Source organism: Paenibacillus sp. JNU01 (genome assembly GCF_059130585.1).
In genome coordinates, this window is sequence record NZ_CP169723.1 from 6,286,186 (window position 1) to 6,401,528 (window position 115,343).

Below are 115,343 nucleotides of genomic sequence, written 5' to 3' on the forward strand. Positions count from 1 at the left end.
GCAAAGTCTTGATTAAATAGGGGATAATAGAGACTTATGGTTGCAAAATGATTTGTAATTATTCTTACTTTGGTTTAATATGTTTCTAGATAAAAACACTGTACGTTTCGAATTATAGGAGGAGAGAATGTAAATGAGTAAATATACTTGGGTTGAAAAAGACACATGCATCGCTTGTGGCGCTTGCGGAGCAACGGCTCCAGACATCTACGATTACGATGATGAAGGTTTGGCAGAAGTTATCTTTGACGGCGACGCTAACAAAGGGATCAAAGCGATTCCAGACGACTTGTTTGACGATATGCAGGATGCATGCGACGGCTGCCCTACAGATTCAATCAAAGTAGCGGACGAGCCTTTCAATAAAGAGGGCTAATTTCTTACTTGCTCACAGAGCACTTTCTGTTGTCTTACGACAAGGGAAGGTGCTTTTTTTGTTTTCGTCTATCTGTATTTATCTGATCCGTGGATCAAGGACGAACCTTGTCGACCTTTTTCCCACCGGGTACTCAAGTCCTATGGATTCAACGACAGTTTATGCCGATATATAAGGATATACGGAAAAAGGCGAAATAGTGGAGGATCGGATGCAAAATACTCATCTAAGAACATATGTCAAGAAACATCCAGACAATAAAATGGCCTGGTATTTGCTTGGAAAGGAGTACTTGGGCGAAGGACAGGAGGCCAAAGCCAACTATTGCTTTCAGCAAGCGGGCGAGGTCTACGAGGCATTTGAGCGCAGTAAAGCTCCTGCCGACATCTGGGTAGACTATCAGGAGAAACTGGTGGAGATGTCCGAGCAAAAGGAGAAAAAACAACGTAGACGCAAAATGTGGCTTACGTTATTCATGTTGCTTGTACTGGCAGGTCTGCCACCTGCGGACGCTCCAGGTTTCAGTCGTGAAGCGGCAGACGCGCTATCGGCGGCACTGGAATCCACAGATGACATCGCAGAGCCTGTAGAGGCGGATAAACAGGCTGTAAGTACAGCCACGCCACCAAGTAATGTGTTCACCGCTGCGGCGTTTGGCGGGGGCAATCATGGTGAGGCTGCGCTCGCAGCTGCATGGTCCGGATCTGGACCAAAAGTAGAGACTTCGGCTGTATTGGGAATGCAAACCTCGGAGGATTGGTCTTTGTGGAAGCGAAATATGCCTGTGAAATACATTGTGCAGACGAATACAAGCGGGAAACTAACTGCACAGAGTTATGATGCCAAGCAGTGTAACTGTGAACCTCCAGAAGTCACGCCGAAGATCAAAAAGATGGCTATGGCGTGGACCGCGAAGCAGGAAGCCGCTGCATCATTATCAAGTGCAATTGTTGCTTATCGCAAAAAAAATGACGCTTGGCCCAAGAGTGTAACGCAAATGGCTCAGCCATTTCCAAATAATATTCTCGGAGAGACGGCGCCAGGCATGACCGAGATGTTTCCGAAGCTGCTAGCCTTGCATCAAGGAAAGGCACAGCAAGGAAAGAGTGAAGCCGGTGGAGCAGATAACAGTTCGACGACTTCGAATTCGTCTCAAGGACAGAATGCCGCTTTTGCGGATACGCTGGGAGGACAACCTTTTTTGCAGGAACCGCTTGAGATTGTCATTGATAAGGATATACATAAACTTGCATTAATCAGTGGGGATACGATTGTTCGGATGTATGATGTGGGACTTGGGGGTGATCGAACACCGGAAGGTTCATATGTCATTACGGATAAAGTGGTGAATCCGAATGGACGTTCGAATGGTGAGTTTGGAAGCAGGGGGATGCAGCTCTCCAACACGAATTATGCTATCCATGGGACCAACGAGCCAGACAGTATCGGACTGGATGAGTCCCTTGGATGTGTGAGAATGCGTACAGGAGATGTAGAAGAGTTGTTTGCTCTTGCTCCGCAAGGTACTCCGGTACGCATTGGAGAAGATCTACTGCCAGATCTGACACTTGTTCCAGAAGCAAAGCAGCGTTATCAGCATACGCTTGTTCCAAAGCAAGATAACCCGAACAAAACGTATCATTGGCTGAATTGATCTGTTGGATATGTAGAATCAGACGGGTTTAGCCTGAATCATCTACATATTGGCAATAATGATAAGAGCACCAATAATGATGATCAAGCCGCCTACACATGCTGCAGTCCATGCAATGGCTTTGCGATTCACTTCTTCTTTCTTTTGCTGTAATGCAGGTGGTTTACGTTTGGGAGCCATGAGTTATTCCTCCTTATTGGAATAGAACTGGTGTAGAGTAACCATGCTCTCATTGTAAAGAATTCAACTCGTCATTACCAGTGGACGGGTGGATTTCTTGTGAGCATTTTGCATGATTCGATTTGTGGTGTCTATGCGTAAACTACTTTCCTTTTTAATAAGAAACAGATAGACTTGTGTGTAGAGTGTTTTTTTACATATGAAAAGGCGGAAAACGGCTTATTGGCGTACCGGACCAGAACGGAGTGAGTGATTTGTTATACAGAAGTCTTGCTAAACCTTTGTTGTTCAAAATGGACCCTGAACAGGCCCATCATCTGATTATTGGCGGCCTTAGTGGCGTGGGTAGCATCCGTCCGGTTCCTTCCGGACTGCGAGTGATGTACGGCGTTCGTGAAACGTCTGATCTGGCTGTTGACATGTTTGGGTGTCATTTCCCTACACCTGTTGGTCTGGCGGCGGGTCTGGACAAAAACGGACAGGCCGTAACGGGCTTTTCTTCCATCGGATTTGGATTCATGGAAGTGGGAACCGTGACACCACTTGCACAACCAGGTAACGACCAACCACGGCTGTTCCGTTTGCCGCCAGATGAGGCTTTGGTGAACCGAATGGGCTTCAACAATCTTGGTGCGGAAGCCATGGCGGGTGAGTTGGCACGTCTACAGGATCGGCGTATTCCAGTGGCTGTTAACATCGGCAAAAATAAGGCAACGTCTAATGAGGAAGCTCACCTGGACTATTCCAAGTGCATACAGGCACTATACGATTATGCTGATCTGTTCGTGGTGAATATCAGTTCACCAAATACACCGGATTTGCGTAATCTGCAACATGGGAATGAATTGAAGGAACTGCTCGCTGCGGTTATGAACGAGATGAACGCGCAGCATGCGCGAGCAGGCGGAGCGACCAAATCCGTTCTGGTGAAGATCGCACCGGATGTGAATGATCAGGAACTTGAATACATGGTTCGCACGATTGCAGACAGTGGTGTTGCTGGCATTATTGCAACGAACACGACCATCAGTCGTACAGGACTTTCCCACCAACATGCGAAGGAAACGGGTGGTCTGAGCGGTAAACCTCTGCGTGAACGTTCAACGGAGATTATTCGCCAGATCTATCGTCAGACCGAAGGCAAACTTCCTATCATCGGTTCAGGTGGCATCTTCACAAGTGAGGATGCATACGAGAAAATTAAAGCCGGAGCCAGCCTGGTCGAAATATATACCGCATTGATCTATGAAGGACCTGAGGTGAATCGGCGCATTCATGCCGGACTGCGTGAATTACTACGCAAGGATGGTTATCGTCATATCTCTGAAGCGGTTGGTGCAGAGCATCGTTAAGAAGGATTGTGATTCCCCGGTATGAAAATATAGAAGCATGGAAGAGCGTAATATGGTTCGGGACTCTTCCCCCCACCAAACATCATGTATAATGGAATAGAACAGGGGACGCTATAGAGACAGGAGGCATAAGCATGGACGGTAGAGACTGGGGTACATTTTTACTTCCTTATGAACAAGCGGTAGAGGAATTAAAAGTCAAGTTTAAGACAATGCGAGCGGAGCTGAAAAAACGGGAAGAGTATGCCCCGATTGAATTCGTTACCGGTCGTGTCAAAAAAATATCCAGTATTCTGGAGAAATCCAGACGACTGAATGTGTCGCTTGATGACGTGGAGACAGGCATTGAGGATATTGCAGGTATCCGTATCATGTGCCAATTCGTAGATGATATCCGTCGGGTTGCCGAATACATTCGAGGCCGCAAGGATCTCACGGTGCTCATTGAGAAAGATTATATTACGAATTTCAAAGAGAGTGGCTATCGCAGCTTCCATATGATTATTGAGTATCCCGTTCAGACGGCTCTGGGACAAAAGATCGTATTGGCCGAGATTCAGATCCGGACACTTGCCATGAATTTCTGGGCTACGATTGAACATTCTCTGAGTTACAAATTTCGGGAGAGTTTACCGGATGATATGCGAGCCAGGTTGAAAAAAACAGCGGAGGCCGCTTTTGTACTGGATAATGAGATGTCTGCCATTCGTCTACAGATTTTGGAGGCACAGAAGGCATTTGAGGATGATTCCAATATCGTGTCAAGAACATTGAATATCATTCATCAATTATACTTCTACCACCTTGTCAGTGAAGCGATTGAAGCACAGAAGCGTTTTAACGATTACTGGGAACGACATGATATGGAAGGGCTCAAAGACTTGCTGGATGACGTGAAAGCACTTCTGAACAACGCCAGAAAGGGCGAAAACCCGGATGAGCATCTATGAGCCACTGTACATTGATTACTTAATCTACTTCAATCGGGATCAGGATTATTTCGAGTGCCATGAAGTGCTGGAAGAATTGTGGCTTGAACGGAACCGGGATTCTCTCTATAAAGGATTGCTGCAGATTGCGGTTGGTTTATACCACTTCAGGAATGGCAATCTCCGCGGAGGAACGATGATGTTACAGAGTTCACTTGACCTTCTGGAACCTTATCCTGATACGATTCTGGGCATTGACCTTGGGGCTTTGGTACGGGATGTACAGGAAATCGTGAAGGAACTGTCCCAATCAGATGATCAGTCTGTGTCTTACAGGGATTTGTCCATACGAATTGTTGATGAGGTCTTGGAACAGGAGATATCTAGAAGATCACTTGAGCTAAAACCTAATATTCCGCAACGCCGGAGTCCTACCAGAGGGCGCATATACGAAGAGAAGATGAAGGCGATGAAGCAGGGTGAAAGTTGAGTTGTAATCAGCGTTAGCATTCATACGAGCATCTCATGGATATGAAATTCCATGGTTATGAAACACCCCGATTATTCCTGTCAAGGAACAATCGGGGTGTTTTTGAATGTTGCGTCATATTCAGATAATTGCAGGTGGTACAGCCTGTCCTCTATTAGAACAGTGTATGATGATCGAAGTGCCTGCTCGGCGATACTGTGGAAACGTATCTATCCGTTAGCTTGCCGAAGGAGTGGCATTGCCTTTATATTTTTCGAAAAATTGTTTGTAATCGTCTAACGTGTAGCCTTGATCACTGCCATTCTCTTGCAGTCCGCCAACCATACGGTCTTTCTCGACACCAGCTTCATAATAGACGAGTGTAGGCGTGAACTCGATGTTGTAATCGGTCCATCCTGCTTCGAATTCGCGAAGATTGAACTGCGGAAGCTCAATACCTTCACTGTCAACCAGTGGCATCAACTGAGGTGTTGTGGCACGGCAGTGCGAGCAGTCGGAAGCGAAGAAATAAACAAAGAAGCTGTCTTTGTTATCAATCTTGGCTTTGAGATCCGCGGGAAGAATGATTTGTTGGTAATTGGGATCACTAAGTAGCTCCCGTGTCGCTGGATTAAGCTTGGAAGCAGCGATGCCATAAGCATTTTCCACTGAATCCATCTGTTTCTTGGATTGTTGGTCTACAACAACCAGTGCAGCAATCATAACGACTAAAATACCCAGGAAAATAAGGATCGCAGCACTTTTCTTTTTCTTCTTGGATTTCATCGGACATCCCCCATCGATCATATCGAATTATAGTTTGGGCAAAAATATAGGTTGGGATAATATGCATAAACACCCGGATTTTTGCTCAGGAATCAATCTACTTGCCATTATACTACATTACACGCTGTAGTGGAATAGATACGATATGATAGGAAAGCAAAGCTTGGATATGATAAAATAAAACGATATTGCAATCTTACCAAGACAGGATGAGTGGGAATATGGGTGTAAAGTTACCTTTGATATTTGCTGAGCGAATGAAAAGTTTGCTGGGTGATGAGTTTGAACAATTTATGAAATCTTATGAACAGTCTCCTCATGCGGGACTGAGAGTCAATACGCTGAAAATATCGATGGAACAGTTCGATGAGATTGCTCCGTTTGATCTAAGACCTATTCCTTGGTGTGAGACAGGATTCTATGTACCTCATGGTGTTAAACCGGGGCTGCACCCTTATTATCATGCTGGTCTGTATTATATACAGGAACCAAGTGCAATGGCTCCAGTTGAATTATTGCAGGTGAAGCCTGGTGATCGTGTGCTTGATCTGTGTGCTGCCCCAGGAGGGAAAACGACACAGATTGCTGCGAAGCTGCAAGGCAAGGGTGTGCTTGTCACGAACGATATCCATGCTGAACGCACCAAAGCGCTGGCCAAGAACGTGGAATTGTACGGGGTGCGGAACGCCGTTGTTTTGAATGAGTCGCCCGAGCGGATCGCGAATGCATTTCCTCATTATTTTGACAAAGTATTAATTGATGCGCCTTGTTCAGGTGAAGGTATGTTCCGCAAGGATGAAGACATGGTGAAATCGTGGGAACATCATTCGGTGGAAAAATGTGTACTCATGCAGCGGGATATTTTGGAGACTGCCGCACGATTACTGGCTCCAGGAGGGACAATTGTATATTCGACATGTACCTTTGCGCCGGAGGAAAATGAAGCGATGATTGCGGAGTTTCTGAATCTAAACCGTGATTTCGTTGTGAAGGACATTTCTGAAGAGACAGGATTTGCTCCAGGGCGTCCGGAATGGGTGCGTCAGATGATGCCTGAGAAGGCTGATGATACAAAAGAAGTGCTGGATCAAACGCGTGGTACCGCAAGATTGTGGCCTCACCTTTTGGAAGGGGAAGGACATTATGTCGCTGTATTACAGCATCGTGCAGAGCAAGGACTCGAAACAGATCAACCAGGAGTAGTTCAAGAAGGAGCAATGGAGTATGGACAGGTCGAGGATGTGTCCAGGATTGAAGTAGAGGGGAACCAGGATCACTCTATTGCTGCTTCTTCAATTGCTATGACCAAGGCTGATCGTAAAAAGGAACGTTTGCTGCGAATCGAATCCAGAGAGTCCCATGACAGACAAGCTGGTGGAGGCAAGAATACGAGTAGATCGAGCAAAAAAGGTAAAGATTACAGTGGACGTAAATCGGAACGGGGTCAGGGACGCGGAGCTGATCCGGCAAGTATGGACCCGATTACGATCTATACTTCGTTTATGAAAGAACAATTGGAGATGGATCTAACTGGAGAAACGGTATGTTACGGAGATCGTGTGTATCAATCATCGGTAGGTGCAGCAAGGTTGGAGGGACTGAAAGTCATTCGCCCAGGCTGGTTTATGGGCACAATCAAGAATGGCCGATTTGTTCCTTCCCACCCGCTTGCGTGTGCTCTGAATGCATCTGAGGCACGGCGAAGCGTGAATCTGTCATCGGCTAATGGCGAAGCCGTGAGGTACCTCAAGGGTGAAACGTTGAATATCGAAGAAGAACGAGTGGTGCTCAAGGCGGATACAGTCGCCAAAGGGTATGTTCTTGTGTGTGTAGATGGTTATGCCGCTGGCTGGGGAAAATGGCTGGATGGTGTATTGAAGAATGAATATCCGGCAGGCTGGAGGTGGACATCGGTATGAGTGGAAAAGGCAAACAAACGCTGCGTCTGGACAAAGTGTTAAGTCATATGGGTGTGGGAACACGAAGTGAACTCAAAAAGATGGTGAAGCAAGGCAGAATTCATGTGGACGGCAAGGCAGTCAAAGACAGTGGTGTACAGGTGAATCCGGAGGTCAACGTCATTGAAGCCGATGGAGAGCGGATTGTGTATCGGGAGATGATCTATCTAATGCTGCATAAACCTCCGGGTGTCGTGTCTGCTACGGAGGACAACAGAGATAAGACGGTGCTGGATCTGCTGCGCAAAGAGGATCGGGTGTTCAATCCTTTTCCTGTGGGACGATTGGATAAGGATACGGAGGGACTGCTCATTCTCACGAATGATGGTCCACTTGCCCATGATCTGTTATCTCCACGCAAGCATGTGCCCAAAACCTACGAAGCCCGTGTATTGGGAAATGTGGATGATGCGGATGTGCAACGTTTCAAAGCGGGCATTCAATTGGATGACGGATACGAGACGTTGCCTGCTGAGCTAACTATACTTGGTCATGAAGAGACGGAAGAAGGCACGATCTCGTCGATCTCGCTTATTATTCACGAGGGGAAATTTCATCAGGTGAAACGTATGTTTCAGGCGGTGGGCAAGCGAGTGATCTATCTGAAACGCGTAGCGATGGGTGAGCTTGAATTAGCTTCCGATCTAGCCATCGGAAGCTATCGTGAACTAACCGCAGACGAGTTAAACCTTCTGCGGAAGTAAAGCTCCCGTCCTGCGCGAAGCGGAGCAGGGAGCTGTGGAGGGGGCGAAGCCCCGATACGACCGCCGAAGGCGAGAAAGCTCCCGTCCTGCGCGAAGCGGAGCAGGGAGTTGTGGAGGGAGGCGAAGCCCCGATACGAACGCCGAAGGCGGGAAAGCTCCCGCTCTTCACGAAGTGAAGCAGGGAGTTGTGGAAGGAGGCGAAGCCCTGATACGAACGCCGAAGGCGGGAAAGCTCCCGCTCTTCACGAAGTGAAGCAGGGAGTTGTGGAAGGAAGCGAAGCCCTGATACGAACGCCGAAGGCGGGAAAGCTCCCGTTCTTCACGAAGTGAAGCAGGGAGTTGTGGAAGGAAGCGAAGCCCCGATACGACCGCCGAAGGCGAGAAAGCTCCCGTTCTTCACGAAGTGAAGCAGGGAGTTGTGGAGGGAAGCGAAGCCCCGATACGACCGCCGAAGGCGAGAAAGCTCCCGTCCTGCGCGAAGCGGAGCAGGGAGCCGGGCAGAAAGCGAAGCCCTGCCCGAAATGGTCCCGGTTAAGCTTGGGTGGGATCGCCGCTGAAAAGCGGTGTTCCCGGCAACAAGCGTTCCTACGCCAACCGTTACATAGCAAGACCCGACCTACCACCGATGAGCAAGACGGGAGTCCAGAGGGCAGAGCTCTCTGGGGCCCTCCCTCGGAAGGGAGGGTTTGGGTGGGTGCGACTACTTAATAGATGAGGAATGAAGCCAGAATGACGTATAAACTAATTGCACTAGATGTAGATGGAACACTGCTGAATGACCATCATGAACTAACCGAATGGACTCAGGAGACCTTGATCCAAGCTTCCCGTCAGGGAGCAGAGATCGTTCTTTGTTCAGGTAGAGGTCCTGCCAATACGATTCCTTTCATGGAGCAGATGGGACTGGATGGATATGTGATTACACATAATGGCGCTGTAACGGCGCAAGTGGATACTCGTGAGGTGGTTCATCATTTTGCATTGGATGGACAAGGACTGGAGCCGATCATATCCTACTGTCGAACCAATGGAGTACATTTTGACATCAATACGGCATTTGGTCTGTATGTGGATCAACCAGAAGGTCTGGGATTGCAGGTGCGTGAGATGTATTACAACTTTATGGCAGAGCCACTGAAATTACCTAAGTGGGTTGACATGACAGAACCGCTGGCCAAGTTCACTGCATTTGGACCGATTGAACAGATGGATGCCGTACTTCAGGAGTGGTCTACCTGGAATCTGCCTTATTATATGACACGGAGTGGTGATTTTTTTATTGACCTGATGCATCCCGAAGCGTCCAAAGGTGCTGCGCTTAAAAGGCTTGCCGAATCCAAAGGAATCATGCCTTCGGAGATCATGGCGATTGGCAACTACTTCAATGATATTACGATGCTGACTTTTGCGGGCAAAGGCATTGCCATGGATAACTCACCGGACGAGGTGAAAGCTGCTGCGGACGAGGTGACCCTCTCCAATAACGAGCAGGGAGTAGCACACGCAATCCGAAAATATGTCTTATCGGTTTAATCCTGCATCTTATACGTAAAATGCACGCTTTCCTCATAATCTACCGCCCTCAGGGGCATCCTAAGAGAATAACGTTAGGAATCGAGGAGGACACGTGATGAAATATGATGTGGAATTGGTTGCAGACCTGCGGACATCAGGTGGAGAAGTGCAGGACGTGATGATCAATGGTCAATATGCAGGCTCACTTTTTCTCGTGTACAGAGAAGGAGACCGTTTATCAGGCAGTCTTCAGATCGATCAGGAGTCTCTGCCAGATGACACAGAGCAACTTATTGTGGATAAAGTGCATACCTATGTCCGATCTCTTGCAGATGCGTTGGAAGCTGCATATTATGAAGTGCTGGTTAGTTGCGGCTCATTGCACTCAGTTCTGCATAAGCCTGAGTCAGATACGATGTGGCCGTCTGAGGATATGAATCATCACGATGGCAGCTATGACGATATAGACAGCAGTGAAAGTAAGGTAATTCCTGTTTCACAAGCCGAATCGTTTACATATGAAGATCGGGATCAGGTTCTGGAGATGGAAATGGTAAGCGCAGGACGCAGCATATCCACCTATATATTCAATGATGTCGAAGGACAGGAGCTTGCAGAAGCTTCTCTAAAACAATATGGCGCTGATGTCCAAGGTGAAATACACTGGTATGACGAGCCGGAAGAGAACCAATTGGAAGCCGCAGCAGAGTTGCTGGTCAGAGAGCTGGATGAGGACATCATCGATACGATTACGATCCGCATGTGGCATCAGGGGAATGAACTCGAGACGTTAGAGTGGATACATCGCGATTTCTCCGAGGAATTTGAGGATCTGGATGAATCCGATCAGGATGAGCTGGAAGCTGCTGAAGAAGCATGTTATGTCATGCTGAAACGTAAGGACCGGGAGTTCCGGGTGTATGAGCTATTTCTTCAGGAACGAGGTGGGTTGCCTGTCGGAACAGCAACAATAGACACCTCTCAATCCGATCTGACGGGATACATTGATTACGAGGTTCCTGGAACCAGTGTGCAGCGAAAGAGCCTGGTCGAAGTGTTGATGCAGGAGTTGGACAAGGAGATGGAGTTTGATACCCTTCATCTTACGATGTTGTATCGAAATCAGATTATTGATGAAGCCAGAATAGATGGGTAAAAGGCAACTGCCTTTTACCTTTTTTTGTTCTCATTTTGACGAAAAATTCATTTCCCGGTATAGTACCATTAGTTTAATAGAGCTCAGGAAGCGGAGGAGAACAATATGCACTCATTCAGGATCAGTAGCGAATATATTAACGATGGTTTTCAAGCGGTTCAGGCGAAGCCCGAAGATACGGAGGATGTGATGTCGCTGTTGGTGGAGACAGCCGAATGGTTACAGGGCCAAGGTTCTACCCAATGGAACGCTTTGCTTCAAGGTGAAGATTCACATGATACGGCAGGGGCAATTCGGCGCGGGGATGTGTTTGTATTTAAAAAAGGAGCTGACGTAGCGGGAATGGTCATCCTTATGGTTCAGCCAAGCCCGTGGGATATTCACCTCTGGGGTTCAAAAGCTTACGCCGAGGATGGCGCAATCTATCTGCATCGGCTGGCGATCCGAAGAAAATATGCCCAGAGCGGTCTGGGACGAGCAATATTGGAATGGTCCAGCAGCGGCATACACTTTGAAGGCAAACATACGGTTCGTTTGGACTGCGGAGCCGACAACGCAACGTTAAACGCCTTTTACGCGCGGAACGGGTATACTTTTCTGGGAGAGACTGATGGTTACAGTACATATGAGAAGCCGGTGGAGCTCCTGAGCTGAGCATGATGACTGTTCTCTGATTTTAATTTTAATTATTATCAAATATATATTGATGACAACTGCAAGTGGTTGACTGCTGGTTTGGTTTAAAGCTTTTGCTTCTGAGCGTCGTGTTTCATGAATATGTTGTATATACGAGTGATAACAAAAGCTTATCAAGTTCTGCTTAAATCGCGTGGTTTGAATAGCAAGATTTTGCTGTGTCTATCGTAATATAGATGTTCCGGCTGTCCTATGTCATAATGGATAACAGAGCCGTATCAGAGAAAACAAATGAATGAATGTGCATGCAATATAGGATGGGTAATTGAGAGAGATTCTCATTTTGTATCTTTACTGAACATATGTTCTGGTATATCATGAATGAAGATGTATGGAAAGAACGTAAGTAGAAAGGGGGAAACTAACAGTGAGATTGCTGCAGGCGCTTTTCTTTCCTCCGGAGCAGCCCGGAGGTGTATCCTCTATGATTCCTTATATGCAAGAGAGATTTACAACCCCAAGGTGGGAAATGGATCTGTTCTCGTTGCCGAAGCGGATTCGCAACAAGGGCAGGGAGGAAGTTCATTTCGAAACGTTTGACTGGACTGAATATCAGGATAGTCCTGTTGTCCAAAAATATATTCAAACTTATCGTGATTATCTATGGTGGACCAAGTTGCGTATTCAGAAGCCCTATGATCTGATTCATGCTCACCATCCCATTGCCGGACTTGCGATGAAAACGGTCTTCCCGGATACACCTCTCATTCAGACGATTCACTCCAGTTATGAACGAGAATTAATCCTTAATGGACGCATTGAAACGGACGGACCGGAGCATCAATTCCTGCTTGCGATATATGGTGAACTGGAACATCAGGCAGAGCGTCTCTTGACGGTGTCAGACTCGTTCCGTCGTTATCTGGCTCCCTACGTGAAGGAACCTGATGTCATCGGTGTGATTCCCAATGGATTTGATGAGAAGCGCTTTAAGCCGATTCCTCATGATAATGCGATACCACAGCTAGTGACGGTATGTCGGCTTGTTCCGGCGAAAGGATTGGATATTCTTTTCAAAGCCTGTGCGGAACTCAAGGGCAGAGGTCATGATTATGTGTTACATATTATTGGAGATGGACCGATTCGTCCTGATCTGGAAGAATTGGCGCAGCGATTAGGGATCTATAATGAGACCATTTTCTATGGTTACACACTGCACCCTGAGGAATTCATGCCATTCTTTGATATTTTTGTACTTCCTTCACGAGCAGAGGCATTTGGTTCCGTTTTCGCTGAAGCGGCGCTGAGTTGTCTTGCCCTTGTGGGTACGGATGTAGGTGGAATACCCGAACAGATCGAGAATGGTAGCAATGGGTTGCTTGTACCGGCAGAAGATCCTTTTGCACTGGCTGAAGCGCTTGAAAAGGTGATGCTTGATCCGGCATATCGTTATGAACTTGCCCGTTCAGCATGTGAAAAAGCCAAAACACATTACTCGCTCGGCAGATCAGTCAATGAGCTGAAGAAGATGTATCTACAGTTTCCCAGCAAGACCTAAAAGAGAGAACAAAAAGTGCGAGCCGCTGTGCTAAACAGCGGCTTTTTTTTCATGCAAAAGGTGTGCGCATGAGTGATGAATTGTGGTTATGAAGCAAACGTATGCACATATTCATGAAGTACATAAGCATGTTTATATATTTTTGCGTCCACGAAATGTACCCCAGCGGTTTAATACCAATTTGGCTGCCCAGAACAGTGCCATACTTCCGAAGATAGGGTAAAGGATAGATAGCAGAGAACTGAATCCAAACTGACTGAGTGAGTAACAGAGCAGCATAATGGTTAATGTAATGAAACGGGGATGAACGCGTATATGTTGTCTGAGTTGCAAGGTCATGCCATAGATATCCGCAACAAACGTACTGAATATTTCCATAAAAATAAGGGATACATATACAGATTGTACTGCCCATCCAAGTTGAAAGGCGATGCTGCCCATCGGAATTTCGAATTGGATGATGCCGGGCATCTGTGCCGACATGGCAAAATGGGCTGCCATTAGCATGAAACCTACGCCAATTCCACCCAATACTCCGCCCCACTTCAGCACATTCCGACTACGAATCTGGTTCCCTACAGGCACCAGAACAGCTTGAGCTAAAGCCAGATTAAATGAAGTGTACAACAGTGGAGACAGCCATACTTGAATAGGATTTGAGTCTGTCGTCAGTGTGATGAATCGGGAAGCTCCCGGATGATGGATGGTACTTGTGATCATGAGCAGAGATAACAGGAGCATCATAGGCACGACAATGCTATTCATTTGAAGGATAGCTTGGATGCCCCGACCGAGAAGCAGATATGTCCCTACAAGTGTGACGATTAGACCGGTCTGATAATGCAAACCGAGATGTTCGACAAAAACGGAACCTGCTCCGGCAAGCATGACACTGTTCACGCCAATGAGAATGAGAAGGGTCACCCAAGTGATCCATTTGCCCGCCTTGTGGCCGAATAAATGTTTGTTCAGATCCTCATAAGAGCGGGATCCGGTATCGTGGGCGATCAGCATCATTTTGGTACCTAACCAGACAAAGAGCATGGTGGATAAGCCTATGGTGACGGTGGCCCATTTGCCATACTGGGTAAAAAACTGCAAAATTTCCTGCCCTGTAGCGAAGCCGGCTCCGACCACCGTTCCGATGTATGTAAATGCGATCTGCAGCACCCGAAATGCCTGTTTCATGTGTTTCCCCTCTCAGGACCCTGTATAGTTTGGACATGCGGGTACCATGGTACAAGGTATGCTTGACCCACGAAAGTCATGACAATCGATCATGAGCTTTGGCTTGAATCGCGTCTGAAGGACAGCGTCCAGGCAATTTCGCTTGAACTTATAGATAGATATATGATACTTTTACCTCATAGGATAGGCTTGGGAGGTCAAATCATGGAATTATTGAAACAACGAATTTTACAAGAGGGTGTTGTCATCTCGGATCAAGTATTGAAGCTGGATGGTCTGTTGAACCACCAGATTGATCCTGCATTAACGATGGAGATGGGGCGTGAGTTCGCTGCCCGTTTTCGTGAAAGTGGAGTGACCCGTGTAATCACGGTAGAATCCTCGGGGATTCCGGTTGCGTTTGCCGCGGCCTATGAACTTGGGGTGCCACTTGTATTCGCCCGTCGCAAAAAAACACTTCTAGCTGATCCTGATGCTTACTGTGAACGCGTACCGTCCTTTACCAAAGGAATTGTAACTGACATTATGGTATCTCGCGAGTTCATTCATGAGAATGACCGTATTTTGTTCATTGATGATATTATTGCCAATGGAGATGCCGCTCGTGGCGTCATCAAAATCATTGAGCGTTCCGGTGCGGAACTCGTCGGATTCGGTGTTGTGGTAGAGAAATGTTTCCAGGCAGGGGCACGAACGATTCGTGAACAGGGGATTCCGGTGGAAGCCTTGGTACGCATTCGTTCCCTGAACGATGGGACGGTACAATTTGACGATAACGAAATGTGACATTTTAAAGGAATAGGGCCTATTTTTTGAACTATGCCTTTGCATGGCCGCTAATTTCATTTATAATGGGGTTATGTTAGGGAGAGGAGGCAACACCATGGGGAACCAACCGGCAACAGAACAATTCTTTAATGATAAGCTGGCGGAATCGAAAGTTCATTTTGAACGTGCCCTGGATTGTAAACATACGGAATTCGATGACCTTTATCCCTATATGATTGAACATCCTCAATTTTTCTGGTACAAACGCTATGTTGCCTGGTCAGAATTACTGACAATTGTAGGCTTATGCGAAGAGTTGTCCTTCTCTTGGAAAGAACAATTTACACCGCATCAAGTGGAGTACCTTGAAGAACGTGTGATGTCCGCCAAAGTGCTTGATTTTTGGTTCGAGAAGAACGACAGCAAAGAGCACGCGCAGCGGTAACTTTCAGTCGGGACATAATTTCGAATGACATGACAGTCCAATACAGTCACGTGAGACCTAAATGACTTTTCATTTAGGTCTCTTTTTGTAAATAAATTTGGAATATAGGAGCCATGAACATGATTAGTGATACAGAATTGGACGCCCTGCGTCTGTCAGGTGAGAAAGTCAGAGTAGTACGGGACGAGCTGGAATCGAACGATGTAACCGGGATTGTCGTTGCCTGGGATGGCGAGCAGGTACTTATCCGTCGTCAGAATCGACGTGTCGTCAAGTTGGATCGTGGTTACCGCTATCAGTTGTTCAGCGAACCCCGGCAAAGTCCACTTGGTGAGTAACAACGATCATTATGTCAGAAGTATGAGCGTACAAATGTTTGGAATTACCATGATTTCTTGGCATAATTGACTCACTCGTGAGAGAAGATAGGTACAGTGAAGAAATTCTGTAACTATAGCCGAGAGGGTGTGCTGCAAGACATGACATTGATGAATGATAAAGTTCATGCCTACAAGGATCAGATTGGAGCATTAAGTGATGTGCTGCCAGGTGTGGTGAAGTCGTATCATGAGTTTACCGGAGAATGCTTCCAACCTGGGGCGATTGATGCGAAGACCAAACAGCTCATCGCGCTTGGTATTGGCTTGTTCGCCAACAATGAGGTATGTACCTTCTATCATGTAGAAGAAGCACGTGCCAAGGGCGCTACAGATCAGGAGATTATGGAGACCGTTGCTGTGGCCGGAGCTGTAGGAGGCGGACATGCCCTGTCCCAAGGCGCGATGCGAGTGCAGAAGGCGCTGCATTAAGTGTAAGATGGAGGTAGTCCAAGGACTGTCCTCCTAAAGAGGAAATCAAACAAAAGAGGAGGTTCCGGTTGATCCGGAGCCTCCTCTTTGATATTATACCTACATTTTCCCTAACATTTTATCGTACATAAACTGTCCAGTTACCCGACGTGCTGTTACGTAACGATCATTGAAATAAGGATTGCTCATTTTGGTGATGCTTACCCCTTTGCTGCTGGATGCATGTGCAAATTGTCCGCCGCCGATATAAACACCTGTATGTGAAATGCCTTTGCCTGTTGTGTTAAAGAACACCAGATCACCTGTCCGAACATTGCTCTTGGCTACTGGAGTACCTGCTTTGGCTTGCTGTTGCGAAGTACGTGGCAATTCAATGCTGTATTTATTGAAAATATATCTCATAAACCCGGAACAGTCGAACCCGGCCAGAGTCGTGCCACCCCACTTGTAAGGAATACCTGTCATGTTGTTCACTACGGAGTTAATACTGCTTGCCTCTGTGCTTGTTGCCCCGGATGTAAATAGTACAGCCGCTCCAAAAATGGAGATAATCAGTTTTTTCAAAATCAATGTTCTCCCTTCGATGCCTACGGAGTTAGCTAAGGGTTCGGTAGAAGGTTCCCTATATTTCCTATGTATAAGAATAATTCACCCAAAATGGTTCCCCCGTTTTCAAACCTGAAACTCGGCAATGAATAATTAAGTTTTTGTAACTATTTGAAACTATATTGCATAAATGCGTAATTGTCAAACCCTTTTAAACCCCTTCGTAATACCTCAATGTTAGCGGAATTAACGATTTTATATGAAAGAAGGCGTCAAGTTTGGGTATCATTGATGACAAAAACGTCATTATTGATTCGTTTGAGACGAAATTGGATAAATAAATAAGTTTGTCATGAGTTAAAAGAACTATCCGTTATGTAGAATTTAAGAGATTATATTCATTAAGTTGCATATATTGACAATAATTGATTTTTTGCATATCATCTGATTATCCAATCCACATATTGGATAAAAATAGATTTTATTATGTTATATATTTAAATTAAGGAGGTTTAAGGACGGGCATTATAGGTAAGGTAGAATTGTGGATGTTATTACAATGAACATGGGAGAGTGTTACATTTGAAAGCAAAGAAAATAGTTACTTTTGTCCTGGCATGCGCCATGGTGTTCTCAACAGTTGGAATTGCAGTTCTACCTGTAGGGACGGTATCTGCTGCTGATGCATCGGGTACTACAGCGAGTATTTCAGATATTTTGAAGAACCAACTGCCGGATGGAGGTTGGAGAAAAGATTATAAACAAACAAGTGGAGAGTGGGCGAAGTCCACGATTGACAACAAGGCTACATATTCAGAAATTAGAAGATTGGCGAAGGAATTTAAAAAGACGAATGATCCACGCTACTCCACAGCTGCAATCAAAGGAATCAACTTTTTGATCAATATGCAGTATTCAAACGGCGGATGGCCACAAGTCTACCAAAGCTCTGGATATCACAAGCATATTACCTACAATGATGATGCAATGATTAATGTAATGATCATGCTCGATGAAGTAGCAACACGCAAAGGTGATTTCTCATTTATCGACAGTACACTTGCTAATCGCAGTAAAAATTCAGTTGCCAAAGGTGTGGAGGCGATTCTGAATACTCAGGTCGTCTCAGGCGGGAAGCTTACAGCATGGGGACAACAACATGATTCCAGTTCCCTTAAACCAGCGAGCGCAAGAATCTACGAAGTACCATCGCTGACAGCTGGAGAGAGTGTAACGATTGTTAAATTTCTGAAAACAAGGCCTGCTACCGCTAAAATTACCGCATCCATTAAAGGAGCAGAGGACTGGTTTAACAAGGTGAAAATTACGGGTTACAAGTATGAAAGGGCAAATGGTGATAGCAAGATTATCGCTGATTCCAAAGCAGCACCGATCTGGGCACGCTTCTATGAAATAGGAACGGATAGACCCATTTTCATTGGACGAGACGGGGTAGTTAAATACAAATTGAGTGACATTGATAAAGAAAGAAGAGGCGGTTATGCCTGGTATGGCAATTGGCCTTCCAAGCTGTAGTATGACTCCTTTTTGATGAACCAAATGATTAGTTGAAGGTAAAGCCCGAATGGACAAGCATGTCTGGTTCGGGCTTTCATGTTATTATTTTCAGTGTTGACATGATAGATTGGGCATGATATATTATTTCTTGTCGCCGAGATTAATCACGGAGATATAATATGCGGTCGTGGCGGAATTGGCAGACGCGCACGGTTCAGGTCCGTGTGGGCTAACCCCCCGTGGAGGTTCGAGTCCTCTCGACCGCATCGAATAAAAAGACTCCTCAAGCTAACGCATGAGGAGTCTTTTTTTGTTTGCATTTTTTGATATTATCCTAACATCAACTATACGGAATGTTTTATTGTGCTGCGGTAACATTAATGCTGTCAATATTCGGTCCTTCCGTTCCCGTTGTAACCACTTTCAAGGTATTGGTCCCGGTGTTCATGGGAACTTGTATTGTTTTTTCAACCCAAGTGGACCAGCTTCCCGTTGCTGGAAAGGGCTCATTGCTGATAACTTTGGTTCCGTTAACAAAAATGTCGAGGTTACGTGTTCCACTTTCCAGCGCATAACGAAACTTTACATTTTTGGTGCCAGTAATCGTATTGTTAATAGCGTTCCATTGAATGGTTGAACCAGTCATTGCATTGAAGTTGACATACCCGGAGCCTGTGTAACCGGGGTAGATCGTTTCAATGGCAGCTTCCGTAAGTGTTGTTCCGGTCTCTGCTTCATAAGTAGTGCCGCTGCCTGTATTTCCACCGTTATTCCCACCAGTAATGTTGGCAACAAATGTTGTTACGCTCTGAGCGGGGAGTTGTGCCGTGAAGGCTCCATTGGATACGGTAAGCGAGGCCCCGCTTGCCAGGTTGCGACTGCTGTCCGTAACCCATGAGGACACCGTGGAGGCATTACCATTCTGCAGAACGAATTTTTGGCTTGTGGCCGAAGTTCCACGGTTAATTGCCACGACGACTACTTTATTATCCCCTTTATAGGCTGAGACAAATGTGTTCGTATCCGGATTTTTCGTTGCATCGACTCGCAGGTAGCCAGGACGTACAAATTTGGAGAAATGGGCCATATTATATCCGCGTTTGCTTATGGTACCATCTTCTTTCATCGGACCATACTGTCTGCGGATGTACCACCACACATAGGCCTGGAAATCACCTTCCACCATGGCATTGTGCATGTGATAGGAAACCTCCAGTGCTTCAGGCCAGCGGTCTGCTGAGTTGTTGTCACTGTTCGGAACATATACCTCAGTCATCCACAGTTCTTTACCGGCTCCTTTTTGCTTAAAGAGAGGATAGGCAAAGTTCGAAATCTGGGTTCCATACGTATGTGCTCCCAGAATGTCCATGTTGGCAAGTGCCTGCGGATCATTCAGGATTGGATCGGATATGTTCTTCAAGTACTGGAAGGATTCAGGTGCCATGACTTTGGTACCTTGAATGGACCCGGCATTTTCTTTCATGAAACGAAGAATTTCTTGTGGAGTCCACCAGGTCCAGTCATGCGCGTAATCCGGTTCATTTTGCACAGAAATGGCATACAGATCTACGCCGTTATTTTTCATATAGGTTACAAAGTCATTCAGATGTTGCGCATATGCGGCATATTTGTCGTATTTCAAACGTTTGGCATTGGTATCTCCATTACGGTTGAACGTTTCCACCATGCTGCTCGGAGGATTCCACGGGGAGGCGAATACGATAGCTCCCTTCTCAATAGCCCGTTTCGCTGTGGCAACTTCACGATACCAGTTATTGGAATCTGGATCCACGTAGATCCTCAGAATTGAAAAGCCTAACTGATTCTGGTCATTACCAAAAGCAGTTTCACGTTGAGCGGGAGTCAGATCACCAATCCAGGCGGGAAGGTTAATACCGCCAAAGCCCTTGATCAGTTGTTTTTCCGAGGATAAATTAATGTTGGCATCACTTGCCGCCGAAACTTGTGTCGGGGTTAACATCAGGGGTAGTGCTGTTAAACAGGCCAATAAAACATTGATCGTTTTTTTGAATTTGAATTTCACTACTTTCATCCTCCTCGATAATGGTAAATGGTTACATAGAGAAACCGTGACCAGGGAAATAAAAAGAGCTGATAGTCTGGCATTTATTTTATGTAAACCCTTTCAAAACCCCCTTCCAAAAAGTATAGGAAAGAAATGAAACATATTAACTTCTTTCATTTGTTGATTCTACTAAATAATTGCCAAACTGAAAACCTGACAAATTACAGTATTTTTTCTAATTAATCTCTTTTTTCTACAGTTCAATGACATTTCTTGTCTGATTGTAAAGGTGAAAACGGGGAGATGGCGTGGTTCCCTGAAGATACAGGTCTCCAGTGGTGGGGATATTGTGATTAAGGAAGGCATTGGCTTACATATTCCCCCCTTCATTATCAAACAATGAAATCACAGAAACTTACGGGGAGGGAGTCATGATGATGGAAAATAGAAAGCATTTTCGATTCATTGCAGGTTGCATGGTATTGTTGATAGTAATTTGCGCAGGGATATCGGCAGGAGGGCCAACAGCGGCAGCTTCAGAGTCCACATCGAATCATAAACGATTAGCGATTATCATCGATGATGTTGGTAACGACATGAAAGGTACCGCAGAGATCCTGGCAATGCCAATTAAACTTACGGTAGCAGTCATGCCTTTTTTGCCAACAACGAAGAAAGATGCGATAGCTGCACATGAAAAGGGGATGGATGTAATTGTGCACATGCCCATGGAACCCAAGAAAGGAAGACCTGAATGGCTGGGCCCGGGTGCAATCACATCCAATCTGACAGATGAGGAAGTCCGCTCACGCGTGGAAAAAGCGATTGATGATGTGCCCTACGCAATTGGCATGAACAATCATATGGGTTCCAAAATTACTTCGGACAAACGCATCATGTCCATTGTGCTCGATGTATGCAAGGAGCGGGGCCTATTCTTTGTAGACAGCCGTACGAACTTTCGCTCCGTGGTGGGGGAACTGGCCATATCCAAAAACATGCCACCTGTAGGTAATGACATTTTCCTGGATGATCAGAACTCCAAGCAACACATTCGCAAGCAAATGGATCTGGCAGCTCGTCGTGCAATCGACAAGGAGACCTGTGTTGTTATTGGTCATGTCGGACATAGCGGGATGAACACATCAGCTGTAGTTCGTGAATCCGTTTCCCGTCTGCAGGGTCAGGTTGAGTTTGTAGGTATTGGCGATCTTGTGCGCGAAGTGTGGAACTGGCACGCTACCCCTACACTACCGACAGATAATAAATAATGCCGCTCGCAATAGACTCTGCGATTCGTTTTTGCTCTGCGGGGTCACTCATTCTGGCCCGGTCTTCGGCGTTGCTCAAAAATCCGGTTTCGACGATGACGGCTGGCTGCTTCACGTAATTCAATAAATAAAAGGGCTTGCCCCACACGACTCCGTGCTCCGTTTTGAATAATTGGTTCATGGCGTCCTGGATGGATTGGGCTAACAGATAGCTTCTGCCTTCCTTCTGGTGCAATACCACGGGGCCGTGTGCAGATGATCGGGGACTCCAGTTCGCATGGATGCTGACCACGATATCCGTACTTACTTCTTCGCTAAGGCTCTTACGTTGGGCAAGATCTCTGGTATGACGCGAGCGGCTGTTCAGCCAGCGGTTGTCGTCACTAAGGGCGTAATCACCAAGTCGATTGATGATAACGGCATAACCTTTGCTGCGAAGCAGGAGATAGACTTTTTGGCTAATGGCGAGATTGATATCTTTTTCCAGCACACCCTGGGCTGACGTACCGCCGTCAATACCGCCATGGCCTACATCGAGCAGGATAACCGGTGCTGCAAAGGCATGATGACTTGAGCGATAAGCATCTCCATCGGTCACAGGCAGCATGGATGGACTGTTCTGGGACGGGGCTGCTTTTCCATAAGCGACATGGGGAAGCATGGTAAGGCAATAGAAGCTGATTAACAAGGCTACCGAAGCGGTCAGCAGCTTATACATGGGATACACACTCCTTCATGAAATAGGTATCGGATGCAGATTCATGGCTGTTTGGATACCTTTGGCATTAGACTGTGCATTCTGAGGTTTTTCATACCCTTTTCAACAAAAAAAATGTTTAACCAGTACACATCTTGCACACAATAGAACTATCGTAAGCTCCGCGAATGTGCAGGAGCGAAGGAGGCAGATGTTATGGCCAAAAGTGATGAATTGGTAAAATACATTACGCAGCGGGTTGTTCATTATATCGATACGCCGAAGGATGAGCGGAAAGACCGTGCCAAAAGGAAAGAGCCGTGGGCGATGAAATGGTTTGGTATGATTCCCTTCGCTGTATCCCTGTGGGTGGGGAAAAAGGAAAAGGAATTGGATACACCGTCTCATAAACGAAGTTCTTCAGGCAAAGGATAACTGTAGCACACCTATTTCACTCAGTGAGCTTAAAGACACGCCTTGCTGAGAAACCAAAAGACGCAATCCCTTTATTACATGGGAAGGCGTCTTATTTGTTGTAGATATTTAATTGTTCTAACGTTATTTGAATGCTCTGTAGAGTTAGCTGACAGTCAAGGCTTCAAGATGTAAAACTGACCGTCTTGTTGTAATGTGCTCAAAGGCACAAAGCGTTGAATGGATGTTTTTCCACCAAGCGCTACATATAGAATGGACTCTGCTTCATGATCTGTATGCCATAGCTGATACCCGCTGACGGGTAGAGGACCACCGTATACGACGTTGCGATTCTCTGCTGAGAAAACAAATTCTTGATCCTCCCCGTGTTGTATCACCTCTCGTGCCCGATTGGCAGCAATAGGCTTGGATGTCATCCACAACAGATTGTCAGCTGGATTGAAGACGGGGCGCAAATGAATTGGATCGACTGTGCCCGATGGAGCTATGGATAACTTAGTTATGATCTCAGAAACCTGTTTGGAACCAGCCTCCAACACCTTCAGTAACTCGGAGGGTAATACATCACCATTCGTAGCATCAATATAAAGAGCAGGATGGCTGGGGTGTTCCACTTTCCAATAAGCCAGCAGGGGAAGAGCATAACCACGATGAAGCTCTCCTCCGCCAGCAAGTAACGCCTCAAGATTCACATGTTGTCGATTTAAGGCTTGTCCGAGAAGTTCATTGTTATATGGTGACTGCTCTCCTTGACCATATTCACTAAGCATCAGATGTCCCTGTTCTGTGGCGGTAATAATCATATATCCCATTGGTTTCCCATCCAATGCAGCTTGCACCAGCCAGCTATGTGTACCAGGGCCCAGAGGATAGAAGTCCAGGTCGGCGATCTTCCAATCTGCTTCCGCGTTAGCCGTACCAAGTGCAGCAGCTTGTTGCTCTGCAAATCGTTGTACAGCGACGGGAGCTAGCTTGTCATTCTGGGAAGCATGATGTTCGGGACCATATGCTGTAGATGAAGCGAGATATGGTGAAGACGTTTTTTGTTCTTCAGCATTGGCTATCGACCAAAAGGAGAATAGGGCAAGACAACTGAGCAAGCCCAAGGAGATACAGACTGTTTTCCGAGCGTTGTTCCAACACATATGGAAGAATTGTTTCAAATTCACACCTACTTTTCATTTATCCGTTACCTGAGCCGGTCCTAATTTCATTCTAGGGTACGGGCTATGCAAAGGTTGCCGCAACCTGTCGGGCAGCTGATCATGAATAAACACTACTTTTGCCAGCATTTGCAGGAAAAGTAGTGTCTTCGTCTATCTTAAGTGAAACATGCCGCTGCTAATCGCAGTCACTTTCACTTTGGGTTCATATTGCCAGATCATCTCGGTCCGGCGTGTCTCGTATTGCAGTTTCATGGCTTCGCGATCGATAACCGCCTGTTTGGCTTTCTCTTCTTCAGCGTCTGTCTCGGTTTCGATCGGCACAACGGCCTCTGCGGCCAGTTCCATATCTGTTCCAATGGGTTTAGCGTTAGTGATATCCAGAACTTTTTTCAGAGCTACAGGTGACGTGCGGTTAGAATGGACACTCTCCATGCCTGAGGCTGTGTTACTCGGGGGTTCTACTTCAGGTGTATCTTCCCGGAGTACTGCTTCGTAATAGGTATCCAACACGTCCAGCTCCAGATCAAGTCGCTCTTGGGCTTTCTCAGCCCAGCTATAATCGAGTTCCAGCAAGCGGTTCGTCAAATGAGATTCGAGAGCAGCTCCGGCATCGGATAACGATACTTTGGCTGTCTGTACATGCATGTTCTCCGCGAGCCTTGGACTGAGATCACGTCGATTCAGCTTGGTTCCGAACTTCTCTATAATTTCACCCGATCTAAGGGAGATGCCGAGAAAATGCAATTCTTCCCGTTTCAAATCACAGGCGAACTCTACCTTGAAACAGACACCGAGCCAAGGTTCATATACGGCTGGCGCTGTAGCGCGCAATTGCCGTTTGGCAGCCTGTTCGAACAGATTCACGAAGGCACCCCCTTCACGGGCTGCGCCAAAAATCTGTTGGAGCCTGCGACTGCCGTACACCACTTCTTCACGCAATATCCTTCCTGGTCCCAGTAGTGGCATGGATGGAGTAATGCCGAAATAACGGCCCAGAATGGTTTCTTTCGGTGGCTCGCCTTGAGGACTGCCGTTGGTTGCGCCATTCGTTTGAGCAAAGTCAGGTGATGCTTGCGCTGTTTTGGCTTCGGCTGCTTCAATGGCCTGCTGATAACTGTCAGGATCGAATATAAATGTAAAGGACATTGTCTCAGCGGGTGCTCCGGTTCGCTCCACGAACCCCCAATAATAGGGGCGATTGGTCAACGCTTTGTCTGCCTCAGGCGAAAGTTTAACAGTAACATGGGCAGGCGAACGCTCCATAATCTGACAATCGAGTGCTTCCAGATAGGTGAGAACATATGCCTGCACTTCATGGGGAGTCATGGTCATGGGTCAGCTACCTCCTTTGCGAAGATCTAACAGCCCGGAGACGGCAGGGCCTTCATCGGCAACCTCGCGTTGAATGGAGTTCAGTGATTGCCCAAGTGAATCCATTTTACGGCGAATATCTTCATCATTTTGTGATTCCAACATGATTTTGTACAGGCTTTTCTCAATGGACTCCTTCTTCTCCAGCCGTTCCAGAATGACATCCAGCCCGCCAATCACCATCTCAAACATATTGATCTTCTCATGCAGCAGGTTCAGGATATGTTCCTCAATGGTTCCGGACGTGGATAAGTTGAAAATGTTCACATCATTTTGCTGTCCCAGCCGGTGTACCCGACCGATCCGCTGCTCTACCCGCATAGGGTTCCAAGGCAGATCAAAGTTGATCATATGGTGGCAGAATTGCAGATTAATGCCCTCGCCACCCGCTTCGGTTGCAATCATGGCCTGCACACGTCCGCGGAAGAGATCCATCATCCAGTCTTTTTTGCCTCGATTCATACCACCCCGATAGGGTACAGCCGTAAGCCCGTTGTTACGGAAATAGTTTAGCAGATACTCCTGCGTGGCCCGGTATTCGGTGAAGATAATTACTTTTTCATTCATGTTGCGAATTAGCTCCATCGTTTTCTCGGCTTTGGTATTTTCCTTGATCGCTTTAATATGGGCAACGAGTTCCCAAATCTTGTCCCGAAGGGGAGAGTCCAGCGGAAGTTTCTTCGACAGATTAACCAGTGTCACGAATACCGCATCTCGACTACTACACACTTCACGCTGCAATGTAACAAGGGAGAGCATGCTGCTCAGGTTGCCGCCAGCTTCCTGGTATTGATCCTTAACAAAGGACGTCACCCCATCATAGAGCGCTTGTTCTTCGGGCGATAGTTGCAGATTCACGTTGGAGACGTTCCGTTTGGTAAATTGAACGGGGCCTTCGCCGCGGCGGTTACGAATCATCACTTTGGATAACTCGTTCTTAAGCTGTTCCTGATTTTTCGGAACCCGTTTGTCTACGACAAAGTTGGCCGCAAAGTCACCCTGACGCCCCAACTGACCGGGCTTCAGCAGGTTAATCAGATTGAACAGCTCACTCATATCGTTCTGCACAGGTGTAGCTGTGAGCAGCAAACAGTACTTTTTGCGCAATTTCAGCATGAATTGATAGTTGGTTGTTTTCTTGTTTTTGAGCTTATGTGCTTCATCAATAATGATCATGTCGTAATCAGTGTTCAGCAGCATATCTTTATGCGGGTCACGTTTGGCTGTATCCATTGAAGCAACGACTACTTCATTCTGCCAGGAATAGGCCTTTTTCTGGGCAATGGCAGGAATACCGAATTTCGAATTCAACTCCCGTACCCATTGCAGCACAAGAGAAGCCGGTACGAGAATGAGTACCTTGGATACGAGACCCCGAACCATATATTCTTTCAGAATGAGACCGGCTTCAATGGTTTTGCCAAGACCCACCTCATCGGCGAGAATGGCCCGGCCTGACATTTCAAATAATACTCTGCGTGCAGTGTCCATCTGGTGAGGAAGTGGAGTAAGGCCTTGTAAATGCTTCAAACACTGAATTTCGTCAAAATTGGGAATCAGATTGGTCTCTTCGGCTTGAATGCCCAGTTGAAAGAGTCGGTAATCTCCCCAAGGGCCCCCTTTATCCAGTCGTGATTCCAACTGATTGATCCAGCTTCGATCGAATTCCAGTGGAACGGGCAGCTCGGCTATAGGTTGATTCGTGTGGTGCGGGTTTTTCCGGTTCATGATGCTTCCTCCCCTGCCATACGTGATGACGTTTTATTCGTAGGTAATAGTATGGACGAATGAGAGTGAGTTCATAACTATACAAGTTGAACTACATTTTATTTGCACGAACACTACGATGACAGAACAACCTTCCAATCGCTGTTATCCCCAGATTTCTTTGATTCCCTTTTCTGAAGGGGAAATCCGGGGATAGCGTATGCTTTCGATGGAGCTTTCTTTCAGAAAGCTTTTAGGCGAACGCTTCGCTTTTTCAGGTTTTTTCTGTCTCAAAAAATTCACAGGTTTTGTATGCGTGAGTCTGAGGGTGTGTGAAGAAGCTTGTCCGAGCAGGAGAGTCTAAAAAATAAGGTCTGTGATAAAAGTCATATAGAAAATCAATATATGGTGTAATATACTGGTTTTATATCACTATATGTGGTGTTTCATCATAATTTACTTTTATAGTGAAAATGGAGCGTTAATCGGGGAGGTTGAACGTAGCGATGAAATCAAACCAACGATCGTACCAATTAGAAGGACTTAGCGAAAAAATATTTCTGGACCGATACGCCTGGAAGGATGCTGACTCGAATCATGCCAAGGTCGGAGATGTGGTACTGGTATTAACAAAGGATGATCCCAAGTTCCCAACCAAGGAAGTGGGCGAAATTATAGAACGCCAGGGTCAGCTCGTACAAGTGAGAACCCGAAGCGGAGAGATCATCGAGACGAGCGTGGAGAAACTGACGCTCAACATCGAAAAAACACCGGAAGAGATGTGGAGCCGACTTGCCAAAGCCATGGCCTCTGTTGAATCTACAGCAGATCAGCGGGCAACGTGGGAGTCCAAGTTCCGCTCCGTGTTGGAGGATTGGAAGTTAGTACCCGGAGGGCGTATTGCTGCAGGAGCGGGGGCAAGCGATGAGCTCACACTCTTTAATTGTTATGTTATTCCGTCTCCGCAGGACAGTCGGGGTGGCATCATGAAGACCTTGACCGAGATGACGGAGATTATGGCACGTGGGGGAGGTGTGGGCATTAATTTGTCTTCTTTGCGTCCTCGCCGAGCGGTGGTGAAAGGTGTCAATGGATCATCTAGCGGTTCCGTATCGTGGGGCGGATTGTTCAGTTATACGACAGGACTGATTGAACAGGGCGGAAGCCGACGGGGTGCGCTCATGCTGATGATGAATGACTGGCATCCAGATGTGCTTGATTTTATTACCGTGAAACAAACGATGGGGCAGGTGACCAATGCTAATCTGTCTGTATGTGTGAGTAACGCCTTTATGGAGGCTGTCAAGCAGGACGGAGATTGGGATTTGGTTTTCCCCGATACGAACGATCCAGACTACGACACCGAGTGGAACGGGGATATGCAGCAGTGGAAAGCCGCAGGCCATTCGGTGGTACACTATCGTACGCTGAAGGCGCGCGAAATCTGGCATACCATTATTGAATCAGCCTGGAAATCGGCAGAGCCTGGTGTGGTTTTCATGGAGTACTATAACCAGATGTCCAACAGCTGGTACTTTAATCCGATCATCTGTACTAATCCATGCGCGGAACAAGGCCTGCCTGGCTGGGGTGTATGTAATCTGTCAGCGATCAATCTGTCCAAATTCTATGATGAAACGAATCATGATGTGGCATGGGATGAACTGGCGGAAACCACTCGCATCTCGGCTCGATTTTTGGACAATGTCATTGATGCAACACCATATCATTTTGAGGAAAACAGACTGAATCAGCAGCGTGAACGCCGGGTGGGGCTTGGCACGATGGGACTGGCAGAGCTGATGATTAAGCTGCGTATAAGGTACGGCAGTCCTGAATCCCTTGAATTTCTGGATAAACTGTATGGATTCATGGCGAAGGAGGCCTATCTGGCATCGGCAGAGATTGTAGCAGAGAAGGGAGCTTTCCCGGCTTTCGAAGCTGAACCGTATTTACAGAGTGGATTCATGAAAAATATGGTTGCGAGGTACCCTGAAGTGGGAGAGGCCATTCGCAAACAGGGCATTCGAAATGTCACGCTGATCACCCAGGCGCCAACGGGAAGTACAGGTACGATGGTAGGCACATCAACAGGGATTGAGCCGTATTTCGCCTTCAAGTATTTCCGTCAAAGCCGTCTGGGTTATGATGAACAGTTCGTACCGATTGCGCAAGAGTGGCTGGATGAACATCCGGGTGAAGCTTTACCAGACTATTATGTGACGGCGATGGATCTGTCGGCTGAGAATCACATCCGGGTGCAGGCTGCGATTCAGCAATGGGTGGATAGTTCCATCTCGAAGACGGCCAACTGTCCGGCTGATTTTACGGTGGAGGATACGGCTGAACTGTATGAACTGGCCTTCGACCTTGGCTGTAAGGGAGTAACGATATATCGAGACGGCAGTAGGGATGTGCAGGTGTTGTCCACTTCGAAGAAGGAAGAGACCCAGGAGACCGAAGATCAGAACACGGCGGAAGCAAAAGAGAAGACGGACGTATCTACAATAGATAACCCGAATAATGTAGGAGGGCAGGCAGGTGTTGAGCCGGTCAGTAGTAAGGTTGATGATGAAATCCATTCTTCCGATCAAACCTCTTCCTCTGCCACAGTGCTGGATAAACAATATAGAAGCCGCCCTCAGGTACTTCGCGGTGCAACATACAAAATTAATACGCCATTCGGAATGGCTTACATTACAATTAATGATCTGGAGGGAACGCCGGGTGAAATCTTCCTGAACGTGGGCAAAGCGGGATCGGACGTGTTCGCCATGGCTGAGGCCCTCGGTCGGGTATGCTCACTGTTTCTTCGATACGGAGATCACGGGCACAAGGTGGAACTGTTGATCAAACATCTCAAGGGAATTGGTGGTTCGGGTGCGATTGGCTTTGGAGCCAACCGGGTGGAATCGATTGCAGATGCCGTCGCCAAAGCATTGGAAAGTCATGTACAGAGCAATGTGCAGGCGAATGAAACGGGAGCTTCACAAGAACAGAACCAAGTGAAGAGCGCATATCCACAAGTGGAGAATCAAAAAAACTTTATCGAATCAAGAGATTTATGCCCTTCTTGTGGTTCGGCATCCCTGATGAATGTGGAAGGATGCAAAACATGCAGTCAATGTGGGTATAGCAAGTGCAATTAAATAGCATTTGAAAAAAAGAGAAAAAGAAAAGGCGTTCCATGACTCCACCAAGAGTCAGGAATGCCTTTTCTTCATTTAGCTAACTAACACCATTTATGACTACGATCTGCCAATGACTGCAATTCGTTGAATAGAACCCCAGCGTGATAGCCGTCGCACACGGCATGGTGTAACTGAATAGATAAGGGAAGATAAACTTTATCGTTTGTTTGAACATATTTTCCCATCGTGAAGATAGGCAACAAGAAGGTTCCCTCATTGTAAATATTCAGATTAAATCCCGTAAAGTTCACCCAGGGAATACTGGAAACGGGAAATGTATTTGGTGGTTCATTGGGTTTGGCAACCAATTGTTTATGATCTTTGTAATTCTTCATATCGTCCAGATAACGATTGTGGAACGTCTCAAAATCTTCATGGAATGTCGTCCAGATCGTCGAGAAACATTTGTCGTCCTCATGAAAAATCGTATAGCTCGGAGACATCTCGTCCCAGTAGCCTAATCTCCCCTCGGCGTCGAAACTAGTTCGAAATTCTTGATGTGTATTGACGACCGTAGAGATCATATGAATAAGAGCTGGGTAGAACTTCATGCCTTTAAGTTTTATTTGAGCAATCAATAGCGTGATATCCAGATTAGCAGTCATGCTGTAGGTACATCTGACCTGATTCAAGTAGTGGTCAAAGTAAGGCTTTCGATCCCACTGATCTAACACGATTGGATTAAACATAAGTTATAACCTCCTAAATTTGAATAATGCCTTCATTTAGGAGGTATATTTGACTGATTTGACCATATCCTATCACATTCCCGGTATCGTATTTTTAGACATTGATCCCTCTCAGTATAACATAATAATGAATGTGTGCTTATAGCGTAATACTCCGCAAAGAGCTTTTTCAACCTGCTGCATTACTTTATAATGAAAGTGTATGTATAACGAAGAAGAGAGGGGATTAGATGCGTCAGCCGATAGAAGAACCCAAATTTTATTCTTATCCTGGAATGGTAGCGGTGGTGACTTCACGTCATGAGGGAGTCCAGAATGTGATGGCGTCCGGATGGCATACATACATCGGATCATCTCCAGGTGTATACGGCATCTCCCTTCGTAAGGAAACATACTCCTATGAACTCATTGAGAAGAGTGGCGTATTCGGAGTTCATTTCCTACCAGGTCATCGATCAGAGTGGATTCAAGCTGCAGGAACGTTCAGTGGAAGAGATACAGATAAATTTACAAGATTCGGCATTCCATATGAGGAAGGAATGAAGGTAAGTGTACCCATTTTGACGGACGCTTATTTTGCTTATGAATGCAAAGTTATGGATATTACAACATATGGTGACCATGAATGGATTGCAGGCGAGGTGTTGCAGCGATATCAGGATCCGAAGTACTTTCTGGAGAATGGAATGGTTGATCTGGAGAAGTTGCAAATCCCAATGTACACAGGGCGCTCAACATACCGAATCCTGGATGCAAGGACAGAAGAAAAGAATCACCCGTTCTACCTCTAGGGTCCTAGGCAAGAAGAAGCAATTATGAGCAAAACTTTCAATCCGGTCTGACATAGGTTTATAATGGATAGTGGCTGCTGAGCAAGTCGGCAGCCTTTTGTTATGAATTTAATTGTTTCAATGAACGGTTGCGTGGGTATGCTGGTTTGCGCAAGCGGACAGGTAATTTTAGCCACTCGATGAAAAGTACTATATTTAACGACAAAATTAGAGTATGATTTTACAGCTATATGAGCTGGCAGGAAAGGTTACATCGGTTTAAACGTTTGTAAATATTCTTGTAAAGTATGAGGCTTATTTCGGGCGTATAATGCTAAACGTGAACTTACGAATCCATATAAAGAATATTGTAATGATTAAAACTTAATGGACCGGCAACACGTCTACCTTAAGACTGTAGAATTCACCAAGAATGTAGCATCATCGGAACGTGCTTCAAACAGAGGCTTTTCTTATGTTGTAAATGAAAGATGGAAGGTGCAATACGTATGTTAATGACAACCAGAACGATCAGGAGTTCCATTATGCCCCCAACACCGATGTTGTTGACTCACAGTAACAAGGAGGGGCATGCATGTCACAATTGCCTAATAACAAGCGACATATGAACGGACTGGATGGCTTGCGAGCCATCGCTGTACTTGCGGTAATCGCGTATCATCTCAATTTGGATTTTATTCCGGGTGGATTGCTCGGTGTAGGTATATTCTTTGTTCTCTCTGGATATTTAATTACAGATATCCTCGTGTCACAGTGGCAGGAACATGGACGCATTTCACTCGGTGATTTTTGGGTAAGACGGGTAAGGCGCTTGCTTCCAGGCATGCTGACCATGACAGCTGTGGTAATGATCTGGTTGGCCTGTACAGACCCATCCCGGCTCGCTGCGCTTCGTGGTGATATCGTTTCGGGTGTATTATACATAAGCAATTGGTGGTATATCTTTCACAACGTTTCCTATTTCGAAAGTTTTGGCCCTCCATCACCGTTTGGACATTTCTGGTCACTGGCTGTGGAAGAGCAATTTTATCTCATATGGCCTCTTCTGCTGATCGCAGCAATCGTCGTGTTCAAAAGAAAGGGATGGCTGGTCGTCTTCATTGTCGTCGCAGCTGAGTTGTCTGCTGGCGCAATGGCCATCATGTATAATCCGGATCTGGACCCAAGCCGTGTATATTATGGAACAGACACGCGGGCATTCGCACTGCTTGCTGGTGCTGCTCTTGCCGTGGTGTGGCCTAGTCGCAAGCTCTCGAACTCTCTGCCTGGCATGAATCGGCTTGTACTCGATATATCGGGACTAGCTGCACTCGCTTTATTAATCTACATGATGTTGAACAGCAGTGAATATGATCCGTTTCTGTATCAAGGAGGAATGGTGCTTCAGGCTGTGGCAACAACGTTGCTGGTAGCGGTATTGGCTCACCCATCGTCATTCCTGGCACGGTTCATTGGAGCAAAGCCATTACGCTGGATTGGAGAGCGATCCTACGGATTATATCTATGGCATTATCCAGTTATTATTTTAACCAATCCCGCGGTGGATACGGGAGGAGCGCATCCTGTACGAATCATTTTACAAGTTGCTGTAACGGTTGTACTGGCTTCATTATCTCTTAAGTATATTGAAAATCCGATTCGCTACAACGGATTCCGTGATTCCTGGTCCCGATTATGGGGAAGAGGGCGGTCATCGATCGGTATACGTAATGTGTGGTGGAAGCGGACAGGTCTGTTGATGACGATTCTGCTGTTGTCCTATACGGTATCCCAGATGATGGTCTCACATGCAGCGAATTCTGACTCCCATTCCGTATCGATGTCGACCACATTGAATGGAGAGAATTCTGTAGCTGAGGAACAGGGACAGGATGTTTTGCCAGCGAATACAGCGACATCGGGCTCAGGTCAAAAGAACGATGCGCATAGCCATAAACCGGAAGCAGGAACGAAAGATAATCCGGAGAACAATGAAAAACCGACAGGAGAGACGGCGCCAGACTCGAAACCTGGGGACCAGGACAATTCAACGAGTGGTGGCAAAGACGGTCAGTCTGAAGATAAGCCGGCTGATGAATCCGTGGCTAACGAGAATGATGCTCCGGACGGAGCTGAAGCGAACCCATCCGATGGAACGGATGATGTACCTGATTCGTCTGAGGAACATGAAGAAACGGCTCCTCCTGCCCAGGATGGCAAGATTCATTATACCGTCATTGGAGATTCCGTGATTTTGGATGCAAAACCATATCTGGAGCAAAGTATAGCGGGAGTGTACGTGGATGGACATGTTGGCCGTCAAATGTGGCAGGCAGGCGATGTATTGGAAGGGCTGAAGCGAAACAACCAAATGGGCGGCAAGGTGGTGCTGGAGCTCGGGACGAATGGTTCCTTTAACTCCAAAAACTTGAATGCGGTGCTTGATTATCTGAAGGATGAGGATCAGGTGTATCTGGTTACTGTGCGTGTACCTCGTCCGTGGGAACGAACGGTAAACAGGGCGTTGAATGAAGCAGCATCCAACTACAGTAATGTCTCACTGATTGACTGGAACAGTGCAAGTGAAGGACACGACGAATATTTTGAAAAAGACGGTGTACATCTCACTACGCAAGGGTCAGAAGCTTTTGCAGAACTGGTGAAGAACAGTATTCAATAATACGCAATCCATATTCAATACGATTTAGCACTTATTCATTACTATAACCTAGGTTTAAGCTGCCGATGGCTGCAACAAGAAAGAGCTCTCATTGTGAGGGCTCTTTCTTGTTGTTATGAGCAATAAGTCAGCAATGTAAGTTCCAAACAGGGGAACCGATATTTTTCACCCCTGCATCCGTGGATCGTCACCTTACGGTATGATAACGTTACCATTTACAATAAGTGTAATCAAATCGCCGAGGGGGAATATAGAGATGTTGAAAAAATGGCTTTCGGGTGTTCTGGCAATAACGTTGTTCTCCATTATTCTAGCTGGCTGTGCTGGCGGAGATACTTCAGAAGGAGGCAGCGGTAATGACAAAGTAACCGTAACACTCTGGCACAACTGGACCGGACAGGATGCAAAGGCGGTTGCCATGCGTCAGATTATTGAAGATTTTCGCACGGCACATCCAGATATTGAAGTCGTGGATGAAGGACTGCCTACAGATGGTCTCAAAACCCGGCTTCGCACGGTCGCAGCTGCCAACGAGATGCCAGACCTGTTCGTAATGTGGCCAGATGCCATGACTAAGGAATTTGTAAAAGGGGATCTGTTACAACCCATCAATACCGAGCTGGACGCGAAGCCGGAGTGGAAAGATAATTTTATCCCGAACGCACTGGACGGATACACCGTGGACGGGAATATCTACTCCGTGCCCATGAATCTGGCGCCGAGTTCCTTCATCTATTACAATGAAGCTCTTTTTAAACAATACAACGTGAAAGTGCCAGAGACTTGGGCGGAACTGGAACAAGCGATTGCTACGTTTAATCAAAATAAAGTCATTCCCATGGCACTTGGCAACAAGGCCAACTGGGTAGCACAATCGACCATATTCAGTACCCTGGCTGACCGGATCACCGGCACAGACTGGTTCCTGAAAGCGACAGCACAAGATGGTGCAAGCTTTACCGATCCACCATTTATTGAAGCCCTGAACAAAATGCAGGAGCTCGGCAACAGCAAGGCGTTCCAGGATGGATTCAACAGTATCGATGAGACACAGATGATGCAACTTTATTTCCAAGGTAAGGCAGCGATGGTCATGAACGGCGGATGGGCCTTGGCCAATCTGGTGAACAATGCACCTGAAGAGGTATTGAACAACACGCATATTACGATTCTCCCTCCAGTGGACGGAGGTAAGGGTGAACCAAGAACCACATCCGGTGTTGTAGGAACCGGGTTGGGTGTAAGCAAAAAGCTGAGCGGTGCACAAAAAGAGGCGGCGATGGAGCTGTTCTACGCACTGGCAGGACCAGATGGTCAGAAGGCTACATTGGATAGCAGCACATTGGTGAGTTACAAGATTGATCTGGACAAAACCAAGGCGCATCCTTTGTTCGTTGAATTATATGATCTGATGCAGGAAGTGAAGATTACGCCTGTATACGATTCCAAGTTGGGATCGGCAACGGTTGAAGTTATTAACAATGCTTTGCAAGAGTTGCTCATGGGAGGTAAAGCCGAAGACATTGCGGCTAAAATCCAGGCGGCTCAAGCCAATGCAGTTAGTCAGTAATTATGGGTCAAACTAGATAGCGATTACGATGGTACAGCCAGACGATAAAGATTCAATGAACTCATCACATCGCGTATTAGCTGGTTATTCGACAAAACCCCTTCCCGGCAGGGGAGGGGTCTTTAAGTATGGAAGGGAAGTGAACAGATGAACGCACTGCGCAGTCGGCGTTTTATTATGCTGGGGCTGGCCCCGGCAGTCATCATTTATGCATTGTTTGTATTTGTACCGGTCGTATGGTCGGCGTACTACGGTTTCTTCAACTGGTCCGGCATCGGCGCATCCAAATATATTGGTATGGATAATTACGTAGAGATCTGGCATGATCCTGTATTTTGGCGGGCACTGAAAAATAACGTTATTTTTGTGTTGGCATCCGTATTTGGACAAATTCCGTTAGCACTGATGCTCGCGGTCATATTACACAAAAGCAATCCGTTACAGCGGTTCCTGCGCTCAGCCGTATTTCTGCCGATGGTACTATCGACTGTAGTGATCGGTATGATCTGGCAGTATATCTACCATCCGCAGATCGGGATATTGAACTTTCTGCTGGACGCACTGGGTCTGGAGAGTTGGAAGCTGCAATGGCTTTCCGATGACAAGATTGCGATCTTTTCCTTAGTGCCGCCGCTGCTCTGGAGTTTTGTGGGGTTGTATCTGATTATCTTCATCTCCGCATTGCAGAATATTCCAGGCGAGATTCATGATGCTGCCAAAATAGACGGTGCTTCAGGCATCCGTAAGCTGGTATCCGTCTCTTTGCCCATGATCTGGGGGACGGTTCAGGTTGCGATCATTCTATGTATCTCGGGGAGTCTGAAATCCTTCGATCTGGTCTACATCATGACCAAGGGTGGTCCGGCACATGCAACAGAACTACTTGCAACGTATATGTACAATTCGACCTTTACAACATACCGTTACGGTTTTGGTAGTGCGATCTCAACAACCATCGTACTGATCTCCCTGCTGCTGATCGGAACAAGCCAGTGGGTGACCAGTCGCAAACGAAAAGAGAATCAATAGAGAGGAGGGCTATCATGCGTGCGACACCTGTATCCATGCCATCACCACGAAGCGGCTCAGGCCATCCGATTCGCCGCCTCCGCAGCGGAATTGTTTGGACGCTGCTAACGGTCTATGGTATTTTAACATTGTATCCGTTCTACTGGCTCGTGATTAGTGCGTTCAAAACGAATGAAGATTTCTATAGCAGGCCCTTTGGTCTGCCGGAAAACTGGAATGTTGCCAATTTCAGCAATGCATGGGAAAGCTCCAGGCTGGGGACTGCTTTTGGCAATTCACTCATTGTATCCGTCGGATCACTTATTCTGACACTGTTTATTGCAGCGCTATCTTCATTCATTCTGGCCCGTTTCCAGTTTCGCTGGAAAGGGTTAATCATGACCTTCTTTGTTGTAGGTATGCTTATTCCGATTCATAGTACACTTGTCCCTTTATTTATTTTAATGAAACAGATGTCCTTGCTAAATACGTACTGGGCATTAATATTACCTTATACGGCTTTTGCATTACCTACAGCTATTTTCGTGCTTACTGCTTATCTGACAAGTGTTCCACGTGATATTGAAGAGGCAGCTTTTATTGATGGAACAGGGCTTTGGGGGCTATTTACCCGAATCATGCTGCCCATGTCCGTACCTGCGTTGTCTACGGTTACGATCCTGAGTTTCCTGCATGCGTGGAATGACTTTTCATTTGCGCTTGTATTCATCAACAAGACCGGATTGAAAACGTTACCGCTGGCCATTGCGAACTTTGCGGACGGGTATCAGACCGATTACGGGTTAACACTTGCTGCCATGACCCTATCGGTCATTCCAACCATTATCTTGTATCTCGTATTCCAGGAACAGGTTATGAAAGGCATGACAGCCGGAGCTGTTAAAGGATAAGCGAAAGCGCATCCAGAGGAGGAGAAACGTTTGGCACGCTGGCTCACATCTTCGTTACAAAGGAAGCTATCCGTTGTTGTGACAGCTTCAATGATTGTGCCATTGCTGGCTTTGGGTCTGTTCGCCTTTCTAATCTCTTCCCGCATCACGGAGCAAAAAACAAAACTGTCCGGCATGGATACGCTGAAACAGGTGGAAGCCAATCTTCGTTATATGCTGCAGGATGCCGAGAACCTGTCCATTTTCCTGATTGGAGAAAGGGATATTCAGCATTATCTTAGCCAAAATGAGGATCACGAGATGGACAGAGTGGATATCTTGGGCAGGATGACCAATCTGGCTGCTTCCAAGAAATATATCGCCAACATCGCCATATATCCGGGGCGTTTTGATGCCACATTGTCGACCGCTACCTGGTATGAATCCAGTGAATTCAACTTATCCTATCCCTCTGTTCCTAGTGGTGAAACAGTTAAACAATGGACGGGGGTATACCCGGTCCAGAATTATGCGGGTATTCAAAATGTGATCACTTTGGTTCGGCCGATTCGCAGTATCCATGATTATCGGCCCATCGGCTGGTTAGCCATTAGTCTAGATGAGAAGGCCATATCCAAGGGATGGGCCGCTCTGGGATTAGGCAGAGGGCAAGGCAGATTGGAACTTATCGGCAGTTCTGGAGAGATTCTGTCTTCGATGGACAAATCCCGGCTTGGACTTAAGCTGGATGGTGTCGAGCCTGGGATCACAACGTTAGTTCAGGCTGGTGGTAGCGGAACCACTACGTATGGCAGTGGTGAGGATAAACGGACGCTGCTCTATTATCCGGAAGAATTGACGGGGTGGACGTTGGTCGGAACAGTCCCATATGATCAGTACAAGTCCGAGAATCGGTATATCCTTATTCTGACCGGGTGCGCCGTTGCCATGTCTGCTGCGATCAGTGCAGGTTTGGTCTGGTTTACGGTGCGGCGTGTGACGCGGCCGCTTCGCGTGCTTACCAGACATCTGTCCAGAATTGATCCGGAACGTCCTCTTCCACTTTTTCGGTCTGAAAGTGATGACGAGATCGGCAGGCTTGGGGAGAGTTACAATCTGCTCGGTTCACACATTCAGTTATTGAAGGAAGAGGTTATTCGCGGTGAAGCTCGCAAAAAGGAAGCGGATCTTCGGGTGCTCCAGGCGCAGATTAATCCGCACTTCCTATATAACACGCTCTCTTCAATTCACTGGATTGCCTTGATGTCCGAAGAGAAGCGGATCGCAGACATGGTTGAGGGCTTGAGTGATTTTCTGCGCATCAGTTTAAACAATGGTCAGGATTATTATCCTGTGGAACAAGAGATTGCTCATATCCGACATTATGTGCGGGTGCAGTCCATTCGTTTCCCTGATCAATTCGTATTGCATTACATCGTTGATCCAGCGCTTGAGAAGCGAATGATGCTGAAACTGTTGCTGCAACCGCTCGTTGAGAATGCCATGATTCATGGCATTCAGCCCAAAGCAGGCGTGGGTACCATCACTATAATGATTCGCAAGGACCCGGATAATGAACAGATGAATGTACTGGTACTGGATGATGGTGTCGGCATGGAGCCGAACAGGATGGAGCAATTAAGGATAAGTATTAGGGAATGGAAGGGAAAACAGCCGGAAAAACAGCTAAACCAAGGCGGTTATGGACTCTGCAATGTGAATGAGAGACTGCTTCTCCATTATGGAGCGGATGCACAGCTAGAAGTCGACAGCAGGGTTGGGGGAGGTACCCGGATTTCGTTTTCCATTCCAATCTTGGAGGGTTCGCCATGAGACTATTAATTGTGGATGATGAAGTAATTATCCGTACAGGGCTTGCCAGCGTTATCGCTTGGCATGAACTCGGAATTGAACTTCTTCAACCGGCTGCCTCGGCAGAGGAGGCGTTAGCACGCATGGCTGAGGAACGTCCGCATATCCTGATGACGGATATTCGGATGACGGGCAGATCAGGGCTGGAACTGGCAGAAGAGGGACTGCGATTGTTACCTGAGCTGGAGGTCATTATTTTGTCCGGATACGATGACTTTTCTTATGCGCAGCAGGCGATACGCCAAGGGGTTACAGATTATCTGCTCAAAACAAGCAAGCCGGAAGAGATCATCAAGACCGTATTACAGGCCAAACAACGGATCACGGAACGTTGGGCAGAGAAGTCCAGAGAGGGACAGCTTATGCGGGAGAATCGGGAGCGGTTATTTGCTGGTTGGATCATTGACGGTGACACCACTTCGGGCCAATTTCCTTCGTTTTTGCGTTCTGATGCTGGAATAGAGGCAGCGAATGATGGTCTTGATGATGAACAGATTCGCAGACAAGTCATTGTACTTCGAGCAGAGGGTTGGGATCGATCCTCGGATGCACTATTACGATTCGCGGTGCAGAATACCCTGGAGGATATGCTACCGGGTGCCATTGCGCATATAGAGAAACAGCAAATTATATGTGTAGTTTCATGGCCGCCTGTGGAACAGGAATATCCGTTCAAGCTGGAGAGTGCATTACGTCGGGTGGAGCAATTACTGAAGTGTACTCTGCGTGCAGCAGTAGGTCTGCCTGTGCATGGATATGCAGATCTGCACGAAAGCTACCGAACGGCTTCAACTGCTTTCCGATATCGAGGTTTGATGGATGATAAAGTATGGCATTATGAGCACGTTCAGGAGCGCCAAGGTGGTAAAAGTGTACTTACGCATGAAGAAGAGACCACACTTGGTTCAATATTGTTAGATAATGATTCAGTGAGGTTAACGACATGGACGCGTGAACTGGTGGCTAATCTGACTACAGAACCGGAGGTCACGCCAGAATCGTTCAGTGCTTGTCTGCACTCTGCGGTCATTGCAGGTCATCGCTGGCTTACCCGTACAATGCGAGCGACAGGGCGTGAAGAAACCGCAAGGCTTGAACCCTGGTTGCCGGAACCGGATGCCGAAGCTGTAGATCTTGGGGATATGTTGTTTCACCATCTGTATGGTCTGATGCATGTCTATCATAGCCGAATGGGTCAGGGACAGGCTGCCCATGTGCAAAAGGCTATTGGTTATATTGAATCATCACTGGCACAGGACATTAATCTGCAGCAGGTAGCTGGACATGTCCATTTGCATCCGGGTCACCTGAGTGAACTTTTTAAAAAAGAAATGGGTGTGACCTTTGGAGATTTTGTCACCGATATGCGTATCCGAAGAGCGATGGATATGCTCGCCGTGTCTCCAGCGAAGGTCAGTGAAGTCGCTGCCATTAGCGGCTACGAAGACGTGAAATATTTTAGCAGACTGTTCAAAAAACATACCGGCAAGACCCCGAGTGAATATCGCGAAGAGGCGTTATCGTTCAAACCTTCGGGAAGTTAGAAATGAGCAGACTAGGCAGCATGTCTTGCATTTCTGCAAACGTTTTCGATAGAGTATTACTCAGGGTTATTGGAGAGTGAGGGTGTATTAATGAAGATCCATAGTTCAAGTCAGGATTTATCGGGACAATGGAAAATACAGCATTTTGAAGTTGGAGAGAAACGGGCAATGGATGTGGCAGCTGCTGCGCTGGATGACCGTTTCTGGATCGGGGCAGAAGTGCCTGGGGATGTACATGCTGCACTGATTGAGCGCAGTATCATTGATCCGCCCTATTACGGTCATAATGATGCCAAAAGTCGCTGGATTGAGCAAAAGGAATGGTGGTACCGTACAACCTTCAATCTGGTGAGAGATGCGGAGACGGAAGAGCACTTTGAACTGGTGTTTGAAGGATTGGACACGTTTGCAACGGTATATGTGAATGGCCATGAAGTTGGAAAAACGGCAAATATGCTTATGTCACATACATTTAATGTAACGTCTCTGGTACGCAGTGGCTGGAATGCGATTGCTGTCAAGTTCGATCCGCTTCACCTGCATCACCGGGACAAAGAAACCTTCGATTGGTCCTCGTATACGAAGGAACGGCCATGGCTGCGCAAAGCAGCGATGAACTTTGGTTGGGACTGGGGACCACGCATGGTGACGGTGGGAATCTGGGGTGCTGTACGGCTGGAAAAACGAACAATAGCCAAGTTGGAAAGTGTGTATGCTCGAACGGAATCAGTCAGTACAGATCATGCTGTGTTACACGTCACGGCAGATGTGAAGTCCGTCTTGTCTTTCCGCAGCAGACAGAAGCGTGAGCAGGCTGTGGTTGCGTCCTGTAATGTTCGCCTGCTGGACCGCAACGGACACGAGGTAGCAGGTGCCAATGAACTGCCTGTAGAAGGTGGTAAGGCAGATACCACGTTGAACGTCACGTCACCTCAGTTATGGTGGACTCATGATCTGGGTGAGCCGTATCTGTATACGTTAGAGGTTACATTGTGTGCTGACGGCATCGAGGTGGATCGTTACAGCGAACCTTATGGGTTACGAACGATTGAGCTGGCTCTTCACAATGAACAGGGTGAAGATGCATTTACGTTTATTCTGAACGGAGTCAAAGTATATGCCAAGGGTGCCAACTGGATTCCGGCTGATCATCTGATTGGTGCCATCCCGAGCTCCCGGTATCGTGAGCTTGTCGAGCTGTCGGTAGAAGGACATATGAACATGCTGCGCGTCTGGGCCGGTGGCATCTATGAGAAAGATGTCTTCTACGATGAGTGTGACCGGCAAGGGGTGTTGGTGTGGCAGGATTTTGCATTTGCGAATGCGTTGTTCCCGGATTTCAATCGTGATTTCATGGATAATGTCCGGCAAGAGGTAGAAAACAATGTCATCCGTCTGCGTAACCGTGCCTCGCTTGCCATCTGGTGTGGCAATAACGAGATTGACTGGCTTTATGACATGAAGTCTGCAAGTGGGGATATTACCAGTCCGTTCTACGGCGAACTTATCTATCATGAACTGATCCCTGAAGTGCTGGATCGCTTGGATCTGTCCCGTCCGTACTGGCCTTCTTCTCCGTTTGGGGATAGCAATGGTCAGGATGCGAATGATCCCGATGTCGGGGATCGTCACAACTGGCAGGTATGGCATGGCTCGGTCTATCCAAGGAAGCATGGAGAGCCGCCCCTGCTGGACTATAGTATTGAAGGTGTGACGTTCAAAAATTACAAAAAGGATCATGCGCTTTTCAGCAGTGAATTTGGTATGCATGCCTCGGCCAATCGTTACACGCTGGAGAAAAATATGCCCGCAGGGCAGTTTTATTGGGGCAGTCCGGAGATGGCCTACCGTAACAAGGATACCAACCATCAAAAAGGCATTCTGCTAATGGAAGGTTACACAGGCATTCCGCAAAATATAGAAGAATACATGAACTATTCCATGCTGACTCAAGCAGAAGGATTGCGCTACGGAATTGAACATTTCCGACGGATTAATCACCGTAACAGCGGTGCACTCGTGTGGCAATTAAATGATAGTTGGCCAGGTACAAGCTGGTCCATGATTGATTATGAACTGCTGCCGAAGGCATCTTTTTATTACGGGAAAATATTCTTTCATCCTGTCTTGTTGTCACTGGAGCATGAGCCGGGGGAGCCGCTTGCGTTGTGGGTCGTGAACGATACACGGGACGTGCTGAAAGGCGAGCTTCGGTTCAATGTCTATGAATTGCAAGGAGAGAAGATCTATTCCAGCACACATGCTGTTGAAGTAACATCTCAATCCTCATTGTGTATTGCCGAATTAACTGAAGTAGAGGTGTTACAGGGCAGACGTGCGGAGGAAGTCATGGTTGAGTTGGTATCCGAAGGATTTACGGCGCCGATCAATCGGTACTTCTTGCGTGATCCTAAGGATGTGTCATTGCCGGAATCTCAATTGAGTGTACATGTGAATGAAGAGGAACAGTCTGTAACGGTTACGGCGAGTGGAGCAATTGCACGATTGGTGAAGTTGGAGCTCCCTCTTGGGCGTGTGCGATTCAGTGATAATTATTTTGATCTGCTCCCGGGCGAGAGCCGGACGGTAAGACTTAGTCATCCAGAGCGATCGTCTTTGCCACTGGCGGAACTTCGAGTCAGTGCCATGAACGGCAGGGAAGGATAAAATAATAATAATAGACTTCGATTCTAGTTCGAGGTTTTAAGGTGGTAATCCTGATCAGGGATGCCACCTTTTTTGCTTTTGCAGTAAGTGAATTCATGTATTCGTGTCAGGTGATCTTATCGGGTTTTGAAGAAAAGATTCATAGCGCTGCTGAAAAGAAGTCTCCATCTCCACTTGTCGTGCAAGTTGCTGTTGAACCTTCGCTCCGCGAATCGTCTGAAGTTCCTGAAGTTGTGCAGTGGAACTGAATTGGTCTGTGGCCATCTGAACAAGTAATTCGGAGAGCACATCCGCATCTTCGAGCGCAGCATTAAGTCCGAACGCACCGGTTGGGGTCATGGTATGAGCGGCATCACCGATGAGTACAACATTGTCTTGTGCCCACGACTGGCAATAGCTGCTTTCGACAGATAACAGAACAAAATCACTCCAGCTCTGAATGTTGGCAGCTACAGAATCAGACAGGCAAGGAAATGCGGAGACAAGTTTGTCTACAAAAGGAGCAATCGGCTGCTCTCGCAGCTTGGAGTATGCTCCTTCGGGGATGTTCCAGCCAATCTGAACATAACCGCCAAACTGTGAGAACAGTGCGAGCTGTTGACCATCCATGCTGGCCATCCGAACAGCCGGTTCCCAACCTATCGGTGCCGGAATACGCGCCCACAGTAGATCATACCCATGCTTGCGAATTTCGGGGGTCAAACCGGAATGTTTGCGTACAGCAGAGTATCTGCCATCAGCACCGACAATAACAGATGCTTCGATGGAGGCGGGCACGCCGTTCTGTCGAATGTTAATACCAACGATATGGCCGTTTTTGTCTCGTAACATACCCGTCATTATCGTATTGAATCGTACTGGTTCGTTTGAACTGTGCTGCTGAGCGTGCGACGTGATGGCTTCCAGGAGATGATCTTGCGGAACATGAATACCCACATGAGATTCTCCGTTACCCGGGGATATTGTATGAACAATCTGACCATTTTCCCAATATTGAATCTGCTCCAAGAGCAGTGCTCCACGTTCCTTGACGAGGGAATAGAGGCCGTGTTTATTTAAAATTGTTTCGCCGTCCACATTGAGCAACTCTCCGCGGAACGATTTGTGCAGGTGGGGTTGCCGCTCTATGAGCATCGTGGATATTCCTTTTTGATTCAGTAAATATGAAAGTAAGGCACCACCTGGCCCAGCGCCGACGATGCAAACATCCGTTTTTAATGGTGATTGTAAGTTCTGATTCATGTGCATAAGTCCCTTGCAGTATAATGGTGACTCTTGTTTACTTTATAACAACAAATTTATTAAAATCATTAAGTAACTAAAAGTAACTTTGAAGATATAGGTTATTATAAACAAACCCGTTGCCATAATGCAATAGGTGCAACCCAAAATAGAACACAAGTCTTTCGGTAGAGTATAAGGTGTCCAATACAAGCGTATTTTTCACAAACATCATAGTGTAAATATGTTACAATATAAGGTAGGTTATGATGAAAGGCAGGAGGAACGTTTATGAGCCCGGATACGGAGCGAAACTCTCAATTGGCAAATGTAGATCAATTGTTGGAGGCCTTCTTCAGATATAAAAATAAAGTATTGGATCAGCAGCAGAAGACCGAAACCAACTGTAAACTGAATCCGACAAAAAGTCATATATTGGGCATGATTTTACGTGAACAACGCTGTATGGCGGTTGATGTGGCGAGACAACTCAGCTTGTCTTCCGGTGCAACCACGATTGTACTGAATCAACTGGAAACGGAAGGCTTGATCCAGCGGGTGCGCAGTGAAGAAGATCGTAGAATTGTTTGGCTGTCCTTAACGGATGAAGGGGCGCAGCTTGCGAAGACACTTAATGCGAATCGTGGCCGAATGACGTGGGAATTGTTGCAAGCACTTTCCGAAGAGGAGCAGCAGCAGATGTTCGGCATGTTGAAGAAAATTGAACTGAAACTGCTGGAGAACATGAAGTCGTTTGAGCAGATCCATCGATAATGCATATATGACTTGTTCTTTTGAAGACGTCAGTCCTCATGAGTTCGTCCCTTTTTGCGGGGGGATGAGCCTTGAAGACTGGCGTTTTTGAGTTTGTTCACAAATGAAAGCGAACCACATGATCCGTCAATCCTTCCTGAATCAACACTTCTTTTTGTTTCCTGCCCATCAGGTCAAAGTGGGGAAATGGCTGCCGCTGATGAATATATCGGGGGTCCAACCCGTGATCGTTACACCAACACTCGAGACGTTCCAGATCTGCACAGCCAACTTTGGTGACACTGGTGATGCCGGGGAATCGGTTGTCAATCCAGAAATGAGTGAGGTACGCAATCTCACCACGAGCAACTTGTTCCTTCCACGCAGCCAACTCTTGTCGTTTAATTCCAAATGCCATAGATACAAGTTCCTTTCCAAACGGGTATTGTCCTGAGCATATTGTAACATCTTATATACAGAATCCATCAGAATTCTTCAAAATAGACTAGTCTGAGACGAGTTGGTTGGGTATATGAATATGACAACATTTTTATAACAAAGTCTGGATTATGTTAAAATAAACCTATACAACAAAGGTTTCACACTTCTATAGCGGAAAGGGATTGTCATCATGGAAATATTTATAGCCGTACTTGTTTTACTGGTACTGATCGGTTTATCGAACATTCTCAACCGGTTTGTACCTTTTATTCCCGTTCCGCTCATTCAAATCGTGCTCGGTGTAGCCATAGCTCTGCTTCCTGCCGGGGTACACTTGCAGTTGAATCCGGAATTGTTCTTTGTACTTTTTATCGCACCTTTGTTATACAACGATGGGAAGCGAACACCAAGGAATGAATTATGGAATCTGCGTGCACCTATCCTTCTGCTTGCGTTGGGACTTGTGTTCGTGACGGTGGTTGTGGCGGGATATGCCATTCATTGGCTGATTCCTACGATTCCGTTACCCGCGGCTTTTGCTCTTGCAGCCATATTGTCCCCGACAGATGCAGTGGCCGTTGGTGCTATGGCAGGACGAGTACATTTGCCTAAAAGCATACATAGGCTTCTTGAAGGTGAAGCATTAATGAATGATGCATCCGGCTTGGTCGCCTTCAAATTCGCCATTGCAGCCACGGTCACAGGTGTGTTTTCCCTGGCACAGGCAACCTTCAGTTTTATTCTGATTGCCATTGGCGGACTTCTCGTCGGTGCATTGTTATCTTTTCTGTTAATCCGGCTCGGGATGTGGATTCGCAGACTGGGCATGGAAGATGTAACAATTCACATGCTGTTGCAAATACTGACGCCATTTATCATCTATCTGGTGAGTGAAGAAATTGGGGTATCAGGTATTCTTGCGGTAGTGGCAGGCGGTATTATCCACGCCATTGAGCGTGACCGCGCTGAATCGGTTCAGCTGAAAATGCAGGTGGTATCTGCCAGCACATGGTCAGTCATTTTATTTATACTAAATGGTCTGGTGTTTGTAATTCTGGGTGTACAGGTCCCGGATGTTTTAAGTACCATTTTCGAAAATGTTTCGTTTAATAATCTGCAAGTGCTGGGCTATGTGGGCTTGATCTCGGTGCTACTGCTGGTTCTGCGCTTTCTCTGGATCTATCTGTTCTGGCAAGGGAATGAATGGCTGCGTACCAAATCCTCTATAGGCAGGCCCAAATTCAAGGATATCACGATTATTTCCCTATCTGGGGTACGTGGGGCTGTCACATTGGCGGGTGCCTTCTCCATTCCTTATGTGCTTCAGGATGGTTCACCTTTCCCTGAACGGGATCTCATTATTTTCCTGGCGGCAGGGGTTATCCTTTTCTCCCTGATTGCGGCGAGTGTGTTTCTTCCGGTTTTGGCTAAGAACGCTGGGGGATCCAGCGAAGAAACACCACAGAAGTCCGAGCGAAAAGCACATGACATTATGCTGAATGCCGCAATACGGGCTGTCAAATCCGAAATGAATGATGAAAACAAAGCTGCAGCACTCGCGGTCGTCTCCGATCTGTCCAAATATATCAGGCAGGCCGCAGGTCAGCTTACCGCGGATAAACGCAAATATATCCAGAAACAGGAAACAGCTATTAACCTGATTGCCACCCGAGCGGAGCGAAAAGAAATTGAAGAGATGCTGGATGAAAATGCAATTGCTTCCGATGCTGCTTTCAAATGTGACAGTTGGCTGGATCGCAAGGAAATGATGTTGGCCAATCGCGCAAACACTCAGATGATGACCTCAATCAATGAGATCGGGCGTATGCTGGGTCATCTATTCACCAATCGATCCCAGAAGCCGAGTCAACCCTTCATGCTAGAAAATGCAGAACTTTTCCGTCAGGTGAAGTTACGCACCTCTGAAGCGGCAATTAAGGCCATTCGTGCCCATATGAACGATGGGAATCGAATCGTAGCTTTGTCAGTCATCGCCAAATATGAACGTGTCATTGCCAAACTGCGAACCTGGAACCAAGGGAAAACGGAAGATCCGTTTAATCAGGAGAAGCTTGAGTTGCAGATGGTGGCGATTCAGGAACAGCGCAATACAGTGCAACAATTGTATGAGAACGGTGAGATTAATCGTGATGTGGCTGCCAAGCTGCGCCGGTTTATTAATGATGTGGAAGCAACTGCGTTGAAAAATACCTAATCCGATAAATCCGATATTTTAAATAAGTTAAACGGTCTGATATACTATGGAACAAGAAAATGAATCACTATCCATTATATATCGATCAGTAAGGGAGAGATGACACATGGCAAAACAACAAATACGGTTGGGCAAGACCGATCTGGTCGTAAATCCCATTGGACTGGGTGCAAATGCTGTAGGAGGGCATAATATCTATCCGGATATGCTGAATGATGAGACGGGTAAGGAAGTAGTTCGTACAGCTTTGAAACAAGGGATTAACTTTCTGGATACGGCATATATTTACGGACCTGAGCATTCAGAGCGATTGATCGGCGAAGTATTGAAGGAAACCGGTCAGCGTCAGAATACCATCATTGCGACCAAGGCAGCTCATAAATTGGTGGATGGCAAGATTGTCATGGATAACTCACCTGCTTTTCTGAAGACATCCGTGGATGAGGCGTTGAAACGTCTGCAAACGGATTACATTGATCTGTTCTACATTCACTTTCCGGATGAACATACGCCTAAGGATGAAGCGGTAGATGTGTTAAAACAATTAAAAGACGCTGGTAAAATTCGTGCGATTGGCGTATCTAATTTCTCCATGAATCAGTTACGTGAAGCCAACAAAGACGGGCATGTAGACGTATTACAGTCTGAATATAATCTGTTCAAAAGAGAAGCGGAGAAAGAGCTGTTGCCGTATACGGCTGAGCATAATATTTCTTTTGTGCCTTACTTCCCACTGGCAGCTGGACTGCTCGGTGGTAAATATAATCGTAATACAACCTTTCAGGATGGACGGGCGAAGAATCCGCTGTTCACGGGTGAAGCCTTCATCGAAAATTTGGATAAAGTTGAGCAACTGCGCAGCATAGCACAATCTAAGGATGTTGAGGTTGCTCATCTGGTTCTGGCCTGGTACCTGACGCAGCCATCGATTGATGCACTGATTCCAGGTGCCAAGAGACCGGAGCAGGTCATTAACAATCTGCAAACATTGAATGTGGAATTAACTGCTGAAGAAATTGCTGTCGTGGATCAGATCTTTCGTTCATGAGTTCGGGTGAATCGGGAAATGCTAACAGGGAGTTTACGTTTGAAGACAAAGTGAGGACACAACATGAACCTGAAGGCAGCCCGAGTCATCGGATTGTTCACGCTAATTATTTTGCTGGGTAGCAGTTCTGCTTATGCGAAGCCTGTACAGAAGAACCGTCAGTATTATGAGGAACGAGGAGAGATCGTGTGGGAAGTTCCCACACAGGATAAACTCATCGCTCTGACCTTTGATGATGGACCAGATCCGGTTCAGACTCCGCAGATTCTGGCATTGCTTCAGCAATATCAAGCCAAAGGAACCTTTTTTGTACTAGGCAAATGGGCAGAGAAATTTCCTGAACTGATTAAGCAGGAACAGCTCGAAGGGCATGAAATCGCCAATCATACGTATGCGCACACGTATGCAGTCCGATCAACACGTGCGGACAAGTACATGAAGGATATGAACGCAGCGGAAAGTTCCATCATTGAAGCGGGTGCGGAGCGGCCCTTGTTGTTCAGACCGCCTGGCGGTTATTACAATGATATGGTCATTCAGGCTGCCAAACAAAAAGGGTATACCATCGTACTCTGGTCCTGGCATCAGGATACACGAGACTGGGCTTCCCCAGGTGTGTCGGCTATCGTTAAAAAAGTACTGAATAACGCCCGTAATGGGGATATTGTACTCTTCCATGATAAGGTGGAAGGCAAATCCCATACGGTAGCTGCACTCAAAACGATTTTGCCAAAGTTACAGCAGCAGGGATATCGATTCGTGACGGTGTCTGAGCTGCTTGCTGTGAAGGCACGTGAAGCTGCGAAGGATGGGGCTGCACCTTCTTCTTCGTTGAAGCATGTGAAGCCCTAGATATTGCAATTCAATTAGAAACCGCAGGCCTCGGGATATAGAGACCTGCGGTTTCTTTATATTTGATCTCCATATGAAACATGAATCCAGGAGTGGGAAGTGTTGTCTGTCTCCCTTTTGTTTTGAAACCAAAACGTCTACAATAGATGGAGCTTTGTATGAAGAGATACTTGAACCATGATATGAATGATGACATAGAGGAGAGTGAACATGATGAATGGACAACAACGAATAAATATTAAACCGGGTCTTGAAGTGGACATTGTATTGAAGCAGGACCAAGCTACAGGTAAGCTGACACGTGGCATTGTAAAGGATCTGTTAACCAAGTCCCCTACCCATCCACACGGAATCAAAGTACGACTGACGAGTGGCCAAGTTGGACGTGTGAAACAGGTCATTACAGGATCGAACTAACTGTGGCTCAAGGCGTTGAAATGAGCACGACCGCAGAAGTAATGGCACATCTGGCTTCGGGTAATGCACGTCAGCAGGACGCATATCGCGTAATACAGAGCAGTGGTTTGCTCGAACTATTAGCTGCCTACCACCCCTATCCGGCGGGCACAGTACCGATTGATGTTGATGTTCCGGGCAGTGATCTGGATCTGCTGTGTTATGCGGAGGATCTGGATGCCTTTGAAGCTGAGATGTATGAACAGATCGGAGCGATTGGTGAGTTTCAATGTGTTCGTGGTGGGGATCTTCCAGACCAACGTCCTTATGTGACTTGTCATTTGCAAGTGGGACATTGGCCTGTGGAGATTTTTGCCCAATCCGTGCCAGTTAACAGGCAGAATGCATACCTACATATGATTGTGGAGTGGAGATTGTTACAACTGTGGGGAGACGCAGGACATCGTGAGATCCGCAGACTAAAACAAGCAGGGTGGAAGACGGAGCCTGCATTTGCTTCTGTACTTGGATTACAGGGAGATCCATATGTGGAGATGCTGCATCTGGCCGAGATGAAGCGTGAAGAGCTCTGGAGATGGGCGCGTTCACGCACGTTTTTTTTAAATGTCTATTTGAGATGAACTAATCATTTACACGATAACGGAGAGGACAGAAAAACCTGAAAAAGCGAAGCTACAAGCTTTCTACAAGAAAGCTACTTCGAAAGCATACACTTCGCCTAAAAGCTTTCTGAAAGAAAGCTACATCGGAAGCATATGCTTATTACCTGATTTTCCCTTTATCAAGGGAATCAAAAAATCTGGGAATAACAGCGATTGGAAGGTGCTTCTGTCATCGAAGTGTCAGTGTAAATAACCTTTGCTCAGATCAGAAAGATAGCTACAATCGTCGTTACCGTAAGTCCCAGCAATACAGGCTTCAGGTTGCGTCTTGCAAGTTCAAAAGGACTGACTCCGCAGATTGCAGCAGCAGGAATTAACGCCCATGGAATCAAGGTTCCGCCACCTACCCATATGGCTGCAACCTGACCCAGCGCGGTCAGCACAGGTGCAGAACCTGCCGAACCTGCGACCATGGACGCAATCGAGCCAACCAGGGAAATACCCGAGAACCCCGAACCATCCATTCCGGTCACTGCTCCGGTCACCGTCATTGTAATTGCGCCCACGGTTCCATTCAGTGGTACCAGTCCAGCAAGTGCGACCCCGAGATCATTCACGATCCCGTGAGAACCTTCAGGAAGAGGGTTGCTGAACAACTCCGTAATTGCAGCATCTCCCAGATAAAAAAACGCAGCTATGGGAATAACCGGTCCAAATACCTTGAAACCAAACTGAAATCCTTCTATTAAATAATGGGTCGTTTCCTCAGGTCCAGCATGACGATGTGCGGCAAGGGTGACAGCGATCAGTATGACCACAGCGGTTCCACCAATCAGAGCGGTTGCATCGCCGCCTTGCAACTTCAATACAAACATCAGAATCACATCAACTGCGAATAACAGAGGGATAAGCAGTGCAAAAGCTTTTTGCAGACGGGGTGACATCACTTGACCTTGAACAGGCTGATTAGCAGGTAGGGTGGTGGGCACAGTCTCTGATGAGGAAGAGGGTTCCGTGCTCACGGTACCTGATATGGCATCTGGGGAATGAACAGGTGAGCCTGATCTCATCTCTTTGCGCAGCATCCAGAAGGCTGTAAGGGTAGATACGGTTCCCATGACAATAACCAAAGGGATGCTGGCCGTCATGACGGAAGTAACGGGTAGACCGGCTGCATCAGCTGTGAGTTTGGGAGCCCCCTGAATAATGTAATCTCCTGACAGTGCAATCCCGTGTCCAAACAGGTTCATGGCAATGGCAGCTCCAATGGGAGGAAGACCTACACGCACCGCTACAGGAAGAAGAACTGCACCGACGAGTGCTACGGCCGGCGATGGCCAGAAAAATAGAGATACGACCATCATAATCAATCCGATACCCCAATATGCGACCTGAGGAGAACGGATAAACCGGGTGACGGGTGTCACCATGACCTCATTAATACCGGTTCTGATCAGAACACGGCTCATCGCTACAATAATCGAGATGATAAAGATCGTACTTATCAATTCTTTTGTTGCATAGATAAAACTGCTGAAGATCCCGGCAACTGAGCCGCTTAAGGTTTCGGTTGCCAGAAGTCCAATGGTCATAATACCCGCGACACAGATGATCGTGGTGTCCCTGCGCCGGATCATTACGGCGATGATCAAGACGATAAATGCCAGATAGACATAATGTAATGCAGTGAGTTGAATATTCATTGAACAGGCCTCCCTACATCCTGGTGAATAACCCAAGGAGTGATATATCGTATGCATGTCAAGACCGGGCGTTCGTGGAGTCCGGGCTTGCTACATCATTTATTTTTAGGGAGAAGCTTCAGAGTAATAATGAAGGATTTTTTTTACAACTGGAGAATTTATTACAACATGAAGCTTGTTACTATCGAAATGGGAGCGGATGAAAGTCACCAGAATTGACATATGAAGGTCACGGGAACCCATAGACAATGGCAAGCAGGGGTGATTACAATAAACATGCCATCATAAGGAAGAAAATAGAAAAATGATGTTGAATCAAAAAAAGTGTGTGTTCAAAAGCAGACTTCTTGAACTACCTCCAAAAGGGCGGGAATCCATGAACTTGATCCGTTCACTTCGTTTTAAATTTATCGTGGGTCTTACATTGATCATGCTGCCACTATTCATGCTGCTTTATTACAACAACGTCTACGCCATGAAAGTCGTCCGTGACAAAGTATCCCTCACCAATATGAGTCATCTCGCCAAGAGTGTGGAGCAGAATGAACGTGTATTACAGGAGACGAATCGGTATTTATATAGTCTGGGCGAGAGGGACCCGGATATTATCTCTCTGTTTTTTCTGAAATATGGCAGCGGCGATTATATTATTGCCAAGCAACGAATTATGAACAAATTCATGACAGATATCGGTTTTTATAATCTAATCGATTCTTTTTTTCTATATGATGCCGTGAATGATGATCTGCTGCTCGCCACTTCAGGCAATTATGATGTCAAAAAGTCGGTTGTGCAGGAGAGTATGCCTGTCCAGATGCAGCAATTGGAAGGGGATATCCAGAAGCCGGAATGGAGCATCGTGCGTGGCGGGACGTGGAATGCACTGGTCAAAACGGTGCGAATCAACCAGCAGTTCTATGCAGGTGCACTTGTCGATATGAATGCATTGAATCACACACAACCATTCACTGAATCCGGGGATCGGAGTGGCGCAGTTATTGTTGGAACAGACGGTGGCGCATTATCTGATTCCACTTTGACTACTGCACAGATTCAGCTTGCTGCAGCGCATCTTCCTGGCCTGAAAGATCCGTATCAGGTGATCTCCGAAGTTGTGAACAAGGGAGAAGCACGTCAATATCTGATGCTGGGTATTGCCTCGGCGATGTCCCAGATGAATTATATCGTGCTGCTGCCTGAGGAAGACATGATGCGTAACCTCCCGTTTTTCCAGCAGATCATTCGTCTGCTCCCCATCGGTGCGGCAGTAATTCTGGTTACTGCACTGATCTTTTTGCGGCATCTGTTATTCCGCCCAATGAATGCGTTGATTCGAGGTATGAGAAGGGTGAGCCGTGGAGATCTCGATGTGAAGCTGGACCCGCCATCTTCTTCGGAACTTGAATTTATGACACGAAGTTTCAATCAGATGACCAGTGAGATCAGGCATCTGAAGATTGATGTGTATGAGGAACAACTGCGAACGCGGGAAGCAGAGTTCAAACAATTACAAATGCAAATTAATCCTCACTTTTACCTGAATTCACTTAATATTATTCATAGTCTGGCTTCCTTGCAAAAGCATGAGTTGGTGCAGCAGATGGCGGGTCATCTTGCCGATTATTTTCGATTCAGTCTGCGCGCAGGCAAACGTGTCATTCGTCTGGATGAAGAGCTGGAGCACATTCGTCATTACTTGGAAATTCAAAAGCTGAGGTTTCCAAGCAGATTCGATTTTGAACTGGATGTCGAACCGAATCTGGAGCATTATGTGATTCCTCCTTTAACCATTCAGCCCTTTGTGGAGAATGCCATTATTCATGGATTTCAGCGCCGGACGCAAGCCTTCGTCATTCGGATCGTGGCACGTTTCGGTACGAACTCATCCGGTCAGGTCGATGGCACGGTGCTTCAATTGATGATTGCAGATAATGGTGTCGGATTTGATAAGGAGTTATTGGAGCGTCTGCAACATGGACAATACACTGAAGACCCGAGTGGACAGCATATCGGTATATGGAACGTGGCTCATCGGCTTTTAGTGAAGTATGGTGATCAAGCCAGTTTGCAGTTTGGAAATGGGGCGGATCATGGCGCCAAAGTCATCATTGATTTGCCCGCACAGACCGAAGAGGAGGAAGGGGGAGCCCATGCGGAACCTGTTGATCGTGGATGATGAAGTGTATGCATTACAAGCGATGGTGGAAGGCGTTAACTGGCAAGCAGCAGGCGTCGAGCAGGTATTCAGTGCTTGTGATGCCGAAGAGGCAAGAGAAATCTTAAGAGCAAATGCTATTGATATTATGATCTGTGATATCGAGATGCCTGGTGAAACAGGACTTGACCTGCAAAGCTGGGTGTTAAAACATGATCCAGGCATACTGACCATTTTCCTGACAGGGCATGCTTTATTCGATTATGCTCAGACAGCCATCAAGCTAAATAGCTTTGATTATGTGTTGAAGCCGGCTCCAGCGGATCAATTGATTAAGGTAGTAACCCAGGCGGTGGAGAAGATCAAGGATGGAGAGCAGCGTACCCGTACCAACGAAGTTTATGAGACCGTATACAAGCGCTGGAAGACCCATAAACCGCTACTAACAGAACGCTTCTGGAAAGATGCCATCTCTCAGCGCATCACGTTAACCAAACAACGGTTGCAAGAGCTCGCAGAATTGTATGGTGCCGAGATTGATCCGCAGGCTCGTGTGTTACCCATTGTGATCTCTGTAGAGGAGTGGCTGCGTGAGTTTGACCTGCGCGACGAGGAGGTGCTGGAATATGCGCTCCGTAATGCAGCCAGGGAGATCCTGCTTGGCAACAAGCCGGGTGAGGTGTTTCAGGATCAAAGTGGATTGAATATTGTACTCGCTTACGAGCAAGACGGCATCATCCCGAGTGCGAGCGAAGTGGCACAACGTTGTCAGGGGTATATCCAGGATTGTGGTACGTATTTTTACTGCCGCTTGTCCTGTTATGTTGGTGTCCCGGTTGCTGTAACTGAACTGCAAGGCATGTTAAATGAACTGATGGATATGGAACGCCGCAATATTAAGGAGCTTGAAGAAGTTTTTGTCTATGATGAGCGGGGAAGAGATCAGGAAGATCGCTTTTTGCCTATTCCATGGTTTTCGGAATTATCCATTCTTTTTGAGACGGGGAAAGTAGGGGATTTGCGAGAACGTGTGGATGAAATTTTTGAATTGCTTGCTGCCCAGGAGGGATTGTCTCCTGAAATGCTGCATCTCTACTACCATGCCATGCTGCATGTGGTCTATCCACTGCTTCATCAGAAGAACGTGTCAATACGCAGTCTGTATCCGGGTGAACGGGAGCCGGAAGAGAGTATGGTGACAAGGTCGCTGCCGCAGTTGAAGCAGTGGACGTCGGATCTGATTGATCGTGTTATCCCGGTGTTGTACCCGGACGATCATAGTCCTATGACCATTGTGGATCAGTTGTGCGTTTATATTGAAACCCATATTGGTGAAGAACTTATGCGAGAGGAACTTGCAGCTTTTGCCGGATTCAATCCCGCTTATCTATCCCGTCTGTTTCGGAAAGAGAAGGGCATGTCCCTATCTGAGTTTATCCTGCAGGGCAGAGTAGCTAAAGCGAAAACGTTGTTGTCCCAGTCCACCGTCAAGGTAACGGACATCGCTGGCAAGGTGGGGTATTATAATTACTCGCATTTCACCAAAATGTTCAAAAAGTGCACGGGGATCACACCACAGGAGTTTCGTAAACAGTCACGTACCGTATAGTCCAGGGCGCAGCATGCTGCGTCTTTTGTTTTTTTTGGTACTAAAGTCATAATTTGATAAGTCAACAGGTCACCACAGCAGATAGAGGTCTTACTTTCCCCGCCGTATACTTGAACCACAGGAGCCGCAACGGAGCTTCATCCTGAGGAAGAATTCAAGAGGAGTGAGGGAGAACAAGTTATGAAGACACAACCCCAGGCGGGTAAGGGAGTACGGATATCGGAAATACCGGGAGAAACAGTCCGAAAGCGCAAGTCTGTGTGGCACAATCTTGGCAAATTCAAGGTGCTGTATCTCATGTTCTTGCCAGGTGTCCTGTTTCTGCTGGTGAACAACTATATGCCGATGTTCGGCGTTCTGATCGCATTCAAAAATGTAAACTATGCTGATGGTATTTGGGGAAGCCCGTGGAGTGGATGGGACAATTTCAAATATTTGTTCTCAACCAGTGATGCATGGGAAATTACCCGAAATACACTCGCGTATAACACCGTGTTTATTGCACTGAATCTCTTTGTAGGTGTCGGGCTTGCTATTCTGCTCAATGAAGTGAAAAACAAGGCAATGTCCAAGTTATATCAATCACTTATGTTATTGCCGTATTTCCTGTCCATGATTGTGGTCAGTTATCTGGTACTGGCTTTCCTGGGCAAGGATTCAGGGTTCATGAACTCCACAATTCTGCAGATGTTCGGCGGTCAGCCGATCGACTGGTATTCCGAGCCGAAGTATTGGCCGTATATTTTGCCACTGGTGAATACTTGGAAGAACATTGGATATTATGCCGTCATCTATCTGGCAGCTGTCGTGGGTATCGATGAAGAATACTATGAAGCAGCTGTGCTCGATGGAGCAACCAAATGGCATCAGATCCGCTTCATCACCATTCCGTTCCTCATACCATTAATCGTCATTATGACGTTATTGCAGATTGGCCGTATATTCTATGCGGACTTCAGCCTGTTCTACCAGGTTCCATTGGAGTCAGGAGCACTGTTCCCTGTAACAAATGTACTGGATACTTATGTATATCGTACGTTCCTTATCGGTGGAGATATCGGAATGTCATCAGCAGCAGGTCTATATCAAGCCATCGTCGGATTTGTGCTGGTTCTTGTATCCAATACCATTGTAAGACGAATAGATAAAGATAATGCATTATTTTGAGAGGAGGCAAGTCAGCTGTGAAATCACATGATCCACTAGCCGTATCGAAGCGTTCCGCATCCGTTATTCATGCGATGTTTCTATTCTATGCCGTTGCCTGTATTGTGCCGATCCTGCTTGTCTTCGCCATCTCATTTTCGGACGAGACAACCGTAATTGCCAATGGATATAAGCTTATTCCAGAGAAGTTCAGCCTGACGGCTTATGAGTTTCTGTTCAGAGATATGGATCAGATCCTTCACTCGTATGGTATATCCTTTATTGTTACCGTTGTAGGTACCATAACAAGTGTTGCGCTGACCGCATTGTATGCGTATCCGCTCTCGCGAAGAGATCTGCCTTACCGGGGCTGGTTCGCCTTTTTCATCTTCTTCACAATGTTGTTCAATGGAGGTCTGGTACCTTGGTATCTGGTCTATGTCAATGTATTGGATCTGAAAAACTCCATATTGGCACTCATACTGCCGCTACTGCTATCCCCATTCTTTGTACTGGTTATGCGTACATTCTTCGCGAACTCCATTCCGGTGTCCATTCTGGAATCCGCTCGGATTGATGGTGCAGGAGAATTGAGAACGTTTGCACGTATCGTACTACCGCTCTCTCTTCCCGTTATGGCAACCGTCGCGTTGTTCAGTACACTGAATTACTGGAATGACTGGTACCTTAGCATGATTTTTATATCAGATAACCGGACGATCAGCCTTCAGTACCTTATGTATCGAACGCTGCTCGATATTCAATATTTAACAACCAACTCCAACGTCTCTTCACAGATTTCGTCGCAGGGTGGCTTGCTGAATCTGCCTAACAAAACGCTGCAAATGGCGATGGCTGTGGTCGGTATTGGTCCCATTGTACTGGCATATCCGTTCTTCCAGCGTTATTTCATCAAAGGTCTTACGGTTGGCGCTGTGAAGGGATAACTCTGAACCGGTTAGCGGAGAGGGCAAGGTAAATGAAGATGGACTGAAAGGGCATATACAGAAGTAGTTACAGGTTTATTTGTGAATTGGGGAAATCGGTTGTATGGTTCAACACATGACAGGAGGGGTTCAATTGGTTAGATCATTAAAGGTATGGTCACGCATGATGGCAACAGTTATGGCGCTGAGCCTGGTGCTGGCAGCTTGCTCAACAGACAAGGGTGGAACAACAACACCTGGCGCAGAAGGCGGAGGAGCAAGTGAAGGTGGGGGCAAACCCTACGAAGTGACACTGTTTTATCCAGGGACACCACAGAAGGATGTCGCTCTGGTGGAAGCCGAGATTAACAAAAAGATGGAGCCGAAGATTGGAGCCACGCTTAAGATCAATGCGATTGACTGGGGGCAATGGGATAACAAGCTGAATCTCATGATCTCCTCGGGTGAAAAATCAGACATTATCTTCACTGCAGCTTGGCAGAACTACACGGTGAATGTAGCGAAAGGTGCATTCTTGCCATTGAATGATCTGCTGGATACCTATGGTCAGGATATCAAGAAAAACCTGGACCCTGCCTTTCTGGAAGGTTCCCAGGTGGACGGCGTGAATTACGGGGTTCCTACGAATAAGGAACTCGCTGCCACACGGGGTGTGTTGGTACGTAAAGATCTGGCTGACAAGTATAAGCTGGACCTGACGGCTGTAAAGACTTGGGCTGATCTGGAGCCACTGCTCAAAACAATCAAGGAAAACGAGCCAGGCATTACACCATTCTATATGTCCAACACCAATGGTAACGGGCTGTTAGAGAATCTGGATTGGGATTATCTCGGTGATGCTTCCGTACCTGGAGTGATCTCCAAAACTGCAGGCGGAACAACGGTTCTGAATGAAGTGGAGACGCCTGAATTCAAAGAAGCGGCTGAACTCGCCCGCAAGTGGTATCAAGCAGGATATATCAATAGTGATGCTGCTACGTCCAATGTATTTCCGAAAGACCAAGCGAAGGCTGGAAAAGCGTTTCTCTGGACAGATGGCATGAAGCCAGGCAAGGATAAAGAAGAAGAAGGGTATGTGGGTTTCCCACTGACTCAGATTGAGATGACACAGCCGACAATCACGACAGGTGATGCATCTGGAGCAATGCTTGCAATCTCCCGTTCTTCCGAGCAACCGGAGAAAGCGATGCAGGTCATTAACCTGCTGCATTCCGACAAGGAAATTAACAACTTGCTGAACTTCGGAATTGAAGGCACCCACTATGTGAAAAAAGACGGACAGGATAATATCATTACTCTCCCTGAAGGCGTAGATGCCAACAGTCGTACCTACAATCCAGGTGCCCAGTGGCAGCTTGGTAACCAGTTCCTGAACTTCCTCTGGGATAATGAAGACCCGCAAAAGTGGGAAAAGTTCAAAGAATTTAACGCCAAAGGTGTGAAGTCCCCAGCACTGGGCTTTACATTCAACAGTCAATCGGTCAAAAATGAAATTGCTGCAGTCAACAACGTGAACAAACAGTTCAAGCCGGGCATGACATCGGGCGCCGTTGATCCAAATGAAATGATTCCGAAATATCTGGAAAAATTGAAAGCAGCGGGAATTGATAAAATTATTGCAGCCAAACAGGAACAACTCGATGCATTCCTTGCCAAAAGTAAATAAAATGATCATCAGTTATGATAAGAGACTTGTATTCTACAAGCTCTTGTCGGTGACAAATCAAAAGGACGTTTTCGGTGAACAACCGAAGACGTTCTTTTATTGTTATTTTTTGATTTGGATTGTTAATCATAATTAGGAAAAATATGATATAATCAGGTGGTTGATTAGGGGGTGTTTGTGTGTCGAGGACCAGACTTGTGTTCTCTGGGGCTTTATTGCTATTTGCGATCATCTTTACATTTAACCATCATCTTGGTTTTTCTGTTGGAGATACAATACTGTCAGCAATAGGTATATCACCGTATACTACATCTTACTTAAGTGGTGTACATATCACACTTTTCCTCGGATTGGGGATCTTCGCCTGTGGCTTTTATCTTACTCGCAAAGAGATTGGTCGGTCGTTTCCGGGACTTGCGAAAGGGTTGTGGATTGTTGTTCTCGCTCTTGTTCTCAGTTACTCATATATGACGGATAAATTCATGTATATAGCCAAGTGGGAGGCTAAAGGCATAGATTCGGTATCCTATCTCCAGAATGCAAGCTCATGTACCTTTAACGTACTGAAAACGGGTGAGACCCGAGCAACCTGTGACCTGACACTCAAAAATTACGGTAGAGATCCCGTATCCGCTGTGTTATTGCCCGATCTCGCACGCAGTTATAAGTTTAAGGATGATCCACTATTGGAAGCCTTGCGGTCTGTCCAATTAAGGCCAGTACATATTGAGATTGAACCCCATGGAACGTTTACAGGGGAATTGGAGTTTTATGGGAAAGCGGAATCCCCACTGTACGTCAGCGGGAAACTCATGGATATTGTGCTCGATGTAGGCGTGGATGGAGCGAATACGGTGTTTGATTACGATATGCCATAGTTGATATTTTTATAGAAAATAAGAATAATTACATAAACAGATGTGGAATAAGGTCAATCTAGATAGAACGTTCAAAGAGATATACTAAAATCAGATTAAGAGCTGGCTCATGGCTGGCTCTTTTTGTGCGTGGAAGTTGCAATTAGTGCTGAAATATTGGTTTTATCTCCTTCCCCCTTCAATTGGTAACGCTTACGCTAGATAATGAATTGGTTTGTCTCAAAAAAATAGTTTGTCTTTACCGCTTACATCATTACAATTAATGTCACGACAAATTAAGACAAGGTGAGATGAAAAGATGTCATATCGGACAAACCTGTTTTCCAAAATGGTCATTCTTATTCTGATTATGCTGATTCCTGTAGTGCTTCTGTACTGGTACTCCAATCACAAAACCACAGCTGTTCTCAGAGATGAGTTGAATCGATCGAATAGTAACCAGCTTGAATTTTTCCAAAATCAAGTGAACACGCACATCGAGCTGTTATCCTCCTGGCCGAATCTGCTCATACATGATCCTGACATTGCCAGCTTCCGGCGAATCTACGCGGATAGTAACTACTTTGACCTGGATGCGATCAATCTGGTCAAACGTATTCAGAATAAGCTAAGTATTCAGGAAAGCTCATCCAATTGGGCGACAAAGTTATATCTGTACTCTCCTTCGCTGGGCAGGGTGGTTTCGGAAAGGGATGCACGTTCTTACGATAAACAAGCGCTAAGGGAGAATATCAGTTCCGGTTGGGATGTACGCAAAATTCAGGATGGGGAAGACGATCGGTTTATGTTTAGCTGGATTACCGTATCTCCATACGGCATTAAAGACCCGGCTAATAATGCGGAAACGATTATTAAACTGGAGTTTGATAGTGACAACATTCGGGATATGCTCGATAAATTCAAGGACGATGGCAGGCATGACCCCTTCTATTTCCGTGAAGAATCGGGAGTTATCTATAATCGGACTTCGGATCGTTCGTTAACGAAACAATTGATGAAAGAACTGTCCATCCATGAACTTCAGGATGTGGATAATCGGACTGTGGTGATAGATGGCGAGCCCTACATGGTTAACACCGTGAAATCAAGCACGACAGGCTGGTATCTGGTGGACTATATGCCTTTATCCGATATTCTGAAGCCGATTCATCAATCGAATATGCTCTTCTATTCTTCGATGATTTGTTTGTTGTTGATGAGTTTTGGCGTGGCCTACTTGTTATATGTCCAGGTGCAGGTACCAGTGAAACAACTTATTCGCGGTTTCCAGCGGTTGAAGCAGGAAGATTATTCGGTGAGGATTAAGCCGAAGGGTCGCAATGAATTCAGTTTTCTGTCTGAACGGTTCAACTTGATGGTGGAGCAGATCCAGCAGTTATTTGAACACGTTTACCTGGAACAGATTCATGTGCGTGAAGCCCGCTTGAAGCAGCTGCAATCGCAGATTAACCCGCACTTCTTCTATAATTGTTTCTCCTTCATTACGAGTATGGCGAAGCTGAAGCGTATGGATGCGGTTGTCGCGATGTCGCATAACCTCTCCCGATATTATCGTTATACGACAAGGCAGGAGCGGGATGTAGTGCCGTTGACAGAGGAAATTGAATTTGTCAGCTGTTATCTGGAGATCCAACGAATGCGTATGGACCGAATTCATTACAAGCTTGATCTGTCTGATGAGATGTTAAGAGAGGAAGTACCGCCCCTGATTGTACAACCACTGGTGGAGAATGCGGTAATCCACGGTATCGAAGCGGATGCGGAAGCCGGAGAAATAAGGGTTTCTGGGGAAAAACAGGGCGGTGTCATGGTTCTTGTCGTAGAAGATGACGGGCAAGGCATGACTCAGGAGGCACGTGAGGCGCTTCTGAATAAGCTCAAGGGAACGATGGATCAGGAGATGGGCTGTGGCCTGTGGAATGTGAATCAGAGACTCCAGCTTCGATATGGGGAGCAGGCAGGGCTTGATATAACGGAATCGGAACTTGGTGGATTACGGGTTACACTATCGTGGCCTGCCGAGAGGGAGCTTCTCCCAGATAGCCAAGATAGTATCGAGAACATGTGAGAGCCTGGTTAGAAATTGAACTTAGTGCATAACGAACGAGATAGGGAGTGACTTGCTTGATAGATATACTGCTAGTAGATGACGAAACGTATGTAACAGAAAGTCTGGAACTTACAATCCCCTGGGGAGAGCTTGGAGTAACGACTGTGTTTCGTGCCGCTTCCGGTAAAGAAGCGCTGGAGATTATGGAGGAAAATGCAGTAGATATTGTGGTAACCGATATTCGCATGCCGGGCATGTCCGGACTGGATCTAATTGCAGAGGTAAGCAAGCGTTGGTCCCATATTCGCTGTATCTTGCTGACTGGTCACAGTGATTTTACTTATGCGAAGAAAGCGATTCAATTGCAGGCAGCGGATTATATTTTGAAACCTGTGAACGATGATGAATTTATGAGTTCCGTGTCGGCAGCCATCACATCTCTTCGTGATGAGTGGGATGAATTCGACAAATATCACCGGCTTTTATACAGTCGGAAGTCTGACTATAAAATTTTACGGGAAAATCTGATGCATGATCTGCTGCTGGGACGTGAGATTACGGGGCGGGCACTTCGGGAACAACTGCAACAATATGAGATTCATATTGACCCGGAACAATCGGCTGTGATGATGCTGATTCGTCTCACAGGACGTTTCTCATCAATGGATCAGCAATCTCTGGATCTGATGGATTTTGCGGTAGGGAATATTGCAGAGGAAGTGCTCGGAGAGCAATTCAACGTGTGGTTTGGTCGCGGACCTCATGAGTGTCTGGTTATGTTTTTGCAGAATCAGGGACAGATCGAAGCTCCGCAGATGGACTTGGAGACGTTGAGAACCTCAGCTGAAACTTTCCGTGAGCATGTCATTCGATATCTACAGGGGGATCTGTCCATGGTCGTTACACCATCATTTCCTTTTAATGAATTGACAGCAGCTTATCGAAAAAGCCTGGGTTCCCTTGTCCTTTCAGGACCGGAAGAACACAAGATTATATATATGGACATGGATCAGGCACTCGGCAAAAGATCGGAGAATGATGCGACCCAGGCGCTCGAAGAGTTGTACAAACCGCCTGTACTTCCGCAATTGCTTGAGACCAAGCAATGGGAAGCGGCAGCGCGTAAGCTGAACACGGTCTTTGACGCGGCAGAACAGGTACGATTGTCCCGAGAACATGTGTATGAGATGTATCTGTCTGTAACCAATGCATTCATGTATATTGCCCATAAACAGGGGCATCTGGTACATGAAATTGATCATGCGGGATTCGATCTGCTCCTTGCTCATCAGTTGATCCAATCCCCCGAGAAGCTGCGGCGCTGGGCAACCGAGATGCTGGCGAAGCTTCAGGAAGAGTTGTCCGATCAGGAAGGTGTGCAGAGCCGCAGACATGTGATCAAGCAGGTTCAGGAGCTGGTAACAAGTGATACGGGACAGGATCTGTCGGTGAAGATGATTGCGGACAAGGTATATTTGCACCCCGTATACCTATCAAAAATCTACAAGGCAGAGACTGGGGAAGGTCTCGGGGATTACATGATTCGGATGCGCATGGAACGCGCGCTATATCTGCTTAAAAATAGCAACAAAAAAATATACGAGATTACGAGTGAACTTGGCTATCAGAATCCGCAATATTTCAGCAAAATGTTCAAAAAGCATTATGGGATGACACCCAATGAATTTCGGGATCAGGCATAATTACAACAACATTCCAGAATATAGGTTGGCAAAGGTGCAGAAATCTTGATTTCGTATCATAGGATCAAAGTCCTGGTCAGCCTATAATGAAAGGGTAACCAAAACGATTTAAGGGGGAACAACATGAGAGCGCAATCAACGAAAAAGAGATTCTTGACGCTTCTCGCTACAACGCTGAGTCTAACTGTCGTTCTTGCAGGATGTTCAGGAGGCAGTGGGGGCGGAGATAGTGCAACACCAAGTACGTCTGGAACCCAAAACGAATACAAAGAAAAGTATGATCCGGAAGTAACCATTACAACAGCATGGGGAATCGATCCTGAGCTGAAGTTTAAAAATGGCGAATCCATGGAAAATAACGTGGCAACCAAGTGGGCCAAGGAAAAATTCGGGATTAATGTCAGCGCGCTCTGGTCAGTAACAGACACAAACAGTGCGTTTGCAACTAAACTTCGTCTGGCTATGTCCTCTGGACAGGAAATGCCAGATATCGTGACGATTGGTAGTGCGGACAATCTCGTTGCTCAAGACTTGATCGACTCTGGCATGTACGAAGAGGTCGGTCCACTGTTCGACAAATATGCTTCTGACACATGGAAAAAAGCGATGGAGCAAGATCCTAACGTCTGGAACCAATATAGTCGTGATGGCAAAAGAATGGGTATCCCTGTTCTGGACTATGCCTACAACAATGATTATTTGTTGTGGATTCGTCAGGATTGGCTGGACAAGTTGAATCTGAAAGCACCAAAAACAATCGATGAGCTGGAAACCGTTATGGAAGCATTCAAAAACAATAACCCGGACGGCTTGGCTCCGGATAAAGTCACTCCGCTCAGCGTTGGTTTCAAAACATCCATGAACACTTGGATGGGAGATGTATCTTGGATATTTGGTGCATATGGCACCTTACCTCAACAATGGAATCTTGCTGCGGATGGCAAGTTGGAGTATGGCTCCATCAATCCGGGTATGAAACAAGGTCTGACCAAATTGAGCGAATGGCTCAAAAAAGGATATATCCCGCAGGAAGCAGCGCTATGGGATGAGAACAAAACAGCAGAGCCAGCCGTTGCAGGAACTGCCGGCATTATTCCAGGACCTTACTGGATGAGTGGGTGGCCACTTCTCGATACAGTGAAAAATGTACCGAGTGCGGTATGGAAACCGATTGAAATTCCTACCGGTCCTGAAGGAAAAGCGATGCGTCACGGAACACAGTTCGTGAATGGTGTTACGTTGATCAAAAAGGATATGGCACATCCAGAAGCATTCTTTACGTATCAGAATTACCTCTTCGACAATTATGCAGACCCAGCACCGGGCAGCCCTTATGATAATGGTCTGTTTGCAGGTTATGACTATCAATTGGATGCAAACGGGAAACAATTGCCGATTGACCAGATCGAAGGCGGATACGTGAACGTAGTTCGTTATTTGCTTGTTCGTGATGGTGCACGTATTCCAGATGCACAGATGAAAGCTCTGATGAATCTGGCTAATGGCAAAGAGCCTGAAACGAAGCTTGAGAAAGACGTTGCTGTCAATTACGGTAAAGAAACTCCTGCCGCAGCAAAAGTGTTATTGAGCCAGGAAGAAATCTCCTTCAAAAACATGTTCACAGGTCCAACAACACAGACGATGAAATCCAAGCTGGACTATCTGAACAAAATCGAGAACCAGGCATTTAACGAAATTATCTATGGCAAAAATCCGGCTGATGCGTTTGATACCTTTGTACAAACGTGGAAATCGGGTGGCGGTGACCAAATCACGCAAGAGGTTAACGAATGGTATGACAGTGTGAAAAAATAGTTTTAAGCAGCGCCCAGACGATAACGTCTGGGCGCTTTTTTTTGGTTTATTCAAGCTGCGGCAAAGTGGTTGAATTTGTGCCATTTATATTGCTTTTATGTGCTGTTTGGACCCCGTAAAAGGTTGATATAATCGCAATATAAGCCACTCAGGGAGTACTTGAGTAGGAAGAAATACAGGGGGAGCAATCATGAGAACTTTGAAACGCACTTGGCCATTCCACGTTATGCTGTTGCCAGCCATTATCTTTCTGATTATCTTCAGTTATGTGCCTATGGGCGGGATTATTATGGCATTCCAGAACTACAAGCCATGGCTTGGAATTAGCGGTTCTGAATGGGTCGGGCTGGACAACTTTAGATATTTGTTTGAACGTGAAGACAGCTTACAGGTCATCTGGAACACATTGATTATTGCTGTACTTAAACTGATTTTCAATTTATTTGTTCCATTTGTTTTTGCCATTCTTTTGAATGAGGTTCGTAAGATGGCTATACAGCGTACGATTCAAACGCTTGTCTATTTACCTCACTTCTTGTCCTGGGTCATCCTGGGCGGGATTTTGATAGATCTGTTGTCAACAGGCGGCTTGGTTAACCGGGTTCTGGGAACCTTCGGACTCGGGCCATATTTCTTCCTGGGAGACAACAGCTGGTTCCGATCTACGGTCATTCTGACAGATGTGTGGAAAGAATTTGGCTATAACATGATTGTTTTTCTGGCTGCCCTTGCCGGAATTAATCCAGCATTGTACGAAGCAGCAGAAATTGACGGAGCGGGACGCTGGAAACAGACACTGCACATTACAATTCCTTCACTTGTGCCGATGCTGATGGTTGTGGGAACACTGGCACTTGGTAACGTACTGAATGCCGGATTTGACCAGATTTTCAACTTGTATAACCCGCTCGTATATCAAACGGGTGACATCATTGATACATTCGTATATCGTTCCGCAATGCAAAATGGTGAGATGGGCTTTGCAACGGCGATCGGATTATTCAAATCGGTTATTAGCATGATCTTGATTCTTGTATCGTACAGCTTAGCCAAAAAATACGCCGGATACCGCATATTCTAAACGAATGAACAGAGAAAGAAGGGACCACGATGTATCATAAATCATTGCCTTATCGCGTGTTTAATATAGTCAATACCTGCTTTCTGATTTTGGTCGCCATCATGTGTATTGTACCGATGATTCATGTACTGGCAGTATCCTTTAGTACAAAGGCTGCTGCTGATGCAAATCTGGTCAATCTCTGGCCTGTAGGCTTCTCACTTGAGGCATACAAAAAAACGATGAACAATCCAATTTTCTTGAACTCGCTCTGGATCTCGCTCCTGCGTACAGTGATCGGTACAGCCATTACGTTGCTGATTACGTTCCTGGCGGCGTATCCATTGTCCAAAGAAAATAGTGAGTTCAAAGGCAGAACGATCTACTCCTGGATATTTGTATTCAGCATGATTTTCAACGGGGGACTCGTGCCATTCTATATGGTTATTCAGAAGATTGGGTTGATGGATTCCTTCTGGGTACTGGTGCTCCCGGGGGCAGTTAACACATTCCTGGTCATTCTGATGCTGAACTTCTTCCGCGGTATTCCAAAAGAGCTGGAGGAAGCAGCACTGATGGATGGAGCTAACCATTTCAGAACATTGTTCAGTATCTTCCTTCCCATTTCGATGCCGTCCATTGCAACCATTGCATTGTTCAGTATGGTGTTCCACTGGAATTCCTGGTTTGATGGATTGCTCTATATGAATAACGCCAAGGATTACCCACTTGCTACATTTATGCAAACGGTCATTATTGGACGTGACATGAGTAGCATGAGCATGAATCCAAAAGAAATGGAAGCTCTCTCTCAAACTACGGTAAGGGCAGCTCAGATCTTCATCGGAAGTGCACCGATCTTGATTGTGTATCCTTTCCTGCAACGTTTCTTTGTCAAAGGTATGACGTTGGGCTCAGTTAAAGGCTGAGCCTGTACCCCAAATTAATGGAGGTTGATACAGTGAGCAACTTGACGGAAAAGACATTCGTTCTGGGAATGGATGTGTCTTTTATGGATGAAATCGAACAGCATGGCGGGAGCTACAGTGATGTGGATGGCAAGGAACAAGACTTGCTGTCCATCCTGAAGTTCAATGACACTAACGCGATTCGACTTCGAATCTGGAATGATCCTGTTGGTGGATTCTGCAATCTGGAGCGCACGGTGGAGATAGCCAAACGGATCAAGAAACAGGGATTGAAATTTTTGCTTGATTTCCATTACTCTGATCGTTGGGCTGATCCAGCTAATCAATGGAAGCCGAAAGCATGGGAGAATCTGTCCTATGAAGAGCTTCAACGTGCAGTATGCATGTATACGGCTGATGTTCTGAGAACGTTGAAGGAAAACGATGCGCTTCCGGACATGGTGCAGGTCGGCAACGAGATTACGCCAGGCATGTTATGGAATGAGGGACGTGTTGGTGGAGAAGAGCATGATACGGATGAACAGTGGGAGCGTTTTGCAGGCCTTGTGAAGTACGGAATTGCTGCGGTCAAATCCGTTGACCCGGATATCCAGATTATGATACATATTGATCGTGGTGGAGATAACGCCGAGAGCCGCAAGTTTTACGATCGCTTTGAAGCACTCGGTGTGGAGTTCGATATCATTGGTCTATCGTATTATCCTTGGTGGCACGGCACACTTGATGCGTTACGCGACAATCTTCATGATCTGGCTGAGCGTTATGGCAAACCTGTCAATGTGGTTGAAACGGCTTATCCATGGACACTGGAGCAGCCAGAAGGCATCGAATGGATTTTGAATCAGGAAGAATTGTTGTTGCCAGGATACCCTGCAAGTGTAGAGGGGCAGACCCGATATCTGAAGGATCTGTTGCAGATTATTCGCGAAGTTCCTGGTGGTTTGGGGCACGGATTCTATTATTGGGAACCTGCATGGATACCAAGTAAAGAAGAATGGTCCGTTGGACATCCGAATAACTGGGGCAACCTCACCATGTTTGATTTTAAAGGTCGGAAGTTGGAATCGTTTACAGCACTAGCTACTACGGAAGAATCTGATGTTGTGACATACGTGTAATATCATACAGGTTCACAAGTGGTATCTGATGAAAAGATGAAGTCATGCCAGAAGATAAGCTTGGTAATTTGAGTCGTGAATATCGTTGTATTCAATAAAAATTGTAATTCAAAAGCAAGGGAGTTGTCCTTATGACATACAAATATGCACCTGTAAGTTCCAAAGCCCCGCACATGTTGCATGGCGCAGACTATAACCCGGAGCAATGGCTCCGCTACCCTGAAGTTCTGGAAGAAGATATTCGCTTGATGAAGCTTGCCAAGTGTAACGTGATGTCCATTGGTATCTTCTCATGGGTATCCCTTGAGCCGGAAGAGGGTGTATACACGTTTGAATGGCTGGATCAGGTGTTGGATCGTTTTGCAGCAAACGGCATCTATGCATTCCTAGCTACACCAAGTGGTGCCAGACCTGCCTGGATGTCCGCCAAGTACCCGGAAGTGCTCCGCGTATCCGAGAATCGTGTCCGCAATCTGCATGGTTTCCGTCACAACCATTGTTATACTTCCCCGGTATACCGTGAGAAGGTTACTGCAATCAATACAAGACTGGCAGAACGTTATTCAGATCATCCGGCTGTTATCGGCTGGCACATCTCGAATGAGTTTGGCGGAGACTGTCATTGTGATTATTGTCAGGAAGCATTCCGTGGTTGGGTTCAGAAGAAGTATCAAACACTTGATGAACTGAACCATTCGTGGTGGACTACATTCTGGAGCCATACGGTTACAGACTGGAGTCAAGTGGAATCTCCGGCTCCACACGGTGAGACACAGGTCCATGCAATGAATCTGGATTGGCGCCGTTTCGTTACGGATCAGACAGCTGATTTTATCGTGCATGAAACGAAACCATTGAAAGCTCAGAATCCCGATCTGCCAGTCACAACCAACCTGATGGAATTCTATGGCGGCCTGAACTATTGGAAGTTCGCTGATATTCTGGACTTCCTCTCTTGGGACAGTTATCCCACTTGGCATGATGCAGATGACGACGCGAAACAGGCGTCCCGGATCGCAATGATGCATGACATCGTTCGTTCCATCAAAGGCGGTCAGCCGTTCTTGCTGATGGAGAGTACGCCAAGTTCGACGAATTGGCAAGATGTCAGCAAGCTGAAAAAACCGGGCATGCATCTGCTCTCTTCTCTCCAGGCTGTAGCACACGGTTCCGATAGTGTTCAGTATTTCCAGTGGAGAAAGAGCCGGGGTTCCAGCGAAAAACTTCATGGTGCGGTGGTAGACCACGTAGGAACGGAACATACACGTGTGTTCCAAGATGTCACCGACGTAGGAACGGCGCTTGAAGGCATGGAAGCCATTGTAGGAACAGCGGTTCCATCAGAAGTTGCAATCATATTCGATTGGGAAAACCGCTGGGCTGTTAATGATTCACAGGGTCCGCGCAATATCGGTGTGAAGTATGAGCAGACCGTGGAGGAGCATTACGAAGCGTTTTGGAAAAAAGGAGTCGCTGTAGACGTTATTGATATGGATGCAGACCTGTCCAAGTACAAGTTGTTGATTGCTCCAATGCTCTATCTGGTACGTGAAGGTGTTGGCGAACGCATTGAGAAGTTTGTAGAACAAGGCGGTACGTTTGTAGCCACTTACTGGTCTGGTATTGTAAACGAAAACGATCTGTGTTTCCTGGGTGGATTCCCAGGCCCACTGCGTAAGACACTTGGCATCTGGTCCGAGGAAATTGACGGATTGCATGATCGTGATCTGAACGGAATTATCCCCGAGCAGGGTAACGAGCTTCAGCTCAATACAGCGTACGATGCGATTGAACTGTGTGATCTGATCCATCTGGAAGGCGCGAAGTCTCTGGCTACGTACCGTTCTGACTTCTATGCCGGACGCCCGGCATTGACAGTTAACCAATTGGGCTCAGGGAAAGCGTATTATGTAGCGACACGTCTGAAAGCACCATTCTATGATGATTTCTACGCAAAACTAATCGCTGACCTGAACATTGAGCGTGGACTTCAAACAGAACTGCCTGCCGGAACAACGGCACATACGCGTACAGATGGTACAGCAGATTATGTATTTGTACAGAACTATACACCAGATGAGAAACGGATTGAATTAGATGCACAGTCCTACACGGATCTGCTCAGTGGTGATGCTGTGGAATCCAGTCTTAGCTTGAATCCATATGACATTCGTGTCCTGCGCAGACCGGCTGCCCGGAAATAATAGGTTCATCCTTACTTTATAAAGATTTAAGATACTAAAAATGTGCCCTGAACGCCTGACATTGGTGTTTAGGGCATCTTTTTATTTTAAGTATATGGCTGTTGAACCACTTTTTCTGGACAAGATAAAGGATAAACGTGTCCGCGCAGCGAAGACAAACAGGTAACTTGTAACTCAAGACTTTCAGTCTGGGAGGAATGGAAATGAATCAAAGAAATCTGGATGGTAACAGCATTATTATTCGACTGGAAATGACAACAAAGGATATCAAGTTTGGCGAAGTGGCTTCGGCCATCTCGGAAGCTGGGGGAGACATCATTGCCATCGACGTGATTTCTACCAATCAGGATGTAAGCGTTCGCGACTTGACAGTCGCCGTTACAGATGCACAAGATAACAGTAAAATTATAGAAGGGGTGCGCCAGCTTAAAGGTGTGTCCATTATTAATGTATCAGATCGGACGTTCCTGCTTCATCTGGGCGGTAAGATCGAAGTAACACCAAAGACACCGATTCACAACCGGGAAGATCTGTCACGTGTGTACACTCCGGATGTGGCTCGTGTATGTTCAGCCATTTCAGAAGAGCCTGGCAAAGCCTTCTCTTTAACAATTAAACGGAATACCGTGGCCGTTATATCGGATGGCAGTGCCGTGCTTGGACTTGGTAATATTGGTCCTCGTGCAGCGATGCCTGTCATGGAAGGTAAAGCAATGTTATTCAAACAATTTGCAGGTGTGGATGCCTTCCCAATCTGCCTGGACACACAGGACACCGAGGAAATCATACGTACTGTGAAAGCGATATCACCTGGTTTTGGCGGTATTAATCTGGAGGATATCTCATCACCTCGCTGTTTCGAGATTGAACGTCGTCTGAATGAAGAATTGGATATTCCGGTATTTCATGATGACCAGCATGGCACAGCAGTTGTGTTATATGCCGGTCTGATCAATGCGCTCAAACTGGTTGGCAAGTCCATTGAAGATGTGAAAATCGTGGTCTGTGGTATTGGTGCAGCAGGTGTAGCATGCAGTAACATATTATTGTCTGCGGGAGCCAGCCGGCTTATAGGTGTCGATCGTGAGGGGGCAATTGTACGGACACAAACTTATGAGAATGAAGTCTGGAGTGATTATGCAGCTCGTACTAACCCCGAACTGGAGACTGGCTCTTTGCGTGATGTTATTCGCGGAGCCGATGTGTTCATCGGCCTGTCCCGCGGCAATCTGTTGACTCGCGAAGATGTGCAGACCATGGCAGAAGATCCAATCGTGTTTGCAATGGCAAATCCGGTACCTGAGATTATGCCTGCCTTGGTGGAAGACATTGTAGCGGTAATGGCAACGGGACGATCCGATTATCCGAATCAGATCAACAACGTGTTATGTTTCCCGGGCATCTTCAGGGCAGTTCTGGACTGCCGAGCCACCGAAATTAATGAAGAAATGAAGCTGGCAGCCGCTCAAGCGATTGCTTCGGCCATTACGGATGAAGAGCGTACACGTTATTACATTATTCCGAGTGTGTTCAATGATAAAGTGGTCAAATCGATGCGCAGTCGCGTCATTGAAGCAGCTGTTAAGACGGGTGTAGCTCGACGTATTCCACGTGAACAGTCCCGTGAAGGCGGGGAATAATAAGATGTCAGAGTTAGATGAAATAACGGCAGGAGAGTCTGTTCTGCGAGCCGCCCGATCTTTTGTTCAAGGTGATTCATCCAAGCATAGTGATGGTCATGACTGGCCGCACATTGAACGAGTGACTGCACTTGCGGTCGAACTCGCTCACCGCATGGGTGCAGATCCATTTGTCTGCGAACTGGCGGCATTATTACATGATGTACCGGATGAAAAGCTGAATGAGAGCTTGGAAGCTGGAATGGCGAAACTGAATGAATGGCTGGATACCCAGCCTCTTGACCCGGATATACGTAATAAGGTTGTGGGTATTATTAGCACCATCTCATATGCGGGAGGCCAGCGTCCTGCGGTCAATTCGCTTGAAGCACAGGTTGTGCAGGATGCGGATCGTCTGGATGCATTGGGTGCGATTGGGATCGCACGCACCTTTGCCTTTTCAGGAGCGAGAGGACGCGAGATGTACGATCCGTCCCTTCCCCCACGGGAGCAGATGACCCGTGAGGAATATCGCAACGGGCGCAGCACAACGATTAATCATTTTTACGAAAAGCTGTTCAAGCTCAAGGATCTGATGAATACCACTTATGGCAAGGAGCTGGCCAAGCAGCGTCATGATTATATGGTGCAGTTCGTGGACCAGTTCAAAAGAGAGTGGGCGGGTACAGACCGTTAGGCAGGCATCGTAAGCATGAGTATTCCTTAGAGATAATATAAACTTAGGCGAATCTTCGAATTGGTGAAAATCCATTTTGAGGATTTGCTTCTTTTTAGGTTAATAATGTGTATTAACATACATAAATGAATCCATTTCATAGTACCTCTGACTTATGACATGGCAACGGAAGGTCTTCCATGGTACAATAAATCGTTCTCCTGAATGTATTCAGGCAAAAAAAGAAATATGGGGTAATAATGAACATGATTATCAAATGTAAAATTTCAGGTTCGGTAAAGAGGAGGGGTCACCACCATGTCATTTGGTGCTCGTGTACTTAAGACGGGAATTGCGGTCACGCTTGCCTTGTACCTTAGTAGCCTGTTTTTGAACCCGCAATCTCCCGTGCCTGCCGCAATCGCAGCTATATTCGCGATGCAGCCTTCCATCTATCGCTCCTGGAAATACTTTCTGGATCAGCTGCAAACGACCACACTTGGAGCTATTGTGGCCCTGGTTGGCGGCATGGTATTGTCCAATGAGCCAATCGCTGTTGGATTAATTATTGTACTTGTCATCATGATTTGTCTTAAATTGAATATGGGTGAGACGGTTGGATTGACACTGGTCACGGTTGTATCCATTATGGAAGCTTCGGGTGATTGGCATTTTGCACTCAATCGTTTTCTGTTGACACTGGTTGGTATTGTATCGGCGTTTCTCATCAACATTACGGTATTTCCTCCGAAACCGAAGATTCAGTTCGTGAAGCAGATCCAGAGTGTGTTCAGCGGCATGTCGTTGCTTCTGCGAACCTCAATCTCGGATGAAATCAAGGAAGTTGTATTCCGGGAGGAGAAAAGCAACCTGGGCGGTTCCATTAAGTCTTTGTCTGACAAGTATAACTTGTTCGAAGAGGAACAGAAAAAGATGAAACGTTCGAAATTCAGCGAAACTCGGCAGATGGTAGTCTACAAGCAAATGCTGCTGAGTCTGCAAAAAGGCTATGAGGTGCTGGATTCGGTTGAACGTCACTATTTCCAGGCACCACGGTCAACAGCGATGGATCAGTTTTTTGATTCTCATCTGGAACTTGTAATTAAATTCCATGAGCATGCATTGCTCAAGTTCGAGGATAAGCTGAAACCGAATGGAGAAGAGGCCGCACAGTTTGTATTGGACAATGACCGTTTCATGGAGCAGGCGATCACCCAGTTTGATATCGACAAGGAAGGCATGTTACGACTGTCGATCGTGGCTGCTGCGATTTATGATTACGGATATCAGTTGGAACGTCTGAATCGACTTGCCGAGCATGTGCATAGCTCCAGTGAAGACAAAGAATCACAGGACAAAATTTTGAATTGGCTTAAGTGGCCTTAGATGCGAATTGCGTACCTGCTTCATGATCATATACAATGGAATTACAACATTGCCCGGACAATCGTGTCCGGGTTGTTTTGTCGTACATACAGCTGAATGGCATGAATGAATTTTAACGAACTGAGGGATAGACATGATTATAGAGGAATTGGACGCTGAACTAATGAAATGGTTGAGTGGGACAAATCTGGAGCATAAACAACATGAAGCGATGCAACTGCTGACCGTATCCGAGGATCAGTGGCCGCATCAGGCGATGATTAGTATGGGGGAAGTGATTGCGATAAGTCCCCGTCAGCTTAGACTTGCTCTGTGGCAAGGTACACAGACCAGTATGAACATGAGCAAAACAGGCAAGGCTACCTTGATTGCGGTTCAAGGGCAACGTTTGCTGCATATTCGTATGGAAGTAGAGTTGCTGCCTGAGATTAAGGGGGCTGTTCATCCGAGAGATCGTTTTGAAGCACAGGTGCTCCAAGTACGTATGGATCATGCGCCATATGCGGAGATTACTTCAGGAATAACCTTTCAACTAAAAGATGAACTTGGAGCAATTACACGTTGGCAAGAGACGATTGAAGAATTACAAAAGTAGGCATAAACAGTTTGATCAGTTGAGGACCCAGTGATTGGGTAATAATGAAGATGAAAACAACAAAAAACGCCTCCGCTTGCATCGGGACGTTGTCACTGGTACAATAAAAAATGGTTTTCAGAAAATTAGAACTAATTAACATATAATTAAAATGTTTACTTTCTAATAATTATACCATTGCCTTTTCGGGCTTGTCAAATGGGATTTTGAGGACACAATCCGGGGAAAGAGGGGCTATTAACATATGAGTACAGAGCAGCAATGGAGCGAAGAGCAGCAACGGGTCAACATGGTGACCGATCAGATTGAACGCAAGATCACAACGTTAGAAGATGAAGTCGGTTCCTTCCGTGATGAAGTGGTTGGCATGAGAAAAGACTTCTGGGACGAAGTGACAATGAACTTTAGCGAAGCGGACGATGTGGGGGAAACTTCAACCAGCATGCGGCAGCAGTCTCAGGTATTGTCCGATCGGGAGCGCAGTCATCTCAATACAGCGGCGGCGTTGGATAAAATGAAACGACTGCATCATTCACCGTATTTTGGCCGGATCGATTTCAAGGAAGATGGATACCCGAATGCGGAACGCATCTATCTAGGGATTGCATCGTTATTAGACGAGAAAGAGGAATCCTTTCTCGTCTACGACTGGCGTGCACCGATCTCCAACCTCTATTATGACGGAGCACCGGGCCCGATCACATATCGTACACCAAGCGGGGAGATCAGCGGTGATATAGAGATGAAGCGGCAGTTTGTCATTCGGGACGGACGGATTCGTTTTATGTTTGATACAGGCGTAACCATTGGCGATGAATTGTTGCAGGCCGTGCTCAGTCGAACTTCGGATGCACAGATGAAGAGTATTGTTGCGACCATTCAGAAGGAGCAGAACCGGATTATCCGTAATGACCGGACACGCATGCTTATTGTGCAAGGCGCAGCCGGGAGTGGCAAAACATCCGCCGCGCTCCAGCGTGTGGCCTATCTTCTCTATAAATATCGCGAGCATCTGCAAGCGGATCAGATGGTTCTTTTTTCACCAAACCCGATGTTCAACAGTTATGTCTCCACGGTACTGCCTGAGCTTGGGGAGGAAAATATGTTGCAAACGACCTTCCAGGAGTATCTGGAGCGCCGTTTGGGTCGTGAATATCAATTGGAAGATCCGTTTATTCAGCTCGAATATGTACTTACGGGAACAGAAGATCCCGATTATGATGTTCGCATGTCCAGCATTCGGTTCAAATCCTCGGAATCTTTCCTGAAAGTCATTACGCGTTATAAGGAGAGCATGCTGTCAGGTGGCATGAAATTCAAGCCGGTTCGCTTCCAGGGCCGAGCAATTGTTACGTCAGAGGCTATGGCTGAGAAATTCTACAGTTTCGAGTCATCCGTTAAGCTGGTGAGCCGACTGGAGATGTTGCGGGACTGGATGCTGAAAGAACTGTCTGCCTTTGGTAAAGGTGAACTGGATGCGCCTTGGGTCGATCAGCAGCTTGATCTGATGGAGCCGGAGGATCTGCAACGTGCATACCAACGGTTAAAGCGTAAGCAAAAAGGAAAGACCCATACGTTTAATGACTTCGAGCAAGAAAGAGAAATTCTGGCACGTATGGTAGTCAGTGACCGACTCAAACCGTTACGGAAATGGATCAAGTCCTTGCGGTTCGTCGATATAAGACAATTATATGCACATCTGTTCAACGATGAGGGTCAGATGGTGCGATTGCTGGGTGACGAAGCGTTGCCTGCCCAATGGGATGAAATCTGTAGGATGACTTTACGCAGATTGAAGCTCCAGGAGTTGGCATATGAAGATATTACGCCATACTTGTACCTGCGTGAGCTCATGCTTGGTTTCCATATTAACTCCAATATTCGTCATGTCATTATTGATGAAGCCCAGGATTATTCTGCGTTTCAATTGGCATTTATGAAGAGATTGTTCCCTCGGGCGAAAATAACAGCACTCGGTGACTTCAATCAGGCGATCTATGCCCACTCTTCAGTCCTTAGTGGAACAGGACCTTTGACTAATCTGTACGGTCCAGACAATACAGAGGTAATTGAGCTGACCAGGAGCTATCGTTCTACCCGGGAGATCGTGGAGTTTACCCGTGGCATGGTGCCTGGCGGGGAAGAGATCATTCCATTTAACCGTAGCGGCGAGAAGCCTAAAGTTATCGTTTCTTCTGATTCCGATCGTCATATGAACGTCATCACGACAGACCTCAAGCACTTAATTGAGGAAGGGTATGAATCAGTTGCCGTAATTTGCAAGACCGCCGAAGAGAGCAGAGAGGTACATGCTGCATTAAGCAAGATACTGCCCTCAGCACCGAAGTTAATTAAGAAAACGACGCTGGCTTTTGAACAGGGTGTTCATGTCATTCCTGCGTATCTGGCCAAAGGTGTGGAATTTGATGCTGTCCTGATCTATGACGGCTCTGCGGAGCAGTATGCCCATGAGCATGAACGCAAATTGTTCTACACGGCTTGTACGCGAGCGATGCATCTGCTGCACGTTTACTGCATGGGCACACCGAGTCCTTTCATTACCTCGCAGTCGGAAGAATGGTATGATTTTGGCAAGGTGTCTGCTGCGCAAGTGGACTGACATATCACATTCATGTGCATGAAGAAGGCTTCCGTTCAGTGGAACGGGAGTCTTTCTGTATATGATACATATATCGGGAAAAAGCTAACTTCACGAGGGACGTATACATGATGAGATTCCAGCCATATAGGTGATCGTATGGAATGAAAATACCTAACGTGAATTCGTAAGGATTGGGTTCTGTGGATAAATATGACTCCATAATTTGTATTGAGGCACAATGGATGTTATTTTTCTTTACACATGAGGTCTGGACTCATATAATCGTAACAATATATTTTTTTTGGATCGTTTATTAAAGGAGGCAACAATATGAACAAATCATCTTTTGAACGGCCGCTTATGGCCGATTGTGTACCGGATCTGGTCGCTACAGCCCGGGGAGATATGCCAGCGACTTTGGTCATTCGGGGAGGCACGCTCGTAAACGTGATATCAGGTGAGATTTTGCCTGAGATGTCCATAGCTGTACAAGGAGCTCGAATTGCTTATGTTGGTAAAGATGTAAGCCACACGATCGGAGAACATACCCGGATTATTGAAGCGAACGGCAAATATATCGCTCCTGGATTGCTGGATGGACACTGCCATATTGAAAGTACTCAGATGAAAGTAACCGAGTTTGCGAGAGCGGTATTGCCTTCAGGCACAACGGGAGGTTTCTTTGACCCGCATGAGATCTCCAACGTGCTTGGTCTCAAAGGTCTGAGGCTGATGCTGGATGAAGCGCGGACCACACCGATGGCTGCTTATATGCAGGTGGCTTCCTGTGTGCCTTCCACCCATCCGGGACTGGAGACAACAGGTGCTTATATCGGGCCAGAAGAGGTGGCTGAGGCTCTTTCCTGGGGGCCGGACATGATTGGTCTTGGGGAAGTGATGAACTTCCCTGGTGTCGTTTACGGGGACGAGACGATGATTGGTGAGATCCAGGCGACCCTCCGGGCTGGCAAAGTGGCAGATGGTCACTTCACCTGGGCAGCAGATGACTGGCGTTTGCCGGCGTACGCAGCGAGTGGAGTTACGGGGGATCATGAATGTGTAACCAAGGAAGATGTGGTCGAACGTCTGCGACTCGGGATGTATGCGAAGATGCGTCAAGGTTCGGCATGGCATGATGTGGCGGAGACGATCAAAGCCTGTACGGAGCTTGGACTGGATACACGCCGGATGATGCTGGTAACCGATGACCGAAGCTCTGAATCCCTGCTCAAAGAAGGGCATATGGACTTTGTTGTTCGTCTCGCAATCTCCCAAGGTGTGAAGCCGGTTACGGCTTTCCAGATGGCAACCATTAACACAGCTGAGCGCTTCGGCGTTGCGCGCGACATTGGTGCGGTTATTCCGGGCAATATAGCCGATATTATTCTGCTGGACGGCCGGCTGGCGGATGTACGTGTGGGCATGACGATTGCTGCCGGGCAAGTGGTGGCCGAGAACGGGAAAATGACGGCGGTCTGGGACAGCTTCACGTATCCGGAGGAAGCGCTGAACACGGTGAAGTTGGAAGCGAATATTCAGCCAGAAGATCTGGAACTGGCTGCACCGATTCCAGATGGCACGATTGGTGCCAAAATCATTCATGTGACAGAGAACCATGTGGATACAAAGGAGAAACACCTGCCAGTCACCGTAGAGAACGGCAAGGTTGTGGTTTCAACTTCCGGGGAAGTATGCAAAATCGCGGTATTGGAGCGTCACAAACAAACCGGGAATCGGGCGGTTGCTCTTGTTGGAGGCATTGGCTTCACATCACCTGCAGCAATTGCGATGACGGTGGCTCATGATAGTCACAACCTGTTGATTATCGGTAATGATGATGCCCTGATGGCCGAAGCCGGTAACCGGGTCATTCGCATGCAAGGTGGGGTAGCCGTGGTAACGGCAGCAGGGGTGACCGAATTCCCGCTGCAGATTGCAGGTTTGATGTCAACCGAGTCTTTCGAAGTCGTTGCAGCCCAATCGGCAGCAATCAGTGAAGCTTTACAGTCCGCAGGATGTACGTTGAATAATGCGTTCATGACGCTTTCGTTGCTTGCGCTGGTAGTGATTCCGGAATTACGGTTGTCGGACAAGGGGCTTGTGCGGATCTCGGCAGAAGGAATCGAACTGGTTTCCCTTTTCGATGAAGTGGTTGACAGTACACCGGCAGTTCCATCGGGTAATGAATGAATAGATTTATCGATTAGAGCTCGATAAATGGATATACATGAAAAGCCGCCTTAGGGCGGTTTTTTTGTGCGTATTGGGAGAAAACGCTTTCTAGGTCTTCTGGATCTTGGTGTGCATATGGCAATAATGACTGAAGTCGCGCTGAAATAGGAGTCAATTTAGAAAATAGTGAATAATTGTGACTTTTGAACTATACATACAGAACTACGAATTCCCGAAATATAATTATATGATTCTTTCGTCGTAAGTCTTAAAGATGATATTGCATATAGAAGCAATCTAAATTCGTCGTAACTAATAAGGTTCCATTAAATGAATATGAAACGACACAATTTCATCCAGATTTGCACGTTAGGGCTGATAACTTCAGAGGGAGTGTACAAATATGAAAAGCAAAAAGGGGTATCGTTTTATCTTGTTACTGTGTTGTTTGATTCTGTGCGCAAGTACAGCCTGTTCTTCCAAAGCCATTGCGGATGGTTCAGTCGACAGGTATGCAACGATTCATGGGAAACTTGATGCACCCGTGAGAGCGACATGGGTGTGGGATACTACCCAGATCCGAAGTAATCCTCAAGAGGTGTTAACTTACGCTACAGCCAATAAGATCAATACGATCTATCTACAGATGAACCGGGATATAAAAATTCCTGAGTATAAAAGCTTTATCCGCCAGGCGAGAGACAAGAATATTGCGGTTGACGTGATGGATGGAAGATCGGCCTGGGGATTGACGGAGAGTCGGGAGCAGATTGCATCTTTCCTGGACTGGATTGAGGCTTATCAAGCGCAGGCATTACCCAATGAGAAATTTGCGGGTATTCATCTGGATATCGAGCCACATGTGCACCCGCAATGGAAAATCAATCAGGCCAGTGTGATTACCCAGTGGCAAGGAAATGTGGAGTACATTGTTGAGCGAGCATCACGGATGAAGATGCCGGTAGCGGCTGATCTGCCTTTCTGGCTCGATAACTACAAAATTCCGGGTTCAACGATGGCCGTAAGCAGCTGGATGATTCGCAAGTTTGATTCCATCACGATTATGGCTTACCGTGATACAGCTGCTGCAATCTATAGTGTAGCGAAGGATGAACTTGCAGAAGCGGCTCTGCTTGGCAAAACGATCTCCATAGCTGTGGAAACAAAGCAAAGTAAGGAAGGCGACTTCATTACTTTTTATGAGGAAGGATCTGCTTATATGGAAGCACAATTGAAGTTGGTCGAAAAAATGGCTTCAGTACATGCGTCCTTTAACGGTTTCTCCGTACATGAATACACTTCATGGAAGACATTGAAAAAGTGAGACACCAATGAATAAAGAAGGTGCTTGCAGCCAGAGAGCTGTGAGCACCTTCTTCTATTATACCTGAACCAAGGCAGATTCCATGGCCACATTCTCATAGAACATTTTGCGATACTGTGAAGGCGTGGTGGCTTTATGCCTTTTAAATGTGGTGATAAAGTAGCTTAGATGATCAAAACCGACATCCATGGCGATATCAACAATCTTGTGATCCGTATTCTCAAGCTGGACGCAGGCTTGTTGAACGCGGTAATAGTTAATGTAATCAACCGGAGTTTTCTGCACCATCTGTTTGAAAAAACGGCAGAAGTGTCCTTCGCTCATATTGGCTTCATCGGCCAGTTCTTTCAGCTTCAATGGTTCAGGATAACGCTTGTGGATATACCCGAGCACGGATTTCAGGCGCTCTACCTTGTCATGGCTCCCTGTAGCTACGGTGCCTTTGAGCGGAACAGGTTTCATATGTTCGAACATTCGGGCAAATATGAGATACAGGTATGCTTTCGTTGACATTTCACACGTTTCTGTTCGGGAAGCATGGTCGGCAAATATGCGCTTCAGGTGATCCAGAATTTCTTGTCCCCAATCCTCATCTGCTTTGATATGAAAAGGGGGAACTACGGTTTTGCGCACCAGTGGACCGATGAATTTCTCCTGTACCGTATCGAAGGTACGACTGCCAAGCAGCTCGGGATTAAATACAATGGAAGAGAATACACAGGGAACATCACCCTTCAGATAACCTGCATGAATCTCACCTCGATTGATAAAAATGGCTTCTCCAGCTTGAACCTCAATGGTGTTCATATCAATCTGAAAGACCGCACAGCCCTGAGTAACCATGGTGAACTCCATTTCATCATGCCAGTGGCAATCCAGAATGCTATCGCCGTTCAGTTGTTGTATATCCGGGTATACACTGACTGGATACATGGCATTCCCGTGTATTCGGTCTTCCCGTAATCGTTCACGTTCCATATCAGATTCTCCTTTTTGTATCATTATTAATGTAATCGCTTCCATAGATTGGTGCTGATGTTCAAGAATCGGATGGTTATTATCAAAATCGTGATATATTTGGTCAAAATAAGAGAAGAAATTCATCATTAATATCAATATTATTATAGTATAACCAAAGGGGGAAAGAAAACATGAAATTTACTGATGGATTCTGGATGACTCGTGAAGGGTATCAGATTCAAAACCCGACTGACATTCGTGATATTGTACAAAAAGAAAATTCCTTGACCGTATATGCGGCAACTAAATATATTCGTAGCAAAGGCGACACGTTGAATGGTACATTGCTGAAAGCAACGTACAGCTCACCTATGCCTAACGTTATTCGAGTAACGTTGAATCACCATAAAGGCGGAGTGAAAAAAGGCCCTGTATTTGAGCTGAATACGCAAGATGCAAACGTTGACATCTCCAAAAATGAACAAGGGGCTGTTCTGAAAAGCGGCAATCTGGAAGTTCAAATCGATAAAACAAACGGTTGGGACGTCAGCTTCCTGTATGGAGGAAAACGCATTACTGGTAGCGGTCAACGAGCGGCTGGTTATATTACAGGTCCGAGCAAGGAAGCGTACTTCCGCGAGCAGCTTGATCTTGGCATTGGTGAATACGTTTACGGACTCGGTGAGCGCTTCACACCGTTTGTTAAAAACGGTCAAATCGTAGATACCTGGAATGAAGATGGCGGTACAAGCAGTGAACAGTCCTATAAAAACATTCCTTTCTATCTGTCCAATAAAGGATATGGTGTATTTGTAAACCATCCGGAGCGCGTATCGTATGAGATTGCATCTGAGAACGTATCTAAAGTACAGTTCAGTGTAGAAGGGGAGACGTTGGAGTACTTCATTATCGGCGGCGACAATCCGAAGGATGTACTGGATAATTATACGAAATTGACAGGTAAACCAGCACTTCCACCCGCATGGACATTTGGTCTGTGGCTGACCACATCATTTACAACAGATTATGATGAAGCAACCGTTAACCATTTCGTAGATGGCATGGCTGAACGTGATCTTCCGCTGTCTGTATTCCACTTTGACTGCTTCTGGATGAAGGAATACCAATGGTCTGATTTTGTATGGGATGAAGCGATGTTCCCGGATCCGGAAGGCATGCTTGCACGTCTGAAAGAGAAGGGTCTCAAAATCTGTGCCTGGATCAATCCATATATTGCAGAGAAATCCTACTTGTTCGATGAAGGTATGGAGAACGGTTATCTGGTTAAAACAGCCGATGGCAGCGTATGGCAATGGGATATGTGGCAAGCAGGTATGGCTCTAGTTGATTTCACGAATCCGGATGCTGTGAATTGGTATAAGAGCAAGCTGGAAGTCCTGCTGGATCAAGGTGTAGATTCCTTCAAGACAGATTTCGGTGAAAGAATTCCGACAGATGTCGTGTACTTTGATGGTTCTGATCCGGTTAAAATGCACAACTATTACACACAGCTCTATAACAAAGCTGTATTTGAATTGCTCGAAGAGAAGATTGGCAAAAACGAAGCTGCCCTGTTTGCACGCTCTGCAACAGCCGGTGGTCAACAGTTCCCGGTTCACTGGGGCGGAGACTGTTCTTCCACATATGAATCGATGGCTGAATCGCTTCGCGGTGGCCTCTCACTTGGGCTTTCCGGTTTCGGATTCTGGAGCCATGATATCAGCGGATTCGAAAGCACAGCGAGCCCTGACGTATACAAACGTTGGGTACAATTCGGACTTTTATCTTCACACAGCCGCCTGCATGGCAGCACTTCGTATCGTGTGCCTTGGTTGTTTGACGAGGAATCCGTGGACGTTGTTCGTGACTTTACCAAACTCAAAATCAGCCTGATGCCGTACCTGTACAATTCTGCGGTGGAGTCAACGGTAAAAGGTATTCCGATGATGCGTGCAATGCTGCTCGATTTCCCGGAGGACCCAACAACATATAACCTGGATACGCAATACATGTTCGGTGATTCAATTCTCGTGGCGCCAATCTTCAACAAGGAAGGCGATGTGCGTTATTACCTGCCTGAAGGAACTTGGACGAACTACCTGACAGGAGCGAAAGTACAAGGTGGACGTTGGATCAGTGAAAATCATGACTTCAAAACGCTTCCAATGATGGTTAAACCAAACAGCCTGATTGCTGTCGGTGCTGTAGATCATAAACCGGATTATGACTTTGCGAATGATGTGTCCCTGCACTTGTTCGAACTGGCTGATGGTCAAACGGCTCAAGCGGTTGTTGTGAACCAGGCAGCTGAACAGGAACTGACAGTTAACGTTACACGTAATGGATCAGTACTGGACGTTCGTGCTGAAGGCGCGGGCAAACCATGGAACTTGGTGCTTCGCGGCATGGAGAGTGTATCCAGCGTTGAAGGTGGTTCCCAAGTGTCAGGTTCAACTGGTGTTGTTATTACGGCAGCAGCAGGCGCAACCTCGCTTACAATTCAACTGTAAAGTGATATAGTAGATAGATGAAAGGACGGTGCCTCAAGGTGCCGTCTGTTTGTCTACAATGATAGGAGATTGAATGAAATGAGTATGATGAATTCAGGTTTACACTGTACGATATCGGCTGAGATGCTGCATCAATTGGTAGAGAATACTTTTGGAAGCGATACCAAAGTGAAGGGTTTTGCACTCCTGCAAGGAGGGCTTTTCAATACAACCTATCGGATTCAACTTGATCATGCAACCCATACGGATGTGATTTTACGTTTGGCTCCAGAGCGGGGAGAGATGGCAGCCGGTTCTGCGAGTGATCCCCTCTTTTCGTTCGAACGTACGATGATGGCAGCTGAACCGATTGTGTATGAATACTACCGTAAGACAGGCATTCCTGCTCCAAACATTATCGCCTGTGATGATAGCGGGTCCATCATTCCAAGAACGTACATGTTTATGACGTTTATTCCCAGTAAGCAATTAGATCACGCATCGATTTCAGGCATGGACAAAGAGCGATTGTATCATCAGCTTGGTGCGTATACCGCCATCATGCATCAGATCGAGGGTGCATCGTTTGGCTGGCCACAAGGAGATGGGACGATTAAAGGCTCGAATCAATGGTCCGAGGTGCTGCACTCTTTTGCTGAAGAAACGGCACTCAAAGCGGCACAAGTCGATTATATGCCAGGTGTGGGGGAAGAGATCGCAGCTATATTCATGAAAAATAAAGACTTATTTGATCAGGTAACCCGTCCGGTACTGGTTCATAATGACCTGTGGGAAGCGAATGTGCTTGTTCATGAGGAAAAGGGTGAGCTACACATTGCGGCCATCATTGATGGAGATCGTTCCATGTTTGCCGACAGGGAGTATGAAGCCATATTGTCGACAGAATCGGTGGCTTTTCATGAGGGATATGATCATCCACTGGACCCGTCCCCAGAAGGACAGGCACGGAGACTTGCGTACCGAATACTGTCTTCATATTTTAATGCTTACGTTCATGAACATCAGGTCAATCAACCTGAAGATGGTCAGAAGTATCGCCAGCGTACGCTGGATTTACTTGAGCAATGGAAGCAACTTGCACATCACTAATTCGCAGGGGGAATGAAGGATGAAGGAGTATCATCAATACCCGATGTGGGATGCATCACGTTCACTTGAGGAACGGTTGGATGACCTGATTGCACGATTAACAACGGAAGAGAAGATCAGACTAATACCTACTCGCGAAGCGGCTGTACCAAGACTGGGCATTCCAGCCTACAACGTTGGGGGCGAAGCTGCCCACGGGGTTGCATGGAAAGGAGAGGCAACGGTATTTCCGCAACCGCTCGGTCTATCAAGTACCTGGAATACGAGACTCATGCGAGAGATTGGTTCAGTCATTGGCGATGAGGCGAGGGCATACCATCACCGTAATCCAGAAGTTCACGGGTTAACCTTGTGGGCACCGACGGTTGACCTTGAACGTGACCCTCGCTGGGGCAGAACGGAAGAGGGATATGGCGAAGATCCGGTTCTTACGGGTGAAATGTCGGCAGCTCTCGTCAAAGGTATGCAGGGAAATGATCCTTTTTATCTGAAAATGGTCGCAACATTGAAACACTTTTTTGCCAATAATAATGAGAAAGATCGGCTGAATTGTTCATCGAGCATCGATCCGCGGAATCTGCGGGAATATTATTTAAAAGCCTTTGAGACACCATTTGTGGAAGGCGGTGCCTTGTCCATGATGACAGCTTACAATTCCATCAATGGTACACCTGCCATTGAGAGTCCATATGTGAATGATGTGGTTAAGGGTGAGTGGGCGATGCCAGGTTTTATTGTATGTGATGGAGGGGATCTGTCTCAGACAGTGAACTATCATGGTTATCACACCAGTCATGCCGAATCCGCAGCAGGTGCGTTGAAGGCAGGAGTGGATTGTCTTACGGATGAGGTTGATCTAGTCGTATCTGCTCTGGAAGATGCTCTTGAGCAGGAGCTGTTGGAGATAGCTGATTTGGACCGAGCGATTCGTAACATCTTCGGTGTACGGATGCGTCTCGGACAACTGGATCAATCCGGACGCAACCCCTATGCGTCTATACCTGAGTCGGTACTATGTGCACCGGAGCACGCCAAACTCAGTTATCGTGCTGCTGCCGAATCCATTGTTTTACTGCAAAATGATGGATTACTTCCCTTGAAGCCGGAAGCATTACAGAAGATCAGTGTCATTGGACCACTTGCCGATGTGGTCTATACCGATTGGTACAGTGGCACGCTGCCTTATCGTGTATCCGTCCTCGATGGACTACGTAATCGGTTACCCCAAACTGACGTAACGTATACAGATGGAAATGACCGTATTCAGTTGAAGACAGCAGACGGACAGGTTATTTCCTTGGAAGCGGAAGGTATTCTCGTCGCCGTACCGGAGGACAGTGCACCTACAGCCGCCGAGTTTGTACATCAGGATTGGGGCTCGGGAAGTCATACGCTGAGAAGTGTGAACAATCATCGATACGTTAGTTTGACCGAGCAAGGCGTCTATCAGGCAAACGCACCAGAGATTGGCGGCTGGTTTGTGAAGGAAGTTGTTCGAATTGATCCCCAAACGAATGGCAGTAACATCTTGCGGACGTGGAATGGTATTCCCGTTGGAATGAGCGAACATCAGGGACATTCTGCTTTATCGCCAGTGTCACCACAGGCAGAACCAGCGGTTTTTGAGATCGACATTGTGGCACGCGGAATAGAACAAGCCGTGGAAGCGGCACATGACAGTCAGGCTTCGGTCGTTGTTGTTGGCAACAGCCCGTACATCAATGGCAAAGAAGAAATCGACCGCCCGAGTCTGCTGCTTCCGCCGAATCAGGTCGAACTTGTCAAAGCCGTGTGTGAGGCTAATCCCAATACGGTGGTTGTCATTATGGGCAGTTATCCATTTGCCTTGCAGGAGTTGAAAGGTATTGCCCGGGCAATTGTATATATGACACATGCAGGTCAGGAATTGGGTAATGCGCTTGCGGATGTGCTGTTAGGTCATTATGCCCCGGCAGGCAGACTGAACATGACATGGTATGCAGATGAATCCCAGCTTCCTGACATCATGGATTATGACATTATTCAGAGTGGCATGACCTATATGTATCATCAAGGACCGATCCAATATGCATTTGGTCATGGCCTGACCTATTCGGAGTTTGAATACGAGGCGATTCGTGTAAGTCGTAGTGCCCCGGTGGAAGATACCAACACAGATCATTTGAAGATTGAAGTGGAGATACACAATACAGGTGAACGTGATAGTGATGAAGTCGTGCAAATCTATGGATCTTCATATACCTCGCGAGTGAAGCGTGCTCAGAAGCAACTGCTTGCTTTTCGTCGTATCCATGTGAAGGCAGGGACGCGTGTTACAATAGGTTTCGAGGTTCCTGTTCAGAAGCTGGCGCTATGGGATGTTACCCGAGATCGATACTGCCTGGAGACAGCGACCTGGGCCATCCTGGCAGGGCGTTCTTCCGCCGATATACGCCAGTCGGCAGATATTCAGATTGAAGGTGAGACGATTCCTGATCGTCCGCTGCACATGCTTACCTTTGCCGAGAATTACGATGCTTGTAGAGGTGTTCTGTTGGATGAATGTCTGGAAGGACGTTCGGCAGTTCGGGCAATCACTCGGGAAGAACCTTTGTATCGCGATGGTCAGTCATCCTGGATCGCTTTCAACCATAACGCTGTTCAGGACATACAAGGATTTGAAGCCAGAGTGGCAGCTTATGGGGAAGAGGGCAGACTGGAGATTCGTTCTGGAGGACTGGAGGGCGAACTGCTCGGTGTGTGTGTGGTTTCTGGACCCGGAGGCAGTGTGAATGGGAAAGATATCAAGTGGACGACGGTCCAGTGTTCGCTTGAGGCGTCACATCAGGTGAATGAGCTGTATATTATTTTCAAAGGTGGAGCAGCGTTACGCCACTTTAGATTGGTGTAGTTCTAGACATTATGAGCCAAATAAGCTGTCATGCACTAATATGTGCAGGCAGCTTATTTGTGTGAACAAGCGGTAACATCCAGCATGTCCTGAATAATCAACCTCCGAAACAAGCACAATAATGCTGTTGTGTGTAGAATCTGTAAAGGTGGTTGTGGTATGAACGATAAAAAGTGGGACCTCGTCGCACTTGCTTCCATCCCTTTAATTATGACCTTGGGTAACTCCATGCTTATACCGATCCTGCCACAGATTGAACGTGAGTTGAAGGTATCTGCATTTAAGGTCAGTATGCTCATTACAGTCTACGCTGTAGTTGCCATCCTGCTTATTCCTCTTGCAGGGTATTTGTCTGATCGTTTTGGCAGAAAAGCAGTCATTATTCCGAGTCTCATCATTGCAGCCGTTGGGGGAGCTGTAGCTGGTGTGGCTGCATGGATGTTAAGCGGAAATATAGCCTACTGGACCATATTAGGTGGCAGGTTATTGCAGGGGGTCGGAGCAGCGGGGGCATTCCCGATTGTGATTCCTTTGGTTGGGGACATGTTCAATGATGAAGATCAGGTATCTAAAAGCCTGGGAATCATTGAAACTTCGAATACATTTGGTAAAGTGTTAAGTCCAATTCTGGGAGCAGCACTGGCTGTTTGGTTATGGTACCTACCTTTTATGGCTATTCCCGTACTCTGTGTTCTGTCGCTGATCCTGGTTATATTCTTGGTGAAAACACCAAAGAAAAAAGAAAAACCGCCCACCTTTACAGAATTTGTGGCTTCCATTAAGGATGTACTAAAAGAAAAAGGACGCTGGTTGTACGCCTTGTTTGCGATCGGTGGAATTTGTATGTTTATTCTTTTTGGTGTGCTTTATTATCTATCCGAGACATTGGAGAGCGAGTTCGCCATGAAGGGCATTGTTAAAGGTCTCGTACTTGCCATTCCACTAGCGGCACTGTGTCTTTTTTCCTTTTTCGCAGGGAAGTGGATTGGAAAGAGTAAACCTCGCATGAAGTGGCTTGGTTTCACAGGACTTATTCTTGTAACCGTTTCGCTGGGTGTTATTGGCGTTTTCGATAATATCTACGTAGTCGTGGGTCTATTCACATTGGGAAGTGCGGGAATAGGGGCAACCTTACCATGTCTGGATGCTCTAATTACAGAAGGTGTGGACAAGAAGCAGAGAGGTACGATTACGGCTTTGTTCAGTAGTATGCGATTCATCGGTGTATCACTCGGCCCACCTGTTGTTTCTTTGCTCATTGGCAAACAACATTTTTTGCTTTTTGGTGTGCTTGCTGCTTCTGCAGCTGTAGGAGGACTACTTACATTATTCGCAGTTAAGCCGGATAAAGGAGACCAACCTACTTCAGGAAGCGGACAGAAACAGGAACGGCACATCGATCGAATGGAGACAAGTAGTGGTTATGCACCGATAAGGCGCAAGAAAAGTCCACTTTAAATTGAAGGTCCTGTATGCTACGTTCATTTCCAGGCTGTCTTAAGTCGATTTAATATTCAGATCTGTTCCAATAAAAAAACGCGTTTACGTCTAAGAAAGCGGGTGATTTGCTTTCTCGGTGTAAACGCGTTTTTATGTTCAGAATGAATGTAACCAATCAGTCGTGTTTGCTTTTATCTGGCTGACTAGTTTCGGTATGGATGGCTCCAGATGAATCCTTGTTCTGATCTGGAGGTGAATCCGTTGCAGGGATATGAGTATGAGTGAGCAGAGCATGAGCTTCTATGGAGAAGCTGCCGCTTCGTTTTCCCTGAATCAGATATATAAGCAAGAACAGAATCATAAACATCACGGAATATCGGTACATATCGGTATAACTCGTTATGGCCGCAATGGCCCCAAGAAGAAGCGCACCTGTCGCAATACCCAGATCCAGCGAGTTCAAAAACATGCCATTAGCCATGCCACGTTGAGAAGGAGATACGACTTGAATCATCCAGGTCTGCAGAGACGACTGCATGGAACCATAGCCTATCCCGTATAAAAAGGCAGCAATGAACAGGACCGACATGGAGGATGCATATGAGAGTAGAATGAGTCCGGCAGCAATGAAGATTGCTCCTGGAATCAGCAGTGCTTTTGGACCCTTATTGTCATAGATTCGTCCAGCAAAGGGTCTAACCAATAACACGGCGAGTGCATTAAACAAAAAGAACAGCGCAGGATTGGCCAGATTGGCTTCCTTACCATACAAGACGATGAATCCGACGAGCCCACCATAGGTGATGGATAACAGGCAATTCAGCACACTGGGCAGAATCAGCTTGCGGTTGAACGGTGTCTTTTGTTTTGGGTTGGATCCTGAATCACTTGTAGTAGCTTGTGGAATGATACGTTCACTGTTATTGTTTCTGGCGGCTTTTTTACGGGTCAGCGTGTAACTAAGTGGATAGATTACAGCGAGAACACCAGCAGTACATAACATCAGGGTTACAAATCCGGCACCCTGGAGCAGAGTCACCCCTATGATGGGTCCCATGGACATGGCCAGGCTAGTTGATAGCCCGAAGTAACCCATGCCTTCACCCATTCGTTTGACGGGCACAATGTCCGAGGCCATTGTTGGAAAAGCGGTACTGCTCATACCGAACCCGATACCAAATAACATTCTTAGCAATAAAAGCACGGCTATGCCCGCAGCAAAATAATAGCCGAGCGTTGCCAGCAGGGCTACGGAGAGGCCGATATAGATCATGGCGTTACGAAGACCCTTCTCCAGTGCTTTCGCGGAGTAGAGACGGGCTGCAATGGCACTTAGTGCAAACAGACAGGTGAAGAGGCTGACCTCAAATGCATTAGCGTGAAATCGCTCCTGAACGTAAGACGGAAGTGGTGAGACGATCATGTGCAGTTGTAGAAATAACAAAAAGTTGCATAGCATTAGCAAAATAAAATCGGTGGTCCATAGCCTAACTTGTGTAGATTGTTCTTTCATGATGACGTATTCCCCCTGAGTTGTGATTCTTACAAGTTGCGGTTAATGAGGGAAAGAGTATGTTTAAATGCTTCCATCTGGTCTTCGGATATACCTTCAGCAAGTTCTTTATTCATTTCTCTTTCGATCGGAACGAGGACATCAATTAACGCTTTGCCTTCCTTGGTGAGGTATAACAGATAGGCTCTGCGATCGTGTTCACTGGTCCGGCGTTCTACCAAACCCTTTTTCTCAAGCAGATCAATAATCCGGGCTGTGGTGGGCTGGTCTTTGAAGACACGTGAAGCGAGTTCTTTCTGATTCACACCTTCCCCACGGTCAACATTAAACAGCACAGAAAATTGCTCTGTTGTAATATCATAAGGTTTGAATCGCATTGCGAGTAGGGCTACCGCTTTACGATGCGTGAAACCCAACATGAATCCGACAGACTGTTCAAGTGTGTAGTCCATATAATTAACGAGACCTCGCTTTCCATCATAAAAAGTTCTGAACCAATTAGTTGTTATAACAACTATATGTGAAACAAGTATTTTTGTCAAAATGAAATATTCCATATCAGTCAAGCCGGAGCACTATGCATGGATTAAAAAATACTGTTAGAATGGTAATGAAACCGCTTCGATTCAATGCAAGTTCATCGTGCTTTTGAAGAATGAGAAAACCAATTTCCTCTAACCGCTGTTGGAGAAGACCAAGGAGAGCTGTGTGTGCTGAAGAATATCCCTGCAATAATTCCTCCAGAATTGCTCAAAATTATGTCTGAAATGGGGCATGGGGACGAGCTGGTGCTGGCTGACGGCAATTTCCCGGCAGCGAGTCATGCCAAGCGACTGGTGCGCTGTGATGCACTGGGAGTTGTCGAACTATTGGAAGCCATCCTGCAATTATACCCACTGGATACCTATGCTGAGCGTCCCGCTGCTGTCATGCAGGTTGTAAAGGGGGATCAGGTGGTACCGATCATATGGGAAGACTACCGCCGTTTAATTGAAGAATATGAAGGCATCACGGATGCATTGGATCATGAAGAGCGATTTGATTTTTATAAACGTGCTTCGAATGCCTATGTGATTGTTGCAACGGGTGAGCGTGCACAATATGCCAATCTGATTCTGAAGAAAGGCGTCATTTTCCCTGATGCTGATCCTGGTCAGCAACAACAGAACGCTGAATCGAACTGAATATTTACGGCGACGGAGCAGCGGATGCTTTGGTCGCCTTTTTATTTTTGCCAATAACAAGGCAGTATAACAAAATGTTCAGAATTGGCATGGACGAACGAATATTCAGCTCAATGCCCAAGATACTACAAACTTTGATACAGATGATGAATGGGGAAAGAGAAGGGATTATTTTAAAATATAAAGATCACAAAGGATGAGACGTTGGTCTCCAATTAAAGGAGTTGAGTGAAGTGCAGCAACGAATCAGACAAGCGGGTCTTCCAGAATGCAATGAAGTGGGTCGACTGTTCAATGAGTACAGGGTGTTCTACAATCAGAATGCTGACATTGAGGCGGCACGTCAGTATATTAAAGAACGAATGGAACGCCATGACTCGGTGATTTTGGTAGCAGAAACCGATGTGGAAAGTGATCAAGGGAAAGATGATTGTAATGGTATGCCAAGTTCGCATGGCTTGAGTTGTACCGGATTCGTTCAGCTGTATCCCAGTTTCAGTTCGGTATCGATGGGGCCGATCTGGGTGCTTAATGATCTATATGTGCATCCTGATTTTCGTCAGAAAGGCATTGCAAGAAAACTGTTGCAAGCAGCCAAGCAATTGGCATCTGAGCGTGGAGTTCTTCGTATATCACTTTCTACTGAGTTAACTAACACGCAAGCGCAAGCTTTATATGAATCCGAAGGATATGCACAGGATACCAAATTCATGTATTATGAACTTAATGTATAAGAGGGTGCTTAAAAAAGCGCATGATATAAATGAATGGCAGACCCGTAATAGGGAACGAGGGAGGGGAGTCGCAACATGATGCAGTGGATTGCCATGATCACGATGTTAATTGATCATATAGGGGCTGTCTTTTTTCCACATATTATAGAGTTGAGAATTATAGGTCGTATCGCTTTTCCAATCTATGCTTTTGCAGTGTATATCGGTTATAAACATACACGAGATGTACAAAAATACATATGGCGTCTGTTCTGGATTGCGATAATATCACAGGTGCCGTTCATGGCTGCGTTTAATCATTATTCTCTGAACGTGGTATGGACATTGTGGTCTGCCCTGTTGGTTCTATTCGTTATCGATAAACTGCCATCCCGTCTACTGGGTATTCCAATCGTCATTGGGGCAGGTTGGTTCATGGAAATTAGCCAAATGGATTACGGAATGTACGGGTTGTTATTAGTTCTGTTATTCCGTTATTTCCAAGGTCCTGTGCTTGTCATGGCACATGTTGTGTTAAATGCACTATATCTTCTGCTGCATCATAGCTCTGTGCAAATGTATAGCGTGTTGGCCACCGCTGGTATTGCTGTTGCTCAGTATTACCAAGCAGGATTCCGGATGAAGGGGCCACGTTGGGTCTGGCGCTATTTCTATCCAGCTCACCTCGCCGTCATTGCAATCATTCGCTGGATATAAAATAATGCCCAGAATGCAAAGTGAAGAAGCCATCTTATCGTCAGTGAATGACGATAAGATGGCTTTTCTCTGTGTGGCTATATATATTAATCAGGTTGATGCTAGAGTGGACTTACTCCATTGCTGTTGAAGTGCCATACTGGCGCCGAATCGCGGCGGGGAAATACCCAATCTGAACAGCGTAGTCTAACATGACGGAGATGAATCGATCATCTGTTTTCGCACATGAGATTCCGGCAGGTTCCACATAAGCCGTTGTGACAGGACAAGCATAGACATAAGCTGAATCCTTCGCTCCGTCGCCTTCAAGCTGTGCAATAGCCAACTGAAGAGCTTCCGGCTCCTTGCTGATGCTGGCATCGAACAGCCAACGGGTGTACTCGGCAAAAGGAAGTGTCTCGACATTGTAACCAGCCCGATTCACAGAACGGATCAGCTCATCATAGCGGATCGGCTCCGGATTACAGATGTGGAACACACGGCCGGCTGTATCCTGACGTAAGGCCAGATGAACAATGGCTTCACTTGCATAGTTGATCGGTGTGAAATCAACCATCCAGTCTGCCGCAGGCGCTTTGCCAAGCAATAACATGGCTTTGATCATGCGATAGAAGGCATTACTATCAATATTGGACTGGAAGCGTCCCGTTTCCGAGTGGCAAGTTAGATTACCTGCACGATAAATGCTGACAGGTACACCTTCCTCGGCCGCCATCATGAGTACTTTCTCGGCTTCAAGCTTGCTGTCCGAATACAGGTTGTCCACATGCAAGTCAGCCGGGAACCGATCATATTGCAGGGAGGATTCCCATTGTCCGCTGAGTGCGAGATCTTCCGGAATGCCCATCGTGGATACATGGTGGAAGGAGGCCCCAGGTTTGCTACGAATCAGATCCAGCAAGGCGACCGTTCCTTCCACATTTGTTTTGGCGAACTGATCGGCATCTCCAAAATGACGTACGTCTGCTGCGCAGTGGATGACACGATCAATTCGTTCATGGACATAAGCCGTTTGTTCAGCTGAAAGACCGAGATTAGGTTGTTCGAGATCCCCTTCAATAATCTCCACGCGGGAAGATAGTTGATCAGTCAGTTGTTTGCCGAAATATCCTTCCAGCACGTTAGTCAAACGTTCCATTGCAGTTATTCCATTGGATGGTCGACGGACCAGCGTGTAGATTCGTGTACTGGAATTCAGAATTAACTGTTGAAGCACATGAGAACCCAGATAACCGGTGGCTCCGGTCAGTAACACATGCTCAGGTTCACGAATGAGCGGATACCCCAACTGGGACGCCAGTTCCACAGGGTGTTCGGATAATTGTGTGATCATGTCATCCGTCACCGTCGAATGCGTTACTTCTGCTGTACTTTGTGACAGTACTTCCACGCGACGAGCAAGAGCACGGACTGTTTTCTCGGCAAAGAAGTCGGCAATTTTCAGCTGCGGGTAATGTGGCTTCAGAATGACGAGTACATGAATGACCCGGAGTGAATCACCACCGATATTGAAGAAGCTATCTTCGACACCGAAGTCGTCGTGTTGAAGAATTTCTTTCCATGCATCTAGGATAATGGATTCCGTCTTTGTCTCCGGCAGAACCCGGTCAGGGCGGTCTTCATGTCGTTCCACATGAGGCAGGGATACCATCGCTTTGCGATTGATTTTTCCAGTCGGTGCAATCGGCATTTCATCCAACTGACAGATCCACTTTGGTACAAAATAAGAAGGAAGTTTCGCGGTCAGTGCTGCCTTGATGTCGGAAACAGAAAGGGTACTGCCATCTTTTGATGTAAAATACCCAACCAGCATATTCTGTCCATCCGATTCTTTCTTTGGAATGACCGCAACGTTCTGAATCTGATCAAGCCGTGCAAAGTGATCTTCAATCTCGCCGATCTCAATGCGGTGTCCCCGAATTTTTAGCTGTGAGTCACTGCGACCAACATATTCCAGTAACCCGGTATCCAGCAATTTGGCAATATCGCCAGACTTGTAGATTTTTTCACCTATTGCAAAAGGGTTCTCAATGAATGCTTGCTTTGTACGTTCTGGCTGATTCAGATAACCTTTGGCCAGTGCAGGGGTAGCGATATATACTTCACCAGGTACACCAGCAGGACAGAGCTGTTGTTCTTCATTCACAATGTAGACTTTGTAATTATGAATCGGTTTACCAATGGGGATGTTCACCACATGTTCTGGAACCTGCTCACTGATGCGGTGAGTGGCTGTGGCTACTGTACATTCGGTAGGTCCGTATACATTAACAATATCAATCTGGTTTCCAAATTTACGCTGGAAGGCACGAACCTGCTCACCATAGAGCGCTTCTCCGGCTACAGTAATGATTCTGACTTTGGCCAGCTTGTGGAAACCTTCATCGGATAAATAGGAAGCAAGCTGATTGAAGAAAATCGTAGGCAGGATCGTAATGATCGTTGTTCCTGTCCGTTCAATTGCACTTGCGAATTCTTCAACAGATACACGTTCTTCCGCAGACAACAGATATAATTCTGCTCCATAGAACAAGGCGCCAACGGTATCCCACACGGATGCATCGAAGCTGTATGTAGCAAACTGGGTTAATACATCACCTGGTTGAATGTCACAATCACGTTGAACCACACTGCCAAGGTTGGTTACACCCCGGTGGGCAATCAGCGCCCCTTTGGGCTTACCGGTCGACCCTGACGTGTAGATAATATACGCAAGATCATCTGGCTGGATATCCAGATTGGGGTTGCTTGCTGCAAATCCGGCTAGACGACCATCCACAGAGAGAATCTGACGGACCGTAGCTATATTGGAGAACAAGCTGGAAGCTTGTGCAAAAGAGGCTTCCGTTGTCAGCACGAATGAAGACGCCGTATCTTCCACAATATAACTGTTACGTTCTTTTGGATGCTCAGGGTCAATTGGAACATATGCACCCCCTGCCTTCAGAATACCCAGCAGGGAGATGATGGTCTCCAGACTTCGATCCATAAAGATACTGACGAATTCACCTTTCTGCAATCCATTGGATAACAGAACGCGTGCAACCTGATTCGCTCGTTCATTCAATTCTCTGTACGTATAACTTTGGGATGGTGATGTTATCGCGGGCGAATCCGGATATGCTGCTGCTGTTGCTTCGAACCATCCATGGACCGTCTGATTCTCTGGTTCAAGCACGGAAGTATCATTCATCTCCCGGTATAACAATCGATCTGAGGCGGAAAGAATATCCACCGTACCGATCGCTTTCTCACCGTCACGAACGAGGGCGAGTAGAAGAGTCTGATAATATTCTGCATATCTCAGCACGGTAGACTCTTTTAACAGTGAACTATCATAGAACAGATCAAGGATGAGCATGTTCCGATCATCATCTCGAACATTCCAATTTAATATTTGTGGTGCTTGAGGCAACTGTACGCTATTCAGCATGAACAACGTTTCAGGGTATCCACCGTTTTGCAACGTGTATTCAATCTTGAGCTGCTCTGAAACCTGATGACATAGTTGGTTGAAGGTCAATTTACCCTGAATCTGTAAAGAAAGATAGGAAGCTGCCTGATCGGGGGCAAGTATACCTATGGCAAGTTCCTGTTCAGCTGACAATCGGTATAACAAGGCTGCATAAGCTGAGAGGAGTACCGGGTACACCATCTGTTCTCCAAACTTCTGTTTAAGATCACGGCTCAGAGAATCATGTAATGTGATTTGAGCAGACTGATAAGAGAATGATTGTTGACGTCGCCCAAAATCCAGTGGAATCTGCAGAACGGGCAAGCTAGATTCCATGGAATGGCTAGAAGATGGTTGGTTTTCAATCACTTCAGTTATTCCTCCTTGGTTCAAACCGAATGTTTGTGGATTTGAATTATTGTTTGCTTACATTGAAATGAGAGATTAGTTCTTGGAGTTCCTCGGACATGCTGTTAAGGCGTGTGGAGGAGTCTACCAGTGTGATCAAAGATGCTTTTTGCTCATCAACAGATGAGGAAATTTGTTCACTGCTGTTTGCAGTCTTGCTTACGCTTGAAGACAAGTCCTCTGCTGTAGCGGTCATTTCTTCAGTACCCGCAGAGATTTCTTCCGTCGCGCTTGATACTTCCTGAATCTGATTAGATACTTTTTTCGCTGCTTCTAAAATGTCTTCGAACAGTTGACCTGTTTGATCGGCTACGCTGAGCCCTGTATCTACTTCTGACGTACCTTGTTCCATAGCACGTACAGCTTGTTTGATTCCAGCTTGAATCTCCTGAATCAATACGCCAACCTGGCTGGTCGCTTGTTCAGACTGCTCGGCAAGTTTGCGTACTTCACCTGCAACAACTGCAAATCCTCTTCCTTCTTCACCAACACGTGCTGCTTCAATGGAGGCATTCAGGGCAAGCAAGTTTGTTTGGCTAGAGATTCCCGAGATAATATTGAGAATATCGCCAATTTCCTGTGAACGACTCTCCAGAACCTCAATGGCAGAAGCAGTATTCTTAACCGATTCGGTAATCAGGTTCATCTGTTCGGATACTTGACGGACAACGCTGTTACCTTGTTGTGAACGACGTTCCATTTCATAGGCTTCATCCGCTACACTAGCGGAGCTGGTGGCAATTGTCTGGATTACAGTAGCCATCTCGGACATGGCACGTGCACTATCTCGGGTTGCCTGTTCCTGTGAACGAATGTTGGAAGTGATTTGAGTTACGTTGTTATTGATAGAATCTGCATTGTCACTGTTGCGTTCGGAAACTTCATATAACTCTTTGGCAGACTGATTAACTTCTTGTGATGTGATTTGCACTTTAACGATAGTATCGTTGATTTTGCGAACCATGGTGTTGAACTTCTCATTAACGAGTCCCAGATCGTCTTTGCCTGTCGGAATGTTGACATTCAAATTACCCCGACTGACGTCATCAATTCCTTTGATCAAATGACGGATAGGGGAAAGGGTGTTTTTAACCACAAGGTATTGGATAATCAGGAATAATAGCAAGAAAGCCACAAGGATGATAATTCCGTTTTTTAGCAAGGAGTTAAGTCCTGCGGGTACGGCTGATGCATCTGCATCAATGGCAAAATATGAGAAAATCTTACCGTTGCTGTCTTTGATCGGATATGCAATGGTTGTCCAAGTTCCGAAATCATCGGAATAGAATGTGGTGAATGTAGGGCGGTCCGTATTAAGCATTTCTTTCAGTGCGTTGGCTACAACGACCGGCTGCTCATACATGTCACCTATATTTACGTTCTCACTTTGAAAAGCCTCTCTTAGGTTGGTCGGCATCGCTACAAGGGAAGTTAATCTCTTGTTATCGCCACCGAGCTCAACACCGAAGATGTAGGCTTGTGCAATGTTAGGATAATATTCTTGCATTTCATCAAAATACGCTCGTAATTTCGTTTGTGCTGCTCCATCATAGCTGCCTTCTGCAATAGCAGCTTGTACCTCGGCAGGATTGATATCTTCAGCCCATTTTTTGGTGATTTGTTCCACCTGTCCATGCAGTTGATCAACAAGAACTGTTTTTTGAAAATAGTAACTGCTTGCGATAAGTGCTACCCCGATGATAATGATATTGGTAAATGAGAGTAACAAATTTTTGGAGAAAAACGACATGCTTTTCCAACTTAATGATTTCACTAAATTCCACTCCTGATCTTCTTTAAATTAAGAAACTTTAGGTTGCTTTGGTACAGTGAACTAGATCATTCCGGGATCCCCTCCAAAGGAAATTTATGCGACCATGGTCTTGGTTTATCAGTCGCTTTCGTAGAGACTTATGTACCGTATGAACCATAGGTGTCTAATTATTAAAACACATCTATAATTAATATGTCGTATAAAATGTCGTTAAATTGAATAGTATCGTTAAATTTTTTTTAATATTTTACGTATTTATGGACATATCAGACGGTTTATAGGTATTTAGAACTGTTTATTTTAAAATTTCCCATTTTTTAGCTTCATTCTGTATTCTATAACATGGTGGGTAAAAAAACATCCTTCAACAAAACAAAAATAGATGGCAAAGATGCAACAGAAGGCACGGATATACATCGGAAGCGGTTTTATCTATAATAACTACATATGCATTTCTCAAATTATGAGCAGCGGGGGTTTATAGATGAATCTTAAACAGATAGCAGCAGAGCGTGCGGCGGAATATGTTGAAGATGGAATGAAGGTTGGATTGGGTACAGGTTCGACAGCTTATTATGCCATCTGCCGAATCGGTGAGCGTGTACGTGATGGATTGAACATTCAAGCGGTTGCCACTTCAGAGGCTTCGGACAAGCTTGCCCGTGAATGGGGGATTTCTATCATTCCATTTGACCAGATTGGACGTCTGGATCTGACCATTGATGGCGCTGATGAAGTAGATCCCGAATTTAACCTGATCAAAGGGGGAGGAGGGGCTCTTTTGCGTGAGAAAATCGTGGCGGCCAATAGTGACAAATTGATTATTGTGGCGGATGGCAGCAAAGCCGTGCAAAAGTTGGGTAAATTCCCACTTCCGGTTGAAGTTGTTCCATTTGCTTCGGAGTGGACCTTCCAGGCCCTCGAAAAATTGGGGTGTCAACCACAGTGGCGGATGGATGGACAGCAACGTTATCTGACAGACAACGGAAACCTGATAGCGGATTGTCATATGGAAGCGATTGATCACGCCGCGAGCCTTAATGTTCAATTGAACATGTTACCAGGTGTTGTTGATAACGGACTTTTTGTGGATATGGCGAGCACAGTCATTCTTGCCCAAGCGGACGGCAGTATCGAAGAGCTCCATCGTTCTTAATATGGAAGAGGGTGCGTTACATCTCATGAAAGAACTACCCATCGTGGATGGTGAACTTGTTCTCCGGTGTGTGGAGAAAAAGGATCTGAAAGAACTCTATGAATTGATCTACTGTGATGACGTACCTGAATGGAAGCAATGGGATGCACCTTATTACCCACTTAAACACGAAAGTTATGAAAGTTTCGAACAAGGTATGCTCAAACGATTGGACGTTGATGCAAGTGATTCCAAACCGGTATCGATCCGTATCATTGAATCCGACAGACAAATTGTGGGCACGATCAGCTATTATATAGAAGATGAGTTATCCATGTGGCTGGAAATGGGGATTGTAATATACAGATCTGCCCAGTGGGGACGCGGGGTTGGTACACGTTCACTTGTCATGTGGTCAAGTCATTTGTTCGAACATCTTCCTTTGGTTCGCGTTGGACTGACTACTTGGTCTGGTAATGAACGAATGATGCGTGCGGCCGTAAAAGCCGGATTACAGGTGGAAGGGCGAATGCGGAAGTGTCGTATCGTTCGTGGGGAGTACTATGATTCAATTCGTATGGGAATGCTCCGTGAGGAGTGGGAGCAGAAGCTGGCTCCTCATACGAGCCGAAATGTAAACAACTGATGGAGGATTATTGAAATGCTGAACACGGAGGACAACCGGGAACTGTCTTTACAATTATTCGTGGTTCTTGTTCGGGCCTACAATTCTGTGACCTCACGTTCCAATCGGGACATCCAGAGTCACGGACTGAATACGACAGAATTTGGTGTGCTTGATTTGTTATATCATAAGGGACCGCAGGCATTGCAAAAGATTGGTGAAAAAGTGCTAATGTCCAGTGGTAATATTACGTATGTTGTAGATAAGTTGCAAAATAAAAATCTGCTGTTTCGTCGACCATCCAAGGAAGATCGGCGTGTCATTTACGCTGAGTTAACCGATGAAGGAAGAGAATTGTTCACACAGATATTTCCTCAACACCATCAGGTCATCATCGATGCTTTGGAAGGACTTGATCCTTCCGAGAAAGTGGATGCGATTCGGATGTTGAAGAAGCTGGGACTGGCGGCAGAAGGGAAAACTGACTTGCGTTCATAACGCAGGTCAGTTTTTTTGTGGAACCAAAAGTAAAGGCTTATACTGGCTGACTGGCTTGCAAGGCCCTCCATAATATAGGAAGATTGTTCTATACATGCATGGCGTAAAATACATGATCATCAAAAATTCATGTATAATGGAACAGAACTTTTTAGAGCGGAATGGATGGATTGGTTGGATCTAATAGAAGAACCTATCCCGATTGCAAGTTAGCTAACATTGATCTCATTCTGGATACGTCACGAATGATGATGGAGATGTGATGCGGGTAGAGGAGGGGTGCATCTATGAGTTATCAAGAAGCAGGAGAACGTTTACTCCAGGAATCGGGAAACTTAGCGGATAAAATAACGGAGAAACAGTATCTTAGACAGCCCGATTTACTTGAGCGATTTGGTGAGAACGGAAAAATGCGAACCAAACAGGATTCTCAGTATAGCTTGAACTATTTGGCAGAAAGTGCGCTCTTACAGAGTCCGGGCCTGTTTACTCATTATATTGCCTGGCTGAAAGTTCTACTTGAAGGTTACAAGGTATCACAAGAAGACCTGGCGATTAATCTCAACCTGATTAAAGAGGCATTGGAAGAAGAATTTGACCATTCGTCAAAGGCACTTCTGCTCGATTATCTGGAGATGGGAATATATAGAACAACACAAATGGAGTCACAGGCGGGTTATATTAACGAATCCATGCCATATGGAGATGCTGCGCAATCATACTTGCAGTGTTTACTTGAGAATAAACGGAAAGAAGCCTTCGAGATCATTGAAGCTCAGTTAGAAGCTGGGGTGACGATTCGTGATATTTATCGATATATTTTTCAGCCTACCCAATATGAAGTCGGACGATTGTGGCAGAATCATCAGATCAGTGTGGGGCAAGAGCACTTTTGTACGGCAGCGACCCAATCATTCATCTCACGTCTCTATTCTCGCTGGTTGACTCATGCGGGTGAGGGTAAAAGGCTGGTTGCCACCTGTGTAGGCAGTGAACAACATGAGATCGGACTGCGTATGCTCACAGATGTGTTCGAGATGGAAGGCTGGGATACGCACTATCTGGGAGCCAATGTTCCTAATGGAAGTGTAGTCGAGGCTATAGAGCGCCATCAGGGTGATGTTGTTGCGATTTCAGTTACGATGACGTATCACCTTCATCTGGCCAAAGAATTGATTCAACTGATTCGTCATCATCCGGCAACGGCACATGTGAAGATTATGGTCGGGGGATATCCTTTTAACATTGATCAGGATTTGTGGAAAACGATAGGTGCCGACGGTTATGCTCCGGGAGCCGATGAGGCAGTTGCGGTTGCAGAACAATTATTGGCTCAGCCAGCTACATGCAATCATCTGGATCTGGATATGGTTAGGGATTAGGAGAGGGATGATGTGATGTCTACTGAGAACGGAGAGATACAGAGGCTGCGCAGAACGATTGAGCAGTTATCGGATCAGATGATTCGGAGCAAAGAGCAAGAGGAACGGATACTCGCGGAGTTCTCGGATATGAATAATGAACTGGTAACACTCCAGCGTCTGCTTGCGAAGAACAATAATAGTCTTGAGGCTGCACGTCAGCAAGCAGTAGATGCAGGGGAATCCAAAAACGCATTTATTGCAGGCATCAGTCATGATTTTCGCACGCCATTAAATGGCATATTGGGGATGGCTGAGATGCTTAAGCTGTCCCCCTTGTCTGAAGAACAGGAGACTTCGGTTTCCGTTATACAGGATGCTGCCAAACTGCTACTTAAGTTGATTCAGGATCTTCTGGATCTATCCAAACTTGAGGCGGGTCAGATGCGGCTTGAACGGGGAGAAGTGGATCTGCAAGAGACGATAAATTATATTGTTCGTTTGCTTGAACCCCAAGTCAGAAAGAACGGCAATCGGTTATCAGTAGACTGTGACCCCTGCATCTCAAATCTTCTTGAAGGGGATTCAACGAGGATTACGCAGATATTGATCAATCTCATTCAAAATGCGAACAAATTCACATCAGAAGGCTCTGTACAGATACGAGTCACTCTTAGTAAGGATGATGTGAACAAGCAACTCATTCGATTTGAAGTTGAAGATACAGGGATTGGTATTTCGGAAGAAGATCAGACCCAGTTATTTCAACCCTATGTGCAGACAGAACGAGGACGCTCGAGAGAGTATGAAGGGACAGGACTCGGATTATCCATTTGCAGATCACTCGTTATTCTAATGGAAGGTGAGATTGGAGTAGAGAGTCAGGAGGGTGAAGGATCAACATTCTGGTTCGAACTTGCACTTGGCAAAAAACACGTTAATCAGGCCGTGAATGAGTCTGCTACTTCCACACCAGAGTATCAGAGGGGGGCTATGCATGATGAAACTGCTTCTGTATCCGTATTACTGGCCGATGATAATGTCATCAACCGGCAGCTTGTTATGCTGCAGCTCAAAAAACTGGGAATAACCCAAGTGGATTCTGTAGTGAATGGGGAAGAGGCCGTTGCAGCTTTTCACAGCAAAACATACAGTTTGATTCTCATGGATTATATGATGCCATTAATGGATGGTTTGGAAGCAACACGTCAAATCCGCTCCATAGAAATGGATGAAATGCGTCATCCCACACCCATCATTGCAATGACAGGTAATGTTATGCAGGGAGAGAAAGACAAGTGTATGGAAGCCGGGATGAACGACTTTATTGGCAAACCCTTCACGCTGGAAGTGCTGAGTAAGATGATCCAGAAGTGGCAGCAATCCTCCGAAGCGACAGAGGTACTGAATATGAGCATCGTGCATGAGATTGCGGAATTAAACACCGATGGCGATCGCACACTCCTTGGCATGTTGTTGGATATGTATCGTACCGAAACACCTGGCAAAATTGAGGTGCTGCGCAGAAATATTGTGTCTGGCGACCATGTTGCTGCTACTGAAATAGCCCATGATCTGAAATCAGGGAGTCTGAGTCTGGGGATTCGTTATTTATCAACTTTGTTTGCCCAGATAGAGCAGTTCGCGAAGGAAGGTCAATCACGGAAAGCAGAACCTTTGCTGGATGCTTTGTTACCTGCCTACCAAGCCGCCTGTGCGTCACTGCAACGAGTCAGTAAAGATTGATGATATCTCAATAAGGAAAGAGGGTAGAACCCGTTCATGATATTCTACGTACTTGCAGTAATGGTACTGATCCTTCTTGCTCTTCTGTGGACAGGTGGACTTTATTTTTTCAAAACCGCCATTCGTCGTACGCCAAAAACGTTTTTGGTGGATAATCCGAATCTGATGCCTGAGCCGGACAATGAAATCATCAGCAGTGCTTCTGACCTGAAGTGGCTGGATGCTCAGCCTACAGAAGAGGTAATCCTTCAATCGTATGATGGACTACAACTGCATGGTACATGGCTTAATTCCAATAAGGGGTCAGATCAGACCGTGATTCTGGCACATGGTTATTCGGGGAAAGGCAGAGAAATGGCTGGTTTTGCCCGATTTTATGCGGAAAAGCATGGGTATAACGTGTTAATGCCGGATGATCGGGGTCATGGCCGGAGCGAAGGTGACATCATCGGTTTTGGCTGGTTAGACCGTAAGGATTATGTACAGTGGAGCAACTGGGTGCTTGAAAAAGTGGGTACAAAAGGGGAAATCATATTGCACGGCATATCCATGGGAGGAGCAACCGTACTGATGACAGGTGGTGAAACCCTGCCGGCTCAGGTTAAAGCGATTGTGTCTGATTGTGCATATACATCTGTGGAAGAAGAACTGACGTTCCAGTTAAAGCAACTATACAAGCTGCCTGCATTTCCGTTCATACCTGTCACAAGTCTGATCTCCCGGTGGAAAGCAGGGTATTCCTTCAAAGAGGCTTCTGCGCTCAAGCAACTTGCCAAAGTTAACGTTCCCGTGTTGTTCATTCATGGGGAGGCGGATACGTTTGTACCAACGGAAATGGTGTACAGGTTGTACGAAGCTTGCCCAACCAAAAAGGAATTGCTGACCGTCCCCCGTGCGGGTCATGGCACAGCGTTTCAAGTTGATCGCACCGGATATGAGGCGGCACTGGAATCCTTTATGAAGAACCATCTGTCGCATCCAGCATCGGTAATCCATTGATTTCTTATATTGTATTATGGGTATTCATGGATAGGACAGATGTGGAAGGGGGCGGAAGATGGCACGCACACAAAGGAAATGTTCTTACTGCCATGAAGGAATGGCAGAAGATGAGTTTAAGTGCAAATCTTGCGGTAATCTGGTTGCCACAAAAACGGCAATGCCTGAACAACCTTATATGACTGAATATGAAGAATCGGTATTGGATCGTTATTCCATCGTTTTGCTTGTACTGATTACACTTTTTCTCGCTCCGGTGGCTATTTCCATAGGTGGAGTCATGTTGTTTAACGACAGTTCATACAAGAGAGATACGGGTAAATTACTTGTAACGGCTGGATTGGTCATCATGTTCATTTTTTCAATCCTTTTATTCGCTGGTACCGGGACATTGACGTTTAATTTCTAAACTATGGGGGTGTCTTAATGGGAAATGAACAATTTGAGGCTGCACGAAAAGCAGAGGCAGGTTATCATTCTAACTTCTATGAGAATAATGAATTATTCGCCTCGGGTACTTGGATGTCCAGGCCAATGCCTATGGTTATGGATATGCTGGAACGTATCCTCGCTCACAAGGAGGAACTGCGTGTCCTTGATCTGGGATGCGGAGTAGGAAGGCATACTATACCCATTGCACAGCGTCTTGCACAGACGAACAGTGAAGTCATCGGTGTGGATTTGCTGGACGAGGCTATAGATGGACTTCGCAAGTATGCGAAAGAATATAAGGTGGATCATCTCGTGCAAGCTGTAAAAGCAGACGTTGAGCATTATGCCATCGAGAAGGATCATTTTGACTTTATAGCTGCTTGTTCTTGTCTGGAACATGTATCGAATAAACTAGCATTCAAAGAAGCGCTAGAGCGGTTACAAGCAGGAACTCGAACAGGTGGCATTCATTGTATTACGATGAGTACCAATGTGGAGGAGAAAGAAATGAACTCAGGCCGTGATGTCGAGCCGTTAATTGAATTGAACCTGCCCACAGCCGAGGCTATTGCTATACTTGAGGAGGCTTATAAAGGCTGGAATATTCTGCTTAAAGAACATGTCACACAGACGATTGAAGAGGATAAGTATGATGAACCGACACAATTTCGTTGTGAACTGCTACGTTTCGCTGTGCAAAAGCAATAAATTCTCTGCCGGGACCTGATTAAAGCCCCGGCACTCTTATTGTTCTGTTGGGAGGGAGAAGTTAGGGATGAATACATACGTAATTGGGATGGATGGAGGAGGGAGCCACACCCGTGTGGCTGTCGCCGATCAGAACGGAAGGTTGTTATCCTATGTCCAAAAGGGAGGTTGCAATCGTTATCACGATATCCATGCCGAGCAACATGTGTTGGAAGGTATCGCGAGTATGTGATCCGCTGCCGATAAGGCTGTTGGGGGCGCACTGTTGGATGCATATCATTTGGCGCAGATCAACGTTTCGGATAACATCTCGACTGTGCTTCAATCGGAACTGAATCGTTATACGACTTGAACTTTGCGAGGCTAACGACTACAATACGATAACGGAAACAAGCAAGGTATAGGAGGAATAAGGGTGTTAATTAATTTGAAATCACGCATAGAAGAGCCGGTAGTACAGGAGCTGTTATCTTACTCGGTCTTTCCTGATCCGGATCATCTGAAACGTGCGTTGAAACAATATTTAGAGAATGACGAACTGTATCTGGCCGGATATGAAGCAGAGGAACAATTGATCGGTCTGATCGGTTATGAGCATACAGGCTCCAGCGAGATTACCATCCACCATATTGCCGTTCTGCCGGAGAACCGCCTCAAAAATTATGGTCGCGGCATGATTTCACAGCTGCTGGAGAAATACAATCCTGACACTTTGATTGCAGAGACGGATCTGGAGGCCCTGGAGTTTTACCGGAATACGGGATTCATCGTATATAGTCTGGGCGAGCTTTATCCAGGTGTGGAGCGGTTCCGTTGTGTACTTGAAAAAGAGGAAGATACAGACGAAGAATAACGCAGAAGTGTTCTACTACTTTATAAAATAAATAGAGCATACGCATTACAGGATGTTGGATTTGGCAATTAGCTGAGTCGGACGTCCTGTTTTTTTATTGTTCTCATCAAAAAAAGCAGGAAAAAAGTATTGCTTTCCAATATAGTTTCATTATAGAATAGTTTCACAGGAGAATAGTTCGTTAAGCGAACTATATTGCGAAAGGAGAATGATGAATGAACAGACCGGATGCTGGAAGTTTGGTTAATCGCTATTTGGATGCTTCTTTCTTGGTAACCAAACGGTTTGATACCCAGATACGTGAACGTGTAGGGCAGATTTTGACGATGGATCAGTTCTGTTCCCTTCGACTTATTAATGAGAAGCAGACTTGTACACCCTCTGATCTGGCAGAACTATTATGCATAGGCAAGAGCAGTATTACTGCTCTGGTCAACAAGCTGGTGGATCGTGATCTGGTCGATCGTGCAGGGGATGAACGTGACCGCAGGGTCGTATATTTAACTCTGACGGACAACGGGCGACAGGTGTACAGGGAGACAGAACAGGAAATACAGCAGATTCTGGAGCCGTATCTGGTTCATTTTACACCGGAAGAGGTTCGGATTTTCATTGAATCTTTTGAGAAGCTGGCAGCTTTGCTAACGCATGAAGGAGGACAGGAGAACGAATGAGAGCGATACTGAAAGCAAGATGGTGGTTAATGGGGCTATGGGTGGTTGTAGCTGCCGTATTGATGTTTACCGCCCCTAACATGAGTGAATTAATCCGGGAGAAGGGACAGTTTTCGGTTCCTGAAGGGTATTCTTCCACCCAGGCTGCAAAGATTCTGAATGAAGCTGCGGCACAAAAAGGAGAACAGCAGGGCAGCCAAATTGCTCTTGTATTTTATAATCCCGATGGTCTGGGTACCACGGGGAAACAAGAGGCAGAGAAGGCTGTTAAACAATTGGAGGCCGACAAAGAGAAGCTGGGCATTCTGTCCATTCTGGAACCTTTCTCTCAGCCTGAATTGTCCGAGAAGATGATCTCGGCTGATGGCAAAACGATATTAACGTCGCTATCTATTGATCAGGGAGATCGTACAGTCAAGGAAATGCGGGAAGACCTGAATGAAACATTGAAGTCCGTCAATGTGGAGCACTACATAACCGGTAAAGGTCTGATTGACGAGGATACCATTGAAAGTTCCCAAGAGGGGCTCAAGAAATCGGAATATATTACCGTTGTCTTTATTTTACTCATTCTGTTCTTGGTGTTCCGTTCGTTTGTAGCTCCGTTTGTACCGCTGCTGACGGTGGGGATCAGTTACATTGTATCGCAACAGATTGTGGCATTCCTCGTGGATGGAGTCGACTTCCCGATATCAACGTTTACACAGATCTTTATGGTCGCCGTTATGTTCGGGATTGGTACGGATTATTGCATCCTGTTAATCAGTCGGTTCAAGGAAGAACTGGCTCATCATGAAAATACGTGGGACGCCATCATTGCTACCTATCGTACTGCGGGTAAAACGGTACTCTTCTCAGCACTGGCCGTGCTGGTTGGATTCATTGCGATCGGCTTTGCCCAGTTTATGTTGTATCGTTCTGCAGTTGCCGTAGCTGTGGGTATTGCCGTAATGATGCTCGCCTTGGTGACGATCGTTCCCTTCTTCATGGCGGTATTAGGCAAGAAGTTATTCTGGCCGTCGAAGGGTTCGCTTGAACATGCGGAGAGCAAGATCTATGGTGTAGCTGGCCGCTTCTCACTGAAACGTCCATGGGCTGCGCTGCTCATCGTTGCGGCTGTCTGTGTGCCTTTATTGGCAACCTACGATGGCAAACTGTCGTTCAACAGTCTCGATGAGATTGGGGAGAAATATGATTCCGTAAAAGCATTCAACATTATCTCCGACAGCTTTGGTCCGGGTGAATCGCTGCCGGGTCAGATCGTCATTCAGAACGATGAAGCGATGGATAATGCGAAGTATATGGCTGTAGCCGAGAAAATTAGCCGTGAAGTAGAGAAAGTGGCCGGAGTCTCTGGTGTCCGCAGTATGACACGACCTACGGGTGATGAGATTAAAGATTTTGAAGTTACACAGCAAGTGGGAACATTATCGGATGGACTGGGAGAAGGCAAGACGGGTCTGGACAAAATCCGTGATGGTCTGAGTGAAGCCAGCAGTCAGCTAAGTAAAAATGAACCCCAATTAAAAGAAGCTGCTGATGGGGCAGGAAAACTTACCCAAGGGACCTCGCAGTTGCAATCGGGTATCACGCAACTCAGTGAGGGACTTGGGCAGATTGAAAAAGGTATTCGAGATGGTTCCGCAGGTGCCGGTGAATTAAAAGCCGGGCTTCAGCAAGCCAAAACGAGTGCAGATCAACTTGCGCAGGCGAATAATCAGTTACTTGAAGCTTATCGTCAGGCGGGAGCTGGTGTCGCTGCACTGGGGGAAGGAACTCGTGAACTGGAGCAACAACTAAGCGGGGTCTCAACAGCTTTGACCAGTCTCTCCGAATCCTTCACAGCACTTGAAGAGCGATATCCTGAATTACAGCAAGATGCTGATTACCAGCGTATCAAAGGCACGATTGGTGAAACAGGTTCTGGTACAGCGCAGCTCGCTCAAGGTTTGGGTCAGATTCAGACCAAGCTAGGAGAAGCCACTGCTGGAATTAATCAGGCCAATGAAGGTTTTGCCTCCGCAGCAGCCGGACAGAAGGCTCTTGCTGATGGTCTGGGCCAAATTGTAACGGGAATCAGTCAGTTACAATCCGGTCTTAAACAGGCTGCTGATGGTCAGGGGAAAGTCATTAGTGAGATTCCTTCCATTCAGGATGGACTTGGCCAGCTTCAGGGTGGTCAGGAGAAAATGCAGCAAGGTTTCACGGATCTGAGTGGTCAGCTGACACAACTGACAGATGGACTGAACCAAAGTGTCGATGGCATCAAACAGGTTTCAGGAGGATTGGATTCGGCACAGGATTATCTGACGCAATTGCAAAATTCACCGGATTCGGATCTGGCAGGCTGGTACGTTCCTGAAGAAGCTCTGAACAGCAAAGACTTCAAACAGGTATTTGATACGTATCTTTCCGAAGATCGAAAAACGATGACGATTGATGTTATTTTTGCAGAGAATCCATACGGCACAGAAGCTATTGACCGTGTTCCTGACATTGAAGCGGCAGTACATCGTGCGGTACAAGGCAGTACGCTTGAAAAAGCAGACATAGCTATAGGTGGCGTGACGAGTACATTTGCAGATTTGCAGGAGATCTCGAATAATGACTATACACGTACTGTCATGCTGATGCTGGCGGGTACATTCATTATTCTGGTCGTGCTGCTTCGCTCGGTCATTATGCCATTGTATCTAATCGTTTCCTTATTACTGGCTTATTTCACATCAATGGCGTTAACCGAAGTGGTCTTTGTTAATATCCTTGGATTCGCAGGCATCAGCTGGGTTACTCCGTTCTTCGGATTTGTCATGCTGATTGCACTCGGTGTGGATTATAGCATCTTCTTGATGGATCGTTTCAATGAGAACAAAGGCATGAAAGTACAGGATGCCATGTTGTACGCGATGAAAAACATGGGAACCGTTATTCTATCTGCAGCGGTCATTCTGAGCGGAACTTTTGCTGCGATGTATCCATCCGGTGTTCTCTCAATGATGCAGATTGCTACAGTAGTTCTTAGCGGGCTGATCCTGTACTCTCTGCTCTTCCTGCCATTCTTCGTGCCAGTGATGGTGAAGATGTTTGGCCGGGCGAACTGGTGGCCATTCCCTAACAAGGAACAGGCAGATTCCGTTGATTCGGATCGGACCCTTGGCATGTAATATAATGCATTGCAATGAATGGATTAGGCTCTGCCGTGTTATGCGGCAGGGCTTTTTCTTTTTTTAAATCTGTAGAAAAACCACATCTTCTGCAAAAGAAAGGTGCTTGCCTAAGGACACCATCCCGCGCCTTGTCTTGCCACTCATCATAAGATATAGAGCAGTTCATTATTGTTCAGGAATTCACAGCAGAGAGGGGCGACGGGATGGTATATCGATATGTGGCTATAGGAGATTCATTAACGGTCGGTACAGGAGCGTTGCTGGGCACCGGCTTTGTTCCTTTATATCGGCGAATGGCAGAAATGAATGTTCGTACATTTGTATCCATGGAAAATATGGGCGTAAATGGACTGACGTCTGGGGGGATGTTGCAGATGATCTCTTCGCATCCCCGCGTACGGCAATCGCTGAGTGAGGCGGATATCATTACATTATCCATTGGCGGGAATGATCTGATTCGTACCTTTAAATCAAGTGGCGGCATACCCAATGCCAGTAAAATGACACAGGTGCTTGGAGAAACCCGCAGTAATGTATCCCAGATCATGAGGCACATTCGGCAGTTAAAGGGCAATAGTGAGTATATGGTCCGATCTATCGGATTGTACAACCCGTATCCACAAGCGACGGAAGCAGCCTACTGGGTGCGCCAATATAATTCATTTTTGAATGGAGCGGGATCGGGCAACTATGCGTGTGCTCAGGTTTATGACAAGTTCGAAGGTCGTGAGCGTGAGCTGTTGTTCTGGGACAGAGTGCATCCCAATGCGAGAGGCTATCGTGTTATTGCAGAGCAGCTTAATCGAACCGGATATTATCCGTTCTCATGATCACGTTGGAACAGAACTAGACCGAGCGATGGACTTCCTTTAAGATAAATAAAAGACCGTTCCATTTTGAGAGATAAAGGGGTTAATTTTTGGTGCAAAATATCGAATCCGGTTCCCTCCATCATTCAGAGCAGCAACGTATATCCGAAGTGTTGGCCTCATATGGTTTCACATCGGACTGGATAGGTGAGCGTGGAAAAGGTGGGATGAATAATTCTACCTACATGCTCCATATAGACGGGACGAGTTACGTAATGAGACAATATGAAACACATAATGATCCGATGAAAATCACCTTTGAACACGAGGTGCTGGAAGCCCTCCAGCGTTCGAACTTTAAGCTTCATACACCTTCACCTGTAAGGCGGTTATCTGGCGAGGGGGATACCTTTCTTCCTGTAAAAGATACCCTCACAGGTCATACCAAAATTGCGACGCTGTTTCATTATCGGGAAGGTGTCAATCCCATCTGGCATAAGCCAGACCAATTATTTGGACTCGGTAAAGCGGCGGGGGCCCTGTCTTCTGTTATGGCAACGCTGGATATACCACTTGAACCTGTGTATCCACCGTACTACCAAATTCAGGATGCGTATCCGCTCTGTTCACCAGAACGATTATTACAACTATGCGCATCGCCGCCAGAGGCATTAATC

General features: G+C 46.4%; 93 protein-coding genes, 1 tRNA gene, 1 pseudogene and 1 riboswitch (2 of these 96 only partly in view). Of the genes and pseudogenes, 76 read left to right on the forward strand and 19 right to left on the reverse strand.

Going from position 1 to position 115,343, the window contains the following annotated elements:
* The 3 genes from NLBNIHML_RS27675 to NLBNIHML_RS27685 all read left to right on the forward strand — a co-directional run.
* Positions 1-16 carry the 3' end of a DNA polymerase IV gene (locus NLBNIHML_RS27675; RefSeq protein ID WP_339261373.1) on the forward strand. It extends 1,286 nt beyond the left edge of the window, so the window shows 16 of its 1,302 coding nt (coding positions 1,287-1,302); its start codon lies beyond the left edge, outside the window; its stop codon occupies positions 14-16.
* A 117-nt stretch (positions 17-133) separates the two neighbouring features.
* Positions 134-376: a ferredoxin gene (locus NLBNIHML_RS27680; protein WP_090924741.1), complete on the forward strand. Its 243-nt coding sequence runs from the start codon at positions 134-136 to the stop codon at positions 374-376.
* 211 nt (positions 377-587) lie between these two features.
* A complete protein-coding gene (locus NLBNIHML_RS27685; protein WP_494353259.1) occupies positions 588-2,030 on the forward strand; it encodes a L,D-transpeptidase in 1,443 nt (480 codons plus the stop codon).
* 42 nt (positions 2,031-2,072) lie between these two features.
* On the opposite strand, the gene NLBNIHML_RS27690 is transcribed toward NLBNIHML_RS27685, so the two are convergent.
* A complete protein-coding gene (locus tag NLBNIHML_RS27690; RefSeq protein ID WP_339241200.1) occupies positions 2,073-2,210 on the reverse strand; it encodes a hypothetical protein in 138 nt (45 codons plus the stop codon).
* Between the two features lie 254 nt (positions 2,211-2,464).
* On the opposite strand from NLBNIHML_RS27690, the gene NLBNIHML_RS27695 reads away from it, so the two are divergent.
* The 3 genes from NLBNIHML_RS27695 to NLBNIHML_RS27705 all read left to right on the forward strand — a co-directional run bounded on the left by NLBNIHML_RS27695 (position 2,465) and on the right by NLBNIHML_RS27705 (position 4,981).
* The gene (locus NLBNIHML_RS27695; protein ID WP_339241202.1) at positions 2,465-3,562 is read left to right on the forward strand and encodes a quinone-dependent dihydroorotate dehydrogenase; all 1,098 of its coding nucleotides are present in this window, start codon (positions 2,465-2,467) and stop codon (positions 3,560-3,562) included.
* A gap of 134 nt (positions 3,563-3,696) precedes the next feature.
* Entirely contained in the window at positions 3,697-4,512 is an 816-nt protein-coding gene (gene yjbM / locus NLBNIHML_RS27700; protein ID WP_494353260.1) for a GTP diphosphokinase, read from the forward strand.
* The gene (locus tag NLBNIHML_RS27705; RefSeq protein WP_339241206.1) at positions 4,499-4,981 is read left to right on the forward strand and encodes a DUF309 domain-containing protein; all 483 of its coding nucleotides are present in this window, start codon (positions 4,499-4,501) and stop codon (positions 4,979-4,981) included. Before yjbM ends, NLBNIHML_RS27705 begins: the two co-directional genes overlap by 14 nt.
* A gap of 216 nt (positions 4,982-5,197) precedes the next feature.
* On the opposite strand, the gene NLBNIHML_RS27710 is transcribed toward NLBNIHML_RS27705, so the two are convergent.
* Positions 5,198-5,746, reverse strand: coding sequence for a thioredoxin family protein (locus NLBNIHML_RS27710; RefSeq protein WP_339241208.1), 549 nt, complete (start codon positions 5,744-5,746; stop codon positions 5,198-5,200).
* A gap of 221 nt (positions 5,747-5,967) precedes the next feature.
* Here NLBNIHML_RS27710 and NLBNIHML_RS27715 point away from each other — a divergent pair, with 221 nt between their 5' ends.
* From NLBNIHML_RS27715 to NLBNIHML_RS27740, 6 genes are all read left to right on the forward strand, one after another.
* Positions 5,968-7,665 carry an RsmB/NOP family class I SAM-dependent RNA methyltransferase gene (locus NLBNIHML_RS27715; protein ID WP_494353261.1) on the forward strand — a complete coding sequence of 566 codons (1,698 nt, stop codon included), beginning with the start codon at positions 5,968-5,970 and terminating at the stop codon, positions 7,663-7,665.
* Positions 7,662-8,408, forward strand: coding sequence for a pseudouridine synthase (locus tag NLBNIHML_RS27720; RefSeq protein WP_472478836.1), 747 nt, complete (start codon positions 7,662-7,664; stop codon positions 8,406-8,408). The genes NLBNIHML_RS27715 and NLBNIHML_RS27720 overlap by 4 nt, the downstream gene beginning before the upstream one ends.
* Positions 8,409-9,137: 729 nt before the next feature.
* On the forward strand, positions 9,138-9,941 hold the full coding sequence (locus NLBNIHML_RS27725; RefSeq protein WP_494353262.1) for a Cof-type HAD-IIB family hydrolase: 804 nt from the start codon (positions 9,138-9,140) through the stop codon (positions 9,939-9,941).
* Between the two features lie 97 nt (positions 9,942-10,038).
* A complete protein-coding gene (locus NLBNIHML_RS27730; RefSeq protein ID WP_494353263.1) occupies positions 10,039-11,079 on the forward strand; it encodes a hypothetical protein in 1,041 nt (346 codons plus the stop codon).
* A gap of 105 nt (positions 11,080-11,184) precedes the next feature.
* Positions 11,185-11,733, forward strand: coding sequence for a GNAT family N-acetyltransferase (locus NLBNIHML_RS27735; protein WP_339241215.1), 549 nt, complete (start codon positions 11,185-11,187; stop codon positions 11,731-11,733).
* Positions 11,734-12,142: 409 nt separating this feature from the next.
* Positions 12,143-13,273 carry a glycosyltransferase family 4 protein gene (locus NLBNIHML_RS27740; protein ID WP_494353264.1) on the forward strand — a complete coding sequence of 377 codons (1,131 nt, stop codon included), beginning with the start codon at positions 12,143-12,145 and terminating at the stop codon, positions 13,271-13,273.
* A 132-nt stretch (positions 13,274-13,405) separates the two neighbouring features.
* On the opposite strand, the gene NLBNIHML_RS27745 is transcribed toward NLBNIHML_RS27740, so the two are convergent.
* Positions 13,406-14,461: a YkvI family membrane protein gene (locus NLBNIHML_RS27745; RefSeq protein WP_339241217.1), complete on the reverse strand. Its 1,056-nt coding sequence runs from the start codon at positions 14,459-14,461 to the stop codon at positions 13,406-13,408.
* Between the two features lie 204 nt (positions 14,462-14,665).
* Here NLBNIHML_RS27745 and NLBNIHML_RS27750 point away from each other — a divergent pair, with 204 nt between their 5' ends.
* From NLBNIHML_RS27750 to NLBNIHML_RS27765, 4 genes are all read left to right on the forward strand, one after another.
* Complete coding sequence (locus NLBNIHML_RS27750; RefSeq protein ID WP_124113961.1) at positions 14,666-15,247, forward strand: xanthine phosphoribosyltransferase; 582 nt, start codon at positions 14,666-14,668, stop codon at positions 15,245-15,247.
* Positions 15,248-15,344: 97 nt separating this feature from the next.
* Positions 15,345-15,674 (forward strand): hypothetical protein, encoded by a 330-nt coding sequence (locus tag NLBNIHML_RS27755; protein WP_036609615.1) that lies wholly within the window; start codon positions 15,345-15,347, stop codon positions 15,672-15,674.
* A gap of 119 nt (positions 15,675-15,793) precedes the next feature.
* Positions 15,794-16,012 carry a hypothetical protein gene (locus NLBNIHML_RS27760; protein ID WP_278295843.1) on the forward strand — a complete coding sequence of 73 codons (219 nt, stop codon included), beginning with the start codon at positions 15,794-15,796 and terminating at the stop codon, positions 16,010-16,012.
* Positions 16,013-16,153: 141 nt separating this feature from the next.
* Complete coding sequence (locus NLBNIHML_RS27765; protein WP_339243003.1) at positions 16,154-16,483, forward strand: carboxymuconolactone decarboxylase family protein; 330 nt, start codon at positions 16,154-16,156, stop codon at positions 16,481-16,483.
* 99 nt (positions 16,484-16,582) lie between these two features.
* On the opposite strand, the gene NLBNIHML_RS27770 is transcribed toward NLBNIHML_RS27765, so the two are convergent.
* On the reverse strand, positions 16,583-17,047 hold the full coding sequence (locus NLBNIHML_RS27770; RefSeq protein WP_339241221.1) for a C40 family peptidase: 465 nt from the start codon (positions 17,045-17,047) through the stop codon (positions 16,583-16,585).
* Positions 17,048-17,052: 5 nt separating this feature from the next.
* Positions 17,053-17,184, reverse strand: a riboswitch (cyclic di-AMP (ydaO/yuaA leader).
* A 418-nt stretch (positions 17,185-17,602) separates the two neighbouring features.
* Between NLBNIHML_RS27770 and pelA the strand changes: the two genes are divergently transcribed.
* Positions 17,603-18,565, forward strand: coding sequence for a pectate lyase (gene pelA / locus NLBNIHML_RS27775; RefSeq protein WP_494353265.1), 963 nt, complete (start codon positions 17,603-17,605; stop codon positions 18,563-18,565).
* A 163-nt stretch (positions 18,566-18,728) separates the two neighbouring features.
* A tRNA-Leu gene (locus NLBNIHML_RS27780) sits at positions 18,729-18,813 on the forward strand.
* 92 nt (positions 18,814-18,905) lie between these two features.
* On the opposite strand, the gene NLBNIHML_RS27785 is transcribed toward NLBNIHML_RS27780, so the two are convergent.
* Together NLBNIHML_RS27785 and xynC are read right to left on the reverse strand one after the other, a co-directional pair.
* On the reverse strand, positions 18,906-19,331 hold the full coding sequence (locus tag NLBNIHML_RS27785) for a carbohydrate-binding protein (protein ID WP_494354770.1): 426 nt from the start codon (positions 19,329-19,331) through the stop codon (positions 18,906-18,908).
* Positions 19,332-20,600: pseudogene (gene xynC / locus NLBNIHML_RS27790) on the reverse strand (glucuronoarabinoxylan endo-1,4-beta-xylanase XynC); the annotation flags it as partial. It abuts the gene before it with no gap.
* 404 nt (positions 20,601-21,004) lie between these two features.
* Between xynC and NLBNIHML_RS27795 the strand changes: the two are divergent.
* A complete protein-coding gene (locus tag NLBNIHML_RS27795; RefSeq protein WP_472478827.1) occupies positions 21,005-21,844 on the forward strand; it encodes a divergent polysaccharide deacetylase family protein in 840 nt (279 codons plus the stop codon).
* On the opposite strand, the gene NLBNIHML_RS27800 is transcribed toward NLBNIHML_RS27795, so the two are convergent.
* A complete protein-coding gene (locus NLBNIHML_RS27800) occupies positions 21,819-22,562 on the reverse strand; it encodes an N-acetylmuramoyl-L-alanine amidase family protein (protein ID WP_342572520.1) in 744 nt (247 codons plus the stop codon). The two genes, NLBNIHML_RS27795 and NLBNIHML_RS27800, sit on opposite strands and share 26 nt — an antisense overlap.
* Before the next feature lie 195 nt (positions 22,563-22,757).
* Between NLBNIHML_RS27800 and NLBNIHML_RS27805 the strand changes: the two genes are divergently transcribed.
* Entirely contained in the window at positions 22,758-22,976 is a 219-nt protein-coding gene (locus NLBNIHML_RS27805) for a YqzE family protein (protein ID WP_339303090.1), read from the forward strand.
* 155 nt (positions 22,977-23,131) lie between these two features.
* Here the strand turns inward: NLBNIHML_RS27805 and NLBNIHML_RS27810 are convergent, their stop codons facing one another.
* The 3 genes from NLBNIHML_RS27810 to NLBNIHML_RS27820 all read right to left on the reverse strand — a co-directional run bounded on the left by NLBNIHML_RS27810 (position 23,132) and on the right by NLBNIHML_RS27820 (position 27,241).
* Positions 23,132-24,145, reverse strand: coding sequence for a hypothetical protein (locus NLBNIHML_RS27810; RefSeq protein ID WP_494353266.1), 1,014 nt, complete (start codon positions 24,143-24,145; stop codon positions 23,132-23,134).
* Between the two features lie 147 nt (positions 24,146-24,292).
* Positions 24,293-25,474, reverse strand: a complete 1,182-nt coding sequence (locus NLBNIHML_RS27815) for a YqhG family protein (RefSeq protein WP_494353267.1) — start codon at positions 25,472-25,474, stop codon at positions 24,293-24,295.
* Positions 25,475-25,477: 3 nt separating this feature from the next.
* A complete protein-coding gene (locus tag NLBNIHML_RS27820) occupies positions 25,478-27,241 on the reverse strand; it encodes a DEAD/DEAH box helicase (RefSeq protein ID WP_494353268.1) in 1,764 nt (587 codons plus the stop codon).
* 485 nt (positions 27,242-27,726) lie between these two features.
* Between NLBNIHML_RS27820 and NLBNIHML_RS27825 the strand changes: the two genes are divergently transcribed.
* The gene (locus NLBNIHML_RS27825; RefSeq protein ID WP_494353269.1) at positions 27,727-30,369 is read left to right on the forward strand and encodes an adenosylcobalamin-dependent ribonucleoside-diphosphate reductase; all 2,643 of its coding nucleotides are present in this window, start codon (positions 27,727-27,729) and stop codon (positions 30,367-30,369) included.
* A gap of 83 nt (positions 30,370-30,452) precedes the next feature.
* Here the strand turns inward: NLBNIHML_RS27825 and catA are convergent, their stop codons facing one another.
* Positions 30,453-31,100, reverse strand: coding sequence for a type A chloramphenicol O-acetyltransferase (gene catA / locus NLBNIHML_RS27830; protein WP_494353270.1), 648 nt, complete (start codon positions 31,098-31,100; stop codon positions 30,453-30,455).
* A 230-nt stretch (positions 31,101-31,330) separates the two neighbouring features.
* Here catA and NLBNIHML_RS27835 point away from each other — a divergent pair, with 230 nt between their 5' ends.
* The 8 genes from NLBNIHML_RS27835 (at position 31,331) to NLBNIHML_RS27870 (ending at position 44,101) form a co-directional block, all read left to right on the forward strand.
* Complete coding sequence (locus NLBNIHML_RS27835; protein ID WP_339303085.1) at positions 31,331-31,891, forward strand: flavin reductase family protein; 561 nt, start codon at positions 31,331-31,333, stop codon at positions 31,889-31,891.
* Between the two features lie 574 nt (positions 31,892-32,465).
* Entirely contained in the window at positions 32,466-34,550 is a 2,085-nt protein-coding gene (locus NLBNIHML_RS27840; protein ID WP_472478817.1) for an acyltransferase family protein, read from the forward strand.
* 256 nt (positions 34,551-34,806) lie between these two features.
* A complete protein-coding gene (locus NLBNIHML_RS27845) occupies positions 34,807-36,120 on the forward strand; it encodes an extracellular solute-binding protein (protein WP_339241251.1) in 1,314 nt (437 codons plus the stop codon).
* 147 nt (positions 36,121-36,267) lie between these two features.
* Positions 36,268-37,149 (forward strand): carbohydrate ABC transporter permease, encoded by an 882-nt coding sequence (locus NLBNIHML_RS27850; RefSeq protein ID WP_253433433.1) that lies wholly within the window; start codon positions 36,268-36,270, stop codon positions 37,147-37,149.
* Positions 37,150-37,163: 14 nt separating this feature from the next.
* Complete coding sequence (locus NLBNIHML_RS27855; protein ID WP_445252558.1) at positions 37,164-38,039, forward strand: carbohydrate ABC transporter permease; 876 nt, start codon at positions 37,164-37,166, stop codon at positions 38,037-38,039.
* A gap of 30 nt (positions 38,040-38,069) precedes the next feature.
* Positions 38,070-39,851: a cache domain-containing sensor histidine kinase gene (locus NLBNIHML_RS27860; protein ID WP_494353271.1), complete on the forward strand. Its 1,782-nt coding sequence runs from the start codon at positions 38,070-38,072 to the stop codon at positions 39,849-39,851.
* Positions 39,848-41,434, forward strand: a complete 1,587-nt coding sequence (locus NLBNIHML_RS27865) for a helix-turn-helix domain-containing protein (protein ID WP_494353272.1) — start codon at positions 39,848-39,850, stop codon at positions 41,432-41,434. The genes NLBNIHML_RS27860 and NLBNIHML_RS27865 overlap by 4 nt, the downstream gene beginning before the upstream one ends.
* A gap of 90 nt (positions 41,435-41,524) precedes the next feature.
* Positions 41,525-44,101, forward strand: coding sequence for a beta-mannosidase (locus tag NLBNIHML_RS27870; RefSeq protein ID WP_494353273.1), 2,577 nt, complete (start codon positions 41,525-41,527; stop codon positions 44,099-44,101).
* Positions 44,102-44,194: 93 nt separating this feature from the next.
* On the opposite strand, the gene NLBNIHML_RS27875 is transcribed toward NLBNIHML_RS27870, so the two are convergent.
* Positions 44,195-45,343 carry an FAD-dependent monooxygenase gene (locus NLBNIHML_RS27875; protein WP_494353274.1) on the reverse strand — a complete coding sequence of 383 codons (1,149 nt, stop codon included), beginning with the start codon at positions 45,341-45,343 and terminating at the stop codon, positions 44,195-44,197.
* A 270-nt stretch (positions 45,344-45,613) separates the two neighbouring features.
* Here NLBNIHML_RS27875 and NLBNIHML_RS27880 point away from each other — a divergent pair, with 270 nt between their 5' ends.
* The gene (locus NLBNIHML_RS27880; protein WP_339241265.1) at positions 45,614-46,096 is read left to right on the forward strand and encodes a MarR family winged helix-turn-helix transcriptional regulator; all 483 of its coding nucleotides are present in this window, start codon (positions 45,614-45,616) and stop codon (positions 46,094-46,096) included.
* Between the two features lie 97 nt (positions 46,097-46,193).
* Here the strand turns inward: NLBNIHML_RS27880 and NLBNIHML_RS27885 are convergent, their stop codons facing one another.
* Positions 46,194-46,493 (reverse strand): hypothetical protein, encoded by a 300-nt coding sequence (locus tag NLBNIHML_RS27885; protein ID WP_339260318.1) that lies wholly within the window; start codon positions 46,491-46,493, stop codon positions 46,194-46,196.
* 213 nt (positions 46,494-46,706) lie between these two features.
* Here NLBNIHML_RS27885 and NLBNIHML_RS27890 point away from each other — a divergent pair, with 213 nt between their 5' ends.
* The 5 genes from NLBNIHML_RS27890 (at position 46,707) to NLBNIHML_RS27910 (ending at position 51,668) form a co-directional block, all read left to right on the forward strand.
* Complete coding sequence (locus NLBNIHML_RS27890) at positions 46,707-48,731, forward strand: Na+/H+ antiporter (protein ID WP_342572527.1); 2,025 nt, start codon at positions 46,707-46,709, stop codon at positions 48,729-48,731.
* A 106-nt stretch (positions 48,732-48,837) separates the two neighbouring features.
* Complete coding sequence (locus tag NLBNIHML_RS27895) at positions 48,838-49,779, forward strand: aldo/keto reductase (RefSeq protein ID WP_342572528.1); 942 nt, start codon at positions 48,838-48,840, stop codon at positions 49,777-49,779.
* Positions 49,780-49,842: 63 nt separating this feature from the next.
* Complete coding sequence (locus NLBNIHML_RS27900) at positions 49,843-50,631, forward strand: polysaccharide deacetylase family protein (RefSeq protein WP_339241276.1); 789 nt, start codon at positions 49,843-49,845, stop codon at positions 50,629-50,631.
* A gap of 213 nt (positions 50,632-50,844) precedes the next feature.
* Positions 50,845-51,048 carry a YwbE family protein gene (locus NLBNIHML_RS27905; protein ID WP_339243006.1) on the forward strand — a complete coding sequence of 68 codons (204 nt, stop codon included), beginning with the start codon at positions 50,845-50,847 and terminating at the stop codon, positions 51,046-51,048.
* A gap of 2 nt (positions 51,049-51,050) precedes the next feature.
* A complete protein-coding gene (locus tag NLBNIHML_RS27910; protein ID WP_494353275.1) occupies positions 51,051-51,668 on the forward strand; it encodes a DUF4269 domain-containing protein in 618 nt (205 codons plus the stop codon).
* A 242-nt stretch (positions 51,669-51,910) separates the two neighbouring features.
* On the opposite strand, the gene NLBNIHML_RS27915 is transcribed toward NLBNIHML_RS27910, so the two are convergent.
* Entirely contained in the window at positions 51,911-53,353 is a 1,443-nt protein-coding gene (locus NLBNIHML_RS27915; RefSeq protein ID WP_494353276.1) for a hypothetical protein, read from the reverse strand.
* Between the two features lie 376 nt (positions 53,354-53,729).
* On the opposite strand from NLBNIHML_RS27915, the gene NLBNIHML_RS27920 reads away from it, so the two are divergent.
* From NLBNIHML_RS27920 to NLBNIHML_RS28015, 20 genes are all read left to right on the forward strand, one after another.
* A complete protein-coding gene (locus NLBNIHML_RS27920; RefSeq protein ID WP_339260321.1) occupies positions 53,730-55,529 on the forward strand; it encodes a sensor histidine kinase in 1,800 nt (599 codons plus the stop codon).
* Positions 55,504-57,117 (forward strand): response regulator transcription factor, encoded by a 1,614-nt coding sequence (locus NLBNIHML_RS27925; protein ID WP_339241284.1) that lies wholly within the window; start codon positions 55,504-55,506, stop codon positions 57,115-57,117. The genes NLBNIHML_RS27920 and NLBNIHML_RS27925 overlap by 26 nt, the downstream gene beginning before the upstream one ends.
* 180 nt (positions 57,118-57,297) lie before the next feature.
* Positions 57,298-58,284: an ABC transporter permease gene (locus NLBNIHML_RS27930; protein WP_339241286.1), complete on the forward strand. Its 987-nt coding sequence runs from the start codon at positions 57,298-57,300 to the stop codon at positions 58,282-58,284.
* Positions 58,285-58,301: 17 nt separating this feature from the next.
* Complete coding sequence (locus tag NLBNIHML_RS27935) at positions 58,302-59,210, forward strand: carbohydrate ABC transporter permease (RefSeq protein ID WP_339241288.1); 909 nt, start codon at positions 58,302-58,304, stop codon at positions 59,208-59,210.
* 133 nt (positions 59,211-59,343) lie between these two features.
* A complete protein-coding gene (locus NLBNIHML_RS27940) occupies positions 59,344-60,876 on the forward strand; it encodes an ABC transporter substrate-binding protein (protein WP_339241290.1) in 1,533 nt (510 codons plus the stop codon).
* A gap of 179 nt (positions 60,877-61,055) precedes the next feature.
* Positions 61,056-61,754 carry a hypothetical protein gene (locus NLBNIHML_RS27945; protein ID WP_339241292.1) on the forward strand — a complete coding sequence of 233 codons (699 nt, stop codon included), beginning with the start codon at positions 61,056-61,058 and terminating at the stop codon, positions 61,752-61,754.
* A gap of 298 nt (positions 61,755-62,052) precedes the next feature.
* Positions 62,053-63,822 carry a sensor histidine kinase gene (locus NLBNIHML_RS27950; RefSeq protein ID WP_494353277.1) on the forward strand — a complete coding sequence of 590 codons (1,770 nt, stop codon included), beginning with the start codon at positions 62,053-62,055 and terminating at the stop codon, positions 63,820-63,822.
* A 56-nt stretch (positions 63,823-63,878) separates the two neighbouring features.
* Positions 63,879-65,507, forward strand: coding sequence for a response regulator (locus NLBNIHML_RS27955; RefSeq protein ID WP_339241297.1), 1,629 nt, complete (start codon positions 63,879-63,881; stop codon positions 65,505-65,507).
* A 123-nt stretch (positions 65,508-65,630) separates the two neighbouring features.
* Positions 65,631-67,322 (forward strand): type 2 periplasmic-binding domain-containing protein, encoded by a 1,692-nt coding sequence (locus tag NLBNIHML_RS27960; RefSeq protein WP_339241299.1) that lies wholly within the window; start codon positions 65,631-65,633, stop codon positions 67,320-67,322.
* A gap of 190 nt (positions 67,323-67,512) precedes the next feature.
* On the forward strand, positions 67,513-68,403 hold the full coding sequence (locus NLBNIHML_RS27965) for an ABC transporter permease (RefSeq protein ID WP_074094500.1): 891 nt from the start codon (positions 67,513-67,515) through the stop codon (positions 68,401-68,403).
* Positions 68,404-68,432: 29 nt separating this feature from the next.
* Positions 68,433-69,311: a carbohydrate ABC transporter permease gene (locus NLBNIHML_RS27970; RefSeq protein WP_076326910.1), complete on the forward strand. Its 879-nt coding sequence runs from the start codon at positions 68,433-68,435 to the stop codon at positions 69,309-69,311.
* Between the two features lie 32 nt (positions 69,312-69,343).
* Entirely contained in the window at positions 69,344-70,429 is a 1,086-nt protein-coding gene (locus NLBNIHML_RS27975) for a glycoside hydrolase family 53 protein (RefSeq protein WP_339241302.1), read from the forward strand.
* Positions 70,430-70,560: 131 nt separating this feature from the next.
* Positions 70,561-72,633, forward strand: a complete 2,073-nt coding sequence (locus NLBNIHML_RS27980) for a beta-galactosidase (RefSeq protein ID WP_342572532.1) — start codon at positions 70,561-70,563, stop codon at positions 72,631-72,633.
* Positions 72,634-72,836: 203 nt separating this feature from the next.
* A complete protein-coding gene (locus NLBNIHML_RS27985; protein WP_339241306.1) occupies positions 72,837-74,273 on the forward strand; it encodes an NAD-dependent malic enzyme in 1,437 nt (478 codons plus the stop codon).
* Positions 74,274-74,277: 4 nt separating this feature from the next.
* A complete protein-coding gene (locus tag NLBNIHML_RS27990; protein ID WP_342572533.1) occupies positions 74,278-74,949 on the forward strand; it encodes an HD domain-containing protein in 672 nt (223 codons plus the stop codon).
* A gap of 297 nt (positions 74,950-75,246) precedes the next feature.
* The gene (locus tag NLBNIHML_RS27995; protein ID WP_339241310.1) at positions 75,247-76,314 is read left to right on the forward strand and encodes an FUSC family protein; all 1,068 of its coding nucleotides are present in this window, start codon (positions 75,247-75,249) and stop codon (positions 76,312-76,314) included.
* A 133-nt stretch (positions 76,315-76,447) separates the two neighbouring features.
* Positions 76,448-76,909, forward strand: a complete 462-nt coding sequence (locus tag NLBNIHML_RS28000; RefSeq protein ID WP_472478784.1) for a pyridoxamine 5'-phosphate oxidase family protein — start codon at positions 76,448-76,450, stop codon at positions 76,907-76,909.
* A 244-nt stretch (positions 76,910-77,153) separates the two neighbouring features.
* Entirely contained in the window at positions 77,154-79,529 is a 2,376-nt protein-coding gene (helD, locus tag NLBNIHML_RS28005; RefSeq protein ID WP_342572535.1) for an RNA polymerase recycling motor HelD, read from the forward strand.
* 312 nt (positions 79,530-79,841) lie between these two features.
* Positions 79,842-81,701: an adenine deaminase gene (locus NLBNIHML_RS28010; protein WP_494353278.1), complete on the forward strand. Its 1,860-nt coding sequence runs from the start codon at positions 79,842-79,844 to the stop codon at positions 81,699-81,701.
* 385 nt (positions 81,702-82,086) lie between these two features.
* Positions 82,087-83,007 carry a hypothetical protein gene (locus tag NLBNIHML_RS28015; protein WP_494353279.1) on the forward strand — a complete coding sequence of 307 codons (921 nt, stop codon included), beginning with the start codon at positions 82,087-82,089 and terminating at the stop codon, positions 83,005-83,007.
* A 57-nt stretch (positions 83,008-83,064) separates the two neighbouring features.
* On the opposite strand, the gene NLBNIHML_RS28020 is transcribed toward NLBNIHML_RS28015, so the two are convergent.
* Positions 83,065-83,985: an AraC family transcriptional regulator gene (locus NLBNIHML_RS28020; RefSeq protein WP_494353280.1), complete on the reverse strand. Its 921-nt coding sequence runs from the start codon at positions 83,983-83,985 to the stop codon at positions 83,065-83,067.
* A gap of 173 nt (positions 83,986-84,158) precedes the next feature.
* Between NLBNIHML_RS28020 and yicI the strand changes: the two genes are divergently transcribed.
* The 4 genes from yicI (at position 84,159) to bcbE (ending at position 91,914) form a co-directional block, all read left to right on the forward strand.
* Positions 84,159-86,477, forward strand: coding sequence for an alpha-xylosidase (yicI, locus tag NLBNIHML_RS28025; protein ID WP_494353281.1), 2,319 nt, complete (start codon positions 84,159-84,161; stop codon positions 86,475-86,477).
* 78 nt (positions 86,478-86,555) lie between these two features.
* Complete coding sequence (locus tag NLBNIHML_RS28030) at positions 86,556-87,566, forward strand: phosphotransferase (RefSeq protein WP_494353282.1); 1,011 nt, start codon at positions 86,556-86,558, stop codon at positions 87,564-87,566.
* Between the two features lie 19 nt (positions 87,567-87,585).
* Entirely contained in the window at positions 87,586-90,456 is a 2,871-nt protein-coding gene (locus tag NLBNIHML_RS28035; protein WP_494353283.1) for a glycoside hydrolase family 3 C-terminal domain-containing protein, read from the forward strand.
* Positions 90,457-90,615: 159 nt separating this feature from the next.
* Positions 90,616-91,914 carry a bacillibactin exporter BcbE gene (gene bcbE, locus NLBNIHML_RS28040; protein ID WP_472478772.1) on the forward strand — a complete coding sequence of 433 codons (1,299 nt, stop codon included), beginning with the start codon at positions 90,616-90,618 and terminating at the stop codon, positions 91,912-91,914.
* Positions 91,915-92,071: 157 nt separating this feature from the next.
* Here bcbE and NLBNIHML_RS28045 read toward each other — a convergent pair whose 3' ends face one another.
* Together NLBNIHML_RS28045 and NLBNIHML_RS28050 are read right to left on the reverse strand one after the other, a co-directional pair.
* Positions 92,072-93,409, reverse strand: a complete 1,338-nt coding sequence (locus NLBNIHML_RS28045) for an MFS transporter (protein ID WP_494353284.1) — start codon at positions 93,407-93,409, stop codon at positions 92,072-92,074.
* A gap of 29 nt (positions 93,410-93,438) precedes the next feature.
* Positions 93,439-93,861, reverse strand: a complete 423-nt coding sequence (locus NLBNIHML_RS28050; RefSeq protein WP_339260350.1) for a MarR family winged helix-turn-helix transcriptional regulator — start codon at positions 93,859-93,861, stop codon at positions 93,439-93,441.
* Positions 93,862-94,119: 258 nt separating this feature from the next.
* Here NLBNIHML_RS28050 and NLBNIHML_RS28055 point away from each other — a divergent pair, with 258 nt between their 5' ends.
* From NLBNIHML_RS28055 to NLBNIHML_RS28065, 3 genes are all read left to right on the forward strand, one after another.
* Entirely contained in the window at positions 94,120-94,593 is a 474-nt protein-coding gene (locus tag NLBNIHML_RS28055; RefSeq protein ID WP_339241332.1) for an RbsD/FucU family protein, read from the forward strand.
* Positions 94,594-94,826: 233 nt separating this feature from the next.
* Positions 94,827-95,327 carry a GNAT family N-acetyltransferase gene (locus NLBNIHML_RS28060; RefSeq protein ID WP_494353285.1) on the forward strand — a complete coding sequence of 167 codons (501 nt, stop codon included), beginning with the start codon at positions 94,827-94,829 and terminating at the stop codon, positions 95,325-95,327.
* A gap of 75 nt (positions 95,328-95,402) precedes the next feature.
* On the forward strand, positions 95,403-96,023 hold the full coding sequence (locus NLBNIHML_RS28065) for a TraX family protein (RefSeq protein WP_339303044.1): 621 nt from the start codon (positions 95,403-95,405) through the stop codon (positions 96,021-96,023).
* Between the two features lie 112 nt (positions 96,024-96,135).
* Here NLBNIHML_RS28065 and NLBNIHML_RS28070 read toward each other — a convergent pair whose 3' ends face one another.
* Both NLBNIHML_RS28070 and NLBNIHML_RS28075 read right to left on the reverse strand, forming a co-directional pair.
* Positions 96,136-99,813 carry a non-ribosomal peptide synthetase family protein gene (locus NLBNIHML_RS28070; protein WP_494354771.1) on the reverse strand — a complete coding sequence of 1,226 codons (3,678 nt, stop codon included), beginning with the start codon at positions 99,811-99,813 and terminating at the stop codon, positions 96,136-96,138.
* Between the two features lie 79 nt (positions 99,814-99,892).
* Positions 99,893-101,635 (reverse strand): methyl-accepting chemotaxis protein, encoded by a 1,743-nt coding sequence (locus NLBNIHML_RS28075; RefSeq protein ID WP_339243008.1) that lies wholly within the window; start codon positions 101,633-101,635, stop codon positions 99,893-99,895.
* Positions 101,636-102,143: 508 nt separating this feature from the next.
* Between NLBNIHML_RS28075 and rpiA the strand changes: the two genes are divergently transcribed.
* The 14 genes from rpiA to NLBNIHML_RS28145 form a co-directional block, all read left to right on the forward strand.
* Positions 102,144-102,815: a ribose-5-phosphate isomerase RpiA gene (gene rpiA, locus NLBNIHML_RS28080; protein ID WP_472478764.1), complete on the forward strand. Its 672-nt coding sequence runs from the start codon at positions 102,144-102,146 to the stop codon at positions 102,813-102,815.
* 25 nt (positions 102,816-102,840) lie between these two features.
* On the forward strand, positions 102,841-103,440 hold the full coding sequence (locus NLBNIHML_RS28085; RefSeq protein WP_472478762.1) for a GNAT family N-acetyltransferase: 600 nt from the start codon (positions 102,841-102,843) through the stop codon (positions 103,438-103,440).
* A gap of 15 nt (positions 103,441-103,455) precedes the next feature.
* Complete coding sequence (locus NLBNIHML_RS28090) at positions 103,456-103,917, forward strand: MarR family winged helix-turn-helix transcriptional regulator (protein ID WP_339241344.1); 462 nt, start codon at positions 103,456-103,458, stop codon at positions 103,915-103,917.
* Positions 103,918-104,204: 287 nt separating this feature from the next.
* The gene (locus NLBNIHML_RS28095) at positions 104,205-105,299 is read left to right on the forward strand and encodes a cobalamin B12-binding domain-containing protein (RefSeq protein WP_472478759.1); all 1,095 of its coding nucleotides are present in this window, start codon (positions 104,205-104,207) and stop codon (positions 105,297-105,299) included.
* A 15-nt stretch (positions 105,300-105,314) separates the two neighbouring features.
* The gene (locus tag NLBNIHML_RS28100; RefSeq protein ID WP_494354772.1) at positions 105,315-107,024 is read left to right on the forward strand and encodes an ATP-binding protein; all 1,710 of its coding nucleotides are present in this window, start codon (positions 105,315-105,317) and stop codon (positions 107,022-107,024) included.
* Positions 107,025-107,060: 36 nt separating this feature from the next.
* Positions 107,061-108,023, forward strand: a complete 963-nt coding sequence (locus NLBNIHML_RS28105; RefSeq protein WP_479491852.1) for an alpha/beta hydrolase — start codon at positions 107,061-107,063, stop codon at positions 108,021-108,023.
* A gap of 58 nt (positions 108,024-108,081) precedes the next feature.
* Positions 108,082-108,432 carry a hypothetical protein gene (locus tag NLBNIHML_RS28110; protein WP_339241450.1) on the forward strand — a complete coding sequence of 117 codons (351 nt, stop codon included), beginning with the start codon at positions 108,082-108,084 and terminating at the stop codon, positions 108,430-108,432.
* A 17-nt stretch (positions 108,433-108,449) separates the two neighbouring features.
* On the forward strand, positions 108,450-109,163 hold the full coding sequence (locus tag NLBNIHML_RS28115) for a class I SAM-dependent methyltransferase (protein ID WP_342572545.1): 714 nt from the start codon (positions 108,450-108,452) through the stop codon (positions 109,161-109,163).
* A 67-nt stretch (positions 109,164-109,230) separates the two neighbouring features.
* Positions 109,231-109,395 carry a hypothetical protein gene (locus NLBNIHML_RS28120; RefSeq protein ID WP_339241455.1) on the forward strand — a complete coding sequence of 55 codons (165 nt, stop codon included), beginning with the start codon at positions 109,231-109,233 and terminating at the stop codon, positions 109,393-109,395.
* 183 nt (positions 109,396-109,578) lie between these two features.
* Positions 109,579-110,016, forward strand: a complete 438-nt coding sequence (locus NLBNIHML_RS28125) for a GNAT family N-acetyltransferase (protein WP_494353286.1) — start codon at positions 109,579-109,581, stop codon at positions 110,014-110,016.
* 215 nt (positions 110,017-110,231) lie between these two features.
* Positions 110,232-110,690, forward strand: coding sequence for a MarR family winged helix-turn-helix transcriptional regulator (locus NLBNIHML_RS28130; RefSeq protein ID WP_339241458.1), 459 nt, complete (start codon positions 110,232-110,234; stop codon positions 110,688-110,690).
* Entirely contained in the window at positions 110,687-113,854 is a 3,168-nt protein-coding gene (locus NLBNIHML_RS28135) for an MMPL family transporter (RefSeq protein ID WP_494353287.1), read from the forward strand. The genes NLBNIHML_RS28130 and NLBNIHML_RS28135 overlap by 4 nt, the downstream gene beginning before the upstream one ends.
* Positions 113,855-114,060: 206 nt before the next feature.
* On the forward strand, positions 114,061-114,687 hold the full coding sequence (locus NLBNIHML_RS28140) for a GDSL-type esterase/lipase family protein (protein ID WP_339241461.1): 627 nt from the start codon (positions 114,061-114,063) through the stop codon (positions 114,685-114,687).
* A gap of 92 nt (positions 114,688-114,779) precedes the next feature.
* A protein-coding gene (locus NLBNIHML_RS28145; protein ID WP_494353288.1) for a phosphotransferase crosses the window boundary here: on the forward strand, positions 114,780-115,343 show its 5' portion. 498 nt of this gene lie beyond the right edge of the window; only the first 564 of its 1,062 coding nucleotides appear in the window; its start codon is at positions 114,780-114,782; its stop codon lies beyond the right edge, outside the window.

Bases quoted from the DNA above. Each gene is read 5' to 3' on its own strand.
- NLBNIHML_RS27805 (WP_339303090.1), top strand. From the start codon at position 22,758: ATGGCCAAAAGTGATGAATTGGTAAAATACATTACGCAGCGGGTTGTT.
- NLBNIHML_RS27705 (WP_339241206.1), top strand. From the start codon at position 4,499: ATGAGCATCTATGAGCCACTGTACATTGATTACTTAATCTACTTCAAT.
- NLBNIHML_RS28140 (WP_339241461.1), top strand. From the start codon at position 114,061: ATGGTATATCGATATGTGGCTATAGGAGATTCATTAACGGTCGGTACA.
- NLBNIHML_RS27890 (WP_342572527.1), top strand. From the start codon at position 46,707: ATGGAAATATTTATAGCCGTACTTGTTTTACTGGTACTGATCGGTTTA.
- NLBNIHML_RS27800 (WP_342572520.1), bottom strand. From the start codon at position 22,562: ATGTATAAGCTGCTGACCGCTTCGGTAGCCTTGTTAATCAGCTTCTAT.
- helD (WP_342572535.1), top strand. From the start codon at position 77,154: ATGAGTACAGAGCAGCAATGGAGCGAAGAGCAGCAACGGGTCAACATG.
- NLBNIHML_RS27725 (WP_494353262.1), top strand. From the start codon at position 9,138: ATGACGTATAAACTAATTGCACTAGATGTAGATGGAACACTGCTGAAT.
- NLBNIHML_RS27980 (WP_342572532.1), top strand. From the start codon at position 70,561: ATGACATACAAATATGCACCTGTAAGTTCCAAAGCCCCGCACATGTTG.
- NLBNIHML_RS27850 (WP_253433433.1), top strand. From the start codon at position 36,268: ATGAACGCACTGCGCAGTCGGCGTTTTATTATGCTGGGGCTGGCCCCG.
- NLBNIHML_RS27875 (WP_494353274.1), bottom strand. From the start codon at position 45,343: ATGAATCAGAACTTACAATCACCATTAAAAACGGATGTTTGCATCGTC.
- NLBNIHML_RS28075 (WP_339243008.1), bottom strand. From the start codon at position 101,635: ATGTCGTTTTTCTCCAAAAATTTGTTACTCTCATTTACCAATATCATT.
- NLBNIHML_RS27880 (WP_339241265.1), top strand. From the start codon at position 45,614: ATGAGCCCGGATACGGAGCGAAACTCTCAATTGGCAAATGTAGATCAA.
- NLBNIHML_RS27825 (WP_494353269.1), top strand. From the start codon at position 27,727: ATGAAATCAAACCAACGATCGTACCAATTAGAAGGACTTAGCGAAAAA.
- NLBNIHML_RS27960 (WP_339241299.1), top strand. From the start codon at position 65,631: ATGAGAGCGCAATCAACGAAAAAGAGATTCTTGACGCTTCTCGCTACA.
- NLBNIHML_RS27995 (WP_339241310.1), top strand. From the start codon at position 75,247: ATGTCATTTGGTGCTCGTGTACTTAAGACGGGAATTGCGGTCACGCTT.
- NLBNIHML_RS27950 (WP_494353277.1), top strand. From the start codon at position 62,053: ATGTCATATCGGACAAACCTGTTTTCCAAAATGGTCATTCTTATTCTG.
- NLBNIHML_RS28095 (WP_472478759.1), top strand. From the start codon at position 104,205: ATGAGTTATCAAGAAGCAGGAGAACGTTTACTCCAGGAATCGGGAAAC.
- NLBNIHML_RS28100 (WP_494354772.1), top strand. From the start codon at position 105,315: ATGTCTACTGAGAACGGAGAGATACAGAGGCTGCGCAGAACGATTGAG.
- NLBNIHML_RS28010 (WP_494353278.1), top strand. From the start codon at position 79,842: ATGAACAAATCATCTTTTGAACGGCCGCTTATGGCCGATTGTGTACCG.
- NLBNIHML_RS27885 (WP_339260318.1), bottom strand. From the start codon at position 46,493: ATGGCATTTGGAATTAAACGACAAGAGTTGGCTGCGTGGAAGGAACAA.
- NLBNIHML_RS28115 (WP_342572545.1), top strand. From the start codon at position 108,450: ATGGGAAATGAACAATTTGAGGCTGCACGAAAAGCAGAGGCAGGTTAT.
- NLBNIHML_RS27760 (WP_278295843.1), top strand. From the start codon at position 15,794: ATGATTAGTGATACAGAATTGGACGCCCTGCGTCTGTCAGGTGAGAAA.
- NLBNIHML_RS27735 (WP_339241215.1), top strand. From the start codon at position 11,185: ATGCACTCATTCAGGATCAGTAGCGAATATATTAACGATGGTTTTCAA.
- yjbM (WP_494353260.1), top strand. From the start codon at position 3,697: ATGGACGGTAGAGACTGGGGTACATTTTTACTTCCTTATGAACAAGCG.
- NLBNIHML_RS27870 (WP_494353273.1), top strand. From the start codon at position 41,525: ATGAAGATCCATAGTTCAAGTCAGGATTTATCGGGACAATGGAAAATA.
- NLBNIHML_RS27765 (WP_339243003.1), top strand. From the start codon at position 16,154: ATGACATTGATGAATGATAAAGTTCATGCCTACAAGGATCAGATTGGA.
- NLBNIHML_RS27845 (WP_339241251.1), top strand. From the start codon at position 34,807: ATGTTGAAAAAATGGCTTTCGGGTGTTCTGGCAATAACGTTGTTCTCC.
- NLBNIHML_RS28120 (WP_339241455.1), top strand. From the start codon at position 109,231: ATGAATACATACGTAATTGGGATGGATGGAGGAGGGAGCCACACCCGT.
- NLBNIHML_RS27745 (WP_339241217.1), bottom strand. From the start codon at position 14,461: ATGAAACAGGCATTTCGGGTGCTGCAGATCGCATTTACATACATCGGA.
- NLBNIHML_RS27990 (WP_342572533.1), top strand. From the start codon at position 74,278: ATGTCAGAGTTAGATGAAATAACGGCAGGAGAGTCTGTTCTGCGAGCC.
- NLBNIHML_RS28045 (WP_494353284.1), bottom strand. From the start codon at position 93,409: ATGAAAGAACAATCTACACAAGTTAGGCTATGGACCACCGATTTTATT.
- NLBNIHML_RS28065 (WP_339303044.1), top strand. From the start codon at position 95,403: ATGATGCAGTGGATTGCCATGATCACGATGTTAATTGATCATATAGGG.
- NLBNIHML_RS28035 (WP_494353283.1), top strand. From the start codon at position 87,586: ATGAAGGAGTATCATCAATACCCGATGTGGGATGCATCACGTTCACTT.
- NLBNIHML_RS28110 (WP_339241450.1), top strand. From the start codon at position 108,082: ATGGCACGCACACAAAGGAAATGTTCTTACTGCCATGAAGGAATGGCA.
- bcbE (WP_472478772.1), top strand. From the start codon at position 90,616: ATGAACGATAAAAAGTGGGACCTCGTCGCACTTGCTTCCATCCCTTTA.
- NLBNIHML_RS27900 (WP_339241276.1), top strand. From the start codon at position 49,843: ATGAACCTGAAGGCAGCCCGAGTCATCGGATTGTTCACGCTAATTATT.
- NLBNIHML_RS27730 (WP_494353263.1), top strand. From the start codon at position 10,039: ATGAAATATGATGTGGAATTGGTTGCAGACCTGCGGACATCAGGTGGA.
- NLBNIHML_RS28135 (WP_494353287.1), top strand. From the start codon at position 110,687: ATGAGAGCGATACTGAAAGCAAGATGGTGGTTAATGGGGCTATGGGTG.
- NLBNIHML_RS27720 (WP_472478836.1), top strand. From the start codon at position 7,662: ATGAGTGGAAAAGGCAAACAAACGCTGCGTCTGGACAAAGTGTTAAGT.
- NLBNIHML_RS27920 (WP_339260321.1), top strand. From the start codon at position 53,730: ATGAACTTGATCCGTTCACTTCGTTTTAAATTTATCGTGGGTCTTACA.
- NLBNIHML_RS27820 (WP_494353268.1), bottom strand. From the start codon at position 27,241: ATGAACCGGAAAAACCCGCACCACACGAATCAACCTATAGCCGAGCTG.
- NLBNIHML_RS27985 (WP_339241306.1), top strand. From the start codon at position 72,837: ATGAATCAAAGAAATCTGGATGGTAACAGCATTATTATTCGACTGGAA.
- NLBNIHML_RS27815 (WP_494353267.1), bottom strand. From the start codon at position 25,474: ATGACCATGACTCCCCATGAAGTGCAGGCATATGTTCTCACCTATCTG.
- NLBNIHML_RS27795 (WP_472478827.1), top strand. From the start codon at position 21,005: ATGATGATGGAAAATAGAAAGCATTTTCGATTCATTGCAGGTTGCATG.
- NLBNIHML_RS27930 (WP_339241286.1), top strand. From the start codon at position 57,298: ATGAAGACACAACCCCAGGCGGGTAAGGGAGTACGGATATCGGAAATA.
- NLBNIHML_RS27710 (WP_339241208.1), bottom strand. From the start codon at position 5,746: ATGAAATCCAAGAAGAAAAAGAAAAGTGCTGCGATCCTTATTTTCCTG.
- NLBNIHML_RS28030 (WP_494353282.1), top strand. From the start codon at position 86,556: ATGAGTATGATGAATTCAGGTTTACACTGTACGATATCGGCTGAGATG.
- NLBNIHML_RS28000 (WP_472478784.1), top strand. From the start codon at position 76,448: ATGATTATAGAGGAATTGGACGCTGAACTAATGAAATGGTTGAGTGGG.
- NLBNIHML_RS27750 (WP_124113961.1), top strand. From the start codon at position 14,666: ATGGAATTATTGAAACAACGAATTTTACAAGAGGGTGTTGTCATCTCG.
- NLBNIHML_RS27915 (WP_494353276.1), bottom strand. From the start codon at position 53,353: ATGAATATTCAACTCACTGCATTACATTATGTCTATCTGGCATTTATC.
- NLBNIHML_RS27925 (WP_339241284.1), top strand. From the start codon at position 55,504: ATGCGGAACCTGTTGATCGTGGATGATGAAGTGTATGCATTACAAGCG.
- NLBNIHML_RS28105 (WP_479491852.1), top strand. From the start codon at position 107,061: ATGATATTCTACGTACTTGCAGTAATGGTACTGATCCTTCTTGCTCTT.
- NLBNIHML_RS27840 (WP_472478817.1), top strand. From the start codon at position 32,466: ATGTCACAATTGCCTAATAACAAGCGACATATGAACGGACTGGATGGC.
- NLBNIHML_RS27895 (WP_342572528.1), top strand. From the start codon at position 48,838: ATGGCAAAACAACAAATACGGTTGGGCAAGACCGATCTGGTCGTAAAT.
- NLBNIHML_RS27685 (WP_494353259.1), top strand. From the start codon at position 588: ATGCAAAATACTCATCTAAGAACATATGTCAAGAAACATCCAGACAAT.
- NLBNIHML_RS28020 (WP_494353280.1), bottom strand. From the start codon at position 83,985: ATGGAACGTGAACGATTACGGGAAGACCGAATACACGGGAATGCCATG.
- NLBNIHML_RS28070 (WP_494354771.1), bottom strand. From the start codon at position 99,813: ATGGAATCTAGCTTGCCCGTTCTGCAGATTCCACTGGATTTTGGGCGA.
- NLBNIHML_RS27865 (WP_494353272.1), top strand. From the start codon at position 39,848: ATGAGACTATTAATTGTGGATGATGAAGTAATTATCCGTACAGGGCTT.
- NLBNIHML_RS28050 (WP_339260350.1), bottom strand. From the start codon at position 93,861: ATGGACTACACACTTGAACAGTCTGTCGGATTCATGTTGGGTTTCACG.
- NLBNIHML_RS27835 (WP_339303085.1), top strand. From the start codon at position 31,331: ATGCGTCAGCCGATAGAAGAACCCAAATTTTATTCTTATCCTGGAATG.
- catA (WP_494353270.1), bottom strand. From the start codon at position 31,100: ATGTTTAATCCAATCGTGTTAGATCAGTGGGATCGAAAGCCTTACTTT.
- NLBNIHML_RS27715 (WP_494353261.1), top strand. From the start codon at position 5,968: ATGGGTGTAAAGTTACCTTTGATATTTGCTGAGCGAATGAAAAGTTTG.
- NLBNIHML_RS27680 (WP_090924741.1), top strand. From the start codon at position 134: ATGAGTAAATATACTTGGGTTGAAAAAGACACATGCATCGCTTGTGGC.
- NLBNIHML_RS27755 (WP_036609615.1), top strand. From the start codon at position 15,345: ATGGGGAACCAACCGGCAACAGAACAATTCTTTAATGATAAGCTGGCG.
- NLBNIHML_RS28090 (WP_339241344.1), top strand. From the start codon at position 103,456: ATGCTGAACACGGAGGACAACCGGGAACTGTCTTTACAATTATTCGTG.
- NLBNIHML_RS28085 (WP_472478762.1), top strand. From the start codon at position 102,841: ATGAAAGAACTACCCATCGTGGATGGTGAACTTGTTCTCCGGTGTGTG.
- NLBNIHML_RS27690 (WP_339241200.1), bottom strand. From the start codon at position 2,210: ATGGCTCCCAAACGTAAACCACCTGCATTACAGCAAAAGAAAGAAGAA.
- NLBNIHML_RS28130 (WP_339241458.1), top strand. From the start codon at position 110,232: ATGAACAGACCGGATGCTGGAAGTTTGGTTAATCGCTATTTGGATGCT.
- NLBNIHML_RS27905 (WP_339243006.1), top strand. From the start codon at position 50,845: ATGAATGGACAACAACGAATAAATATTAAACCGGGTCTTGAAGTGGAC.
- NLBNIHML_RS27855 (WP_445252558.1), top strand. From the start codon at position 37,164: ATGCGTGCGACACCTGTATCCATGCCATCACCACGAAGCGGCTCAGGC.
- NLBNIHML_RS27970 (WP_076326910.1), top strand. From the start codon at position 68,433: ATGTATCATAAATCATTGCCTTATCGCGTGTTTAATATAGTCAATACC.
- yicI (WP_494353281.1), top strand. From the start codon at position 84,159: ATGAAATTTACTGATGGATTCTGGATGACTCGTGAAGGGTATCAGATT.
- rpiA (WP_472478764.1), top strand. From the start codon at position 102,144: ATGAATCTTAAACAGATAGCAGCAGAGCGTGCGGCGGAATATGTTGAA.
- NLBNIHML_RS28015 (WP_494353279.1), top strand. From the start codon at position 82,087: ATGAAAAGCAAAAAGGGGTATCGTTTTATCTTGTTACTGTGTTGTTTG.
- NLBNIHML_RS27965 (WP_074094500.1), top strand. From the start codon at position 67,513: ATGAGAACTTTGAAACGCACTTGGCCATTCCACGTTATGCTGTTGCCA.